Raw genomic sequence first — 85,888 nt, 5'->3', positions numbered from 1 at the left:
TTCTGCTCATCTTCTTCCATCACAAGGTGTCCACCTATTTTGGTGGACACCTCATGCATCAGAGCACTCAACAGCAAAAGGTGCGGGGAAATTCGCGCTTACGTCCCAAGAGGCCCGTCGGCTACTCCATCGCAGGAACGAAAACCAGAAGAGTAGCGGACCTTTCGTGTGCAGTTTTTGCACACGATCTCTCATAACATATTGATTTTATGTATTGATCTGTCCCATCCATCACCGGACATTGCGGAGTATCCTGGTGGAGGTGGGCGGCCGACACGATTCGAACTCTGGCGCGACAGGTGAAATGACTGCCGTTCTCAAAGTTTGTTGGCCGATAGTTGGTGCGGGTGGTCGGGCTCGAACCGACACTCCTTTCGGAACTGGATTTTGAATCCAGCGCGTCTACCAGTTTCACCACACCCGCAAGGCGCTAACTCATTTACCTCTCAACGCTCTCATGCTGCACCTACGCAGAGGGTGGCAGTTCGAGAATTAAGCGGCTCTTAACTCCTAACCCATTGACCTCCAATCCTATTACCCTGCGGGCTGACGGTAGACGCATCCTGATTTTGAGTCGAGCGCGTCTACCAATTCCGCCATAGGGGCTCAGGCCGGGCGGCCTGGATGGGCGCGGACTATACGGTTGGAGGCCTGTTCGTCAACTGGCCAAATCCCGACATCTGGGCTCGCTCAAGCCTCAGCCTTTCGATTTCGTGAAGCAGCTGCCATTGTGCAGCGCGGAAAATCTTTCTAGACAGGCGGCGCATGTCATTGAAGCGCACCTCGTCCGACGAGGTTGATGCTGGGCGCTTCCAAGTCTTGTTTGTACATGTCGTGATCCCAAGACCGCTTCTGGTTTGGGCGTGCATTAGGAGTGCCGATGCTTCGCGGACTTTACGACTGGACCTTGTCGCTGGCGGCGAGCAAATCCGCCGAATGGTGGCTGGCCTTCATCGCCTTCGTCGAGAGCTCGGTGTTCCTGGTGCCGGCCGACGTCCTCTATCTGCCGATGGCGCTGTCGCGGCCGGATCGCGCCTATCGTTACGCGCTGGTCGCCACCGTCGCCTCGGTGCTGGGCGGCATCGCCGGCTGGTTCATCGGCCATTATGCCTATGATGCGATGGCGCGGCCGATCCTCGAATTTTATGGCAAATATGACGAGTTCGAGGCGATGCGCGTCTCATCGGGTGTTGGCTTCATCATCCTGATGCTGGTCACCTCCGGCCTCGCCCATCTGCCGCCGATCAAGGTTGTGACGATCCTGTCGGGCGTCATCGGTGTTCCTTTGCTGCTGTTCATCGTGCTGGCAATCGTGGCGCGCGGTGCTCGCTTCCTGTTTCTCGCGTGGCTCTTGCGCCGCTATGGCGAGCCGATCCGCCACTTCATCGAAAAGCGCCTTGGCCAGATTGCAGGCGCCGCCGCCGCCGCCCTGATTTTGCTCTATATCGTCGTCAAATACGCCGTCTGAACGGCATCGAACCGAATGGACTGAGCCCGATGACAGCGACCGTGAATACCGATACCGGACGCCAGCGGCTGCGCACCGCCCTGTTCCTCGCTGTCGCCATGGCCGCCACGGTCGGCTCGGCGCTGGCCTTCCAGTATCTCGGCGGCTACATCCCCTGCAAGCTCTGCCTCGAGCAGCGCACGCCTTACTACGTCGGCGTGCCCTTGATGCTGCTGGCGGTGCTTGCGTCGGCTCTTCAGGCGCCAGCCTGGGTAAGCCGTGGCCTGCTGGCCATTGGCGGCCTGCTGATGCTCTACGGCGGCTATCTCGGCGTTTATCACTCCGGCGTCGAATGGGCGTGGTGGCCAGGCCCGACCGATTGCACCGCAGCCGCCGGGCCGGTGGACACCGGCGGCAAGGGCGTGCTCGATGCGCTCGACAAATTCGTCCCGCCCTCCTGCGACAAGGCGGCGCTCCGCATCCTCGGCCTGTCGCTGGCCGGCTGGAACGCCATCGCCAGCTTTGTCCTGGCAGTCGTAGCCTTCCGCAGCGCCTTCGCCCGCGACTGATTTAGCGCGACACGAGATCATCCAAGAATTCGGCAGGCTGAGTCGGGTGGAGTGATTGCCGAGAACCGAAGCGGAGCGGACATTGGTCCGTGAGCATCGGAAGCGCAGAAAATCGCTTCAGACGGCCAGCCTCCCGAATTATCGGATGATCTCACGGCTCGAGTTCGACATCCCAGTACAGATAATCCATCCAGCTTTCGTGTAGATGGTTGGGCGGGAACAGCCGGCCGTTATTATGCAAATCATGCACCGTCGGCTGGTAGGGCTTCTGCAGCGGCCACATCTTGGCGTGGGCCGGCATCATGCCGCCCTTCCTCAGATTGCAGGGCGAGCAGGCAGCGACGACATTCTCCCAGGTCGTGGCGCCGCCGCGATGGCGAGGAATGACATGGTCGAACGTCAGATCGTCCGGCGTGCCGCAATATTGGCATTGGAAACGGTCACGCAGGAAGACGTTGAAACGGGTAAACGCCGGATGCCTCGACGGCTTCACGTAAGCCTTCAGGCTGACGACGCTCGGCAGCTTCATCGAAAAGGTCGGTGAAGAGACGGCGTGTTCGTATTCGGCGACGATGTTCACCCTCTCGAGGAACACCGCCTTGATGGCATCCTGCCAGGACCAGAGCGACAGGGGGTAATAGCTGAGCGGACGGTAATCCGCGTTCAGCACCAGCGCTGGAAGCCCATCCGGAGATACGGCAACCGTCACGTCGTTGACCTCCTTCACCCTAGAACCGGTCGGCGCGGATACTGTAAGCCCGACATGACAGGGATGTGAAGCGGATTGTCGATCATGCCGGGTCTCAAAAACGCATGATTTCAATGCTTTTTTGCGGATTCAGGACGGAGGCGCGGCATCCCTGCCCTTCAATTCGCGATAATAAGCCCAGAAAAGCCGCGATGCGACACCGCGCCACGGGCTCCATGATTCGGCAAGCCGGATCAGCATTTTCTCCGGCGGACGCGGGTCGATGCCTAGTGCATGGCCGACCGCGCTCTGCAATGCAACGTCGCGCGCCGGAAAGATGTCCGGGTGTCCGGCGGCAAACAAAAGGTAGACTTCAGCCGTCCACGGGCCGATCCCCGGCACCCTGGTCATGGCCGCGATCGCCTCGCTTGCATCGAGCCGACAGAGGTGATCGAGGTCGAGCCCGTCGGCCACCGCCCGGGCGACGGCAAGCAGGCCGCGCTGTTTGGGTCGCGACAGCCCGGCCTCGCGAAAGATCACCTCGTCGGCGGCAAGTATCGCCTGCGGCGTCAGCGGATCGAGCAGTCTCGTCAGCCGGCCGAAGATGGCGTCGGCGCTCGCGCGGGACACTTGTTGCGAAACGACGATGGAAGCAAGGCTCCTGAACCCCGGCTCCGATAGCCTGAGCGGCACCTCGCCGGCCATGCCGCGCACTCTTTCCAGGCGTGGGTCGAGTAAGCATAGCCTATCCAGCCCTTGCGCAATGTCGTCGAGACTGGCGATGCGTTGCATGTCTGCTTGTTCCAAAATCAAAAGTGCCGCACGCTTCGTCACGTGTCCCTCTGGACGCACGACGCCACCGGCGCAAAGTAGCAATTGGCGAAAGCGCCACACAACCCGATTGCCGCCGGACAATGACACTGCTGACATTCCGCTTCGCGCCGAGCCCGAACGGCGAACTGCATCTCGGCCATGCCTATTCGGCGCTGCTCAATCAGAAATTGGCAAAGGCGACGGGCGGACGCCTGCTGCTGCGCATCGAGGATATCGACACGACACGCTGCACGCCGGAATTCGAGGCAGGCATTTTTCGCGACCTGAAATGGCTGGGGCTTGGCTGGGAGGAACCGGTGCGCCGCCAGTCCGAGCATTTTGCCGAATATCGGGCGATGCTCGAGCGGCTGATCGAGGAAGAACTTGTCTACCCGGCCTTCATGAGCAGAAGTGAGATCCGCGCCTTCATCGCCGACAGCGAGAAGCGTGGCCGCGACTGGCCGCGCGACCCGGACGGCGTGCCGCTCTATCCTGCCGCCGACAAGGCGTTGACGGCGAGCGAACGCAAGCGGCGCCAGGCCGAAAATGTGCCATTTGCCTGGCGGCTGGACGTCGATGCGGCAATAGCGCGCGCCGGCAAGGACCTGTCATGGGCCGAATACACGAACGAGACGCTCTCCGCGACGCGTCGTGTCGAAGCCCATCCGCAGGATTGGGGCGACGTAGTCGTGGCGCGCCGCGAAATCCCGACCAGCTATCACCTCGCCGTCACCATGGACGACGCGCTGCAGGGCGTCAGCCATGTCGTGCGCGGCCAGGATCTCTATTCCGCGACCAGCGTGCAGCGGCTGCTTCAGCAACTGCTTGGCCTGCCGCAGCCGGCCTATTTTCACCATCGCCTGATCCTCGGCCCGGACGGACGAAAGCTGTCGAAGAGTCTTGGCGATACCGGCCTTGCCGCCCAGCGTAAGACGGGCGCATCGCCGGACGATGTGAGGCGGCTGGTCGGTCTCTAGCGGCGCCAAAGGCATTCCTTGAATGGAATTGAGCCTATGGATCAACGGTTTGGTTTTGCCTTCCGCTCGGAACGGCATTAGAGCAAGCGCGACAATCAGTCCTCACCGACGCGTGGCCTCCGGAAAAATGCACAGCCTCAAGCGGTTCATCCCCGCCTCTTTCGTCGTCCTGTGGGCGACCGGCTTCATCGGCGCGCGCTATGCCATGCCGTGGGCGGAGCCCTTTACTTTCCTGGCCGCGCGCTTTGTCCTGGCCGCAATCCTGCTTGTCGCTTTGATGGCCGCACTTGGTTCGAGCCGCGCCACCCGCGACGAGGCGCTGCACGCGACCGGCGCCGGCATCCTGATGCATGGCGTCTATCTCGGCGGCGTGTTCTGGGCCATCCACCGGGGCATGCCCGCTGGGCTTTCAGCCCTGATCGTCGGCCTGCAGCCGCTGATCACGGCAGTGCTCGCCGGCAGGCTTCTCAGCGAGGCCATCCTGCCGCGCCACTGGGCCGGTCTCGGCCTCGGGCTGATCGGTGTGGTGATCGTGCTCTGGCCGAAGCTCGGCGCGCTCGGCGGCGGGGTGACGGCCGAAACACTGGGCGCCTCACTTGTCTCGGTGCTCGGCATGAGCGCCGGCACGATCTGGCAGAAGCGCTTTGCTTCCGGCGGCGATCTGGTGGCTGCCACGTTCTGGCAATATGTCGGCGGCGCATCTGTAATGGCCTTGGCCTCGCTAGCCTTCGAGACGCGAACGGTCATCGTCAATGGCGAACTGATCTTCGCCATGGCCTGGCTCGTGCTGGTGCTGTCGATCGGCGCCATCTTCCTGTTGATGGTGATGATCCGCGACGGCGAAATGTCGAAGGTCGCCTCGCTGTTTTACCTCGTGCCGGCCGTCACCGCGGTCATCGCCTGGGCATTGTTCGGTGAGCACTTGAGCCCGCTCCAGATCGCCGGCATGGCGATCGCGACGCTCGGCGTCGGGCTGGCGACGGCTCAGCCGCCGACGCGGGCACGCGCCTCTAAATAGCGGCTGATCGCGGCGTTGAGCTCGCCACCGAGGATGAAGATCGCTGATACGATGTAGAGGAAGACGACGGCGATCATGATCGAGGCGAGGCCGGCATAGGTCGTTACATAGGACGAGAAATGATCGAGATAGGCGGCGAAGATGGTCGACCCGATGAGCCAGCCGACCAGCGTGAAGATGATGCCAGGCACGATCGAAACGAAGCGGCGCTTGCCGGCCGGCAACCAGAAATGCACGGCGAACAGGCCGCCGATGATGACGACCGAGGCGATGACGTACCGCCACAGCGTGATCGTGCCCATATAAGGTTTTATCCATTCGAAATGCGACTCGGCCAGCCGTGCCAGCAACGGCGCGAAGACCAGCAGCACGCTGATGGCCAAAAACCCGGCCGTCGCGATCAGCACGAAGATGATGCTCTGCACCCGCCGGTAGATGATGCCGCGCGTTTCCGAGACACGATAGGCCCGGTTGAGCGAGGTGCGCAGCGCCTCGATGCCGTTCGAGGCGAAATATCCGGCAAGCATGATACCGTAGGTCAACAGGTCACTGCGCCGGACGGTAAGCACGTTGAGCACCTCGCGCGCGATCGGTTTGGCGATCTGCTCGGGCCATGTGTCGAACACAAGGTGCACGGCGGTGTCGGCGAAAGCCTGCGCGCCGAAAAAACTCGCCAGCGTCGTGGCGAAGATCAGGAAAGGAAAAAGCGCCATCAGCGCGGTGATCGCCAGATGGCTGGCCATTGCCCAGCCGTCGTCGGTGTTGAAATGGCCGAGCGCGTCGTAGAGGACGCGTTTGAGGGCTACGATCTTCCGCAACAAGAACCGCGTTCCCTTCGATTGTCCCGACGCCGCGAATATGGGAAGGGTTTGCGGTAAATGACAACCCTAGGTCAAACCACCATTCCTCCCGGAGAAGAGTTGCGCACCATCATTGTCACAGGTGCCTCTTCCGGTATAGGCGCCTATTGCGCCCATGCTCTTAAGAGGGAAGGCTGGCGGGTGTTCGCAACGGCCCGAAAGCCCGAAGATATCGCCGCGCTCGAGGCCGACGGCATCGAGGCCTTTTATCTGGACTACACCGAGCCCGGATCGATCGAGGCGCTGGTGGCGTCGGTGCTGGAACGGACCGGCGGCCGGCTCGGTGCGCTCTTCAACAATGGCGCCTACGGACAACCCGGCGCCGTCGAGGACCTGCCGGTCGAGGCTTTACGGCAGCAGTTCGAGGCCAATGTCTTTGGCTGGCATGATCTCACTCGCCGCGTCGTACCGGTGATGCGCCGTCAGGGCCATGGTCGTCTCGTTCATTGCTCATCGATCCTCGGCCTCGCGCCGGTGCCTTTTCGCGGCGCCTACTCGGCATCGAAGCACGCTATCGAAGGGCTGATGCTGTCCCTCTATCAAGAACTCCTCGGCAGCGGAATCCATGTTTCGCTGATCGAGCCGGGGCCGGTGAAATCGAAGATCGCCAGCAACAGCCTAGCATGGTTCCTGGCGAATATCGATCACGAGAATTCCGTTCATCGCCTCGCCTATGCGGCGCAACTCAAACGGCTGCGGGCCGGCGGCATCACATCGCGGCTGAAGCCCGGGGCGGAGGTGGTTTATGCCGCCTTGCACCATGCGCTTCTGTCGCGGCGCCCGCGCCCGCATTATGTGGTAACAGTGCCGGCCAGGATCGGTGTGATCCTTAAACGCATCCTGCCGGCTTCTGCACTCTACCGTCTGCTCGCCAATCGCGCCTGAACGCAATTCAACTGGAACACACCATGGCAACCGTCTTCAACATCCTCGCCGTTCTTGTCATGGTCGCAGTGGTGATCGTGCTGATCCGCGGCCTCATCAACATGATGCGCGGCGGCTCCAGCATGACCTCCAACAAGCTGATGCAGACGCGCGTGCTCTTGCAGTTCGTGGCCTTGGTGCTGATCATGCTGGCGGTGTATTTCACCCGTAAGTGACGCAGCACCAGCCGGGAGGTACCCCGTGGTCAAGCTCAACAAGATCTACACCCGCACTGGCGACGATGGCACCACCGGTCTCGGCTCCGGCGAGCGGCGGCTGAAATCCGACCTTCGCATCGACGCCTACGGCACGGTCGACGAGGCCAATGCCTGCATCGGCATGGCCCGCATTCATACCGCGGCAGTAAATCCGGCCATCGATGCGATGCTCGGCCGCATCCAGAACGACCTTTTCGACCTCGGCGCCGATCTGGCAGTCCCCAATAATGGCAAGCCGCTCGACTACGAGCCGTTGCGCATCATCGCCTCGCAGACCGACCGCGTCGAACAGGACATCGATCTCCTCAACAAGGACCTTGAGCCGCTCAAATCCTTCGTGCTCAACGGCGGTACGCCGGCAGCGGCTGCCCTTCACCTCGCCCGCACGGTGGCCCGCCGCGCCGAGCGCATCATGGTTGCGCTGTCGCAAGATCCAGACGAGCACGTCAACCGCGAGGCGATAAGATACATCAACCGTGTCTCGGACTTTCTGTTCGTCGCCGCACGCGCGGTCAATGACAACGGAAATGCCGACGTGCTATGGGTTCCCGGCAAGAACCGCTGAATCTGCCGGAAGCGGGAGAGGCCTGATGTTTATCCCGCTTTATGACACCAACCGGCTGCGGCACATCAAGCTGCAATATGTGACGATCAGCCTGATCGCGCTCAACGTGCTGATCTACTTTGTCACCACACTGGGCGGCGAGGATTTCGCCAACGCCGCGGTGATGGGCCTCGGTTTCATCCCGTCGGTTGTGCATGACAGCGTCGAGCTCGCTCCGCAATTTGTCGTCATTCCGGAGAGCCTGAGCTATCTGACCTATTCCTTCCTGCACGCGGATATCTTCCACCTCGGCGGCAACATGCTGTTCCTGTGGGTGTTCGGCGACAATGTCGAGGATGCACTTGGCCATGTCCGCTACCTCGTCTTCTACCTGCTTTGCGCCATCGCCGGCGCTTTCCTCCAGGGTCTGGTGGCTTGGGATTCGCGGGTGCCGCTGATTGGCGCGTCGGGCGCCATCGCCGGTGTGGTCGCCGCCTATCTGATCCTATATCCGCGGGTGAAGGTATGGGTGCTGGTCTTCGCGCGCATCCCGTTGCGCATCCCGGCGTTCATCCCGCTGATCCTGTGGATCCTGTTCCAGATCTTCATGTTCTCCCAGGGGGGCGAGGATCAGGTTTCCTGGGCCTGCCATATCGGCGGCATCATCGCTGGAGCCGTGCTGGTGCTTGTCTTGCGCAGCCGCGGCGTACCGCTACTCGCCGGCGCAGACGAGGAGCCAGCCGTGGTCGCCGGTCCGGCGCCCGTAGCCGGGGAGCCGGCGCCAAGCGACCCACAACCTGCGCAGCCGGCGCCGCGCTGGGGCCGGGGAAGCGTTTCCGGTCCGGACTGAACCGATTTGAGTGCTTCGCCGAGGATCCGAGTGCGCCCCGGATATTGACGCGCGGGGTCGCCGCAACTACGGAAGCGCCACCCTACTGGCGTGGCGAAGACCAGAATTCCGTCCGGAATGTCGGCTTTCGACAACTATGAAGAGGTGCACGCTGCTATAGCGCGCCCGACGAGCGTGAAGAGACTATCGTGAAAGAGGTGACAGGCAAATGAAGATCCTTGTGCCCGTGAAGCGGGTTGTGGATGCGAACGTCAAGGTCCGGGTGAAGGCGGACGGTTCGGCGGTGGAACTCGCCAACGTCAAGATGGCGATGAACCCGTTCGACGAGATCGCGGTCGAAGAGGCGATCCGGCTGAAGGAAGCTGGCAAGGCCGAAGAGATCATCGTCGTGTCGATCGGGCCGCAGCAGGCACAGGAGACCTTGCGCACGGCGCTCGCCATGGGCGCCGACCGCGCCATCCTGGTCAAGACCGACGAGCAGACTGAGCCGCTGGGCGTCGCCAAGGTGCTGAAGGGCGTCGTCGAGGCAGAACAGCCCGGCCTTGTCATTCTCGGCAAGCAGGCGATCGACGACGATTCCAACCAGACCGGCCAGATGCTGGCCGCACTTCTCGGCTGGGCGCAGGGCACCTTCGCCTCCAAGATCGTGCTCGACGGTGACAAGGCCACGGTGACGCGCGAGGTCGATGGCGGCCTGCAGACGCTGGAACTGAAGATGCCGGCGATCGTCACGGCCGATTTGCGGCTGAACCAGCCACGCTACGCGTCTCTGCCCAACATCATGAAGGCCAAGAAGAAGCCGCTCGACGAGAAGAGCCCTGCCGATTACGGCGCCGACGTCAAGCCGCGGCTTAAAGTGCTCAAGACCGAGGAGCCGGGCGGCCGCAAGGCGGGCGTCAAGGTCAAGAGCGTCGCCGAACTGGTAGACAAGCTGAAGAACGAAGCCGGCGTGCTGTAAGGCCAGGAAGGGATAAAAAATGACAATTCTTCTGATTGCCGAACACGACAACGCTGCGCTTTCCGACCAGACCGCCAAGGCGCTTTCGGCGGCGCTGCAGATCGGTTCGGACGTGCATGTGCTGGTTGCCGGCAAAGGTGCCAAGCCGGCAGCGGACGCCGCCGCCAAGCTCAAGGGCGTCACTAAGGTGCTGCTCGCCGACGCCGACGAACTGACCGAGCGTCTCGCCGAACCGCTGGCGGCACTCGTCGTTTCGCTTGCTGAGCCATACGAGACGATCATCGCGCCGGCGACCTCGTCGGGCAAGAACGTCGCGCCCCGCGTGGCGGCGCTGCTCGATGTCGCCCAGATATCTGAAATCATCGAAGTCGTGTCGCCCGACACCTTCAAGCGCCCGATCTATGCCGGCAACGCCATCCAGACGGTGCAGTCCAGTGACGCCAAGAAGGTCATCACGGTGCGTACCGCTTCCTTCCAGGCAGCGCCCGAGGGCGGTTCCGCGTCGGTCGAGACGGTCCAGGCGGCGGCCAATCCCGGCCTGTCGAGCTTTGTCGAGAACAAGCTCTCCGAGACCGACCGTCCAGAGCTGACCTCGGCCAAGATCATCATCTCGGGCGGCCGTGCGCTGGGCTCCTCCGAGAAGTTCCAGGAGGTCATCCTGCCGGTCGCCGACAAGCTCGGTGCGGCGGTTGGCGCATCTCGCGCCGCCGTCGATGCCGGCTATGCGCCCAACGACTGGCAGGTCGGCCAGACCGGCAAGGTGGTAGCGCCCGACCTTTATATTGCCGTCGGCATCTCCGGTGCCATCCAGCACCTTGCCGGCATGAAGGATTCGAAGGTGATCGTTGCCATCAACAAGGACGAGGAAGCGCCGATCTTCCAGGTCGCTGACTACGGTCTCGTCGGCGATCTCTTCGTCATTCTGCCGGAACTGCAAAAGGCGCTTTGACGCCTTCTGCCAAAGCGTATTAAATTCTGAGGGGTGGGGTAGACGAAGTCGCCCCGCCCTTTTAGTTTGCACTGCACAAAAAACGGGCCGCAAAGGCCTCGACGGGATCGGGTAATGAGCAAGATCGAAACGATCGGCATCATCGGCGCGGGCCAGATGGGTGGCGGCATCGCCCATGTGTCGGCGCTGGCGGGCTATAAGGTGCTGGTTTACGATATTTCGCCCGACCGCATCGAAAAGGGCATCGCTACGATCAGCGGCAACATGGCCCGTCAGGTCGGCTCCGGCAAACTCGAGGAAAAGCTGCGCAATGAGGCGATGGCGCGCATTTCGGCGGCACCGGCCATGGCCGACCTTGCGGGCGCCGATCTGGTGATCGAAGCAGCGACGGAGGACGAGACGGTCAAGCGCAAGATCTACGCCCAGCTCTGCCCGCAGCTCAACCCCGAGGCCATCCTGGCGACGAACACGTCATCGATCTCGATCACACGGCTGGCTTCGCAGACCGACCGGCCGGAACGCTTCATCGGCATACATTTCATGAATCCGGTTCCGGTGATGAAACTGGTCGAACTGGTGCGCGGCATCGCCACCGAGGACCAGACCTTCGAGGCGGCAAAAACCTATGTGAAGCAGCTCGACAAGACGATCACCGTCTCGGAGGATTTCCCGGCCTTCATCGTCAACCGCATCCTGCTGCCGATGATCAACGAGGCGATCTACACGCTCTATGAAGGTGTCGGCTCGGTCGACGCCATCGATACCGCCATGAAGCTCGGCGCCAACCATCCGATGGGGCCGCTGCAGCTTGCCGACTTCATCGGGCTCGATACCTGCCTATCGATCATGCAGGTGCTGCATGACGGGCTGTCGGATTCGAAATACCGCCCCTGCCCGCTGCTGGTCAAATATGTCGAGGCCGGCTGGCTCGGCCGCAAGACCGGGCGCGGCTTCTACGACTATCGCGGCGAGCATCCCGTTCCGACACGCTGATCGCCTCGCTACCAGCGCACAAAAAGTCGTCCGCCGAGCGCCCCGAGCACGGCAAGGATGGCGACCGCGATCGTATACCAGGTGCCGACGAAAAGCGGCGAATCGTCGAAGCAATGCGCCGCATAGAAGGTCGCCGCCAGCCCGCCGGCAAGCAGGCCCGCGGCCGCACCGGCAAGCACCGGCCTTGTCGGCGCGCCATGGCGCAGCACCGCGAGAAAGACGGCAAGCGGGCCGATCCCGATCAACGGAATGAAGGTCAGGCAGATGACCATGTTCGTGCCGACCAGGCGCGTGCCCCAGTCGGACGCAGGCACGGCGAAGAGTTCGAAAATCACAGCCACAATCACCAGCAGCGGCGCGGCGATCATCCAGCTCACCGCCCGGCCGGTCGATGCACCGGGCGTCGACAGCCCACGCACCAGGACAAAGGCGCTGACGGCAAGAGCAATCGTGAAGACGAATTTGGACAGGAACCGCATCGTGTGCATGGCGATCGCAATGTCGGGGCGCGGGCCGATCGTCAGCCAGAAAACCGCGGCCGCGATCACGATGGCCACGCCGGCGGCAAGCCACCAGGCGGTGCCTAGCGGCAGCGCCTTGCTGCGGGCATCGGCGTCAAGCGCCCTGATGAAATCTTCGGTCCTCATGTTATTCTTATTCCCGCCCCGCCCTGAACCGTTTGGCAATGGCGGCAAGCCCGCGGTGCAGTGACACCCGCACAGCCGTCTCGCTGATGCCGAATTTGGCCGCGGTCTCACCGATTGACCGGCCTTCGACCGATACGGCCGAGACGACGGAACGCTGTGCCGGCGACAGGCTGTCGAGCGCCCGGTTGACGTCGCGCTCGCTCACCGTCTCCGATTCCGGCTCGGCAAAGGTCTCGGCGATTTCGTCGATCTCGATCTCGATCCGCCGACCGCGCCGCCGGAACGCATCGATCAGCTTGAAGCGGGCTATTGCATAGACCCAAGGCAGCACCGGCGCATCATGGCGCCAGGTGTGTCGTTTCACATGAATGGCCAGCAAGGTTTCCTGCACGACATCCTCGGGATCCACCCCGCCCTGCACGATCTTGCGCCGGGCAAAGCCACGAACGAGCGCGGCGATCCGGTGCAGAAAGTCGGCATAGGCTCTTTCGTCTCCGGCGATCGCGGCCCGCAACAGCCGTGAAAGCTCGGCTTCGTCCTTGCCGCTCACAAGAGTTCACTCCCCGATATTCGCGTCTCGGCGCTGATTTGTTACGTGGCCGGCGAAATAATGTCCAAGGCAAATTAGCTGAGCATCACGAAAGTTTGCTCCTTTTGAGCGATTGAGTGGGCCAGCAATGTTGACTGCGCTAGTCATGTATTGATAGGTGCAGCGTGCCAAGCCAAAGCCAATCGAAATCGAGGACGACGCCATGAAATATGCTCTTTCCGCCCTTGCCGGTGCGACAGCACTTGCAATCAGCCTGATCGCCGGCCCGGCAATGGCAGAGGACGAGGGCATCGTCGTCTACAACGCCCAGCACGAAAACCTGACCAAGGCTTGGGCGGAGGGATTTACCAAGGAAACCGGCATCAAGGTTACCGTCCGCAATGGCGGCGACAGCGATTTCTCCAATCAGATCGTTGCGGAAGGCACCGCTTCGCCCGCCGATGTATTCCTGACGGAGAATTCGCCGGCCATGGCATTGGTCGAGGCGGCCGGCCTGTTCGCACCGGTCGACACCGAGACGCTGGCCCAGGTTCCGCAGGAGTACCAGCCGGCGAGCGGCAAATGGGTCGGCGTTGCCGCGCGCAGCACCGTCTTTGCCTACAACAAGACCAAGCTGAGCGCCGACCAGCTGCCCAAATCGCTGCTCGATCTCGCCGATCCGAGCTGGAAGGGCCGCTGGGCCGCTTCGCCCTCCGGCGCCGATTTCCAGGCGATCGTCAGCGCGCTTCTGCAGCTCAAGGGTGAGGCGGCGACGGCCGAATGGCTGAAGGCGATGAAGGCGAATTTTACCGCCTATAAGGGCAACAGCACGGTGATGAAGGCGGTCAATGCCGGCGAGGTCGAAGGCGGCGTGATCTATCACTATTACTACTACGGCGATCAGGCCAAGACCGGCGAGAACAGCAAGAACGTCGAGTTGCACTATTTCAAGCATCAGGATCCCGGTGCTTTCGTCTCGATTTCCGGCGGCGGCGTGCTGGCCTCGAGCAAGCACCCGAAGGAAGCGCAGGCTTTCCTGAAATGGGTCACCGGCAATGGCGGCCAGGACGTGCTGAAAACAGGCGATTCGTTCGAATACGCAGTCGGCAAGGGCGCCGAGTCCAATCCGAAGCTGGTGCCGCTGGCCGATCTGCAGGCGCCGAAAGTCGACCCGACGACGCTGAACTCGAAAAAGGTGACCGACCTGATGACGGCGGCCGGCTTGCTTTAGCCGGCGTTCGTCCTAAAAGGGCAACCGACTGCGCTCCTGTGGGAATTCGCTTTCCACAGGAGCGCTCTGTTTTCAAGATGGCATTTGCCTATGACCACAAGCTACCCGCGAGATTATCCGCCGCCGATCGTTTCCGCCTCCGGGCGGAGCTGGCGCAACGTCTGATCTGATGCAATCCGCGATCGATCTCGCACGCCCAGGCTTGCCGGCCGACGCCACGGCCGTGCGGGCACGTCGTTGGTCGGTCTCATGGATTGCGTTGGCTGCCGTCTTTGTCTCGCTTTTCGCGCTGCTGCCGCTTGCCTTCATCGTCTGGGTGGCGGTGCAGACCGGCTGGGAAACGGTGGCGGCGCTGGTGTTCAGGCCGCGCGTCGGCGAACTTCTGGTCAACACCAGCCTGCTGGTGGTGTTGGCGGTGCCGATCTCGATCGTGCTGTCGGTCATGCTGGCCTGGCTGACCGAGCGCAGCGATCTGCCGGGTACCCGCCTATGGGCCTGGCTGTCGGTGGCGCCGCTCGCCATTCCGGCCTTCGTCCATAGTTACGCCTGGATCACCATGGTGCCCAGACTGCACGGCCTGTGGGCCGGCGTGCTTGTGTCGGTCATCGCCTACTTCCCCTTCCTTTATCTGCCGGTGGCGGCGGCATTGCGCCGGCTCGATCCCGCTCTCGAAGATGCAGCGGCAGCCCTTGGTCTCGGCCCGTGGCGTGTGTTCAGGCGTGTCGTGCTGCCGCAGCTCCGGCTCGCCATTTGCGGCGGCTCCCTGCTGGTCGGCCTGCATCTCCTGGCCGAATACGGGCTCTATGTGTTCATCCGCTTCGACACCTTCACCACCGCGATCGTCGACCAGTTCCAGTCGACCTTCAACGGTCCCGCCGCCAACATGCTGGCCGGCGTGCTGGTGACCTGCTGCCTTGTGTTGCTCGGGCTGGAGGTGCTGGTGCGCGGCGAGGAGCGCTATGCCCGCGTCGGTTCGGGTGCTGCGCGCCAGCAGCAGCGCACGAGCCTTGGGCGCGCCACCATTCCTTGCCTGCTGCTGCCTGCCATTACCACGCTGCTGGCGCTCGGCGTGCCGTTCGCCACTATCGGCCGCTGGCTCATGGCCGGCGGCGCCGATGTCTGGCGGCTCGACGAGATCGGCCTGGCGCTTGGCCAAACGCTGTTCCTGGCAATTGCCGGCGCGCTGCTCGCCACCGTCGCGGCAATGCCGATGGCGTGGATTTCGATCCGCGCGCCGGGGCGGCTGCAACGCGTCCTGGAGGGCTGCAACTATATCGTCGGCGCGTTGCCCGGCGTTGTCATCGCCCTGGCGCTGGTCACCATCGCCGTGCGTATCGCCATGCCGCTCTACCAGACCCTGTTCACCATCCTGGTCGCCTATGCGCTGATGTTCCTGCCGCGCGCCCTGATTAGCCTCAGGGCGTCGATCGCACAGGCGCCGGTCGAGCTCGAACGCGCCGCCTCCAGCCTCGGCCGGTCGCCGCTCAAGGCGCTGTGGTCGACGACCATCCGCCTGTCGGCGCCGGGCGCCGCAGCCGGCATGGCGTTGGTCGCGCTGGGTATCATGAACGAATTGACCGCAACCCAGATGCTGGCGCCCAACGGCACCCGCACGCTGGCCATGGCGTTCTGGTCCTATAGCGGCGAGATCGACTATGCGTCGGCGGCGCCTTATGCCCTGATCATGGTGGCGATGTCGCTGCCTTTGACCTGGTTGCTCTACGTCCAGTCGAAGCGGATGGCCGGGCGATGAGCTTTCTCGAGCTGAGCGGCATCCACAAGCACTACGGGCCCGTGGCAGCACTTGCCGGCGTCGACCTCAGCGTGGCCAGCGGCAGCCGTACGGCAATCGTCGGGCCGTCCGGTTGCGGCAAGACCACCTTGCTGCGGCTGATCGCCGGCTTCGAGGCGCCGGACCAGGGCCGCATCGTGCTTGATGACGAGGTGCTGGCCGATGGCGACACGGCCGTGCCGGCGCATCGCCGCGGCATCGGGCTGGTGGCGCAGGACGGCGCTCTATTCCCGCATCTGAGCATCGCCGCCAATATCGGCTTCGGCATGGGGCGTCACGAGGAAAAGCGCAGTGAGCGCATCGCCGAGCTCGCCTATGTCGTCGGGCTGGACAAAGGTATCCTGAAGCGCCGTCCGCACGAACTCTCCGGTGGCCAGCAGCAGCGCGTCGCGCTCGCCCGCGCCATGGCCATGAAGCCGCGGCTGATGCTGCTCGACGAGCCGTTCTCGGCGCTCGACACCGGCCTGCGCGCCTCGATGCGCAAGGCCGTGGCCGAGCTCCTTGAAACCGCCGGCATCACCACCATCCTGGTCACCCACGACCAGGCCGAGGCGCTGTCATTCGCCAGCCAGGTCGCGGTGATGCGCGACGGCAAATTCTCGCAGGTCGGCACGCCGCGCGAGCTCTATTTCAAGCCGAAGGACAGGATGGTCGCCGAGTTCCTTGGCGACGCCATCGTCCTGCCGGCAAGGATCGCCGATGGCTTCGCCATCTCGCCGCTCGGCCGCATCGCTGTCGACAGCTCGGAGCGGCGCGACGTCGCCCGCATCATGCTGCGGCCGGAGCAGGTGTTGCTTAAGCGCACATCGCGTGAAGGCATGTCCGGCACGCCGGACATGCTGTTCGGCGAGGTGACAGAATCGGAGTTCGCCGGCTCGATGTGCACCATCGCGGTGCGTCTGTTGAACAGCCCCGATCCGCCCGACGCCGCCGCTATCGGCAATACGCCGTTGATCCTGCGCAAGCCGGGCATGGACGCGCCGGCGATCGGCGAGATCGTCCGGCTGACCGTGTCGGGCAAGGCGCATGTGTTTGCCTGAACGGTTTTGCGCAAGGCCGACTTCAATCGACCCGTTTGCCCGCCTGATCGAACCAATGCAGCTTTTCGGACCTGGCCACGACGCGCAATTGGTCGCCTGGCTTGGCGCTGGCGCGGCCTGAGACGCGCACGACGATGCGGCTGCCGGCTGCCACGCAATGGAGAAAGCTTTCGGCACCGACCGGTTCGACCGCTTCCACTGTTGCCGGCAGCGCGAGCGCGCCGGCCGGCGCCTCTGCCGCGAAGGTGATGTCGGCGTCCTCCGGACGAAAGCCTAGCGTCACTGCCTTGCCCTGTCGAGGCGCCAAGCCAATCACAGTACCGTCCGCCAATACCGAGCTTGGGGAGGCCCCTGTGAGCGCCAGCAGATTCATCGGCGGTGCGCCTATGAACGAAGCGACGAAGGTCGAGGCCGGTTTCTCGTACACATCAAGCGGCGCGCCGGTCTGCTCGACCAGGCCGGCGTTCATGACGACGAGGATGTCGGCCAGCGTCATCGCCTCAAGCTGGTCGTGCGTGACATAAACCGAGGTGACGCCAAGCGAGCGCTGCAGATTCTTGATCTCGATGCGCATCTGCCCGCGCAATTTCGCATCGAGGTTGGACAGCGGTTCGTCGAACAGGAAGACCTTCGGGTTGCGCACGATGGCGCGACCCATGGCGACGCGCTGGCGCTGACCGCCGGAAAGCTCGCGCGGGCGCCGGTCGAGCAGCGCCGAAAGCTCCAGCACCTTGGCAGTCGAGCGTACCCTGCTGTCGATCTCGTCATTCGGCGTGCCGCGGTTGCGCAGGCCATAGGCCATGTTGTCATAGACCTTCATATGTGGGTAGAGCGCGTAGTTCTGGAACACCATGGCGATGTCGCGCTCGGTCGGGCCAATGGCGTTGACCACCTTGCCGTCAATGGCGACTGTACCGGCAGAAATCGTCTCCAGCCCGGCGATCATCCTCAGCAGCGTAGACTTGCCGCAGCCGGACGGGCCGACCAGCACGCAAAGCTCCTTGTCGGGAATGGCGATGGAAACGCCCTTCACGGCCTCGACGCCGCTGGGATAGATTTTCCTGACATCCTTCAGATCCACGGTCGCCATCGGCTTCTCACTTTTCGGATTCGACCAGACCGCGCACGAACCAGCGTTGCATCAGCACGACCACCAGGATCGGCGGCACGATGGCCAGCATTGCCGTGACCATCACGAGGTGCCATTGGGTGTCGGCATCGGCGAAGGAAACCATCTTTCTCAGCGCGATGACGATGGTGTTCATGTCGTTGCTGTTGGTGACGAGCAGCGGCCAAAGATACTGCGTCCAGCCATAGATGAAGAGGATCACGAACAGCGCGGCGATGTTTGTCCGCGACAGCGGCACCAGAATATCGAAAAAGAAGCGCCATGGCCCGGCACCGTCGACACGCGCCGCCTCGACCAATTCGCCCGGTATGGTCATGAAGAACTGGCGAAACAGCAGCGTTGCGGTGGCCGAGGCGATCAGCGGGACGATCAGGCCGGCATAGGTGTCGATCATGCCAAGATCGACCATCACCTTGTAGGTCGGCAGGATGCGCACCTCGACTGGAAGCATCAAGGTGATGAAGATCAGCCAGAAGAAGGTCATGCGCAGCGGAAAGCGAAAGAACACGATCGCGTAGGCCGACAGGATCGAGATGAAGATCTTTCCCACCGCAACGCCGAGCGCCATGATCGTGGTGTTGAGCAGCAGCCTGCCGACGCTGACCCCGCCGATACGACCGATGCCGCCGAATAGCGCCTCGCTGTAATTGTTCCATAGCTGGCCGCCGGGCAAGAGCGGCAGGGGCGGCCTGAGGATCGTTTGCAGCGTGTGCGTCGAGGCAACGAAGGTGTAGTAGATCGGAAAAGCCACGATCACTATGCCGAGGATGAGCACGGCATGGGCGATGAAGGTGCGGAGCGGGGACTGGCCGATCATCGCTGCCCTCAGCCGTAGTGGACTTTGCGTTCCACATAGCGGAACTGGATTGCTGTGAGCGCGATGACGATGGCCATCAGGATGACCGACTGCGCCGCCGAGTCGCCCAGGATCAGATTGACGAAGCCGTCATTGTAGACCTTGTAGACCAGCGTCTCTGTCGTCTTGCCCGGCCCGCCGCCGGTGACGGCATGAACGATGCCGAACGTGTCGAACAGGGCATAGACGGTGTTGACGACCAGCAGGAAAAAGGTTGTCGGCGCAAGCAGCGGGAAGACGATGGTCCACAAGCGCTTGGTTTCGCCGGCGCCGTCCATGGCCGCCGCTTCGATCAGCGTTTTCGGCACCGCCTGCAGGCCGGCGACGAAGAACAGAAAGTTGTAGCTGATCTGCTTCCAGGCAGCAGCCGACACCAGCAGGATCATGGCGTGGGTGCCGTTGAGCAGCGGGTCCCATACGATGCCGAGGCTTCTGAGCAAATAGGCCAACGAGCCGATCGAGGGATTGAACAGGAAAAGCCAAAGCATGCCGGCAATCGCCGGCGCCACGGCGTAAGGCCATATCAACAGTGTGCGGTAGAGGCCTTTGCCGCGCACGGCCTTCTCTGCCATGACCGCGAGCAGCAGGGCCACAACCATGGCAACGATCGCGGTCGCAAGAGAGAACACTACTGTGACCTTGATCGAGTTGAGATAGGCCGGATCGACCAGCACCTTCCGGAAATTGGCAAACCAGACGAACCTGCTCTTCAGCCCGAACGGGTCTTGCCTGAGCATCGACTGGTAAAGCGCCTGACCGGCCGGCCAGTAGAAGAAAACCAGGGTGATGGCGAGTTGTGGCGCCACCAGCAGGTAGGGCAGGATCTTGTTGGGAAAGACGACGCGTGGAGACAGGCTGATTTCCCTCGCTATCCAGGTATCGCCCGCGCGAGCTCGCGTGGGCGATATTCCAACCGACTAACCGAGATAATCCCGTCAGTTCTCCAGCGCTTCCTTGATCGCCGCGTTGCCGCGCGCAACCGCATTGTCGAGTGCCTGCTGGGCGGTTTGCTGGCCGGCCAGCATTTTCTCCAGCTCCTCGTTCTGGACATCGCGCACCTGCGGCAGATTCGGCAGGCGCACGCCCTTCGAATTGTCGGTCGGCGCCTTGCCCGTCATCTGCAGGATGGGTGTCTCGCGGCCGGGGTTTTTGTCATAGAAGCCTGATTTCTTAGTCGCCTCGTATGCCGCAAGCGTCACTGGCAAATATCCCGACTTCTGGTGCAGATATTCCTGCACATCGGTCTTGGACAGATAGGCAAAGAAAGCCGCGACGCCCTTGTATTCCTCGTCCGACTTGTTGCCGAACACCCACAGGCTGGCACCACCCGGCGTTGTGTTCTGTGGTGCGCCCTTGGCGTCGGTATCATAGGGAAGCTGGCCGATGCCATAGTTCATGCCGGACTTGACGATATCGCCGAGGCCGCCCGACGATTCGGTGAAGATGCCGCATTCGCCGGCGAGGAATATCTGCTTGGCTTCGGAGGTGCGTCCGCCATATTTGAACGTGCCGTCCTTGGCCAGGTCAGCGAGCGCCTGGAAGTGGTTGACGAAAATCGGCGCATTGATCTTGAGTTCGACATCACCGCCGGCCAGGCCATTCTGCTGGGTGGCCCAAGGCACGTCATTCCACGCCGCGAAATTCTCCAGGTGGATCCAGGTCAGCCAGGTCGAGGTATAGCCGCAAGGGGCGGCGCCGCTCGTCTTGATCTTCTTGGCAGCTTCCCACACCTCGTTCCACGTCTTGGGCGGATTGTTCACGTCGAGGCCTGCCTTCTGGAAGATGTCCTTGTTGTAATAGAGGATCGGCGAGGAAGAGTTGTAGGGGAACGATAGCATGGTGCCGTCCGGCTTCGAATAATAGCCGACGATGCCGGGCAGATACTGGCTCTTGTCGAAAGTCATCCCGGCGCCGGTCATCACATCGGCCACCGGCTTTATCGCACCCTCGGCCGCCATCATCACGCCGGTGCCGACGTCGAACACCTGGAGGATATCGGGCGCTTGCCCGGCACGAAAGGCAGCGATGCCGGCATTCAGCGTCTCCGGATAGGTGCCCTTGAACACCGGAACGAGCTCATAGTCGCTCTGGCTGGCGTTGAAATCCTTGGAGATCTTGGCGACGACCTCGGCGTTGGCGCCGGTCATGGCGTGCCACCAGCTGATCTGCGTGACGGCGAAGGCGGAGGTGGTGGAAAGCAGGGTCACGGTGGCGGCGATACCGGCCGCAAAGCCGAAGAACTTCATGTTTCATCTCCCGTTTGTCATTGGCGAAAGGGGCACTTCCGCAAAGCCAATATGTGGCGCTGATGACAATCGGACAACGGTTTTATTGCGGATCAATGAACATCATTCCTTCCTAAAGTGCACTCGCTACTGAAACCGGGCGCCAGAAATCACATCACCGTCTTTTCGGCGCAGCGGCGTCGGTTTTCCCCCGAAAAGACCCGCCTCATGGCCCACGGGTTAACCATTCGTTAAAATCTCCAAGAGCTAATCAGTCACACCTCCCCTGTTAATTTTGGCAGACCGAGTGAACCAGGATGCTGACGGTCTATAATTGTATTGTAAGTCAGCACGATCCGAGACTGGTTGCGCTTGCCGCACTCATCTGTGGAATTTCTTGCTTCTCAGCGGTTAATCTCCTTAAGCATGTCGGCCGATCGACCGAGCGAAACCGGCTTGTCTGGCTGATGATCGCCGCGGCCTCGACCGGGTTCGGCATATGGGCGACGCATTTCATCGCCATGACCGCGTTTACGCCGGGAATACCGAACGCATACAATCCGGGATTATCCGCCTTTTCGCTTGCCGCCGCCGTTATCATGACCGCGCTTGGGATGTGGGTCGCCACCTTGCGCCGCGGCATCGACCATTTCCTCGTCGGTGGCGCCATTCTGGGCGGCGCCATCGCGACGATGCACTACATCGGCATGGCAGCTTTCGAGGTCGAAGGCCGGGTCGTATGGAACCTGCTCCTTGTCGCGATATCGCTTCTGGCCGGCGTGACCCTCGCGGCACTGGCGCTCCTTGTCGTCTTGCGCCGTCCGTCAGCGCTCGCGACTTTCGGCGGCGCCGCGCTTTTGACGCTGGCGATTTGCAGCTTGCATTTCATCGCGATGGCCGCGGTGTCGATCATTCCGGATTCCTCGATTGAAATATCCGAACATTCCATCGAGCCCATTTCCCAGGCCTTTGCCGCAGCGGTCGCCAGCCTGATAATCCTTGTGCTATCGGGTGCCGCGCTGTGGATCGACCTGCGCTTTCGCCGCCAGAAGCTCGAGGCCGATCGCATGCACGATCTCGCCAATGCGGCGGTGGAAGGTCTGATCGTTTGCGATGGCACCCGCATTGTCAGCGCCAATGACAGTATGGCGAAGCTGACCGGAACAGCGACAGCCACCCTGAACACGATGCAATTCGGCGAGCTTTTCGACGGACAGAGCGCAGCCGATATGTCCGGCTTCGGCGAACAGGCGCAGGAAGCGAAGTTAAGGGGCAGCGACGGGGCGAGAATTCCTGTCGAGCTGATCGCCAGGAGAATCACCTACTGCGGCAGGCCTCATACGGTGCTTGCCGTTCGCGACATCCGTGAGCGCAAGAAGGCAGAACAAGAGATCCTCCGCCTCGCGCATTTCGATCCGCTTACCGGGCTTGCCAATCGGCGGAGCTTTTCTTCCCGGCTGGAAGCAGAATTCGCGTCGATGGATCGTGGCGGCAAGGATGGATATCTGGCGCTCCTGCTGCTTGACCTCGACCGGTTCAAGCAAGTCAACGACCTCTACGGCCACAGCGCCGGCGATGCTATGCTGCAGAAGCTGGCGCACTGCATTTCCGGCATCCCGCGCAACGGACAGATGCTCGCGCGTCTCGGCGGCGATGAATTTGCCATCATAGCTCCGAACCTCCCCGACCCCCTGGCCGCAGGCCGGATAGCCGAGGACTTGCTGGCGGCGATCCGGGAGGAAAACAGGGTTTCGGTCGGCTCCGGCCTCGTCTCGGCCAGCATCGGCATTGCCTTCTTTCCGCTGGATGCCGAAGACCAGGCCGGCCTGATCAGCCATGCCGACACGGCACTCCATCGCGCCAAAACCGAAGGCAGGGACACTTATCGGTTTTTCGAGATGGCCATGGGCACCGCGGCCCGCGACAAGCGCGTGATGGAGCATGAATTGCGCCAGGCGATCGCCCGCAAGGAGTTCCACCTCGTCTATCAGCCGCAGAAGGAGATCCGCGGCGGCAGGATGATCGGCTTCGAAGCCCTGGTCCGTTGGCAGCACCCTGAGCGGGGTGACATTTCTCCGGCCGTTTTCATCCCGGTGGCCGAGGACAGTGGCGCTATCGCGCAGATCGGCGACTGGGTGCTGACGACGGCTTGTAACGATGCTGTTCGCTGGACAAACCCGCTGATGGTCGCCGTCAACGTCTCCGCCGTGCAACTTCACAATCCGAATTTCAGCCGCAAGGTGCACGACGCATTGACGAGATCCGGCCTGGCCCCCGGCAGGCTCGAACTGGAGATCACCGAAACGGCCCTGGTGAAGGACATGCCGCGCGCGCTGGCAACCTTGAGGCAGGTCAAGGCGCTTGGCGTGCATGTGGCGATGGACGATTTTGGCACCGGCTATTCTTCGCTGTCCAACCTCAGCGCCTTTCCCTTCGACAAGATCAAGATCGACGGGTCGTTCATCAAATCGGTCGACAAGAACGCCCAGTTCGCGGCGATCGTTCGCGCCGTGCTGGGGCTTGGACGCGGTCTCGGCCTACCGGTTCTGGCAGAAGGCATCGAGAACGAGGCTTGCGAGATCGGGCAAGGCTACTACCTCGGCAAACCGGCTCCGATCGAGACATTCGGGGAACTGACGGGCGTGGCCGCTCCGGCAATCCGCACCGCCAGCCGACGCGGCGCAAGCATTGCCGTGCTCAAGCCGCGCCTGCGCACGGTCTGAGCCTATCCCGGCTGAAGCGCCGCCTCGACCAGACGCTTGGCATCCGGCCCCGACCATTCGGCCGGGCCATTCATATGGGCGATCAGGCAGCCTTGCCCATCGATCAGCATGGTGACCGGCAGACCGAGCGCCAGGCCGCGCGTCTTGACGTCGTTGAACAGCGCCATCGTGGCATCGCGATAGTAGCCGAGCGACTTGACGCCGGTGTCCTCCAGGAACTTCTTCGGTTTGGCATCGTCGCCGGCATCGACGTTGACGGCAACAACCTGAAACGCATCGCTGCCCATCTCCTTCTGCAGCGCATCGAGCGCGGGCATTTCGGCGCGGCAAGGTGCGCACCATGTCGCCCACAGATTGAGCAGCACCGTCTTGCCGGCATGATCGGCGATCGTCGTCGGCTTGCCGTCGGGGCCGTTGAAGGCAAGGCTTTTCAGCGATTGCGGCGGATCCGCCGGCAAAAGCGCGGCAACCTGGCCGGTGGCAGCGGCGGCGATCTTCTTGGCACGGTCGGTCTTGGCGGCGCAGGCGACGTCGTCCTTGCCGCCGCCGGCGGCCACTTGCGCGGGCGCCTTGTTGCCAGAACTGCTTTCCCTGACATATACCGCGACCGCGCCGGCCAGCACGCCCGCAACCAAAGCGGCGAGGATGAGACGCAAAGCCGGGAAAAATCTATTGCCGTCTGCCATTTTTGAAAAACTGCTCCGGAGCACGGGTTATAGCGATGAATGACAAGAAGGCCAGCAACCAGATGTGGGGCGGACGTTTTGCCTCGGGTCCGGCCGCAATCATGGAAGCGATCAACGCGTCGATCTCGTTCGACCGCAAACTCTATGCGCAAGATATTCGCGGCTCGATCGCCCATAGCCAGATGCTGGCGCAAACGGGCATTATTTCGGCGGCCGACCAAGAGAAAATCGCTCACGGGCTGAACACGATCCTGGCAGAGATCGAGGCTGGTACATTTGAGTTTTCGACCAGGCTGGAAGACATCCACATGAATGTCGAGGCCCGTCTGGCCGAGCTGATCGGCCCCGCCGCTGGCCGCCTGCATACCGCCCGCTCGCGCAACGACCAGGTGGCGGTCGACCTCAGGCTGTGGGTCAAGGACGAGTGCTTTCGCGTCACCGAGGCGCTGAAGGGCCTGATCACGGCGTTCCTGGATCGGGCCGAGGAGCATGCGGCAACAGTGATGCCGGGCTTCACCCACATGCAGGCGGCGCAGCCGGTGACCTTCGGCCACCACTGCATGGCCTATGTCGAGATGTTTGCGCGCGACCTGTCGCGTGCCCGCGATGCGATTGAGCGGATGGATGAAAGCCCGCTCGGCGCCGCCGCCCTTGCCGGCACCAGCTTTTCCATCGACCGGCACCAGACGGCGAAGGCGCTTGGCTTCCGCGAGCCGATGCGCAATTCGCTCGACAGTGTTTCGGACCGCGATTTCGCGCTCGAGTTCCTGGGCTTTGCGGCGATCTGCGCGACGCATCTGTCGCGGCTGGCCGAAGAGATCATCATCTGGTCGACGCCGCAATTCGGCTTCATCAGGCTGTCGGATAGTTTCTCGACGGGTTCGTCGATCATGCCGCAGAAGAAGAACCCGGACGCTGCCGAACTGGTGCGCGGCAAGACCGGCCGTGTCACCGGCCATCTCGTCGGTCTGCTGACGGTGATGAAGGGCATGCCGCTGACCTATGGCAAGGACATGCAGGAAGACAAGGAATCGGTCTTCGACGCGGCCGAGACGCTCGACCTGATGCTGGCGGCGATGACCGGCATGGTGCGCGATATGACGGTGAACACTGCCGCGATGAAGAAGGCGGCCGGCGCCGGCTATTCGACTGCGACCGACCTCGCCGACTGGCTGGTGCGCTCGCTCGGCCTGCCGTTCCGCGAGGCGCACCATATCACTGGCCGGGCGGTGGCGCTGGCCGAGGAGAAGAAGGTCGGGCTCGACAGGCTTTCGCTGGAGGATCTGCAGTCCATTCACCCCGGTATCAGCGCCGACGTGTTTTCGGTTCTTGCCGTGCAGAATTCTGTAAAGAGCCGCACGAGCTTCGGCGGCACCGCGCCGTCCGAGGTGCGCAAGCAGATCCGCTACTGGAAAAAGCGGCTCGCCAAGGCGTAAGACGCGGGGTGCAATGGCCGCAAAACTCGGCTAGAAGCGGCTGCGGGCAACAGTTTCGGACGGATGGCACGATGACCGGAAGCAGGATTTTGGTGACGCTGACGCTGCTGGCGGCAATGGCCACCGTTGCGGCCTGCGGCAGGAAGGCTGCGCTCGACACGCCGTACGCGGCAGCCGTGCAGGCCCGCAAGGACGCCGAGAAGGCCAAGCAACCCTTGCCGCCGGAGCCGGAAAAACCTGTCGAGGACAAGAAATTCATCCTCGACCCGCTGCTCTGATTTCGGACCAATCTCGTGAACCATTTCGACTACCGCGACGGCGCGCTGCATGCCGAGGACGTGGCGATATCAGACATCGCCGCCAGCGTCGGCACGCCGTTCTACTGTTATTCGACGGCGACGCTGACCAGGCATTTTCGCGTCTTCACCGAGGCCTTTGCCGGGCTCGATGCTCTCGTCTGCTATGCCATGAAGGCGAATTCCAACCAGGCCGTGCTGAGGGTGCTGGCAAGGCTCGGCGCCGGCGCCGACGTGGTCTCGGAGGGCGAATTGCGCCGCGCTTTGGCGGCCGGCATCCCGGCAAGCAAGATCCTGTTTTCGGGCGTCGGCAAGACCGCGCGCGAAATGGATTCTGCGCTCTCGGCCGGCATTCTCTGTTTCAACGTCGAATCCGAACCGGAGCTGGAGCTGCTGTCGGCCCGCGCCACCGCGCTGGGCAAGATCGCGCCGATCTCGCTGCGCATCAATCCGGATGTCGACGCCAGGACGCACAAGAAGATTTCGACTGGGAAGGCCGAGAACAAGTTCGGCATTCCGTGGCAGCATGCGCGGAAGGTCTATGCGCGCGCGGCTGAGCTGACGGGCATCAAGGTCACCGGCATAGACACCCATATCGGCAGCCAGATCACCGAATTGCAGCCCTTCGACGACGCCTTTGCGCTGCTGGTGGAGCTGGTCGGCGCCTTGCGCTCCGACGGTCATGCCATCGAGCACATCGATGTCGGCGGCGGCCTTGGCATTCCCTACCGCGTCGACAACAACCCGCCGCCTTTGCCCGATGCCTATGCCCGGATCGTCAGGAAACATGTTGCCAAACTTGGGCTGAAGGTAATGTTCGAGCCAGGCCGGCTGATCGTCGGGAATGCCGGCATCCTGGTGTCGGAAGTAATCTTCGTGAAGGAGGGCGACGCCAAGAACTTCCTCGTCGTCGACGCCGCGATGAACGACCTGATCCGGCCGACGCTTTACGACGCTTTCCACGACATCAAGCCGGTGGCGCAGCAGCCGGCCGCTGCACCACGCATGAAGGTCGACGTCGTCGGCCCGGTTTGCGAGACCGGCGACTATCTCGGGCTCGACCGTGACCTGCCCCGGCTGAAATCCGGCGACCTGATCGCTGTCTCCACCGCCGGCGCCTATGGCGCCGTTCAGGCCGGCACCTACAATACCAGGCTGCTGGTACCGGAAGTGCTGGTCGACGGCGACCGCTTCCACGTTGTGCGTCGGCGCCAGACCTATGACGAGCTGATCGGACTGGACTCGGTGCCGGACTGGTTGGAGTAGAACTCTGCAGCTACAGCCGGTGCTGAATGAGCGCCCTGATCTCGGCGATTCTGTCCTCATTCCGGCGATAGAATATCCACTGCTTGATGCGCTTGCTGCGCAAAAGCCCTGCCTGGGTGAGCACGCGCATATGCTCGCTGAGCGTAGCCTGGGTGATCCCCAGCCTCTCCGCCATCAGCAGCGCGCAGACGCCGTCCTCGACCAGATCGCCGTCCGTCTGCGGCGGAAAATGCGCCCGCGGGTCCTTGAGCCAATCGAGGATCTGGAGCCTGCGCTCGTTGGCAATCGCTTTGAAAACGTCGACCTCTTGCATTTAGGCACTTTGCCAAGTTACTAAGTAATGTCAACTCTGGGAGTGAAAGCATGCTGCACGGCCACACGATCACACGCGAGCGCATTGCGGCGATAGAACCCCGCATCCGGCCCTTCGTGCGCCACACGCCGGTGCTGCGCGTCGACATGGCCGATTTCGGCCGCCCGCCTCTGCCCGTCGACCTGAAGCTTGAGTGCTTGCAGCATTCCGGCTCGTTCAAGGCGCGTGGTGCGTTCACCAATCTCCTCGAACGGCCGGTTCCTGCGGCCGGCGTCGTCGCCGCGTCGGGCGGCAATCACGGCGCCGCCGTCGCCTATGCCGCCATGCGGCTCGGCCACAAGGCGACCATCTTTGTTCCCGAAGTGAGCCCGCAGGCCAAGCTGGACCGCATCCGCGGCTATGGCGCCGAGCTGATCGTCGGCGGCGCCCGTTATGCCGAGGCGCTGGCCGCCAGCGAGAGCTTCGCCGAAAAATCCGGCGCGCTGCAGATCCACGCCTTCAACCAGGAGGAGACGCTGGTCGGGCAAGGCACGCTCGGCCTCGAGATCGAGGCCGACCTGCCGAAGCTCGACACCCTGCTGGTCGCCGTCGGCGGCGGCGGGCTGATCGGCGGCATCGCTGCCTGGTTTTCCGGCCGCATCAGGATAATCGCGGTCGAGCCGGAGGGTGCGCCGACGCTTCATCGCGCCTTCGAGGCGGGCCGACCCGTCGACGCGCCGGCTGAGGGCATCGCCGCCGATTCGCTCGCGCCAAAGCGTGTCGGCGAAATGATGTATCCTATCGCCGAGGCATTCGTCGAGCGCTCGATCCTGGTCGGCGACGACGACATTATCGCCGCCCAGGCGGCGCTGTGGGACCGCGTGCGAATCATCTCCGAGCCGGGCGGTGCGGCCGCCTTCGCGGCGCTCCTGTCCGGCCGCTACGCACCGGCTGCAGGCGAGCGCGTTGCCGTACTGGTCTGCGGCGCAAACGCCAATCCGGCGAAATTCTGACAATATCCGGGGCATTATTGTTCACGTTTTGGGGAACCGCCTCGCCTTCGCCGTGTTTGTTGGTATCCTTAGGGCGATGTGCATCCGCTTGGACGCACGAAGTACGCGCTAAGATTTTAGGTCTTCGCATCGTGCTTCCCGAAAATCGACTTTTCGGGCCCATGCGATAGACTCGTGAGGCCTGGGCTATCCCGCCCGGCCAGGAAGGGCCGATGACACAACGACCCATTTTCACCAGCGATCGCAGTCTGGCCAGGCGCCTTGCCTTGAGCCGGCTGGGGACGCAGGTCTCGATAATCGTCGAACGCGGCTGGCCATTGCTGCTGCCACTGATCATCGTCGCCAGCCTGTTCCTCAGCATTTCGTGGCTCGGCCTGTTCCCATTTTTGCCCGATCTGGCGCGGATCGGTCTTATCACGGCATTCGGCGTCGCAGCGCTTGCCGCACTTTATCCACTGCGTTTCTTCCGCACGCCATCCAGGGCCGAGGTCGACCGCCGCATCGAGGCGGCGAACCGATTGCTGCACAGCCCGGTGCAGGTCCAGACCGATCGCCCGAGCGGCAAGGAAAGCATTTTTTCGCAAGCCCTGTGGCGCGAGCATCAGCGGCGCATGGCGGACCGGCTGGGCGAGCTTGGCGGCGACGTGCCGCACACACGCGTGCCGGAACGCGACCCGTGGGCGCTGCGCGCCGTTGCCGCGCTTTTGTTGGTCACTGCCTTTGCCTTCTCCTTCGGGCCATCGGGCGGCAGGCTGAGCGACGGTTTTGTTGCCCGTGCCGCCCGCGACGTCGTGCCGCCGCGCATTGATGCCTGGGTGACGCCGCCGGCCTATACCGGCAGGCCGCCGGTATTCCTGAACGCCCCCGTCTTGGCCAACAACGCCACTCAAGCGTCGCCGACCTTCACGGTTCCGGAGGGCAGCGATGTGTCGCTGCGCGTCACCGGCGGTTCGGGCGAGGAAACGCTGAGCTACGCCGATACCGGCGGCAACACCCGCGCCATCGATCCGACCGGGCCGCAAGCCGCCAAGACTGAGGCAAGTCCGGCAACGCCTTCCACCGTGCGCCAGTTCAGCGGCAAGTTGACGGCCGACGGCACGCTGACGCTGCAGTCCAGCGACGGCGAGCTCGGCCGCTGGGCCTTCGCCATAATTCCCGACAAGCCGCCGCAGATCCGCTTTGTCGGCGAGCCGAAGCGCGCCGTCAACGGCGCCTTCGAACTCAACTACCAGATCGACGACGACTATGGCGCGGCCTCCGCCAAGGCGGTTTTCGCATTGGCCGATCCGCAAGTGCCCAACGCGCATCCGCTCTATGGCCCGCCGGAAATGCCGCTGACGTTGCCGCGCCGCGGCGGCAAGGCCAATGCCGCTAAGACGACGAAGGATCTGACCGACCATGTCTGGGCCGGTGGCAACGTCAAGCTGTCGCTTGTCGTCACCGACGGTGCCGGACACACGGCGACCAGCGAAACCAAGACGCTGGTGATGCCGGAGCGGCCATTCTCCAACCCGTTGGCGCGGGCTGTGGTCGAGCAGCGCCGCATGCTGGCGCTCGACGCCTATGCCAAGGACCGCGTGCTCGACCTAATGGATGCGATCACGCTCAGGCCCGAAGACACGTTCGACAACATGACGCACTATCTCGCCATCATGAGCGCCCGCACCCGGCTGAAGATGGCCGACAGCGACGACCAGTTGCGCGACGAGGTCGCTTACCTCTGGGAGATCGCGCTCGGCATCGAGGAAGGCAATCTGTCGGCGGCCGAGAAGCGGCTGCGTCAGGCGCAGCAGGCGCTGCAGGACGCGATCAAGAACGGCGCCAGCGACCAAGAGATCGAGAAGGCGATGAAGGAACTGCGCGAGGCGATGAATCAGTTCCTGCAGGAATTCGCGGCGCGGGCGCAGCAGAATCCGAATGCGCCACAGATGCAGCAGAACGGCCAGGAACTGCGCCAGAGCGACATCGACCGCATGATGGACCAGATCGAGAACCTGGCGAAATCCGGCAATCGCGACCAGGCGCAGCAATTGCTGTCGGAGCTGCAGGACATGATGAACAATCTGCAGGCAGGCCGCCAGCAACAGGGCGGTCAGCAGGACAGCGAGATGCGCCAGCAGATGGACAAGCTGGGCGAAATCATGCGGCGCCAGCAGGAGATGATGAACGACACTTTCCGCATGGACCAGATGCAGCGCGGCCAGCAACAGCGCGGGCAGAACCGCGACGAGCAGCTCGGCGAGAACAGTGAGCCAGGCCCGATGGGCGAAGAGGGCAAGCCCGGCCCAGGTGACGACCGCGATCCGCTCGGCCGGCCGAACCCGATGACGCCGCAGGAATTTGCTGACGCGCTGAAGCAATTGCAGGAAGGCCAGGGCAAGCTGCAGAGCGAGCTCGATCAATTGAGGAAGAGCCTCGAAGGCATGGGCCTCGACCCCAATGAGGGGTTTGGCGAGGCCGGCAAATCCATGGGCAATGCCGAACAGGCGCTCGGCGAGGGCGAAGGCGACCAGGCCGTCGGTCACCAGGGCCGCGCATTGGAAGCCTTGCGCAGGGGCGCCAAGGACATGATGAAGCAACTGCAGGCAATGCAAGGCGACCAGGGCGGCAACGGCCAGGGCGGACGCCAGCAGAATGCCGACCGTGACCCGCTCGGGCGGCCTCGCACCAGCGAGGGTCCCGACGACGGAAGTTCGGTGAGAGTGCCCGACGAGATCGACGTGCAGCGTGCCCGCCAGATCCTCGAAGCGATCCGCAAGCGGCTCGGCAACGCACTCAGCCCCGATATCGAGCGCAGCTATCTGGAGCGGTTGCTGGAGCTGAAGTAAGGCTGCCTGTATTCGGAAGATCGCCGCGCGCAGTCCGTGGTGGCCGCCAGCCCCGAGCTGAGTGGCATGCTTTAACGGTTGGTGAAAGCCTCGCGGATCGCCTCTTCCATGCCGTCGATTGCCTCGCCGGAAGCGTTCGGATTGCGCCGCAGCACCACGTTCGAGGAATCGATGTCGCCGAACCCGTCGGCGGCCGTAAGCTCGCGGCAGCCGGCCGGGATGTTGCTGCGCGAGATCGGCGCGATCGCCAACCCGGAGGTGACGGCGAGCCGCAGACCGCCATTGGTATCGCTGGTGTAGGCGACACGATAGGCGAGACCGCGCTGTTCCAGCGACTTTATGGCGAAATCCTTGCACCAACCGGCACGGTTGTAGAGCGCGATCGGCACCGGCCGCTCCTCATGCATGTGATGCAGCTCCGACGTCACCCATACGGTTGGGTCATGCATCAGCACCTCACCGCCTGACAGATCCTGCCATTCGAACACCACCGCCAGATCGAGCTCGCCGGCGGCGAGCGCCGCGATCTGCGCACCGGAATGCGCGTAGCGGACGGTGATGTCGACCTGAGGATGGCGCTTGGCAAAGACGCCGAGTGCCCGCGACAGGATCGCGTGGCCATATTCCTCCGGGATACCGATGCGCACCGGCCCGCCAAGCGGCGCCGCGACCATCGATGCCGCCGTCTCGTCGAGCAGTGAAACGATACGCCTGGCGTTGGCGATGAGTTCGCCGCCGCGCTGCGTCAACGCTACACCGCGCGACCCGCGCTCGAACAGGCTGTCGCCGATCATGCCTTCGAGCCTCTTCATCTGCATCGAGACTGCCGACTGGGTGCGGCCGGCCCGCTCCGCCGCTTTGGTGAAATTGCCGGTGTCGGCGACCGCCACGAAGGTGCGCAACAGGTCGCTGTCGAGATTGGGTCGCATGTGCCCGCCATAAGAAAATCTGATTGCTGGCATCATTCCAATTCGTTTGCAACATGTCAAACGGCGGACGATAGTCGCCTTACCCATTGGATATGCGGCCGCGAAATCGGCTGCGGACCAATCAAAAGTCCTCACTCGTACCCGCTGCCCGAAACGGTGGCGGGTTCTTTTTACCCGGATGCAGGCCTGCTTTCGGCCGCGCACGCGGGAGACAGGAGCGCCTATGCAGAATCGGCTTGTGCTCGGCATCCTCAGCCTCTGTCTCGGCGTGCTGGTCTTTTCGCTGCAGGACCCGCTGGTCAAGGCGGTGTCGAGCCACTATCCGGTCACCGAGGTGATGGCGATCCGCTCGATCGTCGCCCTGCCGATCCTGGTTTTCCTCGTCCACGCCGATGTCGGATTGCAGGCGATCCTGTCGAAGCGGTTCGGCATGCTGACGATGCGCGCCTTCATCCAGTTCACCTCCTACACGGCCTACTATCTGGCAATCGCCGCCCTGCCGCTGGCTGACGCGGTGGCGCTCTATTTCATGGCGCCGCTGTTCATCATGGCGCTGGCCGGCCCCTATCTCGGCGAACGCGTGTCCTGGCAGGCGCTCGCCACCGTCCTGGTCGGCATGCTCGGCGTGCTGGTCATGGTGCGCCCGGGCGCCGGCTTGTTCGACTGGGCAGCGCTGCTGTCGCTAGGTTCGGCTCTGCTCTACGGTTTCTCGCAGCTGATGGCACGCAAGATCGGCGACACCGAATCCTCGACTGTCATGGCGTTCTATCAGAACGGCGCCTATCTGGTCGGCGCCGCCTTGGTGGCGGCATTGTTTTGGCTGGCAGGCATTGACCACGCCGTGCATCCGAGCCTCGAATTCCTCGTCCGGCCATGGGTCTGGCCGGCGACGCCGGACCTCCTCAAGATGGGGGCATGCGGCTTCGTTGCCTCGGCCGGCATGATCCTGTTGTCGCAGGCCTACCGGCTGGCGCCCGCCAACAGCGTCGCCACCTTCGAATACACCGGTATCATCTGGTCGCCGCTATGGGGTTTTCTGTTCTTTGCCGAGGTGCCGCGACCAGCGACGGCGGCCGGCGCAGCCCTCATCATCGGCGCCGGGCTTTTTGCGCTCAATGCCGGCCGGCACCGGAGCGGCGTGCCAGCCAATACGGCGACCTGCGACCCTGCCTGAAGGCGGTCGGCCTTGGACTTAGGCGAAGCAGGCGAGCGCCTGTTCGACGCGGGCGCGGATTTCAGCCAGCGTGAACGGCTTTTGCACGACGTCGAGAATAATGCCGTCCAATTCGTCGGCGCGCTCGCGCTGGTCGGCATAGCCGGTCATCAGCATGATCTTCATCGCCGGGAACAGCGCCGCTGCCGCCTTGGCCATCTCGATGCCGTCCATCTCCGGCATGCGGATGTCGGACAGCACAAGGTCATAGCTCCCTTGCGCCGCCCGGATCAGAGAAAGGCCGTGTGCGCCGTCCGCGGCGACAGTGACATTATGCCCGGCGCGCTCGAGCGCGCGAGCGGCGAGAGTGCGGACGGATTCATCGTCCTCGACGATCAGGAGATTTGCCATGGGCAGGATATTTGGCGAGGAAAAGTTGATGTTTCCTGAAAGCCAGGAAGGCCATGAGGCCTTTTCAAAATTCGCTCCGCCGAGTCATATGACGTGGTTTTCGAGACCCGGAGCGGACGTTCGAGTCCGTGAGCACCGGAAGCGCAGAAAACCGCGTCAGATGACCGCCGGAGTAGAATTTTCAAAAGGCCTCAGGCGTCGCCCTTGACGATGCCGACGAACGGCAATTCGCGAAACGCGTGGGCGACGTCCATGCCATAACCGACGACGAAATAATCGGGGCAGTCAAAGCCGACATAGTCGGCGTTGAGCGTGGTCTGGCGGCGCATGCGCTTGTCGAGCAGCACGGCGATGGCACAGCTCCTTGCGCCGCGCGACAGCATGAGGTCGCGGGTGAAACTCAGCGTCTTGCCGGATTCCAGAATGTCATCGATCAAAAGCACATCGCGACCGGCGACCTCGTTGTCGATGTCGCGCAGCACCCTCACCTCACCGCTGGTCGTGCCGGCGCCATAGCTGGAGATGAAGATGAACTCGACCTCCGGCGACAGGCCGACATCGTGCATGGCACGGATAAGATCGGCGGCGAAGATGAACGATCCCTTCAGCACCGAGATTACCAGAAGGTCGTGGTAGTCGTGCCCGGCGATCTCCTTGGCAAGTTCCAGGTTCCGCCGCGCGATGGCGGACGCCGAAAACAGGACTTCGATTTCCTTGCCGCGCACAACTGGCATTGGCTGCCCTTCCAGAATGATCGCCTTTGTAGGCGAAGCCGACCGAAACGGTCTTCAACCCGTTTCTAGGCATGTCGTGCCGTCTGGCAAGGCCAAATCTTTCGCAGGGCACCCGCGAACGGTCGGATGTCCCACCGTCGCGAATCGTTTATCTGGTGACCTGTTGATTTTCTGGCGCCGCTCTAACGAACCAGCGCATGGCCGCCCGAAATCCAGAAGGCGGCAAAGACGGCACCGACGCCGACAATCCAGAAGATCGGCCCACCATGCACCCACAACGGCCGTTCGACGGCGGTTTCGGCTTGCGCAACATGTCCATGCCTTCGATCGAAGGCATGGAAATCATGCGCGCAGGCGGCGGCGCAAAGTCTTGACGTGTAAAATGGCGGGGCAGCACCTCATAGTCGGCATCGATGACCTCGGCGGTCACGTCGCGCATGATGCGTTCCGGCTCGGCGGCCGGATCGGTCATGATTTCGCCGGAAACCGGGCGCGCGGTTCGATCCTCAGCCATCATGGCCCAACACTACCGCACCTGTTCGCTGTTCGTTTCTTTTGGGTAAACGGAAATGGTTAACGCTTCCCCACCGGAACCCCTGTGACTCGCTCGAAAAGCCCCCAAATTAACCGTCGGTTAACCATGCCGGCCGATGGTCTTTCCACAGAAAGGGCTGGCATCTTGCCGCCGAGAATTTCAGGTCGTCGAAAGTGATCCGCTTCGAAAATGTCGGCCTCCGCTATGGCATGGGTCCGGAGATTCTCCGCGACATCTCCTTGCACATTCCGGAGCGCTCCTTTCAGTTCCTGAGCGGACCTTCAGGCGCCGGCAAGACGACGTTGCTGCGGCTTTTGTTCATGTCGCTGAAGCCGACGCGCGGCCTGATCACCATTTTCGGCAAGGACCGCTCGCGCATCTCGCGCACCGAATTGCCGCATCTGAGACGTCGCATCGGCGTGGTGTTCCAGGATTTTCGCCTGCTCGACCATATGACCACCTACGAGAACGTGGCATTGCCGCTGCGCGTGCGCGGCCGCGAGGAGGCGACCTATCGCACCGACGTCACCGAGCTGCTGAAATGGGTCGGCCTCGGCGAGCGCATGCATGTGCTGCCACCGGTGCTGTCTGGCGGCGAGAAGCAGCGCGCCGCCATTGCCCGGGCGTTGATCGAGCAGCCCGAGATCCTGCTCGCCGACGAGCCGACCGGCAATGTCGACCCGCCGCTGGCGCGACGCTTGCTGCGGTTGTTCATCGAGCTCAACCGGCTGGGCACCGCCGTGGTGATCGCCACACACGACCTCGGCCTGATGGAACAGGTCGACGCACGGCGAATGATCCTGGCCGGCGGAAGGCTGGACATCTATGACTGAGCTCTCCGTCGAACATTTCGAGGGTCAGGACGCCGCGGCGGCAAAGCCCCGCGTCCAGCGCAAAATGGCGCCGATCGTGCCGGCGCAGAACATCGCCGGCCGGGCGCTGGTGCTGGTCATTGCCATCATGACGTTTCTGTCCTGTCTGACGTTTGGCGCAGTCACGCTGGTGCGTGACACCGCCTCCGTCTGGGAGAACCAGATCTCGCGCGAAGCGACCATCCAGATCAAGCCGGTCGACGGCCTCGACATGGAGGCCGCACTTGCGCTGGCCTCGCAGATCGCCGGCGAATTCCCTGGCGTGAAAAGCGCCAGGATCATCGATCGCGAAGCAACGGCCCGACTGCTCGAGCCTTGGCTAGGCTCGGGCCTGAACATCGATGAGCTGCCGGTGCCGCGCTTGATCATCATCACCATCGACGAGAATAGTCCGCCCGATTTCGCCGCACTGCGCGCGGCAATCACGCCGAAGCTGCCGAGCGCCTCGCTCGACGATCATCGCACCTGGGTCGACCGGCTGGTTGCCATGGCCCGCACCACGGTAACGATCGGTATCGCAGTGTTGGCGCTGATGCTGTCTGCGACGGTGCTGACCGTTGTATTCGCGACGCGCGGCGCCATGGCCGGCAATGGCCACATCATCGAGGTGCTGCATTTCGTCGGCGCCGAGGCGCGCTTCATCGCGCGCGAATTCCGCCGGCATTTTCTGGTCACCGGCATGAAGGGCGCCGCGGCAGGCGGCGCCGCAGCGATCCTGGTCTTCATCGTCTTCTCCTGGTGGTCGTCACACAACATGGCAACGCCGCAGGCCGACCAGGCGACCGCCCTGTTCGGCAATTTCGCCATCGGCTCGGCGGGTTATCTCGGGGTCGCTGTCATGGTGCTGGTGATCGGCGCGCTGACGGCGGCAACCTCCCATTTCACCGTGGTTGCTTATCTCAGCGACATCGACATTCGCCAGCCGGACGCCGGCTAAAGGAAAGATCGATCACGGATGAAAACGCATCGTCACGAAAATTGCATTTTTTTCCTACCAAAGGCCGTATTTCGGGATTAACCATTTCATGATGGACGTTCGGGACTCGACCGATACCGCTGGATGCATGCCAGTGCTGGTTGCGCGCCCGCCTGTATTCGCCGAGCCTGATGAATTTGCCAAGCCGGATCAGTTTGCCAAACATGGGCGGCTGCTGGCAGGCCGCTCCTTGCGCATCTCGGCTCTCCTTCTGCTCGCCTTTATGGCGCTGTTTGTCGCCGGCTTCGGCTGGTTCGCCAATACCGTCAGCCGCCTGACTACGCCCGCCAATCCGGCAAGGGCCGACGCTATCATCGTGCTGACCGGCGGCCAATCGCGCCTCGACGCTGCGATGGGCCTGCTTGCCTTAGGCAAGGGCGAGCGGCTGCTGATCAGCGGCGTCCATCCCTCCGCCAGCCGCCGCCAGCTTCAGGCCGCGACCGGCGGCGACAAGAGGCTGTTTTCCTGCTGCGTCGACATCGACCGCGCCGCGCTCGACACGATCGGCAATGCCGAGGAAAGTGCCAAATGGGTCGAGGACCATGCCTACGGCACCGTCATTCTCGTCACCAATAATTATCATATGCCGCGTAGCCTGCTGGAAATGGGCCGGCTGCTGCACGGCGCAAGGCTCGAGCCCTATCCGGTGGTCAACACCAACCTCGAGAATGGCGGCTGGCTGACCAAGCCGGAAGCGCTGCGCGTGCTGTTCACCGAATACAACAAATACCTGCTGGCGCTGGCGCGCGGCATCATGCCGGTGAAGCAAACCGAGAGCGTCGCGCTGGCCGACGCCGCAGGCGGAAGCTGAACGGCACCGGCACTTTTATTCCCTGGCTCTTATTCCCTGGCTGCTGCATCCGATCGCAAGCGTGCGATCTCCTGTTCGAGCCGTTCGATGCGCTTGTCGCGTTCGCCGAGCGCCGCCGCCACGTCGGCCGCTTCGAAACGCTGCGGGATGTGCTGCGAGCAATTTGAATCCCAAGCCGAAACCGTAAACAGGATGACCTGCTCGGGTCGCGCCTTATAGTCTTGCGGCATCAGCTTTGCCGTCAGCTCGGCATCGCCCTCGACGACTTGCGCTTTGCCCCAGATCTTGATGCGCTGCCGGTGCGCATAATCGATCAGGAATAGGAAAGCCTGTGGGTTGTCGCTGAGGTTGCCCTGGGTGATGAACTGCCTGTTGCCGGAAAAATCGGCAAAGCCGATCGTCCGTTCGTCGAGCACCGTGAGGAAACCGGCAGGCCCGCCGCGATGCTGGATGTAAGGCTGCCCGTCCGCATTGGCGGTCGACAGAAAGACGCTGGTCTGCGCCTCGATGAAGGCGGCGAGATCGGGCGTAATTGCCGCCTGCCAGCCGCCACGCTCCTCGACACGGGCATAGGCCTGGCGCGAGCCCTTGCGCGCCTGAATCGCCTTCACCGTCGGGGTGAAAGCAACATCGCTGGTGTGAGCGTTCATGGAAGCCTCCTCAAGCGCCGAGCTGCGCTGCATTGCTAGTCGGGAAAATACGTCCTTCCATCTTCGAGATGCAGATGCCATATCTGCAATCCATCCTTCCGTTTTCCGGAAGGGCAAATTTCGGGAGAGCTATGGATCGCCTCCAGTCCATGTCGCTTTTCGTTGCCGCGGCGGAGACAGGCAGCCTCTCGGCTGCCGGGCGCCGCTTCGGCATTCCGCTGACGACGGTCAGCCGCAAGGTTTCGGACCTGGAAAAGCACCTGAAGACACGGCTGTTGAACCGCTCGGCGCGGCAGCTGTCGCTGACCGATGCAGGCCATGCCTATCTCGCCGCCTGTCGTCGCATTCTCGACGAGGTCGGCGAGGCCGAGCGAATAGCCGCCGGCGAATACAATGCCCCGACCGGCGAACTCATCGTCACTGCGCCGATCGTCTTCGGCCGCCTGCATGTGCTGCCGGTCGTCACCAGCTTCCTCTCCGTCTATCCTGAGGTAGGTGTGCGGCTGACACTCGCCGACCGGATAACCCAGTTGGTCGAAGAGCACATCGACCTCGCCATCCGCATCGGCGAGCTTGCCGATTCGAGCCTGATCGCCACCCGCCTGGGCTCAATCCGCCGCGTCGTTTGCGCGAGCCCGGCCTATCTCGCCGAGCACGGCACACCGAAAACGCCGCAGGAGCTTGCAGCACACAGTGCCATCACCTTCGAAGGGCTCACCGCCGCAGCCTGGAGCTTCGCCACCGGCAAGACCGAATTCAGCGTGCCGATCCGCTCCAGGTTACGGGTCAACACGGCTGAGGCAGCGATCGATGCGGCGATTGCCGGCGTCGGCGTGACGAGGCTGCTTTCCTATCAGATTGCCGCCGCAGTCCGGTCGGGTACGCTGCGCCCGGTGCTGCAAGAGTTTGAGCCAGACCCATGGCCGGTGAGCCTCGTCCATGCCGGCCAGGGGCTACTGCCGGTGAAGCTGCGCGCATTCCTCGACTTCGCCGCCCCGCGCCTGAGACAGCGCCTGCTGCAGGCCGCGTGGGAAACGTGACGAAGACGGCCCTCGCAAGGCCGGGCCGATCGCCCGCCTCGCAGCGTTTCCTTTTTGCCGGCGCTTGGTGTAACGAACGCACACCTCCTCACCGGGCACTTGTTGTATGCTGTATTTCCGCTCGCTGGCGTTCAATCTCGCCTTTTACCTCAATCTGATCGTCCAGATGATCCTCTGGACCCCGTATTATTTCCTGTCGCCGCGCCATCGCGCCTGGTTCGTGCCGAAATTCTGGTCGCGCACCAGCATGTGGCTCTACGACAAGATCGCCGGCACCAGAAGTGAGATCACCGGCCAGGAAAACCTGCCTGACGGCTCCTTCATCCTGGCGCCGAAGCACCAGTCCTTCTGGGACACGATCGCTTTCCTGCCTTATCTCGACGATCCCGTTTACATATTGAAACGGGAGCTGACGTGGATCCCGTTCTTCGGCTGGTACATTTTGAAGATGCGGATGATTCCTGTCGACCGCGGCAGCCGCTCGAAGGCATTGAAAATGGTGATCGCCGCGACCAAACAGGAATTGGCGCGCAATCCGCGCCAGCTGATCATCTACCCCGAGGGCACCCGCCGGGCGCCGGGCGACGAACCGGTCTACAAATATGGCATCGTCGAACTTTATGCCCAGCTTGGCATTCCGGTGGTGCCGGTCGCCCACGTCGCCGGTCTCTATTGGCCGCGCCGCAAATTCCTGCGCTATCCCGGCACGATCAAGGCGCGCTTCCTGCCGCCGATCCCGCCCGGCCTCGGCAAGGACGAATTCATGCAACGGCTGATCGGCGAGACGGAAGCCGCCTGCGACCAGCTTCTCGTCGAGGCGGCACAGACGCCGAACCCGCCGCCGATGCCGCCGACGGCAATGAAACGGCTTGGTGAGCTCGATGCGAAACCTGAATTGAAAGGCTGAGACACCCGCCGCGCATGCCGGAAAGGCTCACGGCAAGGCAGCCAGGGCGGCTGTTGCAACCAGCGTCACGGCAAACACCAGATTGATGATCCGCGACGCCAGCGGTTTGCGCAGCAAATGTGCAAAAGCCGCGCCGGCGAGAAGCCACAAGAGATGAATGGCAGCAATCATCAAGGCGAGGACCGCCAGCTTGGCTGAAATAGCAAGACCGCCGGCGCCAGGAGACGCGCCGGCGAACACGGCGGCAATCGCCACATAAGCTTTCGGATTGGCAACGGCCAGAAGGAACCCGCCCAGGAAAGTGGGAGGTGCCGCCCCACCAATGCGTGCCGCCAGCGGCGGCGCCGTCGCTATCTTAAACGCCAGATAGAGGATGTAGGCTGCTGACGCGACCGCCAACAGCGCTGCGAGCTTCGGCAGCGCGGTGAGAACGGCCATGATGCCCGTCGCCACCACCAAAAGCACGAGAACCGTCCCGACAACGATTCCCGAGGCATAGCGCAGCGAACCGCGCAGGCCGAACGCGGCGCCGATCGCGGTGACGCTTATCGTCGCCGGCCCCGGGCTGCCCATGACGATGGCCGACGCCAACACAAGCGCCAGCAATCGCTGCCATAGCTGCTGATCGATAAGACCCTGTCCGGCCATGCGACGTCCCTGCATCCTGTGACGAGGCAGGGACGGTAAGGCAAGGCAGCGGCGCCGGTCTTGAACGATCGTGCGCGGCTACGCGCTGGCCTTGTCGAGCTCGGCGATATCGTCCGGGCCGAGCTGCAACGACGCGGCACGCACCAGGCTGTCGAGCTGGTCGAGCGTCGTCGCGCTGGCGATCGGGGCGGTGACGCCGGGCCGCGCCATGACCCAGGCAAGCGCCACTTCCGCCGGCTTGGCCGAATGTCTGGCCGACACCGCATCGAGCGCTGAGAGAATGCGCATGCCGCGCGCGTTGAGATAGCCTTTCACACCACTGCCGCGCGGACTTTTGCCGAGATCGGCTTCGCTCCGGTACTTGCCGCTCAGAAACCCTTTGGCGAGGCTGAAATAGGTGATGACGCCGATGTCCTCGGCCGCGCACAGATCGCGCAGCGGACCATCGAAGGACGAGCGGTCGTAGAGGTTGTATTCCGGCTGCAGCACCTCGTAGCGCGGCAGGCCGCGCAGGCTTGCTACGTCAAGTGCGGCCCGCAACTGGGCGGCGTCGAGGTTGGAAGCGCCGGTATAACGGATTTTGCCCTTGTCGAGCAGTTTCTGGTAGGCGCCGAGCGTTTCCTCATAAGGGGTCGCCGGGTCGGGCCAGTGCGACAGATAGAGATCGACGCTATCGACCTGCAGCCTCTTCAGCGAAGCATCGATGGCGTTTTCGATATAGGCGGCGGACAGGTCCCTCTTGCCCTGTCCCATATCCGAACCGACCTTGGTGATAACGACAACCTTGTCGCGGTTGCCGCGGCTTTTCATCCATTTGCCGATGATGGTTTCGGATTCGCCGCCCTGGTGGCCGGCAATCCAGCGCGAATAGGAATCGGCCGTGTCGATGGCGTTGAGGCCAGCGTCGACAAAGCGGTCGAGCAGGTCGAACGAGGTTTTCTCATCGGCGGTCCAGCCGAACACATTGCCGCCCAGAACCAATGGCGCGATGGATAGGTCGGTGCGACCGAGACGACGTTTCTGCAAGGCTGATCTCCATGGTGATTCATGCTGGGGCGGATGGGAGCCGCCGACCGGGCTAACCTATGTCGCGCCGTGGCAACGTCAAACGCATAGCCTCTTTTCCAGCCCGCCGGCGCTTCACAAAGCCGCGACCCGCCGCGCCGTGTCCGGCCCCAAGGCGCTGGTCCCGGGTATCCAAACCAGCAGCCTCTGAAGAAACGATCTGGCAAGTTTGGCACATAGATTGTCAAATCTGCCAATTCTGACTTTTGCCGGCCGACCGTAGGTTCCGCCGCGCTGACGCAAGTCTCAGCACGGTCTGGCCGGGGCTCAGACTGTTGGCCTCGGATCGTTTGTTATGGAGACCGGCATGAAAGCAATTGTATTTGACGCCATCGGTTCGCCGCGCGACGTGCTCTATGTGAATGACCTGCCGTTGCCACGGATCAGCGACGGCGAGGTGCTGGTCAGGATGGTCTCGGCCTCGATCAATCCGGGCGACTTCCTGTTTATCCAGAACCTCTATCCCGAACCGAAGAAGCCGCATTTTCCCCGGCAGATCGCCGGAAACCATGGCGCCGGCATCGTCGAAGCCGTTGGCGAGAACGTTCGGTTGGAACCGGGGACGCTTGTCGCGTTCAGCTATTATGGCAGCTGGGCCGAGTACGCCGCCATTCCCGCCGAATGGCTGATCCCGTTGCCTGCCGGCTATCCTGTCGAACGCGCCGGGCAGATGGTGAACCCCATTACCGCGTGGGATCTGCTGGTGGATTCCCGTGTGCGGCCTGGCCAGTGGCTGGCTGTCACGGCCGGCTATTCGTCAATTTCGACAATGGTGATGCAGTTCGCCCAACGACGCGGCATCAACGTCATCGCTCTTGTGCGGCGCTCGCACCAAAGCTTCGATCTGAAGACGCTTGGCGCCGCCGCCACTCTTGACCTTTCGGAGTTGAAGACAAGTATCCGGGAAGCCGTGATGGATATCACCGGCGGCGCCGGATTGAATGGGATTATCGACAATGTCGGCGGACCTGTCAGCGGCGAATTGATCCGCACCCTGGCGCTCGGCGGGCAGATGGTGATCAATGGCGGAATGAGTGCCGAGCGCTTCGAACTGCACAATTTCGACGTGTTGCTGAGCGGCGTCGAAATCAGGGCGAATATCTATCGCTACTTCTTTTCGCCGCCTGCCGAAGCCGACCGGCCTGTCCTATGCGAGATTATCGACACCTTCGGCCAGCCCGGCTTCCACGTTCCTGTCGGCGGTCTCCACCCGCTGACCGAGTTCAAGCTTGCCGTGGCAAACAGTCTGGATCGCGCCGATCTTGGAAAACAGATTTTCAGGATGTAGCCCGCGTCACGACACCGAAAACATCATGGTAACGACAAAAGGCGCTACGTCGCGATCCGTCTCGTCACGTCTTCCAGCCAGTGGTCGCTTATACCCAGTGCTTCGAGGTGCTCCAGCGTGCTGAGCACGTAATCCTCATTCCTCCCCGATTGGCCGACGGCGCCGCGAACGACGGCCGCCGCCTCGGCCGGGTCGAGCGCACCGGCATATTGCTCATGGCTGCGGTCCACGACATAGGCGACGGCGTCGACCGTCTTGCCCCCATCCGTTTCACCCTTGTCGAGGCGAACGCTGAGCACACGTTCGAGATAGACGTTGGTGACCAGCTCGCGTTCGCGCAGATAGGTAATGACCTCGTTGCGCAGCTCGCCTGGAACCCGGAACGCCAGCCCGATGCAGGAGCCTCCGCGGTCGAGGCCGAGCACCAGGCCCGGCCGTTCGCGCGTGCCGCGATGCACGAAAGAATAGACGCAGAGCGAACGGCGGTAGCCATGCAGGCGGGCGCGCCGCGTCTCGACATGTGCGAATCCCGGTCGCCAGATCAGTGAGCCGTAGCCAAAAACCCAAAAATCGCCCATATCGCCAAGCCTGATTGTGACGACCACCTCACCGGTGGTGTTTCAGTCCGTCTACCTGTTGGTGCCGCAAGCGACAGCCCGCCCGTGCCACCCCGCGTTAACGAAAGCCGCAGCATGACGTCAAGTGACGAGCGCCCGCCGCCCAGCCAACGTCGCCGCCTGTTGTGGCTTGCCGCTTTCATCCTCGTGCTGTTCGGCATCTACAGCGCGGGCTGGTTCTACCTGGCGGACCTGGTCGAGAGCGCAACCAAAAAGGCGGTCGCCGATCTCGACGACAAAGGCATCAAGGCCGACTGCGCCAATCTCGCGGTCAGCGGCTATCCCTTCAGCTTCACCGTTTCCTGCGATAGCCTGGCTTACGAGGACGACAGCCGCAACGTCGCGACATCGACAGGCAAGATCAACGCCGCCACGCAGATCACCCGGCTTCTATCGCCTGCCGCCGAGCTCAGGGGGCCGCTCAGGACCTCAGTTCCCGGCATGACCCCGCTCTGGATCGACTGGGATGATCTGCGGGCCGACATGAAGCTGTCCTGGCCACTGCCGAGACGCCTCTCGCTGCAGGCAGAAGGCCTGTCCGGCCAGACCGATCCGGCAGACGACACCGATCCCGTCTCGCTGTTCAGCGCCGGAACCGCCACCGGACAATTGCGCCCAAACGGCCCGGACATCGACTATGCCGGCAATTTCACCGATCTTGAAATCGACGCGGCGGCCATCGGCGGGCGCGTCTTGCCGCCGCTCGACGGCAGCGGCGACGTGACGCTGAAGAACGGCCTGACACTGATCAAGGCAAATCCGACGAGCCTGCGCGGCCAGGCGGCCGAAATCCACGAGCTCGATCTGTCGTCCGGAACTGCGCGCATCACCGTTTCCGGACCGCTGTCGGTCGATGACGACGGTCTCATAAATGCCGACCTGACGATCAGGCTCAATGATCCAAAGGCCGTGGCGGCAATCCTCGCCACCGCCATCCCCGAGCAGAAGAAAGAGATCCAGACCGGCTTTGCCGGACTGGCGCTGCTCGGCAACCAGCCGTCGATGCCGCTGAAGATCGTCAGGGGCAAGGCCTCGCTCGGCTTCATCCCGCTCGGCAAGATCAAGCCGCTCGACTAGAGCAATTCCAGGAAAAGTGTGAAACGGTTTTCCGTCCGGAATTGCGCAAAACAAAGAGATAGAGCCGTTCGGCGTTTCTGTGAAACGATGAACCGCTCTAAGCCAGGCCGGCCTGCGATCGGCCTGCCGCGGCTTATCCCTTCGGCGGGTGTTCGACTGCCTGGCGGCCGAAATCCGGTACGTCGATATCCTGGCCGGCCTCGATGATCGAGCGGCGGACGGCGCGGGTGCGGGTGAACAGGTCGAACAGTTTTTCGCCGTCGCCCCAGCGGATCGCCCGCTGCAGCGAGGACAGATCCTCGGAAAACCGCGCCAGCATTTCGAGAATGGCGTCCTTGTTGTGCAGGCAGACGTCGCGCCACATGGTCGGGTCGGACGCCGCGAGACGGGTGAAGTCGCGAAAGCCGGAAGCCGAGTATTTGATGACCTCGGACTTGGTCACCGACTCCAGATCGTCGGCGGTACCGACGATGTTGTAAGCGATGATATGCGGCAGGTGCGAAACGATGGCCAGCGTCATGTCGTGATGCTGCGGGTCCATCGTGTCGATGTTGGAGCCGCAGCGGCGCCAGAATTCCGAGAGCTTTTCCAGTGCTGCGGGATCGGTGCCGGGCAGCGGCGTGAAAATGCACCAGCGGTTCTCGAACAGTTCGGCAAAACCGGCGTCCGGTCCCGATTTTTCGGTGCCGGCCAAAGGATGGCCGGGGATGAAGTGCACGCCATCAGGCACGTGCGGCTGCATCTGCGCGATCACCGACGCCTTGGTCGAGCCGACATCGGTGAGGATGGCGCCCTTCTTCAGCGCCGGCGCGATCTCCGCGGCGACCGTACCGGAAGAACCGACCGGCACCGAAACGATAACCAGATCAGCATCGCGAACCGCCTCTTTCGCATCCGTCGTATAGGTGTCGCCAAGGCCGAGTTGGCTCGCCCGTGCCAGCGTCGCTTCGCTGCGCGTCGAAATCGCGATTTGGCCGGCGAGCCCCTCGCGGCGGATGACGCGGGCCAGCGACGAGCCGATCAGGCCGATGCCGACCAGCGCGATTTTTTCGAACATCGGTGATGTCATGGTGTTCTAGCTTTTCAGGAATGTCGCGAGTGCTGCGACAACGCCGCGATTGGCCTCTTCGGTGCCGATGCTCATGCGCAGCGCGTTGGGAAAACCGTACCCGGAAACGCGCCGCAATATGTAGCCGCGCGCACTGAGGTAGTCGTCGGCGGCCGCCGCCGAATGCTTTTTGTCCTCGGGAAAGTGGATGAGGATGAAATTGCCGACGCTCGGCGTCACCCGCAGCCCGAGCCCGCTTAATTGCTCGCTCAGCCAGGCCAGCCAGGTCTCGTTGTGCGCGACGCTGCGTTCGATGTGGGCACGGTCGCGGATCGCCGCGATGCCGGCCTCGATTGCCGTCGCATTGACGTTGAAGGGTCCCCGCACGCGGTTGATCGCGTCGATGACGTGCATTGGCGCATACATCCAGCCGATCCGCGCCCCGCCCAGGCCCAATTTGGAGAAAGTGCGGGTCATGACCACGTTTTCCGCGCTGCCCACCAACTCGACGCCGGCTTCATAATCGTTGCGCCGGACATATTCGGCGTAAGCTGCATCCAGCACCAGAAGCACGTTTCGCGGCAGGCCGGCATGCAGGCGGCGCACCTCCTGGAACGGCACGTAGGTGCCGGTTGGATTGTTTGGATTGGCAAGGAAGATGATCCGGGTAGCCGGCGTCACCGCGGCGAGGATCGCATCGATGTCGGCGCGTTCATCGGTCTCCTTGACCGTTACCGGGACGGCACCGGCCGACTGTATGTAGATCTTGTAGACCATGAAGCCGTGTTCGGTGATGATGGCTTCGTCGCCGGGTGCGAGGTAGGTCTGCGCCAGCAGGCCCAGAATCTCGTCGGAGCCGTTGGAGCAGACGATGTTCGCCGGGTTGAGCCCGTGCACCTCGGCGATCGCTTCCCTCAGGCGCCTGGCGCTGCCGTCGGGATAGACCGCGAGCTTGTCGGCGACCGCGCGCGCGGCCTCTATCGCCTTTGGCGAAGGACCGAGCGGGTTCTCGTTCGCCGACAATTTATGGACCTTGGCGACACCTTCAGGCGCCGCGCTCTTGCCGGGCACATAGGCTTCGATGTCCATGATGCCGGCGCGGGGCCTTGGACGTGTCTGATCCGGTGTCTGGCTCATTTCATGAAATCCGTCGAGAGTGCCTCCATCCGGAAGCCGCAGCGGAAATACAAGCCGTGGCCCGGAATGTCGAGGGCCGGCAATTCGGGATCAAGAACTTGCCGTTGACGAAGCCATGCGCGAGTCATAGAAGAACGGCTACAGTTCCGTGGTGATTTGGCCGGTCGGCTTGCAGCCACGTTAAACAACTTGCTAAAGGGCCGTTTGCATCTTGTAACCGGCTTTGCGAAGGCATGGCCGGTTTTTTGTTGCCCAGACCGGTGGACAACTGAAGGCCGGGCAAGGAGATGTGATGGTCGCTTTGCGCGCTCGAAAAACCAACAACGAGGCCGACCAGCCGTCGAGCCCGGTGTTGCGTTTCGGCGCCGACAAGCCGCTCAAGCTCGACGCCGGCACGCTGCTGTCGCCGTTCCAGATCGCCTACCAGACCTATGGCACGCTCAACGACGCGCGCTCCAACGCCATCCTCGTCTGCCATGCGCTGACCGGCGACCAGCACGTCGCCAACACCAATCCGGTGACCGGCAAGCCGGGCTGGTGGGAAGTGCTGATCGGTCCCGGCAAGATCATCGATACCGACCGTTTCTTCGTCATCTCGTCAAACGTCATCGGCGGCTGTCTCGGCTCCACCGGCCCCGCCTCGACCAATCCCGCCACCGCCAAGCCCTACGGGCTCGACCTGCCGATCATCACCATCCGCGACATGGTGCGGGCGCAGTTGATGCTGGTCGAGCATTTCGGCATCGAACAGCTGTTCAGCGTGCTGGGCGGCTCGATGGGCGGCATGCAGGTGCTGCAATGGGCCTCGAGCTATCCCGAGCGCGTCTTCTCGGCGCTGCCGATCGCCACCGGCGCCCGCCATTCCTCGCAGAACATCGCTTTCCACGAGGTCGGCAGGCAGGCGGTGATGGCCGACCCGGACTGGCACGGCGGCAAATATTTCGAGCATGGCAAGCGGCCGGAAAAAGGGCTGGCGGTGGCGCGCATGGCCGCCCACATCACCTATCTGTCGGAAGCAGCGCTGCACCGCAAGTTCGGCCGCAACCTGCAGGACCGCGAAGCGCTTACCTTCGGCTTCGATGCCGACTTCCAGATCGAGAGCTATCTGCGCCATCAGGGCATGACCTTCGTCGATCGCTTCGATGCCAACTCCTATCTCTACATGACGCGGGCGATGGATTATTTCGATCTCGCCGCCGACCATGGCGGCCGGTTGGCCGATGCCTTCGCCGGCACCAAGACGCGCTTCTGCCTGGTTTCGTTCACCAGCGACTGGCTGTTCCCGACCGAAGAGAGCCGCTCGGTCGTGCACGCGCTGAACGCAGCCGGCGCCTCGGTATCGTTCGTCGAGATCGAGACCGACCGCGGCCACGACGCCTTCCTGCTCGACGAACCGGAACTGTTCGCCGCCATCAAGGGCTTCATCGCCTCGGCCGCGCGGGCGAGAGGGCTCGGCGCATGACCCCGAAAAGTTGCGGACCGTTCGGATCAGGATCATGCGCCAGGCAGGAGCCGAAGGCATGAGCGTCAACCGCGCCCAGCGCGTCGACCTCGAAGTCGTCGCCGATCTCATCCCGCCGCAGTCGCGGGTGCTGGACGTCGGTTCCGGCGACGGCCTGCTGCTCGAATTGCTGCAGGAGACCAAGAAGGTCGATGGCCGCGGGCTGGAACTGTCGCAGCGCGGCGTCAACGAATGCGTGGCGCGCGGCCTGTCGGTTATTCAAGGCGATGCTGACAAGGATCTCCAATTCTATCCCGACAAGGGTTTCGACTTCGTCGTTCTGTCGCAGACCTTGCAGGCGACCCGCAATCCGAAGCTGGTGCTCGACGAACTGCTCCGGATCGGCAACCGCGCCATCGTCTCATTCCCGAATTTCGGCCACTGGCGGGTGCGCCTTTCGCTGCTCTTCAACGGCCGCATGCCGGTGACCAAGGACCTGCCCTATTCCTGGTACGACACGCCCAACATCCATTTCTGCACCATTCGCGACTTCGTCAATCTGTGCGACGAGCTTGGCGCGACGGTGGAAAAGGCAACCGCGCTCGACGCCAACGGCCAGCGGATCGGCTTCTCCATGCCTTGGTGGTTCTGGAACTTTTTCGGCCAGCAAGCGGTATTCCTGCTGAAACGATAGGTTTGACAGGCAGAAGCAACGAACCTCAGACCTGCGCAAGAAACCATATTTTCAATTTTCAATCCAATGAAGTTGCCCGGCATTCTTTGTTGCTTTAACAGGTCTCAAACGGGTTGGTTTGGGGGAAGCAATGAAGACGTTAGTATTAGCAACAGCTTTGATGTCGGCCACTTTGATTTCCGGATGCACGACGTCGAAGACCGATTTCCAGAATGGACAAGTCGCGTTGAGCGGCAGCCCGGCGCTGAAACGGCAGGCGATCCAGCGGTGCATGACCAAATTCAAGATGCGGTTCGGCAAGGTTGAAAGGGCAAACCTCGCCGCGCTCATGAACGTCCCGGATGCCGGATTGGAACACACGTTCTGCACGCGATTGATGAACGGCTTCGCGAACGGCAGGATCAACTACTCGGATTACCTGGCTGCATTGTCGCATGGCGACATGTCCAACGCGATCAAGGTGCTGCAGGGGCGGTGAAGCTGCCGATGCAGACGCGATCCAAATTCGGTGCCGCCAGATAGATGGCGGCACCATAGACGCCGGTTGTACCCGATCATTCCCTCTATTCAAGCACGTCCGTGGCCTTGTGCGGGTGCTGGACGCCATCAACGAAGACCACGTCGGACCGGGAATTGCCGGTACGCAGCGGCAATATCTCCTGATAGGCGGGCGAGTCGTACCATGCACGTGCCTGCTGCCGGTTGGGAAACTCGATGACTATGAGATAGCCCGGCCAGGTGTTTTCAACGACTTCCACCTCGCCTCCGTGCACCACGAAGCGGCCGCCAAACGGTTCCAGCGTGGCATCGATCTTGTGCAGGTACTCGACGATCTGCGGTCCCGGCGTGACCTGGCGCATATGGGCGACGGCGTAGGCGGTCATGGCGTAACTCCTTGTGGTCGAAGGCCGGACAACCGGCTTGATGGGAGCAGTTTGCCGAGACGTCGCGCACAGGTCGATTACCCCCGAGGTAATGACACTGAATACAAAACCGACGCGCCGCTGCCGTCAGCGGAAAGATATTTCCGCCTGGCACCGATGATTTCCACCCACCTGCGCTGTCCTTATCGATGAGCGCGCCTGGATGGTCCGGCGGCCGGGAATAGAGAGGTGATACATGGGATCGTTGCAAAATCAGAATGTCGTCGTCGTCGGAGGCAGCCGTGGTGTCGGCCGCTCCATCGCGGAGGCCGCTCTCAAGGAGAAAGCGACGGTGCTGGCCGTCGCCCGCGGAAAACAGGCCCTGGCGCAATTTGCCTGGGAGGTCTCGGGCGTGAAGACGCTCGCGGCCGATGCTACGATGGACTCCGCCCCGGATAAGGTCTTCGCCGCGCTTGAGCCGGACATCCTGGTGATCTGCGCAGGTGCGCTGGCGCCTTCTGCGCCGGTGCATGAACAGAACTGGAAGGCGTTCTCGGCAAATTGGGACACGGACGTCAAGGCGTCGTTCCTGTTTTGCCGGGCCGCTCTGCGGCGTCCGCTCAAGCCGGGGACCCGGATCGTTCTGATCTCCAGCGGCGCGGCCTTGACCGGCGGACCACCGAACGCCGGCGGCTATGCTGGCGCAAAACGCATGCAGATGTTCCTGGCCGGTCATAGCCAGAAGGAGGCCGACCGGCTTGGCCTCGGCCTGCGCTTCATGGCGCTCGCGCCGATGCGCATCATGCCGGAAACCGGCGTGGGCAAAGCCGGCGTCGACAGCATAGCGGCCTATATGGGCATCCAGCCGGCGGACTTCATCGCCGCCATGACCGACATGCAAACGCCGGCCGATGTCGGACGGGCGGTGGTCGCACTCGCCACCGGCCAGCCGCAAGGCAGTTCCTTCATGGTGAGCGGTAGCGGGCTTGCCCCGGCCGCCTGAGGGGCGCGTAATGCAACGCTCGCTCGTAACCGCAGAAGCCACATGACAAACGGTCAACCACCTCTGCAACCATCACGCCAGCCGATCCTCGATCGGCTGGCCTTCGAGAAGGTCACGGCCGCGCATCGCCGCGAGCTCAAGCTGCATTGTTATCGCATGATGGGTTCGCTGCACGAGGCCGACGACCTCGTCCAGGACACGTTGCTTCGCGCCTGGCGCGCAAGATCGGAGTTCGACGGGCGAGGTTCGGTTCGCGGTTGGCTCTACATGATCGCGACCAACGCTTGCCTCAACGCCATCAAGGCGAGGTCGAGGGCGCGTCGCATTCTCCGGGAACCCGGACGGCCGCCCTCGCACGGGGCGGCCATAGGCGGGCCGGTAGCCGACATCGCCTGGCTGGAGCCCTACCCCGACGCCGAGCTTCCAGACATTGCCGGCAGCGAGCCAGGTCCGGAAGCCCGTTACGAGAGCCGCGAGGCCGTCCAGCTCGCCTTCGTCGCGGCGATCCAGGATCTGCCGCCCAGGCAGCGCGCCGCGCTGCTGCTTGCCGACGTCCTCGGATGGTCGGCTGTCGAGACGGCGCGTTTGCTGGGCGGATCGACGGCTTCGATCAACAGCGCGTTGCAACGGGCCCGCGCAACGCTGGCGGCGCGCTATCCTCAGGGACGGCCGGCCAGCCGATCACGGCCCAGCCCCGAAGAAGGCCTGCTGCTCGAACGCTACATGCAGGCCTGGCAGGCCGCCAATCTCGACAGCTTGATCGAGCTGCTGCGTGAGGACGCCATCTACACCATGCCGCCTTGGCGTGAATGGTATCAAGGCCGCGAAGCGATCCGCGGTTTCTTCGAGACCGTCTGGCCTAAGTTTGGCGGCTTCCGCACACTGGCCACCCGCGCCAATGCCCAGCCGGCGGTCGGGGTTTATTCCCGCAGCCACGACGGCCCTGAATGGCGGGCCCATTCCCTGCATGTGTTCGACGCAGCCGAGGGCGGGATCGCTTCCTTGACGATCTTCATAGGGCCGCTCGGGCCATCTCTGTTCCCGGCCTTCGGCCTGCCACCAGCCTAGCTTACCCCTGGGCCAGCCTTATCGGTCAAGTTCCGGGAAATAGGGGTCCGAGAAAAACCTTCGGTCGCGCTCACCTTGCAGGCAGTCGATCGGTGCGTCGATGCGGATCGTCCTCGGATCCACCTTGGGATACTCGATGCCGCTGACCTCGAGGATCAGTTTGCGGCGAGTGGCGGTGGCGAATTCGGAAGCAGCATAGATCGGCAGCACGAACGAGCCCGGCCCGCCGGTAACGCATTCGGCATAATACCGGTCGAGATGGCTGAAGGTGGGTGACGGGCTGACCAGGATCGGCAGCCCGTTGATGACGATGCCCTTCGCCAGTGCCGCATCGCGTGCCGTTGTGACCGGCAAGCCGGTGTTGTTTGGGCCGTCCCCCGAGACGTCGATGACGCGGCGTTTGCCGGTGAAGGCCGTGCCGTCGAAAAGCTCGGCGCCGAAAGCCACAGCACCGGAAATCGAGGTGCCGCGAAAGCTCCTGAACGGGCGGGCCGCGATCTTGTCGGCGAAAGCGTTGGCGCTCTCCTTGCTGTCGACGACCTGCCAGGCAATGACCGCATCGTCGCGGATGGTGCCGGCCCATTCAAAATAGGCGATGGCGATGCGGCCGAAGGTGCCGGCACGCACGGCGTTGATGAAGTCGGGGTGGCGCAGCGCCGCGACATAGCCGGCGCGCTGCAGGGCAAACTCCCTTTCATCCATCGACTGCGAGATGTCGACGGCCAGCACCAACTCGACATCGACGGCAATTGCATTGGCCGGCGCGGCCGCAGGTGCCGCCGGGGTGCAGGCAAGGCAGGCGAGCAGGGCGAGTGCGTCAAGCATGGCCGATCGGAACGTTCCCATCTGAAACGATCGCGACAGTTTTTCGCCGCGATCGCGGCGAAATAAAGCTTGCCTTCTATTTCTTTCGGCCGGTCGAGGCGATCGCCGGGGGCGGTTCGATGGCACCTGCCCTGATACGGGCCGGCTTGAGTGGCGGTTGGCCGGCATCCTTGACGATGGTCAACGCCCGCCGGAAAAAGCGGGCATTGTGCTGGCCGCGGCCGATATTGAGGATCGCGGCGTCGGGAAGGCGCTTCTCCAGCATCGACAGCACTTGCCTCAGCGTTGGGCCGTCGAACGCGTCCAGCGCCTCGTCGATGATCACCCATTTCGGCCGTCGCAAGGCCAGCCTGGCAAAGGCCAGCAGACGCTGCTCGTCGTCGCTGAGCTCACGCTCCCAGCGCGCCGAGCGATCGAGCGAGGACGACAGGCGTTGCAGCCCGACATCGGCCAGCACCTCCGAGATCTCGGCATCGCTCGCCTCCGCCGCGCCGTCTGAATGGTTGAGCACCTCGCGCAGCTTGCCGAGCGGGAAATAGGGGGTACGCGGAACAAAGATCGGCGCTTCTCCGGCCGGCATGCCGATCCGTCCGCTGCCCCATGGCCACAGACCGGCAATGGCCCGGAAGAACAGCGTCTTGCCGGCGCCCGGATCTCCGGTGATCATGACCCGGTCGCCGGCGCGGATTTCGACATGCGCCTCGGCAAGCTTGGTGCATCCCTCCGGCGAGGCGACCTCGAGTTTCTCGAAGGTCAGGCTGCCGTCCGGGTTTTCGCCGAACGAAATGCGCCTTTCCGTATGGTGCAGCGCGTCGGTGTCGGCAAGCGCGATGCGGAAGTCGGCGACCCGCATCAGCGTAGCGCGCCAATCGGCGATGCCGCCGATATTGTTGATGAACCAGCGCAGCGACGAATGGACCTGGTTGAAAGCGCCGACTGCCATCATCAAGCCGCCAAAGCTGATATCGCCGGCGAAATAGACCGGTGAGGCGACCAGGATCGGCGCGACGACAGTGATCCAGCCATAGGTGTCGGTAACCCAGGAAAGATTGATCTGGGCGCTGTAGATGCGCCGCATGGCGCCCAGCACCATGCCGAGATCGAATTCGAGCCGGCGCCTGGCATCGGCCTCGCCATGCGCCAGCGCGATGGCATCGACATTCTCGTTGACGCGAACCACCGAGGAGCGCAGCTCCGCTTCACGCGTATAGCGATCGTTGTTGAAGCGGATCAACGGTCGCCCGACCAGCCAGCTCAACCAGGAGGCGGTGCCGGCATAAAGGATCGCCGCCCAGACCATGTAGCCGGGTATGGCCAGCGAATGGCCGCCTATGTGGAAGACGAAGCCGGAGGACAGCGACCACAGGACCCCAACGAACGAGGCAAGCAGGATGCAGGACTGCAGTAGGCCGATGCCAAGACCGGTGGAAAGATCGGAGAGATGCCCGGCATCCTGCTGCAGGCGCTGGTCGGGATTGACGCCGATGGCGCCGGCATGGGTCAGCCGGAAGGCACGCGCCGGCCGCATCCATTCGTCGATCAGGTCGAGCGTCAGCGCCTCGCGCAGCTTCAGGCGGAGCATCTGGTCGAGCCAGGTCTGGCCGACATTGAGCACCACAAGCCCGCCGGCGATGCCGGCAAAGACCAGAAGCTGATGCAGGAAAGCCGGCATGTCGCGCCGCGCCAGCGCGTCGTAGAAAGGCTGGTTCCAGCGATTGAGCAGAACCTGCCCGATCGAGCTCGCCACGATGACGGCGACGATGCCGATCGCTGCCCAAAGCAATTGTTTTCGCACCGGCGAGCTGGTCAGCGCTATCTTGATTGTTGCCAGCTGCTCACGCAGGCTGCTGGCTTCGATCGACGTGGCAAGCTTCTGGGCGCTGGCCTCGACATCCGGACGATCATCCATCGGTTAAATCCTTGCATTCGGAGCAATGCCAAACCGGTCATAGGGATCGGCCGCACGGCCTTCAATCGGACAGCAAACCTGATATCGTCAGATAGGCGTGAAAAAGCACGTCTCGGATCACGAACGCGTCATCCTGGCGGTGCCGGGTGTTCGGCCCGCGACAGCCGGCCAAGCGTCGGCGCGCCATGCGGCGAGAGAACCGGCACGAAGACGCGGCGGGACGCGCGCTGGGCAACCGGCACGCCTTGATAGAGCCGCTTCTGCGCCTCGACGACGATAACGCCCGAAAAGATCGGCCAGAAGCGCCGGCCGGCGCGTTCCAGCACGTTATGGAACTGCATCATGAAACGTCGCGGCGACGGCGGGAAGAACAGCGCATCGGACCACGCCGCCGGCGTGAAATTCGCTTCGCGCAGCAATTCGGTCAGCTGGCCGCGCGAGAACGGTCGGCCATTGCCGAAAGGCGTATGCTCGAAGCGTGCCCAGACACCGCGCCGGTTGGGCACGACGATGACGACACGGCCGGCCGGCGACAGCACCCGCCAGATCTCGTTCAGCGTCTCGCGCGGGTTCTCGACATGTTCGAGCGAATGGACGAGCAGCATGCGGTCGATGCAGGAATCGACCAGCGGCAGTTCCTCATCGAAGACCAGCGCGGTCGCCGTCGGCCCGGTCGCCGGCCAGACCACCGCGCCCTGTGTTGCCGGCATGAAGGCAAAGACACGCTCGGCATCGCTGCCGAAGCGTTCCAGCCACGGCAAGGTGTAGCCGAGGCCGACCAGCCGCTCGTTGGGCACGACGGCCCATATCGAGGACAGCGCCATGGTGATCGAGCGTTCGGCCAGGCGGCCGAGCGTGGTTGAATAAAACGAACGGAGATCGACAATGTCTGAATGCATGCGCGGAACGGTAGCTTCGAAGCAGTCCAAGTTCAACAAAGGCAGATGACATCGGCTGGCGGGCGCCCTATGTCTGCGGCAATAAAGGGAGAGATGCGATGCCGGTCGAGATCGAACAATTCATGTGCCGCAGCGACAATTTCGGCGTGCTGGTGCATGACCCGAAAAGCGGTCAGACGGCGCTCATCGATGCGCCCGAGGAGGCGCCCATCCTGGCGGCGATCAAGCGCACCGGCTGGACCCCGACGATGATCCTGACCACTCACCACCATCTCGACCATGTCGAGGCCAATCTGGCGCTGAAGGAGCGTTTCAAGCTGCGCATTGTCGGGCCGGAAGCCGAAAAGGCAAAGATTCCCGGCATCGACGAAACTGTCGAGCAAGGCTCGGTCGTCCATCTCGGCGACGAGCGGATCGAGGTCATCGCCACGCCCGGCCATACCGCCGGCCATGTCACCTATCATCTGCCGGCGTCGAAAGTAGCATTCGCCGCCGACACGCTGTTTGCGCTCGGCTGTGGGCGGCTGCTCGAATGCAAGCCGCCGGTGATGTACGAATCCCTGAAGAAGCTCGCGGCGCTGCCGGCCGAGACGGTCGTCTATTGCGGCCATGAGTATACGCTGGCCAATGCCCGTTTCGCGCTCACCGTCGACCCGACCAATTCGGCGCTGAAAGAGCGTGCCGCCAAGGTCGAGGCGCTGCGCGCCGACGGCAAGCCGACGCTGCCGACGACGATCGGCGAGGAACTGTCGACCAATCCGTTCCTGCGCTGGCACGATCCGGCGATCCGCAGGCATCTCGGCCTGGAGAAGGCCTCCGACGCCGAAGTGTTCGCCGAGATCCGCAAGCGCAAGGACAATTTCTGAGCGGCGCCAGGAGCTAGGGTCATGACCAGTTCCGCCGAAATCATCGCCCTGCTCGGCCTGAAGCCGCATCCGGAAGGCGGCTGGTATGCCGAGACCTTTCGCGACGGCACGGCAGGCACGCGCGGGCATTCGACGGCGATCTATTTCCTCCTCGAGAAGGACCAATTGTCGGCCTGGCACCGGGTCAAGGACGCGGCCGAGGTCTGGCATTTCTATGACGGTGCGCCGCTGGCGCTGTCGATACACCGAGAAGGCGGTCCCGTCATCGAGGAGGTCCTCGGTACGGCGCTTGCCGCGGGCGAGCGGCCGCAGATCGTCGTGCCGGCAGGCTGGTGGCAGTCGGCACGCAGCCTCGGCGAATGGACCCTGGTCGGCTGCACCGTGGCGCCGGGTTTCGATTTCTCCGCCTTCGAACTCGCCGAACCAGGCTGGCTGCCGGGAACGCCCTAGGCACCTAGCCCAGCAGCAAACCCAGCGTGATCGCCAGCTGGCCGACGTAATACAGCGCCCAGACCCCATGGCGCACCCAAATGCGGTGCGCCGAGATGGCGGGCAGCAGGAACTTTTCCGCGGCGTGCAGCCCGTCGGACAGCATGAGCAGGATGACGCCGCCGACGACCCAGACGCTGTTCAGGGTGAGCGCCGCAATGCCCATGCCAAGCAGCGCCGCGGCATGGATGCCAATCGGCAAACGCAAGGCCGGGCCGATGCGGCGCCAGAGCGCGAAAAGCATGGCCAGCACCGACACGATCATCGCCAGCACGATCGCTGCCCGCCACGGCTCGGCCGAAAGCAGCCCGAGGCCGCCGCCGGCACGCAGGAACAGCACGACGTAAAGTACGTGCGCGGCAAGAAAACTGGCCGTGCCGCCAAGAAATGCCTTCTCGCCGTCGCGCGACAGGAAGGCATCGCCGACGGCACTGGCGCCGAGCGCGGCGACGAGCAGCCATGGGCCGCCCTGCTGCACGACCAGCACCGCCAGCATCGCCACCGCCAATGTCCTTGCCGCCGACCGCGAAAGACGCGGCGGCATGCCGAGGCTGAACGCGTAAATCACCGCCGCCGCCAGCGAAAACAGCAGCGTCGCATTGGCATTGGCATCGATGCCGCCGGGAAACGGCATCATGCGTTTGCCTCGCTCGTAGCCCTCTTGCGCAGGAACAGCGATTTCGCCGCCAGTGCCGCGCCGCCGGTGATCAGCACGCAGGCGGCGAGGATGCGCCATGACGGCTCGGCGAAGCCGGCGGCGATCAGCACCAGGGTGGACAGCAGCGGCGCGGCATAGCTCGCCGCCCCCAGCACCTGGATGTTGCCGCGCTTGACGCCGATGTCCCAGGCATAGAACGCCGCCCCCACCGGCATCAGACCGAGGCCGAGCACGGCCAGCCACTGGCCGGCGCCGGCGGGCAGCACCGTCTGTTCCAGCAACAGATGGCAGACCAGCGAAAGCGCCGCGGTGGCGGCGCAGAACCAGGTGACGATGCTGGTCGGCACCGACGGGAAGCGCCGCGACAACAGCGAATAGGACGACCACAGCACCGCGCAGACGCCGGCCATGGCATAGCCGAAGGCATAACGCGCATCGAAGGCAAGCCCGCCGCCCTTGGTGACGATCAGGACCGTGCCGGCAAGGCCGAGCAGCGCGCCGGCGACGTGGTTCCAGGCCAGCCGCTCGCCCGGCATCAGCGCCGACCCGAGCACGATCAGCAGCGGCCACAGATAGGCGATAAGGCTGGCCTCGACGGCCGGCGCATTGCGCAGCGCGGTGAAGTAGAAGAAGTGGTAGCCGAACAGGCCGGCAATGCCGATCACCCAGACCTGGCGCGGTATCTTCGCGGCGCCGTCGGCTGCCGGCATGAACAGCCGGGCAACCAGCCCGACGCAAGTGCCGATCGTGAAGGTGATTGCCGAAAGCAGGAACGGCGGCACGGCGCCCGAGGCATCCGTAAGCAGCGCCAGCAGCGCCCACATGGCGACCGCGGAGAAGCCGATCAGTGTTGCGCGCGCCATACCCGTCGCCCCCTGCCCATCGTTGGCGGCGCACCATCACGCCTATTCGTTTGCTTCGAACCGCTCCGCGCTGATCGTCAACGGGCCGATTTGCGTGCTGACCGTGGCGCGGATCGGCGCATATACGCCGCTTTGGCCGACCGGTGCAAACGTCACCATGATGCGGCTGCGTTTCTTCAGGTAGTTCAGCGCCTTGCGGTTCTTGCGGTAACCGGCCACCGGCTCGAAGCCCAGCCTGCAGGTGACCGTATCGCCCTTGTAGCCGGCCACCGAGATCGACCCTTTGGACTCGTAGGTCAGTTTCAGATCGGCACGCATTTCGCCGTCATAGAGCTTCACCGTGCGCCCGCAGACCTGGTCGAGGCTGTCGGCATGGATGACGGTCGCGGCCATCGGATCGAGGACCGATACGAGATGGCTGCCGACCAGCGGTATCCAATTCTCGGGATTGCGCTTCTTCGGCTCAGGCACGACCTTGGTCGAGGTGACGACGCCGTTGGCAAACTGGATGTCGATCATCGATGCCTTCTTGCCGGACGTGTAGTCGGCGTGGAACGCTTGCGGCTGCAACTGCTTGCCCGAAATCTTGCCCTTCGACGAGATCGTGCCTCGCGTATCGTCGAACAAAGTGGCGAGCCCGGCGGCGGAAACGCTGCCCTCGATCGAATAGCTGTCACCCTCGTACTGGCTGGAGAATTTCGCCTTGGCCACGGAGAGGCCGAGGAACGACACCGAATACTCGCCCGTGAAGGATTGCGGCTCAGCGGCCGAAACCGTCGTCGAAAGCGCGACGGCCATCAGCACGACCAGGGCATGGAGGAAAGAACGAGGCATGGCGGGTCCTTGATTGTCGACCGGACGGGGCGGCTCCGGTCTGGCATGTCCCTGTGCGATCGCTTATAGGCTGAATTCCGGCCTTAATGTGAAAGGCGCCGTCGGCAGGCAACGTTGGGGCTGGTCGACAGCCAAAATAAAAAACCCGCCTCGGCGGGCGGGTCGTTGGAGCCAATTAGCACCATACCGAAATTAGTAGCATAGCTGCCGGCACAAAGCAAGAACAAAATGTGGCCACCTGGAAAATCGCGACAGGTTTGCGCAGCCCCTCATCGCCCTGCCGGGCACTTCTCCCCGTATAGGGACGGGGAGAAGGTCGCCTTGCAAACGGTTTCGCCAATTTGCGGAGTTGCAGAAAGCGCCGAGCCTGCGGCCCAGCCCCTTCTCCCCGTCACTATACGGGGGAAGGTGCCGGCAGGCGGATGAGGGGCAGCGCCGGCATCGGTCATCTTTTGATTGATTCCCTTGGCACTAACCAACCCCAAGCTTGACGCCTCGGCGAAATGCAACTATGGAACGCCAACTTTTTCCATGAGGCCGCCTGACCGAAACCGCGCGCCACCCGGCGCGGGTCGAATGTTTGGCCAGGACCGAGAACCGAAGGTTAGAACCATGTCCCGCACCTGCGAACTCACTGCCAAGGCAGTCATGTCCGGCAACAATGTGAGCCACGCCAACAACAAGACCAAGCGTCGCTTCCTGCCCAATCTCGTCAATGTGACGCTGATCTCGGAAGCGCTGAACCAGAACGTGCGCCTGCGCATTTCGGCCAACGCATTGCGTTCGGTCGAGCATCGCGGCGGCCTCGACGCCTTCCTGGCCAAGGCCGATGCCAAGGAATTGTCGCAGCGCGCCCGCCTGTTGAAGAAGCAGATCGCCAAGAAGATCGCCGAGCAGCCGGCCGCCTGAGTTTTTCGGCGGCAGCCGCCTTCCAGGGCGTGGTCCGAACTCCGGATCGCGTTCCGCTGGTTCCATTACCCAGGATAAAAAAATGATTTTCCTCTCGCGGTACCTGCCCTTCGTGGCGGCCATGGCGCTCGTCGTCGTGGCCTCGAACATCCTCGTGCAGTTCCCGATGCAAGGTTCAATCGGCGGGCTGTCGCTGGCCGACATCCTGACCTGGGGCGCCTTCACCTATCCGTTCTCCTTCCTGGTCACCGATCTCGCCAACCGCCGCTATGGGCCGGCGGTGGCGCGCAGGATCGTCTTTGTCGGCTTCATGACAGCGGTGATCTGCTCGATCGTCATCCCACCGCTGCTGTTTCGCCACGGCCTGATCGAATTCGAGACCGCCGCCGACCGGCTGGTGCGCATTGCCGCTGCCTCGGGCGCCGCCTTCCTCACCGCGCAGTTGCTCGACGTCACCGTGTTCAACCGGCTGCGCCGGCAGAGCTGGTGGCGCGCGCCGATCGTCGGCACGCTGGTCGGCTCCGTTTTCGATACGGTGGTGTTTTTCACCGTCGCCTTCGCGGCGGCGTTCGCCTTCGCCGGGCCCAACGACGGCTTTGCGCTGGAAACCGCGCCGCTGATGGGCGTGCTGCCGGTCGAGACTATGCGCTGGATTTCCTGGGCGCTCGGCGATCTCGGCGTCAAGCTGGTCATAGCGGTGGTGGCGCTGATCCCCTACCGGCTGCTTGCCGCCCGCTGGAGCCAGCCGGCACTGGCGGCATAGAAGCATGATCCCGAAAAGTGGGAACCGGTTTTCGGACAAGATCATGCTCAAAGACTATCGAGCATGATCCCCTGGCTTCAACTGGACTCGGCAAAAACGCCTGACGGCGGACAGGAACTCCGCCTGAAGCGGCGCGGCGGCGAATTCTCGATCATGCTTGGCGCGAACGAGCTGATGAACAGCCGGCTCAGCGGTTCCGAAGAGGCGCTTGCGAAACTGTCCTGCCAAAGGATTGCCGGCCGCCGGACCCCAAACATCCTGATCGGCGGCCTCGGCATGGGCTTTACCTTGCGCGCGGCGCTGGCCGAGCTCGGCGACGGTGCGCAGGTCGCCGTTGCCGAACTGGTGCCGGCAGTCGTGATTTGGGCGCGCGGCCCGATGGCCGAGCTGTTCGGCGGCTGCCTTGATGACCGGCGCGTCAGCATTCGTGAGACCGATGTCGGTCAGCTCATCCGTTCGCAAGCATCGACCTGGGACGCGATCCTGCTCGATGTCGACAACGGCCCCGAAGGCATCGTCTACAAGGCCAACGATGCGCTCTACAGCGCAGCCGGCCTGATCAGCGCGAGAGCAGCTCTCAAGCCCGGCGGTGTGCTGGCGGTCTGGTCGCAGGGCCCTGACGCAGGCTTCACCCGAAGGCTCAAGCAGGGCGGCTTCACGGTCGAGGAGGTCAAGGTGCGGGCTCACGGCAAGCGCGGCGCCCGTCACATCGTCTGGCTCGCGACCAAGGGGCAATAGGCCACCTCGCAATCCGGGCCGGCCTTGTTGACGCCGCCCGGTACGTCCACGAACCTCTACTTCGCCTTCTGAAGCTCGGCGGCAAGCGCCTGCAGCAGCCCGCGTGTGCCCTCCTCGCGCCCTTGCGCTGAATCGACGCCATCGAAGAACGCACCCTGTTCGGTATAGGTCAGGCGGGTGCCCTCGCCGGAAGGTGCAAGCTCGACCGTGGTGAGCGACGCCGACAGCGGCTGCGCCCCGACCGCCATCCGGTAGGAAAATACGATGCGCCGGTCAGGGACGATGTCCTGGAACTGCGCATCGAGCCTGATCTCCGGGCCGCCCTGGTAGCTGAACCGCGAAACCTCGCTGCCGCCGACACGGAAATCGAAGGTGAATTCGGCGATGGTGAAGCCGTCGCCTTCGACGCGCCAACGCCGCACCGTCGCCTTGTCGGCAAAGGCGAGGAAGACGCGTTCGCGCGATTGCGGGTAGGTCCGCTCGATCGTGAAGCTTGAATGGATGACGGACTGGTCGTTCACGGGGGCAATCTGGTTCATTTCTTTTCGTCCTTTTCCTGGTCGTGGGGTGTTGCGTCCGGTTGGTCAGTCTCCGCCAGGATCTGGCCGAGACGGTCGAGCTGGCGTTCGGCCGGTGTACGGCGGGCGGCGATCCAGTCGGCGAGCGGGGCTAGCCCGCCGGGCTCGATCCGGCAGGTGCGCACGCGTCCGACCTTCTCGCTGCGGATCAGCCCGCACGCTTCCAGCGCCTGGAGATGCTGGAGTACGGCGGCGAAGGTCATGCCGAACGGCTCCGCCAACTGGCTGACGGTGGCCGGCCCGCGGCTCAGCCTTTCCAGGATTGCCCGGCGCGTCGGCTCGGCAAGAGCCCGCAGGATGCTGTCGATCTCGGAATACTTAAGCATGGACTTGAGTATTTCGCCGATGACACAAATTGTCAAGTCACGACTAAAGTATTTTTGCAGATGGTGAGAGCCGGCTGGAAAACCCGCGACGCGGGTCATTGCCAGGGGAAATTGCAAGGGAAATTGCCTGCGCTGCAAAACGGCGCGGAAACGCCAGCGATGCTGTCAGCCAGCAGGCCGGTCGCGCGTCAATCCTCGTGCAGCACAAATTCCAGGTAAAGATTGCGCTGCAGGATCGAGTGGTTGTCGTCGGACATCAGCGACACGATCAGCGCGCCATCGTCGCGGGTCCAGACGTCGAGCGCTTCCATGTTGTCGATCTGGTAGCCCATGTCGGCTTCGAGCAGCACCGGCCCGTCGGCGACGGCGCCCTTCTCGACGCCTTCGCCATAGATGCGCCGCAGCCGCATCTTGACGCCGCCGGCCATCGAAAAACTGCGCTCCAGAAGCAACAGGTCGCCGTCCGGCAGGAAGGCGCCGTCGGTGATGTCGAAATCGCCATTGCGCTTGACGGTGAAGACGCCCTTGTGCGGCCCTTCGATGATCGCGGCAAAGATGTTGCCGGCCTTGTCGAGGCTCTTTTCCGACACCACGACCAGTCCGCCCGCGTGCTGCCCGTTGGGGTTGGCGCGGGTGACGGTCTCAAAGCCGCGATTGCGGCGAAGTTCCCAGGCTGGAATCAGGAAGCCCAATTGCCTGAACGGCGCCTTCATGCCGTCCGGATCGATCTTGAACTCTGCGATACGGTGATCGCCCTCGAAACCGACCGTGGCAATGCCGTCCTTGACCGCGAGGCCTTCGGCATCGACCGCCCATTTCTCGTCGATCGGCTGACCGGCCGCATCGACCATCTGCTGCATGCGAAAATTCTGGATGCCGGAAGGCCGCTTCTCGGCATCGTGGACGAGGGTGCCGAAGAACCAGAAGCCGGTGTCGGCGACGCCGATGAAATCGCTGCCGGGCTCGAGGAACCGAAGTGCCGACAGCGCGCCGAAATCGCGCGTCGACGAGGTCATTTCGAGCCCGCCGATGAATTCGAGCGGCCCGAACTGTTTGTCCGGCCGGCCGATGTGGAATTCGCTGATCGGCCGTGCCGAGATTTCGGCCGGCTCGACCGAGGCCGGCCCGGCAGCGACAGCCGGCGCCAAACTGACGCCCAACAACGCAATGGCGGCCAAAAGCTTCTGCCAAAAGCCGCCGCGGGAAAAAATCATCCGGCGCGCCGCATGCCGCCGCGCCGCGTGTCGCGCACGGTTTCCTCGGCGAACAGCGAGGCCAGCTGCTCGGTCATGGCGCCGGCCAGTTCTTCGGCATCGACGATGGTGACGGCGCGGCGATAGTAGCGGGTGACGTCGTGGCCGATGCCGATGGCCAAAAGCTCGACCGGCGAGCGCGTCTCGATGAGCTCGATGATGGCCCGCAGATGCCGCTCGAGATAATTGCCCGGATTGACCGACAGCGTCGAATCATCGACCGGCGCGCCGTCCGAGATCATCATCAGGATCTTGCGCTGCTCCGGCCGCGCGATCAGCCGGTTGTGCGCCCACAGCAGCGCCTCGCCGTCGATGTTTTCCTTGAGCAGGCCCTCGCGCATCATCAGGCCGAGGTTGCGGCGCGCCCGCCGCCACGGATGGTCGGCGGATTTGTAGATGATGTGGCGCAGATCGTTGAGCCGGCCGGGGTTCGGCGGTTTGCCTTCCTTCAGCCATTTCTCGCGCGCCTGTCCGCCCTTCCAGGCGCGGGTGGTGAAGCCGAGGATTTCGACCGAGACGCCGCAGCGTTCCAGCGTGCGCGCCAGGATGTCGGCGCAGGTCGCGGCGACGGTGATCGGCCGGCCGCGCATCGAACCCGAATTATCGAGCACCAGCGACACCACCGTGTCGCGGAATTTGGTATCGCGCTCCTGCTTGAAGGACAAAGGCTGCATCGGGTCGATGACGACGCGCACCAGCCGTGCCGGATCGAGATAGCCCTCTTCGAGATCGAAATCCCAGGAGCGGTTCTGCTGCGCCATCAGACGGCGCTGCAGCCGGTTGGCCAGCCGCCCGACGACGCCGGAAAGGTTGGCGAGCTGCTTGTCGAGGAAGGCGCGCAGCCGGTCGAGCTCCTCCTCCTCGCACAGTTCCTCCGCACCTACGGTCTCGTCGAAGGCGGTCGTGAAGACCTTGTAGTCGATCTCTTTCGGCAGATTGGTGAAGGGATTGTCGTTGCGGCGCGCCTCGCCGGGCGTCTCCGCATCGGCGTCGTCATCGTCGGAGAGATCCTCGGCGGTGGCGTCGGAGGCTTCCGTCTCGGCCGATTGCTCGTCGTCCGACGATGCCTCTGTATCCTCGGACTGCGACTGCTCGGAGCCGGAATCGTCTTCGCCGCCCTCCTCGCTCTGCTCCTCGCCTTGCGGCTGGTTTTCGTCGTTGTCCTCGGAGTCTTCCGTCTCCTGGTCGTCGCCGAGCTCCTCGGCCATTTCCATGGAGGCGAGCATCTCGCGCACGACGCGGGCGAACGCCTGCTGGTCGTCGAGCTTTGCCGACAGCCCGTCGAGATCGGCACTGGCCTTTTCCTCGACCCAGGGGCGCCAGAGATCGACCAGCCGTTCGCCGCTCTTCGGCACAGTGCGGCCGGTCAGCTTTTCGCGCACCATCAGCGCCAGCGCTTCCTCGATCGGCGCGTCGGCCTTGTCCTTGACGTCGACGAGGTTGGCCCTGGCGTATTTGTCCTCCAGCATCGAGCCGATATTGTCGGCGACGCCCTGCATGGCGCGGCTGCCGATCGCCTCCACCCGGGCCTGCTCTACCGCGTCATAGATGGCGCGGGCCTGTTTGCCTTCCGGGGCCAGCCTGGTGTGGATGCGCGCATCGTGGCAGGCGCGCTTCAGCGCCATGGAATCGCCGAGCCCGCGGGTGATGGCGATGTCCGCCTTCGATGCCTTCTTCGGCAGTTCCGGTAGCCGGGCGCGGCTGCCGGCCAGTGCCGGCCGATCCTTGGCGAAGCCGACCTCGAGATCCTTGTCGCCGGCGATGGCGCGCATGCAGACGGTAACCGCGCGCTTGAAGCTGTCGTTCTCAGCGCCGGTCTTGGATTTGTTTCGCGTATTGTCGCCCGGACCCGCCATCGAGACTCTGCTTAGCCCAGCACCACATTGGCAGCCGATTCCGGCAGATCCTCGCCAAAGGCGCGTTGGTAGAACTCGGCCACCAGCGAGCGTTCGAGCTCGTCGCATTTGTTGAGGAAGGTCAGCCGGAACGCCATGCCGATATCGCCGAAGATCTCGGCATTCTCGGCCCAGGTGATAACCGTGCGCGGGCTCATAACCGTCGACAAATCGCCGTTGATGAAGGCCGAGCGCGTCATGTCGGCGACGCGCACCATCTTGTTGACGATCTCCTTGCCCTTGCCGTCGCGATAATGCTTGGCCTTGGCCAGCACGATGTTCACCTCATTGTCGTGCGGCAAATAGTTCAGCGTGGTGACGATCGACCAGCGGTCCATCTGCGCCTGGTTGATCTGCTGGGTGCCATGATAGAGGCCGGTGGTGTCGCCCAGCCCAACCGTGTTGGCGGTCGAAAACAGCCGGAAGGCCGGGTGCGGGCGGATGACCCGGCTCTGGTCGAGCAGCGTCAGCCGGCCCGACGATTCCAGCACGCGCTGGATGACGAACATCACGTCCGGGCGGCCGGCATCGTACTCGTCGAAGCACAGCGCGACATTGTGCTGATAGGCCCAGGGCAGGATGCCGTCGCGGAATTCGGTGATCTGCAGCCCGTCCTTGACGACGATGGCGTCCTTGCCGACGAGATCGATGCGGCTGACATGGCTGTCGAGGTTGACGCGCACGCAAGGCCAGTTGAGGCGGGCGGCGACCTGTTCGATATGCGTCGACTTGCCGGTGCCGTGGTAACCGGACACCATGACCCGGCGGTTATAGGCAAAGCCGGCGAGGATCGCCATGGTCGTGTTCTTGTCGAACAGGTAGTCCGGATCGATGTCGGGGACATGCTCGCTCGTCACCGCATAGGCCGGCACCACCATCTTGGAGTCGAAGCCGAATATCTCCTTCACCGACACCGTGGTGTCGGGCAGGTTGGCGATGTCGCGATCGACCTTGTTCATCTCTATCAACGTCTCCACAAGCGAAACGCCGCGTTTCGCCGGCAATCGATTTTGTTCGGGGGCGGTCTTAGAGCCTTTTCCAACCTTATGAAAGTTGGAAAACGACACGAACCGTAAGGTCGCTCAGCACAAACCTGCCTGCTTGAGCACGCGATACGCCTGGAGCACATCGCGGAACCGGTCTTCCGAACCTCTGTCGCCGCCATTCGCATCCGGATGGTGGCGTTTCACAAGTTCCTTATAGCGCGCCTTGATATCCTTGCCAGTTGCCTTTGTATCAAGGCCAAGCGTTTCCAGTGCCTTGGCCTCAAGCGGCTTGGCCTTGCGCTCGCGTGCTTCGCGCGGGTCCTTCGGGCCTTTGAACAGGTCGAACGGATCGCGCATGCGATTGTAGTAGCCGGCGCGACCGGAGCGCGCCTGGGCAAAGTCCGGCGAGGAGCGGGTCGATGCGCCGTTGACGCCCATTTTCCAGGTCGGCCGGTGGCCGGTCATGGCTTCCTTCTGGAAGCGGGCGATCTCGGTGTCGGGAACGCCCGAGAAATAATTGAAGCCTTTGTTGTACTCGCGCACATGGTCGAAGCAGAACTGGAAATACTCGCCTTCCTTCATCCGTCCGACCGGGGCACGGTGGGTACCGGCCTCCTTGCAGCCATCCCACTGGCAGATCGGCGAACGCGACTTCAACTCCGCGTCCTTCTCCGGGCGGATGCGAATCTTTTCGAAATATTTTGGGTACGGCTTCATCTCACCCATTTATGGGCTGTTCGCGCATGCGAAACAAGAATTGACATTTTCGCGATGATCGCCCTAACCGCTGAATCGCGGCATAAAACCGGCGAATTGCGAATTTTGTGCGATGACATAGATGTGGTGAAGGGAAGCGGCGATGTCCATACAGGCAACGATGGAAGACAAGCTGAAAAAGGCGTTTTCGCCGGAACGGCTGGCCGTCATCAACGAAAGCCATCTCCATGCCGGCCATCATCATGTGGATTCCGGCCATCACGCGACCTTCGACGGCGCCGGCGAGACGCATTTCCGCGTCCGCATCGTCGCGCCAGCCTTTGCCGGCATGAGCCGCGTCGAACGTCACCGCGCCGTCAACACATTGCTGGCCGAGGAATTGAAATCCGGCGTGCACGCCCTGGCGATCGAGCCGGCGGCGCCCGGCGAAAAGACCCGCTGGTAATTTCAGCCGAGGCTCGCCCTCAGGAAAGCCATCACCGCGGCGGTCAATGCATCGCCCTCGGTGCCGAAGTCGCGATTGATCGACATGTGCGAATAGGCGCTGCCGTCGAACAGCGTGACCCTGGTTCCGGTGGCGCGCAGACGCCCGGCGAAGGCCTGCGCGTCCGCCGCGCGGGCTTTCGCCCGCGAATGGGCGATGAAGGTCGGCGGGTGCTTGCGGCCTTCCACATAGGTGACAGGCGACAGCGCGCGCCACTGTGCCGGATCGGGAAAGGCGCGGGCATAGACCCCTGCCATGCCGCCGCTTCTGGCCAGCGCCTCCAGATCGTAGGCCCTGGTGTCGTCGAGAACCAGCGCTGCGACGCCGGGCAGGCCGCCGCGCAGCCCGGTCAATGCGACGAGATGGCAGCCGGCCGAATGGCCCATGGCGACGATCCGGTCCGGATCGCCGCCATGCCTGGCGATGTTGGCGCGGACGTAACGATAGGCCAGTTCGACATCTGCCGCCTGGGTGGCGACGTCGGCCTTGGGCAGCATCCGGTAGTCGATCGAGACGAAGCCGAAGCCATTGTCGAGCAGGAATTGCGGCTTGGCATTGACGTTGCCGCGGTTGCCGACTCGCCAGGCGCCGCCATGGACGAAAAAGACGACCGGCAGGCCGCTTGCGCCGTCGCGGGAATAAATGTCGAGCTTGGCCGGCCCATAGTCGAAGGTTTCGGGCGACGGCGAACGCAGCCGCAATGCCGCCGCAGCCTGTCCCGGCAGCAGCGCCGCCATCGACGCCAGAAGCAGGCTTCGCCGATCGATCTTCATCAACGCCTGACTGCCCACGGCTGCCACAAGGTGCGCACTGTCATTCTCCAAGCATCGCCGGCTTGATCCTCAGCCGCGCGATACGGTTCTTGTCGCGCTTCATGACGACGAAGCGCTTGCCGTGAAACGTAAAGGCCTGCTTTTCGTCCGGGATCGACTGCGCCTCGTGGATGACAAGGCCGGCGATGGTGGTGGCTTCCTCGTCCGGCAGGTTCCAGTCGAGCGCCCGATTAAGGTCGCGGATCGGCACCGTGCCGTCGACGACGACGGAGCCGTCGGCCTCCTGCTTGACGCCCTGGATGTCGATGTCGTGCTCGTCGGCGATCTCGCCGACGATCTCCTCGATGATGTCCTCCAGCGTCACCAGCCCTTCGACCTCGCCATATTCGTCGACGACGATGGCGAAATGCGCCTTGCGGCGCAGGAAGGCATTGAGCTGCTCCTGAAGCGTCGTGGTGTCGGGCACGAACCACGGTTTCGACGCGATCTTCATCACGTCGATCCTGGAAAAATCGTTGCCGACCTCGTTCAGCGCGCGCAGCAGATCCTTCGCGTGCAGCACGCCGACAATGTTGTCGAGCGAACCCTTCCACAACGGCATGCGGGTGTGCGGGCTCTGCAGGATCTCGCGCACCACCGCTTCGGGCGGGTCGTCGGCGTTGACGGAGCGCATATTGGTGCGGTGGACCATGACGTCCGACACTTCGAGCTCCTCGAGGTCGAACAGGCCGCCGATGCGGGCGCGGTCCTCGCGCACCACCTGGCCGTCGCGGCGGAAATCGTCGACGGCGCCGCGCAGTTCCTCGCGCGCAGAGCGCTGCGGCTCCATGCGTTGCAGCTCGTAGCCGAAGGCGGCGAGCAGGCGCCGGCGCAAGACGAAGCCCAGCACGCCGAGGCCGGCGAGCACGGCAGCCGCGATCCAGCCGGCCTGGCTCATCCCGGCCGGCTTTCCTGCCGACCCGGATGGTTCTCCCGGAGGAACGCCAGCACTTCCGAGGCCGGCACATCCCTGGCGATGAAGGCCTGGCCGACGCCGCGCGTCAGGATGAAGGTCAGCGCGCCGCGCGACACCTTCTTGTCCTGGGTGATGAAGGAGAACAGCGTCTCGGCGTCGGGCAGTTCGCCTGGAATGTCGGCCATCCGCCAGGGCAGACCGACGGCGCGAAGATGCGCCTCGACACGCGCCGCGTCGTCGGGGCTCGCCAAATTGAGCCTTGACGAAAAGCGGTGCGCCAGCGCCATGCCGATGGCGACGCCCTCGCCATGCACGAGCCTTGCGCCGTCATAGCCGATCGCCGCCTCCAGCGCATGACCGAAGGTGTGGCCGAGATTGAGCAACGCGCGGTCGCCGGTCTCGAACTCGTCGCGGGCAACGACGTCGGCCTTGGCACGACAGGCCTCGGCGATGGCCGCAGCCCGCTCCGGCCCGCCGGCAAACACTTGACGCCAGTTTTCTTCCAGCCAGGCGAAAAACTCGGGCCGGTCGATCAGCCCGTATTTGGCCAGTTCGGCATAGCCGGCGCGAAACTCGCGGATCGGCAGCGTGTCGAGCACTTCGGTGTCGGCCAGCACCAGCTTCGGCTGGTGGAATACCCCGACCAGGTTCTTGCCGCGCTTGCTGTTGATGCCGGTCTTGCCGCCGACGGAGGAATCGACCTGCGCCAGCAGCGAGGTCGGAACCTGCACGAAGTTCATGCCGCGCCGCGCGATGCCGGCGGCAAAGCCGGCGAGGTCGCCGACGACGCCGCCGCCGAGCGCGATGACGACGTCGCCGCGCTCCAGCTTGGCGGCCAGCACGCCGTCGACCACCTCTTCGAGATGCGCAAAGCTCTTGGTCTTTTCGCCTGGCGGCAGCGTGATGACGGCATGTTGGATGCCACCGCTTGCCAGGCCGGCCGCAAGCGCTGCGAGATGCGCCCTAGCGACGTTTTCGTCGGTGACGACCGCCGCCCGCGTCCCCGGCAGACGGCGCGAGATCTCGGCGCCGGCGCGTGACAGCAGGCCGGGGCCGATCAAGATATCGTAGGCACGCTCGCCAAGCCCGACTTCGACAGTGACCGTTGCATCAGCGCTCACGACCGCACCTCGTCGATGTCGGCAACGCCGAGATGGCCGCGCAGCGCGTCCACCACTTCAGCGGCAATGATCTCCTTGCGGTCGTCGCGGGTCGGCACGACGACATCGGCCGCGGCATAAACCGGGTAGCGTTCCGCCATCAGCCGTTCAAGCACGGCGCGCGGATCGGCGCTTTTCAGCAGCGGCCGGTTCTGTTTCTTGGAAACGCGCTCCATCAACAGGTCGATCTCGGCCTTCAGCCAAACCGAAACGCCATGGCTGGCGATCGCCTCGCGCGTCTGCGCGTTCATGAAGGCACCGCCGCCGGTCGACAGCACCTGCGGCCCGTGCTCCAGCACACGCAGGATGACGCGCTGCTCCAGTGCCCGGAACTCCGCCTCGCCATAGCGCTCGAACAGGTCCGGGACGCTCATGCGCGAGACGCTTTCGATCTCCTGGTCGCTGTCGATGAAGGGCAGTGCCAGCATCGCCGCCACCTTGCGGCCGATCGCCGTCTTGCCGGCGCCCATCAGCCCGACAAAGACGATGGAACGGCCGCCCAGCCGGCCGAGCAGCGCGGCATGGCTCTCGCCCGGAGGATTTGCTGGTAGCGCGTTCATGCTTCTAGGGCCTCTTTGGCGGCGTATCGACATCAAAAGCCTGTTTGCGTCAAGCGCGGCGCAACCGGGACTATGGGCTTCACCCTTGAATTGGCCGGATTGGCGTCTCATAAGGGCACAGGGTTGGAAATGCAGAATAAGACGACGGGCGAAAATTAATGCCAACACTGTTTCGCTTTGTCGTGACGCTCGCGATTCTGGCCGGCATTGTCTATGGCGCGATGTTCGCCCTGGTCATGTTCGTCGAGCCGAGGAAGGCGGAAATGAGCGTGCGTATCCCTCCGGAAAAGCTCTATCCCAAAAAATGAACAGCGCCGCTCGCATCGAAGCCTTCCTGGAGATGATGAGCGCCGAGCGCGGCGCCGCCGAAAACACGCTTTCCTCCTATCGCCGCGACCTCGAAGACGCTTCCGCCGGGATCGGCGGTGGGCTTGCCGCTGCCACCAGCGCCGACATCCGTGCCTATCTCGACGACATCGCCGCGCGCGGCTTTGCCGCCACCTCGCAGGCGCGCAAATTGTCGGCGATCCGGCAGTTCTTCAAGTTTCTCTATGCCGAGGGCCTGCGCGGCGACGATCCGACCGGCACGCTGGACAGCCCGAGGAAGGGCCGGCCGTTGCCGAAGACGATGAGCGAAGCCGATACCGGCCGGCTGCTCGACCGCGCCGCGCAGGAGGCCTCCATGCATGGCGCCGACAGGCTGGCGGCGCTGCGCCTGCACGCGCTGGTCGAGGTGCTCTACGCGACCGGCTTGCGCGTTTCGGAGCTGGTCGGCCTTCCCGTGACGGTGGCGCAGCGCGACGATCGCTTCTTCATGGTGCGCGGCAAGGGCAACAAGGAGCGCATGGTGCCGCTGTCGGCCAAGGCCCGCACCGCGATGCGGGCCTGGCTTGCCGCCCGGGCGGCAGTGCCGGCTCTTGCCGACAGCCCGTTCCTGTTTCCGGCCGCCGCCGACAGCGGCTATCTCTCGAGACAGGTCTTTGCCCGCGAGCTGAAGGGGCTTGGCGCGCGAGCCGGCATTGCCACGGCGAAGATATCGCCGCATGTGCTGCGCCATGCTTTCGCCAGCCATCTCTTGCAGAACGGCGCCGATCTCAGGGCCGTGCAGCAGCTGCTCGGCCATGCCGATATTTCAACGACGCAGATCTACACGCATGTGCTGGAGGAGCGGCTGGTGCGTCTGGTCAACGATCATCATCCGCTTGCCGACTAGGCGTCATGTCGCTATGTGAGAACGACGCTCCACCGCGCCCAGCCTGCATTTTCGGGCTTGCGTCAGTCATTGCCTTCCGACTTGCCGGTTCGCCCAAGAATGTACAATTACCTCGATTTCGAAAAGCCTGTGCAGGATCTCGAAGGCAAGATCCTTGAGCTGAAGAAGCTTGCCGAGAACGGCGAGGCGGTCGACGTCGGCGATGAGATCGCCCGTCTCGAGAAGCGCTCGCGCGATGCGCTGCGCGACGCCTACAAGGCGCTGACGCCATGGCAGAAGGTGCAGGTGGCGCGCCATCCGGACAGGCCGCATTGCATCGACTACATCAAGGGCCTGCTTACCGATTTCACGCCGCTTGCCGGCGACCGCAATTTCGGCGAGGACCAGGCGATCGTCGGCGGCTTCGCCCGCTTCCGTGGCGAGCCGGTGGCGATCATCGGCCAGGAGAAGGGTTCCGATACGGCAAGCCGGCTGAAGCATAATTTCGGCTCGGTGCGGCCGGAGGGCTACCGCAAGGCGGTGCGGCTGATGGAACTCGCGGACCGCTTCCAGATCCCGCTGCTGACGCTGGTCGACACGGCCGGCGCCTATCCCGGCGTCAACGCCGAAGAGCGCGGCCAGGCAGAAGCCATCGCCCGCTCGACCTCGGCCTGCCTTGGCCTGAAGGTGCCGTCGATCTCGGTGGTGATCGGCGAAGGCGGCTCGGGCGGCGCCATAGCGATCGCCACCGCCAACCGCGTCTACATGCTCGAACACGCCATCTATTCGGTGATCTCGCCGGAAGGCGCCGCCTCGATTCTGTGGCGCGATACCACGCGGTCCAAGGATGCTGCGACCAACATGAAGATCACGGCGCAGGACCTGCTGGAGCTGAAGATCATCGACGCCATCATCGCCGAGCCGCTCGGCGGTGCCCATCGCGCCCCCGAAACGGTGATCGCCGCCACCGGCGACCTCATCGCCAGGACGATGAAGGAATTCTCCGGCGCCAACACCGACTTCCGCGAGCATCGCCGCGAGAAATACCTGGCGATGGGCCGCAATCTGTAACCAACGCAGGCACGCGGCCTGAAATGTGGCGGCGTGAACCAGTTTCGCCACAAAAATGCCGCTGCATTCGGCTCAGTGAGCTTAACGTAAGGGGACGCGCCGCATGCTTGCGGTAAGGAATTTTCAAGGTTAACGGGCTTAAGGTCCGTCAGCGGTCGGTTTAGCAGCTGCGGCATCCGCGGCGCAGAGATGAAGACGATAGCCATATCCATGTTTGCCAAGCTTGCCCGCACCGGAGTTCTGATCGCTGCGATCGGCGTCGCCGGCTGCAATGACGCTTCGATGAAGGATTTTGCGCCGCAAGCCAACAAGCCGCTGCCGGACAAAGTCCTGGCCGAAATGAAAGCCAAGGGCATGGTCCGCACCTCCTCGGTGATGGCCCGCATCTTCAAGGAAGAAGGCAAGCTCGAAATCTGGAAGGCCAAGACCAACGGCCGCTACGACCTGGTCGCCAGCTACGACATCTGCAAATGGTCGGGCAAGCTCGGCCCGAAATTCACCGAAGGCGACCGCCAGGCGCCGGAAGGCTTTTACACGGTCCGCCCGGCACAGATGAACCCGCGGTCGAATTACCACCTGTCCTTCAATATCGGCTACCCGAACGCCTATGACCGCGCCAATGGCCGCACCGGTTCCAACCTGATGGTCCATGGCGCCTGCTCGTCGTCCGGCTGCTATTCGATGACCGACGCCCAGATCGAGCAGATCTACGCTTTCGGCCGCGACGCCTTCCAGGGCGGCCAGACCGAGTTTCAGATCCAGGCTTTTCCGTTCCGCATGACCGCCGCCAACATGGCGCGCTATCGCAACGACCCGAACTACGAATTCTGGAAGATGCTGAAGGTTGGCTACGACAATTTCGAGGTCACCAAGGTGCCGCCGAAAGTCGACGTCTGCGAGAAGCGCTACGTGTTCAACCAGGTTGCGGCCGACGGCTCGACCTTCAATCCGACCGGCCCTTGCCCTCCGACCACCCAGCCCGATTCGCTGAAGAGCGCCATCAACGCCTATCAAAGCACCTATGAGGCGGCCTTCAACGGCGCCATAAAGGCCAGCGTGCCGGCGCCCAAGCCAACCATCGCCGGGATCAAGGAAGCCAGCATCGTTTCCGACTGGTCGAAGCGGCGTGCCCGCGGCGAACGCGTTCCGATCGAGCCGCCCTCGCTCAACCCGGACGGCACGGTGGCCGAAACGGCGCGCATGGGCCGCATCGATTCGCCGGCGGGCCGCAAGATGGCAGCGCTCGACGCCGAAAAGGCTGCCAAGCAGAAGGCCGAGGAACAGCGGCTTGCCGCGATAGAAGCGGCGAAGGCAGCGAAAGCGGCAGCCAAGGCGCAAGCCCTGGCCGAGAAGGAAGCCGCCAAGGCGCAGGCATTGGCCGAAAAGGATGCTGCCAAGTCGGCGGCCGAAGCGCCTGTCGCGACCGCAACCGTCGCGCCATCCGCGGAGGCCGTTCCGGTCGCCGAAACGCAGGCTGCGGACGCCGAAAGCACGGCGACAAGGCTGAAGAAGAAACTGCTCGGCATGTTTGGCGGCTGAGGTTCATGCTTGAACAGGAAGATGGGGGCCAGGAAGACAGGCCCTCAACCAGCCCCGCCGCCGTCTACGACCTCAAAGGCTTGAACTGCCCGTTGCCCGTGCTCAAGGCAAAAAAGCGCCTGGCCGCAATGCAGCCGGGCAGCCGCCTGTGGCTCGAAACCACCGACCCGCTCGCCGTCATCGACATTCCCGCCTTCTGCGCCGAGAGCGGCCATCGGCTGATCGAAACGACGACGATGGCAGGCGGCCACCGCTTCCTGGTCGAGCGCGGGATCGGCTGAGTCTCGACTTAGCTCGTTCTGGCGAAAGCGGCTGAGCGGGATAATCTCCCCCCTTGAGGGGGAGATGGCCGGCAGGCCAGAGGGGGTTGCCGCGCGTGAAGCGCCAACCTTTTCTTTCGTCCCACAGGGGGTCGCGCCAGCCGAGGCGACCCCCTCTGTCGCCTTCGGCGACATCTCCCCCTCAAGGGGGGAGATCACGATCCGGCAATAGCCAGCGGGTTGCTTTCCAGTGCTGCGCGATCCGGCGTGTCGATCGACGGCCGGTTGGTGAAGGCGGCGAACAGCCGCCGGACATAGTCTTCGGGCATGTCGAGCGTGATCAGCACCAGCCTGGTGCCGCGCTGGCTGTCCGGCCAGGCCGGCAGTTGCACCGGCGGATGCAGGATCTTCTGCACGCCATGGATAACCAGCGGCCGCGACCGGTCTTCTGCAAGCTCGATGACGCCTTTCATCCGCAAAAGGCGCTCGCCATGCGCCGAGCGCAACAGATCGAGGAACATCTCGATTGCCGAAAACGGCACCGGCCCGTCATGAACCAGCGAATACGAACGCACGCGGGAATCGTGCCTGTGGTCATGGTGATCATGGTCGGCATGGTCATGCCCGCCGTGGTCATGCCCGCCGTGGTCATGGTCGTGGCCGGCTTGTTCGCCGAGCCAACGCTGCACATCGACGGATTTGGTGGCCGGATTGTAGAGGCCGCTATCGAACAGGGTCGCAGTGCTTGCCTCGCCCGCGTCGAGCACCACGGCACCCGGGTTAAGCTGCCTGAGCCGCGCCCGCAACGCCTTGGCGTCGCCTGCATCCGTGGTCAGGTCGGCCTTGCTGAGCACGATGCGATCGGCGACGGCCACCTGCTTCACCGCCTCGACATGCGCATCGAGCGTCGCATTGCCGTTGACGGCATCGACCAGGGTGATGACGCCGTCGAGTCGGAAGGCCTGGACCAGGGCCGGGTGTGCCATGATCGACTGCAGCACGGGGGCGGGATCGGCGAGCCCGGTGGTTTCGACGATGACGCGGGCAAGCTGGTCGATGCGGCCGGTCTGCAGCCGGTCGACGAGATCGGCCAGCGTGTCGACCAGTTCGCCGCGCACCGTGCAGCAGAGACAGCCGTCGGAGAGCTGGATGATGCCGTCGGAGGCCTGCTCGACCAGGAGATGGTCGATCGCCACCTCGCCGAACTCGTTGATGATGACGGCGGTGTCGGCGAGCGCCGGATCCCGGAGCAGCCGGTTGAGCAGCGTCGTCTTGCCGGCACCGAGAAAGCCGGTGAGCACCGAAACGGGGATCGGGAAGCCGGCCATGCGGCTAGTTCAGCGCCTTGGCCGGCTGCTGGACCTGCGCGGCGGTGGCGGATCCGGCCACAACTGGCTCGGCGCCGGCCGGCGGCGCCCGGTCCGGCCGCCATGTCGGCAGCGGCACGTCGGCATATTCCTGCCCGGAAGCGTCGAGCATCGCCTTCGGCTTCGGCCCCGTGGCGCCGCCGAGGCCGACGGCGATCAGCGTCGGTACATGGTCGAGCTTTTCCTGATAGGGCGATTTCGGCACGTCCTTGCCCTTGTCGCCGACCGCGGGGGCGGCCTCCGACTGCTCCTCGACCGGCTTCTTCTTGCAGATTTCGTCATTCATGTCGTTGGCCGACATGGTGTCCCCATAGGCGGGCAGCGCCGCGACCGTCAGCCAGCTCGGCGCCGGGGTTGCAAAACCCTGGTCGAGCAGTTTTGCCGCCGCCTCGGCGCGGGTGACTGCCGATCGTTCGCCGAGCACCACGGCGACCAGGGTGCGGCCGTTGCGGGTCGCCGAGCCGATCATGTTGAAACCGGACGAGCAGACGAAACCCGTCTTCATGCCGTCGGCACCCGGATAGCGGCCGATCAGCAGGTTGTAGTTGGAGATCGCCTTCTTGCCGACGGCAAGGCCTTCGATCGAGAACCAGGGGGCATATTGCGGAAATTCCTTGCGAATCGCCATCACCAGCAAAGCGAGATCGCGCGCTGTCGTATACTGGTCCGGCGAATAGAGCCCGTTCGGATTGACAAAATGGGACCCGCTCATGCCGAGCCTCTGCGCTTCGGCGTTCATGCGTTCGGCGAAAGCCGCTTGCGAACCGCCGATATTCTCGCCGACCGCCATGGCGATATCGTTGGCCGATTTGACCAGCATCATCTTCAGCGCATTGTCCAACCGCATCACCGAGCCCGGCTTGAAGCCCATCTTGCTCGGCGGCTCGCCGGCGGAATGTTTCGTTACCTTGATCGGCGAATCGAGCTGGACCTCGCCCGCGGCAATCGCCCGAAACGCCACATAGGCGGTCATCAGCTTGGTCAGCGACGCCGGGTACCAGCGCCTGAACGCCTCCTGGTGCTGCAGGATCTTGCCGCTGTTCAGGTCGAACAGGATTGTCGGATTGGCCAAGGCAGGCCCGGCCAGCGACGCAAGCACCACCGTGCCCGCCACCAACAGTCTGAGGAAATGCCTGTAGCGCATCATGAAAACCGAAATAGCCTCTTGCCGCAGTCGCACCTGGCTCCGTAAGATTTCGTTACACGATCGCCAGGATAATGGTCCGGCCCTCTGTTCCCGGACCACAGTCGCGGTGCTATTTACTCTATGTGACGTCAACATGGCAAAGTGCTGCCGATCACAATGTGGAAGCAGCAGCACAATGCAAAGCAGCGTGCATGGTTGCAAGGCAGCAGGCACAATTGCAAAGCAGCAGGCCAAGACCGCCTGCTCCAACAGCGAAATGGAATTATCATGCCGATCCTGAACCGAGCCGCCGAAATGCAGGACGAGGTGGCCGGCTGGCGCCGCCATTTGCACCAGACGCCGGAGCTGAATTTCGACGTCTTCAAGACCGCCGCTTTCGTCACCGAGAAGCTGAAGGCTTTCGGCTGCGACGATATCGTGACGGGTTTGGGCAAGACCGGCGTCGTCGGCATCATCCGCGGCCGCCACGGCGAAGGCTCGACCATCGGCCTGCGCGCCGACATGGATGCCCTGCCGCTCAACGAGATCACCGGCAAATCCTATGCCTCGACCGTCCCCGGCAAGATGCACGCCTGCGGTCATGACGGCCACACCGCAATGCTGTTGGGTGCCGCCAAATACCTCGCCGAAACGCGCAATTTCGCAGGCTCCGTCGCGGTCATCTTCCAGCCGGCCGAAGAGGGCGGCGGCGGCGGCAACGAGATGGTCAAGGACGGTATGATGGAGCGCTTCGCTATCTCCAAGGTTTTCGGCATGCACAACATGCCGGGCCTGCCGGTCGGCCAGTTCGCCATCAGGCCGGGCCCGATCATGGCGGCGACCGCCGAATTCACCATCACCGTCAAGGGCCGGGGCGGCCACGCGGCGATGCCGCACGGCACCATCGATCCGATCGTCATCACCAGCCAACTCGTCGGCGCATTGCAGACGATCGCCTCGCGCAGCACCGATCCGGTCGAGGCGGTGGTCGTCTCGGTGACGAAATTCCACGCCGGCGACGCCTATAACGTCATTCCCGAGACCGCCGAGATCGCCGGCACCGTACGCACGCTGAAGAAGGAAGTCGCCAAGAAGGCAGAGGAGCGCATCCGCGCACTTTGCCAAGGCCTGGGCGCTGCCTTCGGCGCGACAATCGAGGTTGATTACAATGCCAATTACCCCGTCACCTTCAACCATCCGGAAGAGACGGTCTTTGCCAGCGACATCGCGGCCGACGTCGCCGGCGACAGCCATGTGCACCGCGCCATCCAGCCGGTGATGGGCGGCGAGGATTTCTCCTACATGCTTGAAGCGCGGCCGGGCGCCTTCATCTTCATCGGCAATGGCGATACCGCCGGCCTGCACAACCCAGCCTACGACTTCAACGACGAGGTCATCCCGCACGGCATGAGCTATTGGGTGAAGCTGGCGGAAACAGCGCTGGCGGCGTAGCCCTTCCGCATCGGCTGTGCGGCGACCGCCGCACCTCTGGGTGGCAAAATCGGGCAGGACATGTTCTGCTGGTCACTTCCGGCCGGACGACTTCCGGGCAAGGCCGAAGGCAATGCCCAGAGCAATACCTATACCAATGCCCGCAACAATGTTGTCCAACACGACGCCGATAGCCACGCCGATCACGACGCCGAGTGTGAGGTGTTTGGCATCCATCATGCCCGGTCATGTAGCGTGGAAGGGAAGAGCCGCAACCGCTACGGTCCGCTCTTCGGATCCTCGACCTCCAGCGCCTCCATGACCGGCGCCAGCTCATTGTCATCGGCAGCCTGCGGCTCTTCGCCTGTCCTCGCCTTCGTCAGGGCTGCCTCGATCGCCTCCTGGATATTGCCGAGTTCGTCTTCGCGAACCTCGTGGCCATAGCCGGCAGCATCGGCATCCTGCTCGAATTGCTGCGCCAGGACGGCGACGCTCACCTCGCTCTCGGGCGGCAGATTGCCGACATTCTCCTGCAGCCACGTTTGAAAGAACTCTTTGGTGGCGCTCATGCGATGTCTCCTTCGGGACACTAAAGCGCGCCGGCATCCCGAAAGTTCCGTTATCTGAGCCGTCTTTGCGCCCGTTGCCGGCTGCCCCGCAATTCAGCGCGGCCAGGCGGCGTTGGCGCCGCCTGGCTCGGCTGCTTACTGGCTGGCAGCAGTCGTCGGTTCGCACGACACGTTCGGGTTCATGTCGGCGAACGCGCCGGTCGGGTTGCCCTTCCAGGCCCAGACATGCAGCTCGTAGAACGGGCCGAGGCCATAGCGATTGGGCGCACTGTTGAAGTTGAACAGATGCCCGTCGAGCGAGGCCGGGCCTTTCGAGGTGATGTATTCGACCGCGATCAGTTTTAGCGTGCCGTCGGCCATCGGCTCGTACATCACCGCTTCCGGCTTGGCGACATCGACAGCGTCGTCCTTGAGGTAGCCGGGATTGACGTAATGGATGCCCATGGCGCCGCCGGTGATGCCGCTGGCGCAGGGGATCGGCGCATAGCCCTCAGCGGTCGCCGCCGCCACATTCTCGAAGCGGCTGTTGGCCGCGCGTACCTTGTCGGCCAGCGGATTGGGACCGGGCGCGGGCGCTGCCTGATGCGCCTGCGCCAGCGCGGTGCAGGCCGACAGCAGCGCCGCGGCAGCGAGGAACTTGTTGCGAAAGTTGATTGTCATAGTCATTCCATTCTTCTTGAAAAGCACAGCCCGGCCGGCCGCCGGAGGTAAGGAGGTCCGGCAGGTGGGCGCTGTGGCTGTTGTTGCTGGGAGATCCCTGTCCCGATGCGACGAATGCCGATCATCCCTTCGGCAGATAGGGGATGGTTCCGGCCAGATCGGAATTGTCGATCAGCTGGAAACGGCTGTCGCTGCCGCCCTGACGGGCCGAAACGAAGGGTGCGTAGGCAGGATCGTCGGTGAAGGCGCGAGCCGCGGCCTCGGTCGGGAACGCCATCAAGGCAATCAGCGTGGTGTCGAGCGGCTTGCCTTCGAGCGTCTTCACATTGCCGCTGCGCGACAGATATCTGCCGCCGTGCTTGTGAACGAGGTCGTGGACCGACGCGGCATAGGCCGGCATCCACTTCGGGTCCCTCACCTTGATGTCTGCGATAACGTAAGCGGTCATGGGTCATGTCTCCTGGTCGTGCACAGGGTATCCCGTGCAGCGGCAGAGGGGTCGCATGGCAAGGGTCGCGCCAGCCAGTCCCCGATCTGTACTGGTGTGGCGAATCCGAAATTCGCATTCACTTTGGAGCAACGCAGCGAGCGAATTTCGGATTCAAAAGCCACACCAGCAAGTGCTTGGATTTCCAGTGTGGTTTTGGATTTGAAGTTCCTAACGCTGATGCCACCCAGAAAGCAGGAACTTCAAATCCACCACACTGGGCCGGTACAGTTTCTGTACTCGCCGTGCCGCCGGGGAAGGCCTATGATCCCGGCTGAGTTTGAGGGGAAGGCAACATCATGACCCAGTCCGGATACAAGCAGTTCTGCCCGCTATCGATGGCCGCCGAGGTGCTGTGCACCCGCTGGACCATGGTTCTGCTTCGCGAATTGGTGGCGGGCTCGACCCGTTTCAACGATCTGCGCCGCGGCGTCCCCAAAATGTCGCCGACCCTTCTGTCGCAACGCCTCAAGGAGCTCGAGCTGGCCGGGATCGTCGAGCGCAAGGAGGTGCGCGGCGAGAAAGGCATCTTCGAATACCGGATGACCGAGGCAGGCAGGGATCTCCGTTCCGTCGTCGAGGCGATGGGTTTTTGGGGCCAGAAATGGGTCGAGTCGCGGCTGTCGCTGAAGAACCTCGATCCATCGCTGCTGATGTGGGACATGCGGCGCAATCTCAACGCGTCGCCGCTGCCCGACGGGCGCACGGTGATACAATTTCTGTATCAGGAGCTCCCCGCCTCCAAGCGGTCATGGTGGCTGATCGTCGAGAAGCACGGCGGGGTCGACCTCTGCTGGTACGATCCGGGCTTCGATGTCGATCTCTACGTCTCGACCGACCTGCACACCATGACCGAAATCTGGATGGGGCTGATCACCGTCGAGAAGGCCGGGCCGAAAGTCATCTTGACGGGCGACCAGGACATCGCGCGCAAAATGCAGACCTGGCTCGGCCTGAGCCCGTTCGCGGTCGAACCCAAGCGAGCGGCCTAGCTGCCTCTTGGCGAAACGTCCCGAAGCGGTTATGTGTCGGGCCGCGTGGTCCCGTAGCTCAGTAGGATAGAGCGGCAGATTCCTAATCTGTAGGTCACAGGTTCGATTCCTGTCGGGATCACCACGCTTTCAACTGGTTACCTGACGGTCGCGTCGGTGCTCGGCTGTGAACGCGTGCGAGGAAGTCGCGCACCAACGCAAGCGCCTCATCGAAATGGGTTTCCAGTAGCCAGTGGCCGGCGCCATCGAGGAGATGGAGCTCTGCTTGCGGCAAGTCGCGCTTGTAGGCGCGGGCCGATGCGGCCGGCATATAGCCATCCTCGGGACCCCAGACGATCAGTGTCGGTGGTTGCCGTTCGCGCAGATAAGCCTGGTATTTCGGGAACCAGTTGAGGTTCGCCTCCAGCTTCTCCATCAGGCCGACCGCAAGCCGCCGACGGGGCGGCGTGTCCATCAGAGGCCAATGGAGTTTCCACAGATCCGGTGGCACGCGCTCGGCCACGGCCTCGCCAACCTCACCGATGAACTCGTGCCGGAAGCCCTCCTCGCTCACCGCTTCTTCCAGCGGGCGATGCTTGTCGGGCGTCTTGTCGTTCCAATACGCCTTGATGGCTGCGTATTTCGGGCCGAGCACGTCTTCGTAGATGTCGCCGTTTTGGATGATAAGCGCGGCAACGCGCTCCGGATAGGCGATGGCGTGGCGCAATCCGATCTGCGAGCCGTAATCGTGCAGCCAGAGCGCATAGTGAGACAGGCCGAGCGCGTCCGCGAAAGCCGCCAAAAACCCGGCATAGGTCTCGAAATCGTAGCCGAATGCAGCCATGTCGGGCGTAGCGCTGTAGCCGAAGCCAGGAAAATCCGGGGCGAACGTGTGCCAGCGATCAGCCAGTCCGGGCATCAGCCTTCGAAACTGATAGGACGAACAGGGATAGCCGTGCGGCAGCAGAAGCACGGGAGCGTCGGCCGGGCCTTCCTCGCGAAAGAAGACAGTAATTCCGTCAACTCTGATTTGGCGGTGTCGCAACTTTGCCTCCTCGATCGAAAGGCTCCGAAAATGACTGGTAACCCCCGCATCCCGTTGTGAGCGCCTGGATCCGAAACTCATGATCAGGTCGAGGGTTCCCGGTCGCGCCGGTGACAGCGGCCAAGGAACCTGCCGCCGATCAGATCGTTTCGCGGTATCTGGCTAAGGCCAATCGGAGCGGAGGCAGACATGCCGCATGCTCACAATCGCGGGACACCGAACACGGGCCGGCTCTGCCAGTTCGGGGCTTGGCGCGATGCTGCGTGACGATGCTGCGTGACGTCGACTATGTCCTGCAAAAACTCGACTGGATGCGCGCCGAAGGCATCTGGCCCAACGGCTGGCGTTATCTCTGGACCGATGCCTTTGGGGTCGTGCTCTACGTCTCGCTTTATGCGGAAACTGGCGAAGAGCGCTGGCTGGGCGAAGCCGCGCGGCTGGTGGCCGATGTCGAGCGTGTGCTCGGCCGCCGGCGCGGACTGAGGATCGGCGAAGCGGCCGATCGCGACGGCCAGTATTTCCACTATCTGGCGATGTGGCTGTTCGCCCTGGCGCGTCTCGGCGATCTGAAGCCGGAATACCGCAAGCGCGGCATTGCGCTGGCGCGCGGCATTCACCCGGCATTTGTGGTCCCTGGCCGCGGCGTGATCTGGAAGATGCAGGAGGATCTGAGCAGCCCATATCCCGGCTACCGTCTCGGCAGCATGGATGCCTATGACGGCGACGTGGCGAAGCGGTTTGCCGAACTGGAAAAATGGGCGAGAAAGAACCTTCCGGTCGGCGACGTCGTGGGGCGCTGGTGCAATGAGGATTATGATACGGCCGACAGGATTCCATATGCCGGCGAGCCCGATCCAAAAATGGGCTCGAGCGCGACCCGGCGATCGTAATCATTGCCGCGATCATGCGCGGCGCCGACCCTCCCGCCACGAAGCCAGCAGCCGCATGACAAATTGGGGGGCAGATCACAAGGAGAAATCCCATGCATGCAAAACTCGTGACCGGAGCAATGCTGATCGCGATGTCGGCGCTGCTCCAACCGGCATCGGCGGCACCCGATTGGCAAACAATCGCTAAGGCGCTCGGCAAATCCGGAACCGAGACGCCTGATGGCGTCTACCGGGTCGGGCTGCCGCGAACGGACCTGAAGGTTTCGCTCGACGGCGTGGCCCTGAAACCCGGATTTGCGCTTGGAGGCTGGATTGCGTTCGAACCCATGGGAGATCAGGCAATGGTTATGGGCGACATCGTTCTGACGCAGGACGAGGTGAACCCGGTCATGAAGAAGCTTGAAGAAAGCGGGATCGAGATCACTGCGGTACACAACCACTTGCTGCGCGCGGAGCCGATGACACTCTACATGCACGTCTTCGGCCAGGGCGACCCGGTTACGCTCGCCACAGCGCTTCATGCCGGATTGGCGCTGAGCAAAACACCGATGGGAGGCGGCGCCCAGCCGCAAGCCGCACCACAGATCGAGTTCGACACGGCCGGTGTCGACCAAACCATCGGTTATAAGGGTAAGGCCAATGGCGCGGTGTACCAGTTCACGATCTCGCGCGCTGAGCCGGTCGAGGAAAATGGAATGGAAGTGCCGGCGGCCATGGGCTCGGCAATAGCGATTAACTTCCAATCGACAGGTGGCGGCAAGGCGGCGATCACGGGTGATTTTGTGCTGACAGCAAAGGAGGTCAATCCGGTTATCAAAGCCATGCTGGATAACGGCATCGAGATCACCGCGTTGCATAGCCACATGCTCGATGAGCAACCGCGGCTCTTCTTCATGCATTTCTGGGCGTACGACGATGCGCAGAAGCTGGCGAAAGGACTGCGCGCAGCCCTCGACAAGGTCGCCGTCAAAAAGAGCTAGATTGGGCGTCCGCGCGCGCGTCCAACGGCGGAGTTCGGCCGACTCGGAGCGATCGTCGGCCTTCTTCCCGCCGCCTCGGGAATGGTTCTCTGGCAC

94 protein-coding genes, 2 tRNA genes and 1 riboswitch are annotated in these 85,888 nt (G+C 63.4%); of the genes, 49 read left to right on the top strand and 47 right to left on the bottom strand.

The window, feature by feature from the left end:
- Nucleotides 1–339: 339 nt before the first annotated feature.
- A tRNA-Leu gene (locus tag NKH49_RS23370) sits at nt 340–424 on the bottom strand.
- 456 nt (nt 425–880) lie between these two features.
- Between NKH49_RS23370 and NKH49_RS23365 the strand changes: the two genes are divergently transcribed.
- Both NKH49_RS23365 and NKH49_RS23360 read left to right on the top strand, forming a co-directional pair.
- Nucleotides 881–1,468, top strand: coding sequence for a YqaA family protein (locus tag NKH49_RS23365; protein ID WP_352471381.1), 588 nt, complete (start codon nt 881–883; stop codon nt 1,466–1,468).
- A gap of 29 nt (nt 1,469–1,497) precedes the next feature.
- The gene (locus tag NKH49_RS23360) at nt 1,498–2,016 is read left to right on the top strand and encodes a disulfide bond formation protein B (RefSeq protein ID WP_352471383.1); all 519 of its coding nucleotides are present in this window, start codon (nt 1,498–1,500) and stop codon (nt 2,014–2,016) included.
- 151 nt (nt 2,017–2,167) lie between these two features.
- On the opposite strand, the gene NKH49_RS23355 is transcribed toward NKH49_RS23360, so the two are convergent.
- The gene (locus tag NKH49_RS23355; protein WP_023677956.1) at nt 2,168–2,725 is read right to left on the bottom strand and encodes an HNH endonuclease; all 558 of its coding nucleotides are present in this window, start codon (nt 2,723–2,725) and stop codon (nt 2,168–2,170) included.
- A gap of 129 nt (nt 2,726–2,854) precedes the next feature.
- Entirely contained in the window at nt 2,855–3,496 is a 642-nt protein-coding gene (locus tag NKH49_RS23350) for a DNA-3-methyladenine glycosylase family protein (RefSeq protein WP_352615979.1), read from the bottom strand.
- A 122-nt stretch (nt 3,497–3,618) separates the two neighbouring features.
- On the opposite strand from NKH49_RS23350, the gene gluQRS reads away from it, so the two are divergent.
- Both gluQRS and NKH49_RS23340 read left to right on the top strand, forming a co-directional pair.
- Nucleotides 3,619–4,494 carry a tRNA glutamyl-Q(34) synthetase GluQRS gene (gene gluQRS, locus NKH49_RS23345; protein WP_352471387.1) on the top strand — a complete coding sequence of 292 codons (876 nt, stop codon included), beginning with the start codon at nt 3,619–3,621 and terminating at the stop codon, nt 4,492–4,494.
- Nucleotides 4,495–4,621: 127 nt separating this feature from the next.
- The gene (locus NKH49_RS23340) at nt 4,622–5,512 is read left to right on the top strand and encodes a DMT family transporter (RefSeq protein WP_352615982.1); all 891 of its coding nucleotides are present in this window, start codon (nt 4,622–4,624) and stop codon (nt 5,510–5,512) included.
- Here the strand turns inward: NKH49_RS23340 and NKH49_RS23335 are convergent.
- The gene (locus NKH49_RS23335; protein ID WP_352540179.1) at nt 5,479–6,333 is read right to left on the bottom strand and encodes a YihY/virulence factor BrkB family protein; all 855 of its coding nucleotides are present in this window, start codon (nt 6,331–6,333) and stop codon (nt 5,479–5,481) included. The two genes, NKH49_RS23340 and NKH49_RS23335, sit on opposite strands and share 34 nt — an antisense overlap.
- Before the next feature lie 57 nt (nt 6,334–6,390).
- Between NKH49_RS23335 and NKH49_RS23330 the strand changes: the two genes are divergently transcribed.
- From NKH49_RS23330 to NKH49_RS23300, 7 genes are all read left to right on the top strand, one after another.
- The gene (locus tag NKH49_RS23330) at nt 6,391–7,257 is read left to right on the top strand and encodes an SDR family oxidoreductase (protein WP_352615984.1); all 867 of its coding nucleotides are present in this window, start codon (nt 6,391–6,393) and stop codon (nt 7,255–7,257) included.
- A gap of 23 nt (nt 7,258–7,280) precedes the next feature.
- On the top strand, nt 7,281–7,472 hold the full coding sequence (locus NKH49_RS23325; RefSeq protein WP_023677950.1) for a twin transmembrane helix small protein: 192 nt from the start codon (nt 7,281–7,283) through the stop codon (nt 7,470–7,472).
- A 25-nt stretch (nt 7,473–7,497) separates the two neighbouring features.
- A complete protein-coding gene (locus tag NKH49_RS23320; protein WP_352615986.1) occupies nt 7,498–8,079 on the top strand; it encodes a cob(I)yrinic acid a,c-diamide adenosyltransferase in 582 nt (193 codons plus the stop codon).
- 25 nt (nt 8,080–8,104) lie between these two features.
- Nucleotides 8,105–8,908, top strand: a complete 804-nt coding sequence (locus tag NKH49_RS23315) for a rhomboid family intramembrane serine protease (RefSeq protein WP_352540182.1) — start codon at nt 8,105–8,107, stop codon at nt 8,906–8,908.
- Between the two features lie 208 nt (nt 8,909–9,116).
- Nucleotides 9,117–9,866: an electron transfer flavoprotein subunit beta/FixA family protein gene (locus NKH49_RS23310; RefSeq protein ID WP_352615988.1), complete on the top strand. Its 750-nt coding sequence runs from the start codon at nt 9,117–9,119 to the stop codon at nt 9,864–9,866.
- Between the two features lie 19 nt (nt 9,867–9,885).
- On the top strand, nt 9,886–10,815 hold the full coding sequence (locus NKH49_RS23305) for an electron transfer flavoprotein subunit alpha/FixB family protein (RefSeq protein ID WP_352615990.1): 930 nt from the start codon (nt 9,886–9,888) through the stop codon (nt 10,813–10,815).
- A gap of 114 nt (nt 10,816–10,929) precedes the next feature.
- Nucleotides 10,930–11,808: a 3-hydroxybutyryl-CoA dehydrogenase gene (locus NKH49_RS23300; protein ID WP_023677945.1), complete on the top strand. Its 879-nt coding sequence runs from the start codon at nt 10,930–10,932 to the stop codon at nt 11,806–11,808.
- An 8-nt stretch (nt 11,809–11,816) separates the two neighbouring features.
- Here the strand turns inward: NKH49_RS23300 and NKH49_RS23295 are convergent, their stop codons facing one another.
- Complete coding sequence (locus NKH49_RS23295; protein ID WP_352471395.1) at nt 11,817–12,455, bottom strand: NrsF family protein; 639 nt, start codon at nt 12,453–12,455, stop codon at nt 11,817–11,819.
- A gap of 7 nt (nt 12,456–12,462) precedes the next feature.
- The gene (locus NKH49_RS23290; protein ID WP_352489432.1) at nt 12,463–13,005 is read right to left on the bottom strand and encodes a sigma-70 family RNA polymerase sigma factor; all 543 of its coding nucleotides are present in this window, start codon (nt 13,003–13,005) and stop codon (nt 12,463–12,465) included.
- A gap of 202 nt (nt 13,006–13,207) precedes the next feature.
- Between NKH49_RS23290 and NKH49_RS23285 the strand changes: the two genes are divergently transcribed.
- The 3 genes from NKH49_RS23285 to NKH49_RS23275 all read left to right on the top strand — a co-directional run bounded on the left by NKH49_RS23285 (nt 13,208) and on the right by NKH49_RS23275 (nt 17,047).
- Entirely contained in the window at nt 13,208–14,215 is a 1,008-nt protein-coding gene (locus tag NKH49_RS23285) for an iron ABC transporter substrate-binding protein (RefSeq protein ID WP_352540183.1), read from the top strand.
- A gap of 169 nt (nt 14,216–14,384) precedes the next feature.
- Nucleotides 14,385–15,968 carry an ABC transporter permease gene (locus NKH49_RS23280; RefSeq protein WP_352615994.1) on the top strand — a complete coding sequence of 528 codons (1,584 nt, stop codon included), beginning with the start codon at nt 14,385–14,387 and terminating at the stop codon, nt 15,966–15,968.
- Entirely contained in the window at nt 15,965–17,047 is a 1,083-nt protein-coding gene (locus NKH49_RS23275; RefSeq protein WP_352615997.1) for an ABC transporter ATP-binding protein, read from the top strand. The genes NKH49_RS23280 and NKH49_RS23275 overlap by 4 nt, the downstream gene beginning before the upstream one ends.
- Before the next feature lie 22 nt (nt 17,048–17,069).
- On the opposite strand, the gene ugpC is transcribed toward NKH49_RS23275, so the two are convergent.
- The 4 genes from ugpC to ugpB form a co-directional block, all read right to left on the bottom strand.
- Nucleotides 17,070–18,137 carry a sn-glycerol-3-phosphate ABC transporter ATP-binding protein UgpC gene (gene ugpC / locus NKH49_RS23270; RefSeq protein WP_352452447.1) on the bottom strand — a complete coding sequence of 356 codons (1,068 nt, stop codon included), beginning with the start codon at nt 18,135–18,137 and terminating at the stop codon, nt 17,070–17,072.
- A gap of 7 nt (nt 18,138–18,144) precedes the next feature.
- On the bottom strand, nt 18,145–18,993 hold the full coding sequence (gene ugpE, locus NKH49_RS23265) for a sn-glycerol-3-phosphate ABC transporter permease UgpE (protein ID WP_352616000.1): 849 nt from the start codon (nt 18,991–18,993) through the stop codon (nt 18,145–18,147).
- Nucleotides 18,994–19,001: 8 nt separating this feature from the next.
- Nucleotides 19,002–19,886, bottom strand: coding sequence for a sn-glycerol-3-phosphate ABC transporter permease UgpA (gene ugpA / locus NKH49_RS23260; RefSeq protein WP_352616127.1), 885 nt, complete (start codon nt 19,884–19,886; stop codon nt 19,002–19,004).
- 81 nt (nt 19,887–19,967) lie between these two features.
- Nucleotides 19,968–21,278, bottom strand: a complete 1,311-nt coding sequence (gene ugpB, locus NKH49_RS23255) for a sn-glycerol-3-phosphate ABC transporter substrate-binding protein UgpB (RefSeq protein ID WP_352616003.1) — start codon at nt 21,276–21,278, stop codon at nt 19,968–19,970.
- Between the two features lie 296 nt (nt 21,279–21,574).
- Between ugpB and NKH49_RS23250 the strand changes: the two genes are divergently transcribed.
- Nucleotides 21,575–23,980, top strand: a complete 2,406-nt coding sequence (locus tag NKH49_RS23250; RefSeq protein ID WP_352928011.1) for a bifunctional diguanylate cyclase/phosphodiesterase — start codon at nt 21,575–21,577, stop codon at nt 23,978–23,980.
- A 2-nt stretch (nt 23,981–23,982) separates the two neighbouring features.
- Here NKH49_RS23250 and tlpA read toward each other — a convergent pair whose 3' ends face one another.
- Entirely contained in the window at nt 23,983–24,666 is a 684-nt protein-coding gene (gene tlpA / locus NKH49_RS23245; RefSeq protein WP_023677933.1) for a thiol:disulfide interchange protein TlpA, read from the bottom strand.
- A 35-nt stretch (nt 24,667–24,701) separates the two neighbouring features.
- Between tlpA and argH the strand changes: the two genes are divergently transcribed.
- The 3 genes from argH (at nt 24,702) to lysA (ending at nt 27,664) form a co-directional block, all read left to right on the top strand.
- A complete protein-coding gene (gene argH, locus NKH49_RS23240; protein ID WP_352616009.1) occupies nt 24,702–26,102 on the top strand; it encodes an argininosuccinate lyase in 1,401 nt (466 codons plus the stop codon).
- Nucleotides 26,103–26,173: 71 nt separating this feature from the next.
- A complete protein-coding gene (locus tag NKH49_RS23235; RefSeq protein WP_023677931.1) occupies nt 26,174–26,380 on the top strand; it encodes a hypothetical protein in 207 nt (68 codons plus the stop codon).
- A 15-nt stretch (nt 26,381–26,395) separates the two neighbouring features.
- Nucleotides 26,396–27,664 (top strand): diaminopimelate decarboxylase, encoded by a 1,269-nt coding sequence (gene lysA / locus NKH49_RS23230; RefSeq protein WP_352616012.1) that lies wholly within the window; start codon nt 26,396–26,398, stop codon nt 27,662–27,664.
- 10 nt (nt 27,665–27,674) lie between these two features.
- On the opposite strand, the gene NKH49_RS23225 is transcribed toward lysA, so the two are convergent.
- A complete protein-coding gene (locus NKH49_RS23225) occupies nt 27,675–27,977 on the bottom strand; it encodes an ArsR/SmtB family transcription factor (RefSeq protein ID WP_352471409.1) in 303 nt (100 codons plus the stop codon).
- 50 nt (nt 27,978–28,027) lie between these two features.
- On the opposite strand from NKH49_RS23225, the gene NKH49_RS23220 reads away from it, so the two are divergent.
- Together NKH49_RS23220 and NKH49_RS23215 are read left to right on the top strand one after the other, a co-directional pair.
- Nucleotides 28,028–28,969 (top strand): threonine/serine dehydratase, encoded by a 942-nt coding sequence (locus NKH49_RS23220; protein WP_352489423.1) that lies wholly within the window; start codon nt 28,028–28,030, stop codon nt 28,967–28,969.
- Between the two features lie 212 nt (nt 28,970–29,181).
- Complete coding sequence (locus tag NKH49_RS23215; RefSeq protein WP_352616016.1) at nt 29,182–31,797, top strand: TIGR02302 family protein; 2,616 nt, start codon at nt 29,182–29,184, stop codon at nt 31,795–31,797.
- A gap of 71 nt (nt 31,798–31,868) precedes the next feature.
- Here NKH49_RS23215 and NKH49_RS23210 read toward each other — a convergent pair whose 3' ends face one another.
- The gene (locus tag NKH49_RS23210) at nt 31,869–32,726 is read right to left on the bottom strand and encodes a LysR substrate-binding domain-containing protein (RefSeq protein WP_352616019.1); all 858 of its coding nucleotides are present in this window, start codon (nt 32,724–32,726) and stop codon (nt 31,869–31,871) included.
- 223 nt (nt 32,727–32,949) lie between these two features.
- On the opposite strand from NKH49_RS23210, the gene NKH49_RS23205 reads away from it, so the two are divergent.
- Nucleotides 32,950–33,900 carry a DMT family transporter gene (locus tag NKH49_RS23205; protein ID WP_352471417.1) on the top strand — a complete coding sequence of 317 codons (951 nt, stop codon included), beginning with the start codon at nt 32,950–32,952 and terminating at the stop codon, nt 33,898–33,900.
- A gap of 18 nt (nt 33,901–33,918) precedes the next feature.
- On the opposite strand, the gene NKH49_RS23200 is transcribed toward NKH49_RS23205, so the two are convergent.
- The 3 genes from NKH49_RS23200 to NKH49_RS23190 form a co-directional block, all read right to left on the bottom strand.
- Nucleotides 33,919–34,290: a response regulator gene (locus tag NKH49_RS23200; protein WP_352540192.1), complete on the bottom strand. Its 372-nt coding sequence runs from the start codon at nt 34,288–34,290 to the stop codon at nt 33,919–33,921.
- A gap of 191 nt (nt 34,291–34,481) precedes the next feature.
- Nucleotides 34,482–35,024, bottom strand: a complete 543-nt coding sequence (gene hpt, locus NKH49_RS23195; protein WP_352616025.1) for a hypoxanthine phosphoribosyltransferase — start codon at nt 35,022–35,024, stop codon at nt 34,482–34,484.
- A 148-nt stretch (nt 35,025–35,172) separates the two neighbouring features.
- On the bottom strand, nt 35,173–35,496 hold the full coding sequence (locus NKH49_RS23190) for a hypothetical protein (RefSeq protein WP_352928005.1): 324 nt from the start codon (nt 35,494–35,496) through the stop codon (nt 35,173–35,175).
- A 236-nt stretch (nt 35,497–35,732) separates the two neighbouring features.
- Here NKH49_RS23190 and ftsE point away from each other — a divergent pair, with 236 nt between their 5' ends.
- From ftsE to NKH49_RS23175, 3 genes are all read left to right on the top strand, one after another.
- Nucleotides 35,733–36,392 carry a cell division ATP-binding protein FtsE gene (gene ftsE / locus NKH49_RS23185; RefSeq protein ID WP_023677923.1) on the top strand — a complete coding sequence of 220 codons (660 nt, stop codon included), beginning with the start codon at nt 35,733–35,735 and terminating at the stop codon, nt 36,390–36,392.
- Complete coding sequence (locus NKH49_RS23180) at nt 36,385–37,368, top strand: cell division protein FtsX (protein ID WP_352616030.1); 984 nt, start codon at nt 36,385–36,387, stop codon at nt 37,366–37,368. The genes ftsE and NKH49_RS23180 overlap by 8 nt, the downstream gene beginning before the upstream one ends.
- Nucleotides 37,369–37,630: 262 nt before the next feature.
- Nucleotides 37,631–38,218: a YdcF family protein gene (locus tag NKH49_RS23175; protein WP_502898558.1), complete on the top strand. Its 588-nt coding sequence runs from the start codon at nt 37,631–37,633 to the stop codon at nt 38,216–38,218.
- Between the two features lie 29 nt (nt 38,219–38,247).
- On the opposite strand, the gene NKH49_RS23170 is transcribed toward NKH49_RS23175, so the two are convergent.
- Nucleotides 38,248–38,868 carry a pyridoxamine 5'-phosphate oxidase family protein gene (locus NKH49_RS23170; protein WP_352471424.1) on the bottom strand — a complete coding sequence of 207 codons (621 nt, stop codon included), beginning with the start codon at nt 38,866–38,868 and terminating at the stop codon, nt 38,248–38,250.
- A gap of 131 nt (nt 38,869–38,999) precedes the next feature.
- On the opposite strand from NKH49_RS23170, the gene NKH49_RS23165 reads away from it, so the two are divergent.
- Nucleotides 39,000–39,908 carry a LysR family transcriptional regulator gene (locus tag NKH49_RS23165; RefSeq protein WP_352540197.1) on the top strand — a complete coding sequence of 303 codons (909 nt, stop codon included), beginning with the start codon at nt 39,000–39,002 and terminating at the stop codon, nt 39,906–39,908.
- Between the two features lie 106 nt (nt 39,909–40,014).
- A complete protein-coding gene (locus NKH49_RS23160) occupies nt 40,015–40,815 on the top strand; it encodes a lysophospholipid acyltransferase family protein (RefSeq protein ID WP_352616036.1) in 801 nt (266 codons plus the stop codon).
- A 27-nt stretch (nt 40,816–40,842) separates the two neighbouring features.
- Here the strand turns inward: NKH49_RS23160 and NKH49_RS23155 are convergent, their stop codons facing one another.
- Nucleotides 40,843–41,463, bottom strand: coding sequence for a LysE family translocator (locus NKH49_RS23155; RefSeq protein WP_352616039.1), 621 nt, complete (start codon nt 41,461–41,463; stop codon nt 40,843–40,845).
- A gap of 78 nt (nt 41,464–41,541) precedes the next feature.
- A complete protein-coding gene (locus NKH49_RS23150; RefSeq protein WP_352616042.1) occupies nt 41,542–42,489 on the bottom strand; it encodes an aldo/keto reductase in 948 nt (315 codons plus the stop codon).
- A gap of 346 nt (nt 42,490–42,835) precedes the next feature.
- On the opposite strand from NKH49_RS23150, the gene NKH49_RS23145 reads away from it, so the two are divergent.
- Nucleotides 42,836–43,816: a quinone oxidoreductase family protein gene (locus tag NKH49_RS23145; protein ID WP_352616045.1), complete on the top strand. Its 981-nt coding sequence runs from the start codon at nt 42,836–42,838 to the stop codon at nt 43,814–43,816.
- Nucleotides 43,817–43,860: 44 nt separating this feature from the next.
- Here the strand turns inward: NKH49_RS23145 and NKH49_RS23140 are convergent, their stop codons facing one another.
- On the bottom strand, nt 43,861–44,394 hold the full coding sequence (locus NKH49_RS23140; protein WP_352616048.1) for a gamma-glutamylcyclotransferase: 534 nt from the start codon (nt 44,392–44,394) through the stop codon (nt 43,861–43,863).
- A gap of 114 nt (nt 44,395–44,508) precedes the next feature.
- On the opposite strand from NKH49_RS23140, the gene NKH49_RS23135 reads away from it, so the two are divergent.
- Nucleotides 44,509–45,510, top strand: a complete 1,002-nt coding sequence (locus tag NKH49_RS23135; protein WP_352616051.1) for a DUF2125 domain-containing protein — start codon at nt 44,509–44,511, stop codon at nt 45,508–45,510.
- A 133-nt stretch (nt 45,511–45,643) separates the two neighbouring features.
- On the opposite strand, the gene NKH49_RS23130 is transcribed toward NKH49_RS23135, so the two are convergent.
- Both NKH49_RS23130 and hisC read right to left on the bottom strand, forming a co-directional pair.
- On the bottom strand, nt 45,644–46,579 hold the full coding sequence (locus NKH49_RS23130) for a prephenate/arogenate dehydrogenase family protein (RefSeq protein ID WP_352471433.1): 936 nt from the start codon (nt 46,577–46,579) through the stop codon (nt 45,644–45,646).
- Between the two features lie 6 nt (nt 46,580–46,585).
- Nucleotides 46,586–47,695 carry a histidinol-phosphate transaminase gene (gene hisC, locus NKH49_RS23125; RefSeq protein ID WP_352570573.1) on the bottom strand — a complete coding sequence of 370 codons (1,110 nt, stop codon included), beginning with the start codon at nt 47,693–47,695 and terminating at the stop codon, nt 46,586–46,588.
- 138 nt (nt 47,696–47,833) lie between these two features.
- Nucleotides 47,834–47,911: riboswitch (SAM riboswitch) on the top strand.
- 76 nt (nt 47,912–47,987) lie between these two features.
- Between hisC and metX the strand changes: the two genes are divergently transcribed.
- Together metX and metW are read left to right on the top strand one after the other, a co-directional pair.
- Nucleotides 47,988–49,157 (top strand): homoserine O-acetyltransferase MetX, encoded by a 1,170-nt coding sequence (gene metX / locus NKH49_RS23120; RefSeq protein WP_292661143.1) that lies wholly within the window; start codon nt 47,988–47,990, stop codon nt 49,155–49,157.
- Nucleotides 49,158–49,215: 58 nt separating this feature from the next.
- The gene (gene metW, locus NKH49_RS23115) at nt 49,216–49,830 is read left to right on the top strand and encodes a methionine biosynthesis protein MetW (protein WP_352471435.1); all 615 of its coding nucleotides are present in this window, start codon (nt 49,216–49,218) and stop codon (nt 49,828–49,830) included.
- Between the two features lie 51 nt (nt 49,831–49,881).
- On the opposite strand, the gene NKH49_RS23110 is transcribed toward metW, so the two are convergent.
- Nucleotides 49,882–50,103 carry a hypothetical protein gene (locus NKH49_RS23110; RefSeq protein ID WP_352616055.1) on the bottom strand — a complete coding sequence of 74 codons (222 nt, stop codon included), beginning with the start codon at nt 50,101–50,103 and terminating at the stop codon, nt 49,882–49,884.
- Here NKH49_RS23110 and NKH49_RS23105 point away from each other — a divergent pair.
- Nucleotides 50,102–50,308 carry a hypothetical protein gene (locus NKH49_RS23105; protein ID WP_352483502.1) on the top strand — a complete coding sequence of 69 codons (207 nt, stop codon included), beginning with the start codon at nt 50,102–50,104 and terminating at the stop codon, nt 50,306–50,308. The two genes, NKH49_RS23110 and NKH49_RS23105, sit on opposite strands and share 2 nt — an antisense overlap.
- Nucleotides 50,309–50,393: 85 nt before the next feature.
- On the opposite strand, the gene NKH49_RS23100 is transcribed toward NKH49_RS23105, so the two are convergent.
- A complete protein-coding gene (locus tag NKH49_RS23100; protein ID WP_352540204.1) occupies nt 50,394–50,714 on the bottom strand; it encodes a DUF1330 domain-containing protein in 321 nt (106 codons plus the stop codon).
- A gap of 235 nt (nt 50,715–50,949) precedes the next feature.
- Between NKH49_RS23100 and NKH49_RS23095 the strand changes: the two genes are divergently transcribed.
- Nucleotides 50,950–51,696, top strand: coding sequence for an SDR family NAD(P)-dependent oxidoreductase (locus tag NKH49_RS23095; RefSeq protein ID WP_352616058.1), 747 nt, complete (start codon nt 50,950–50,952; stop codon nt 51,694–51,696).
- Nucleotides 51,697–51,738: 42 nt separating this feature from the next.
- Nucleotides 51,739–52,764, top strand: coding sequence for an RNA polymerase subunit sigma-70 (locus NKH49_RS23090; RefSeq protein ID WP_352616061.1), 1,026 nt, complete (start codon nt 51,739–51,741; stop codon nt 52,762–52,764).
- Between the two features lie 18 nt (nt 52,765–52,782).
- Here NKH49_RS23090 and NKH49_RS23085 read toward each other — a convergent pair whose 3' ends face one another.
- The 3 genes from NKH49_RS23085 to NKH49_RS23075 all read right to left on the bottom strand — a co-directional run bounded on the left by NKH49_RS23085 (nt 52,783) and on the right by NKH49_RS23075 (nt 56,397).
- Nucleotides 52,783–53,589, bottom strand: coding sequence for a DUF1194 domain-containing protein (locus NKH49_RS23085; RefSeq protein ID WP_352616064.1), 807 nt, complete (start codon nt 53,587–53,589; stop codon nt 52,783–52,785).
- 76 nt (nt 53,590–53,665) lie between these two features.
- Entirely contained in the window at nt 53,666–55,498 is a 1,833-nt protein-coding gene (locus NKH49_RS23080; RefSeq protein WP_352616067.1) for an ABC transporter ATP-binding protein/permease, read from the bottom strand.
- A gap of 128 nt (nt 55,499–55,626) precedes the next feature.
- On the bottom strand, nt 55,627–56,397 hold the full coding sequence (locus NKH49_RS23075; RefSeq protein WP_352451212.1) for a class I SAM-dependent methyltransferase: 771 nt from the start codon (nt 56,395–56,397) through the stop codon (nt 55,627–55,629).
- 98 nt (nt 56,398–56,495) lie between these two features.
- Here NKH49_RS23075 and gloB point away from each other — a divergent pair, with 98 nt between their 5' ends.
- Together gloB and NKH49_RS23065 are read left to right on the top strand one after the other, a co-directional pair.
- Entirely contained in the window at nt 56,496–57,263 is a 768-nt protein-coding gene (gene gloB / locus NKH49_RS23070) for a hydroxyacylglutathione hydrolase (RefSeq protein WP_352471442.1), read from the top strand.
- A gap of 21 nt (nt 57,264–57,284) precedes the next feature.
- Entirely contained in the window at nt 57,285–57,713 is a 429-nt protein-coding gene (locus NKH49_RS23065; RefSeq protein WP_352616071.1) for a cupin domain-containing protein, read from the top strand.
- Between the two features lie 4 nt (nt 57,714–57,717).
- Here NKH49_RS23065 and NKH49_RS23060 read toward each other — a convergent pair whose 3' ends face one another.
- From NKH49_RS23060 to NKH49_RS23050, 3 genes are read right to left on the bottom strand one after another with little or no spacing between them, the layout of a single operon-like run.
- The gene (locus tag NKH49_RS23060; protein ID WP_352616074.1) at nt 57,718–58,389 is read right to left on the bottom strand and encodes a lysoplasmalogenase family protein; all 672 of its coding nucleotides are present in this window, start codon (nt 58,387–58,389) and stop codon (nt 57,718–57,720) included.
- Nucleotides 58,386–59,273, bottom strand: coding sequence for an aromatic amino acid exporter YddG (yddG, locus tag NKH49_RS23055; protein WP_352616076.1), 888 nt, complete (start codon nt 59,271–59,273; stop codon nt 58,386–58,388). Before yddG ends, NKH49_RS23060 begins: the two co-directional genes overlap by 4 nt.
- Before the next feature lie 42 nt (nt 59,274–59,315).
- Complete coding sequence (locus NKH49_RS23050) at nt 59,316–60,107, bottom strand: DUF3108 domain-containing protein (protein WP_352616079.1); 792 nt, start codon at nt 60,105–60,107, stop codon at nt 59,316–59,318.
- A gap of 612 nt (nt 60,108–60,719) precedes the next feature.
- Between NKH49_RS23050 and rpmB the strand changes: the two genes are divergently transcribed.
- The 3 genes from rpmB to NKH49_RS23035 all read left to right on the top strand — a co-directional run bounded on the left by rpmB (nt 60,720) and on the right by NKH49_RS23035 (nt 62,517).
- A complete protein-coding gene (gene rpmB / locus NKH49_RS23045) occupies nt 60,720–61,016 on the top strand; it encodes a 50S ribosomal protein L28 (protein WP_352505075.1) in 297 nt (98 codons plus the stop codon).
- Nucleotides 61,017–61,098: 82 nt separating this feature from the next.
- Nucleotides 61,099–61,779 carry a queuosine precursor transporter gene (locus tag NKH49_RS23040; RefSeq protein ID WP_352505074.1) on the top strand — a complete coding sequence of 227 codons (681 nt, stop codon included), beginning with the start codon at nt 61,099–61,101 and terminating at the stop codon, nt 61,777–61,779.
- Nucleotides 61,780–61,842: 63 nt separating this feature from the next.
- On the top strand, nt 61,843–62,517 hold the full coding sequence (locus NKH49_RS23035) for a spermidine synthase (RefSeq protein WP_352616083.1): 675 nt from the start codon (nt 61,843–61,845) through the stop codon (nt 62,515–62,517).
- 56 nt (nt 62,518–62,573) lie between these two features.
- Here NKH49_RS23035 and NKH49_RS23030 read toward each other — a convergent pair whose 3' ends face one another.
- The 6 genes from NKH49_RS23030 to NKH49_RS23005 form a co-directional block, all read right to left on the bottom strand.
- Complete coding sequence (locus NKH49_RS23030; RefSeq protein ID WP_352505072.1) at nt 62,574–63,056, bottom strand: SRPBCC family protein; 483 nt, start codon at nt 63,054–63,056, stop codon at nt 62,574–62,576.
- Entirely contained in the window at nt 63,053–63,421 is a 369-nt protein-coding gene (locus tag NKH49_RS23025; protein WP_352540338.1) for an ArsR/SmtB family transcription factor, read from the bottom strand. The genes NKH49_RS23030 and NKH49_RS23025 overlap by 4 nt, the downstream gene beginning before the upstream one ends.
- 188 nt (nt 63,422–63,609) lie before the next feature.
- Nucleotides 63,610–64,635 carry an esterase-like activity of phytase family protein gene (locus tag NKH49_RS23020; RefSeq protein ID WP_352616086.1) on the bottom strand — a complete coding sequence of 342 codons (1,026 nt, stop codon included), beginning with the start codon at nt 64,633–64,635 and terminating at the stop codon, nt 63,610–63,612.
- The gene (gene cobT, locus NKH49_RS23015) at nt 64,632–66,530 is read right to left on the bottom strand and encodes a cobaltochelatase subunit CobT (protein ID WP_352451202.1); all 1,899 of its coding nucleotides are present in this window, start codon (nt 66,528–66,530) and stop codon (nt 64,632–64,634) included. The genes NKH49_RS23020 and cobT overlap by 4 nt, the downstream gene beginning before the upstream one ends.
- Before the next feature lie 11 nt (nt 66,531–66,541).
- Entirely contained in the window at nt 66,542–67,528 is a 987-nt protein-coding gene (cobS, locus tag NKH49_RS23010; protein ID WP_352616089.1) for a cobaltochelatase subunit CobS, read from the bottom strand.
- Nucleotides 67,529–67,651: 123 nt separating this feature from the next.
- Entirely contained in the window at nt 67,652–68,281 is a 630-nt protein-coding gene (locus NKH49_RS23005) for a J domain-containing protein (RefSeq protein ID WP_036238769.1), read from the bottom strand.
- Between the two features lie 133 nt (nt 68,282–68,414).
- Here NKH49_RS23005 and NKH49_RS23000 point away from each other — a divergent pair, with 133 nt between their 5' ends.
- Nucleotides 68,415–68,717, top strand: a complete 303-nt coding sequence (locus tag NKH49_RS23000) for a BolA family protein (RefSeq protein ID WP_352616092.1) — start codon at nt 68,415–68,417, stop codon at nt 68,715–68,717.
- Between the two features lie 2 nt (nt 68,718–68,719).
- Here NKH49_RS23000 and NKH49_RS22995 read toward each other — a convergent pair whose 3' ends face one another.
- The 4 genes from NKH49_RS22995 to NKH49_RS22980 are packed head-to-tail and all read right to left on the bottom strand — an operon-like array spanning nt 68,720 to nt 72,204.
- Nucleotides 68,720–69,529, bottom strand: coding sequence for an alpha/beta hydrolase (locus tag NKH49_RS22995; protein WP_352616095.1), 810 nt, complete (start codon nt 69,527–69,529; stop codon nt 68,720–68,722).
- A 40-nt stretch (nt 69,530–69,569) separates the two neighbouring features.
- A complete protein-coding gene (locus NKH49_RS22990; RefSeq protein WP_352471453.1) occupies nt 69,570–70,466 on the bottom strand; it encodes an HlyC/CorC family transporter in 897 nt (298 codons plus the stop codon).
- The gene (aroB, locus tag NKH49_RS22985) at nt 70,463–71,605 is read right to left on the bottom strand and encodes a 3-dehydroquinate synthase (protein WP_352616099.1); all 1,143 of its coding nucleotides are present in this window, start codon (nt 71,603–71,605) and stop codon (nt 70,463–70,465) included. Before aroB ends, NKH49_RS22990 begins: the two co-directional genes overlap by 4 nt.
- The gene (locus NKH49_RS22980) at nt 71,602–72,204 is read right to left on the bottom strand and encodes a shikimate kinase (RefSeq protein ID WP_352616101.1); all 603 of its coding nucleotides are present in this window, start codon (nt 72,202–72,204) and stop codon (nt 71,602–71,604) included. Before NKH49_RS22980 ends, aroB begins: the two co-directional genes overlap by 4 nt.
- A 158-nt stretch (nt 72,205–72,362) precedes the next feature.
- On the opposite strand from NKH49_RS22980, the gene NKH49_RS22975 reads away from it, so the two are divergent.
- The 5 genes from NKH49_RS22975 to NKH49_RS22955 all read left to right on the top strand — a co-directional run bounded on the left by NKH49_RS22975 (nt 72,363) and on the right by NKH49_RS22955 (nt 76,287).
- The gene (locus NKH49_RS22975; protein WP_352616104.1) at nt 72,363–72,512 is read left to right on the top strand and encodes a histidine kinase; all 150 of its coding nucleotides are present in this window, start codon (nt 72,363–72,365) and stop codon (nt 72,510–72,512) included.
- A complete protein-coding gene (locus tag NKH49_RS22970) occupies nt 72,509–73,417 on the top strand; it encodes a site-specific tyrosine recombinase XerD (RefSeq protein WP_352616107.1) in 909 nt (302 codons plus the stop codon). Before NKH49_RS22975 ends, NKH49_RS22970 begins: the two co-directional genes overlap by 4 nt.
- Before the next feature lie 99 nt (nt 73,418–73,516).
- Entirely contained in the window at nt 73,517–74,467 is a 951-nt protein-coding gene (locus NKH49_RS22965) for an acetyl-CoA carboxylase carboxyltransferase subunit alpha (RefSeq protein WP_352471457.1), read from the top strand.
- Between the two features lie 210 nt (nt 74,468–74,677).
- On the top strand, nt 74,678–76,006 hold the full coding sequence (locus NKH49_RS22960; protein ID WP_352616130.1) for a L,D-transpeptidase family protein: 1,329 nt from the start codon (nt 74,678–74,680) through the stop codon (nt 76,004–76,006).
- Between the two features lie 5 nt (nt 76,007–76,011).
- On the top strand, nt 76,012–76,287 hold the full coding sequence (locus NKH49_RS22955) for a sulfurtransferase TusA family protein (RefSeq protein WP_352616109.1): 276 nt from the start codon (nt 76,012–76,014) through the stop codon (nt 76,285–76,287).
- Nucleotides 76,288–76,481: 194 nt separating this feature from the next.
- Here the strand turns inward: NKH49_RS22955 and NKH49_RS22950 are convergent, their stop codons facing one another.
- Together NKH49_RS22950 and NKH49_RS22945 are read right to left on the bottom strand one after the other, a co-directional pair.
- The gene (locus NKH49_RS22950) at nt 76,482–77,594 is read right to left on the bottom strand and encodes a CobW family GTP-binding protein (protein ID WP_352927990.1); all 1,113 of its coding nucleotides are present in this window, start codon (nt 77,592–77,594) and stop codon (nt 76,482–76,484) included.
- Between the two features lie 4 nt (nt 77,595–77,598).
- On the bottom strand, nt 77,599–78,777 hold the full coding sequence (locus NKH49_RS22945; RefSeq protein WP_352928020.1) for a D-alanyl-D-alanine carboxypeptidase family protein: 1,179 nt from the start codon (nt 78,775–78,777) through the stop codon (nt 77,599–77,601).
- Nucleotides 78,778–79,047: 270 nt separating this feature from the next.
- On the opposite strand from NKH49_RS22945, the gene NKH49_RS22940 reads away from it, so the two are divergent.
- A complete protein-coding gene (locus tag NKH49_RS22940) occupies nt 79,048–80,211 on the top strand; it encodes a M20 aminoacylase family protein (protein WP_352616115.1) in 1,164 nt (387 codons plus the stop codon).
- A gap of 72 nt (nt 80,212–80,283) precedes the next feature.
- Here NKH49_RS22940 and NKH49_RS22935 read toward each other — a convergent pair whose 3' ends face one another.
- The 4 genes from NKH49_RS22935 to NKH49_RS22920 all read right to left on the bottom strand — a co-directional run bounded on the left by NKH49_RS22935 (nt 80,284) and on the right by NKH49_RS22920 (nt 81,867).
- Nucleotides 80,284–80,430: a glycine zipper domain-containing protein gene (locus NKH49_RS22935; RefSeq protein ID WP_023677876.1), complete on the bottom strand. Its 147-nt coding sequence runs from the start codon at nt 80,428–80,430 to the stop codon at nt 80,284–80,286.
- A gap of 38 nt (nt 80,431–80,468) precedes the next feature.
- On the bottom strand, nt 80,469–80,759 hold the full coding sequence (locus tag NKH49_RS22930; RefSeq protein ID WP_352616118.1) for a hypothetical protein: 291 nt from the start codon (nt 80,757–80,759) through the stop codon (nt 80,469–80,471).
- Nucleotides 80,760–80,894: 135 nt separating this feature from the next.
- Complete coding sequence (locus NKH49_RS22925) at nt 80,895–81,419, bottom strand: hypothetical protein (RefSeq protein WP_502907922.1); 525 nt, start codon at nt 81,417–81,419, stop codon at nt 80,895–80,897.
- 121 nt (nt 81,420–81,540) lie between these two features.
- Nucleotides 81,541–81,867: a DUF1330 domain-containing protein gene (locus tag NKH49_RS22920; protein ID WP_023677873.1), complete on the bottom strand. Its 327-nt coding sequence runs from the start codon at nt 81,865–81,867 to the stop codon at nt 81,541–81,543.
- Nucleotides 81,868–82,205: 338 nt separating this feature from the next.
- Here NKH49_RS22920 and NKH49_RS22915 point away from each other — a divergent pair, with 338 nt between their 5' ends.
- Together NKH49_RS22915 and NKH49_RS22910 are read left to right on the top strand one after the other, a co-directional pair.
- Nucleotides 82,206–82,898, top strand: a complete 693-nt coding sequence (locus NKH49_RS22915) for a winged helix-turn-helix transcriptional regulator (protein ID WP_352616124.1) — start codon at nt 82,206–82,208, stop codon at nt 82,896–82,898.
- Nucleotides 82,899–82,945: 47 nt separating this feature from the next.
- Nucleotides 82,946–83,022 (top strand) — tRNA-Arg (locus NKH49_RS22910).
- Here the strand turns inward: NKH49_RS22910 and NKH49_RS22905 are convergent.
- Nucleotides 83,017–83,922, bottom strand: a complete 906-nt coding sequence (locus tag NKH49_RS22905; RefSeq protein WP_352471462.1) for an alpha/beta fold hydrolase — start codon at nt 83,920–83,922, stop codon at nt 83,017–83,019. The two genes, NKH49_RS22910 and NKH49_RS22905, sit on opposite strands and share 6 nt — an antisense overlap.
- A gap of 263 nt (nt 83,923–84,185) precedes the next feature.
- Here NKH49_RS22905 and NKH49_RS22900 point away from each other — a divergent pair, with 263 nt between their 5' ends.
- Nucleotides 84,186–84,812, top strand: a complete 627-nt coding sequence (locus NKH49_RS22900; RefSeq protein WP_352616135.1) for a hypothetical protein — start codon at nt 84,186–84,188, stop codon at nt 84,810–84,812.
- A gap of 92 nt (nt 84,813–84,904) precedes the next feature.
- Entirely contained in the window at nt 84,905–85,792 is an 888-nt protein-coding gene (locus NKH49_RS22895; RefSeq protein WP_352471465.1) for a DUF1259 domain-containing protein, read from the top strand.
- Nucleotides 85,793–85,888 lie beyond the last annotated feature (96 nt).

Source organism: Mesorhizobium sp. M1088 (assembly GCF_040318575.1).
GTDB lineage: Bacteria > Pseudomonadota > Alphaproteobacteria > Rhizobiales > Rhizobiaceae > Mesorhizobium.
The sequence above is the reverse complement of the archived record's forward strand: the minus strand, read 5'-3'. Positions and strand labels throughout refer to the sequence as shown.

Bases quoted from the DNA above. Each gene is read 5' to 3' on its own strand.
- NKH49_RS23365 (WP_352471381.1), top strand. From the start codon at position 881: ATGCTTCGCGGACTTTACGACTGGACCTTGTCGCTGGCGGCGAGCAAA.
- NKH49_RS23360 (WP_352471383.1), top strand. From the start codon at position 1,498: ATGACAGCGACCGTGAATACCGATACCGGACGCCAGCGGCTGCGCACC.
- NKH49_RS23350 (WP_352615979.1), bottom strand. From the start codon at position 3,496: ATGCAACGCATCGCCAGTCTCGACGACATTGCGCAAGGGCTGGATAGG.
- gluQRS (WP_352471387.1), top strand. From the start codon at position 3,619: ATGACACTGCTGACATTCCGCTTCGCGCCGAGCCCGAACGGCGAACTG.
- NKH49_RS23340 (WP_352615982.1), top strand. From the start codon at position 4,622: ATGCACAGCCTCAAGCGGTTCATCCCCGCCTCTTTCGTCGTCCTGTGG.
- NKH49_RS23330 (WP_352615984.1), top strand. From the start codon at position 6,391: ATGACAACCCTAGGTCAAACCACCATTCCTCCCGGAGAAGAGTTGCGC.
- NKH49_RS23325 (WP_023677950.1), top strand. From the start codon at position 7,281: ATGGCAACCGTCTTCAACATCCTCGCCGTTCTTGTCATGGTCGCAGTG.
- NKH49_RS23315 (WP_352540182.1), top strand. From the start codon at position 8,105: ATGTTTATCCCGCTTTATGACACCAACCGGCTGCGGCACATCAAGCTG.
- NKH49_RS23310 (WP_352615988.1), top strand. From the start codon at position 9,117: ATGAAGATCCTTGTGCCCGTGAAGCGGGTTGTGGATGCGAACGTCAAG.
- NKH49_RS23305 (WP_352615990.1), top strand. From the start codon at position 9,886: ATGACAATTCTTCTGATTGCCGAACACGACAACGCTGCGCTTTCCGAC.
- NKH49_RS23300 (WP_023677945.1), top strand. From the start codon at position 10,930: ATGAGCAAGATCGAAACGATCGGCATCATCGGCGCGGGCCAGATGGGT.
- NKH49_RS23295 (WP_352471395.1), bottom strand. From the start codon at position 12,455: ATGAGGACCGAAGATTTCATCAGGGCGCTTGACGCCGATGCCCGCAGC.
- NKH49_RS23285 (WP_352540183.1), top strand. From the start codon at position 13,208: ATGAAATATGCTCTTTCCGCCCTTGCCGGTGCGACAGCACTTGCAATC.
- NKH49_RS23280 (WP_352615994.1), top strand. From the start codon at position 14,385: ATGCAATCCGCGATCGATCTCGCACGCCCAGGCTTGCCGGCCGACGCC.
- NKH49_RS23275 (WP_352615997.1), top strand. From the start codon at position 15,965: ATGAGCTTTCTCGAGCTGAGCGGCATCCACAAGCACTACGGGCCCGTG.
- ugpC (WP_352452447.1), bottom strand. From the start codon at position 18,137: ATGGCGACCGTGGATCTGAAGGATGTCAGGAAAATCTATCCCAGCGGC.
- ugpE (WP_352616000.1), bottom strand. From the start codon at position 18,993: ATGATCGGCCAGTCCCCGCTCCGCACCTTCATCGCCCATGCCGTGCTC.
- ugpB (WP_352616003.1), bottom strand. From the start codon at position 21,278: ATGAAGTTCTTCGGCTTTGCGGCCGGTATCGCCGCCACCGTGACCCTG.
- NKH49_RS23250 (WP_352928011.1), top strand. From the start codon at position 21,575: ATGCTGACGGTCTATAATTGTATTGTAAGTCAGCACGATCCGAGACTG.
- tlpA (WP_023677933.1), bottom strand. From the start codon at position 24,666: ATGGCAGACGGCAATAGATTTTTCCCGGCTTTGCGTCTCATCCTCGCC.
- argH (WP_352616009.1), top strand. From the start codon at position 24,702: ATGAATGACAAGAAGGCCAGCAACCAGATGTGGGGCGGACGTTTTGCC.
- NKH49_RS23235 (WP_023677931.1), top strand. From the start codon at position 26,174: ATGACCGGAAGCAGGATTTTGGTGACGCTGACGCTGCTGGCGGCAATG.
- NKH49_RS23225 (WP_352471409.1), bottom strand. From the start codon at position 27,977: ATGCAAGAGGTCGACGTTTTCAAAGCGATTGCCAACGAGCGCAGGCTC.
- NKH49_RS23220 (WP_352489423.1), top strand. From the start codon at position 28,028: ATGCTGCACGGCCACACGATCACACGCGAGCGCATTGCGGCGATAGAA.
- NKH49_RS23215 (WP_352616016.1), top strand. From the start codon at position 29,182: ATGACACAACGACCCATTTTCACCAGCGATCGCAGTCTGGCCAGGCGC.
- NKH49_RS23210 (WP_352616019.1), bottom strand. From the start codon at position 32,726: ATGCGACCCAATCTCGACAGCGACCTGTTGCGCACCTTCGTGGCGGTC.
- NKH49_RS23205 (WP_352471417.1), top strand. From the start codon at position 32,950: ATGCAGAATCGGCTTGTGCTCGGCATCCTCAGCCTCTGTCTCGGCGTG.
- NKH49_RS23200 (WP_352540192.1), bottom strand. From the start codon at position 34,290: ATGGCAAATCTCCTGATCGTCGAGGACGATGAATCCGTCCGCACTCTC.
- hpt (WP_352616025.1), bottom strand. From the start codon at position 35,024: ATGCCAGTTGTGCGCGGCAAGGAAATCGAAGTCCTGTTTTCGGCGTCC.
- NKH49_RS23190 (WP_352928005.1), bottom strand. From the start codon at position 35,496: ATGACCGATCCGGCCGCCGAGCCGGAACGCATCATGCGCGACGTGACC.
- NKH49_RS23180 (WP_352616030.1), top strand. From the start codon at position 36,385: ATGACTGAGCTCTCCGTCGAACATTTCGAGGGTCAGGACGCCGCGGCG.
- NKH49_RS23175 (WP_502898558.1), top strand. From the start codon at position 37,631: ATGGCGCTGTTTGTCGCCGGCTTCGGCTGGTTCGCCAATACCGTCAGC.
- NKH49_RS23170 (WP_352471424.1), bottom strand. From the start codon at position 38,868: ATGAACGCTCACACCAGCGATGTTGCTTTCACCCCGACGGTGAAGGCG.
- NKH49_RS23165 (WP_352540197.1), top strand. From the start codon at position 39,000: ATGGATCGCCTCCAGTCCATGTCGCTTTTCGTTGCCGCGGCGGAGACA.
- NKH49_RS23160 (WP_352616036.1), top strand. From the start codon at position 40,015: ATGCTGTATTTCCGCTCGCTGGCGTTCAATCTCGCCTTTTACCTCAAT.
- NKH49_RS23155 (WP_352616039.1), bottom strand. From the start codon at position 41,463: ATGGCCGGACAGGGTCTTATCGATCAGCAGCTATGGCAGCGATTGCTG.
- NKH49_RS23145 (WP_352616045.1), top strand. From the start codon at position 42,836: ATGAAAGCAATTGTATTTGACGCCATCGGTTCGCCGCGCGACGTGCTC.
- NKH49_RS23140 (WP_352616048.1), bottom strand. From the start codon at position 44,394: ATGGGCGATTTTTGGGTTTTTGGCTACGGCTCACTGATCTGGCGACCG.
- NKH49_RS23135 (WP_352616051.1), top strand. From the start codon at position 44,509: ATGACGTCAAGTGACGAGCGCCCGCCGCCCAGCCAACGTCGCCGCCTG.
- NKH49_RS23130 (WP_352471433.1), bottom strand. From the start codon at position 46,579: ATGACATCACCGATGTTCGAAAAAATCGCGCTGGTCGGCATCGGCCTG.
- hisC (WP_352570573.1), bottom strand. From the start codon at position 47,695: ATGAGCCAGACACCGGATCAGACACGTCCAAGGCCCCGCGCCGGCATC.
- metX (WP_292661143.1), top strand. From the start codon at position 47,988: ATGGTCGCTTTGCGCGCTCGAAAAACCAACAACGAGGCCGACCAGCCG.
- metW (WP_352471435.1), top strand. From the start codon at position 49,216: ATGAGCGTCAACCGCGCCCAGCGCGTCGACCTCGAAGTCGTCGCCGAT.
- NKH49_RS23105 (WP_352483502.1), top strand. From the start codon at position 50,102: ATGACCAAATTCAAGATGCGGTTCGGCAAGGTTGAAAGGGCAAACCTC.
- NKH49_RS23110 (WP_352616055.1), bottom strand. From the start codon at position 50,103: ATGCACCGCTGGATCGCCTGCCGTTTCAGCGCCGGGCTGCCGCTCAAC.
- NKH49_RS23100 (WP_352540204.1), bottom strand. From the start codon at position 50,714: ATGACCGCCTACGCCGTCGCCCATATGCGCCAGGTCACGCCGGGACCG.
- NKH49_RS23095 (WP_352616058.1), top strand. From the start codon at position 50,950: ATGGGATCGTTGCAAAATCAGAATGTCGTCGTCGTCGGAGGCAGCCGT.
- NKH49_RS23090 (WP_352616061.1), top strand. From the start codon at position 51,739: ATGACAAACGGTCAACCACCTCTGCAACCATCACGCCAGCCGATCCTC.
- NKH49_RS23085 (WP_352616064.1), bottom strand. From the start codon at position 53,589: ATGCTTGACGCACTCGCCCTGCTCGCCTGCCTTGCCTGCACCCCGGCG.
- NKH49_RS23080 (WP_352616067.1), bottom strand. From the start codon at position 55,498: ATGGATGATCGTCCGGATGTCGAGGCCAGCGCCCAGAAGCTTGCCACG.
- NKH49_RS23075 (WP_352451212.1), bottom strand. From the start codon at position 56,397: ATGCATTCAGACATTGTCGATCTCCGTTCGTTTTATTCAACCACGCTC.
- gloB (WP_352471442.1), top strand. From the start codon at position 56,496: ATGCCGGTCGAGATCGAACAATTCATGTGCCGCAGCGACAATTTCGGC.
- NKH49_RS23065 (WP_352616071.1), top strand. From the start codon at position 57,285: ATGACCAGTTCCGCCGAAATCATCGCCCTGCTCGGCCTGAAGCCGCAT.
- NKH49_RS23060 (WP_352616074.1), bottom strand. From the start codon at position 58,389: ATGATGCCGTTTCCCGGCGGCATCGATGCCAATGCCAATGCGACGCTG.
- yddG (WP_352616076.1), bottom strand. From the start codon at position 59,273: ATGGCGCGCGCAACACTGATCGGCTTCTCCGCGGTCGCCATGTGGGCG.
- NKH49_RS23050 (WP_352616079.1), bottom strand. From the start codon at position 60,107: ATGCCTCGTTCTTTCCTCCATGCCCTGGTCGTGCTGATGGCCGTCGCG.
- rpmB (WP_352505075.1), top strand. From the start codon at position 60,720: ATGTCCCGCACCTGCGAACTCACTGCCAAGGCAGTCATGTCCGGCAAC.
- NKH49_RS23040 (WP_352505074.1), top strand. From the start codon at position 61,099: ATGATTTTCCTCTCGCGGTACCTGCCCTTCGTGGCGGCCATGGCGCTC.
- NKH49_RS23035 (WP_352616083.1), top strand. From the start codon at position 61,843: ATGATCCCCTGGCTTCAACTGGACTCGGCAAAAACGCCTGACGGCGGA.
- NKH49_RS23030 (WP_352505072.1), bottom strand. From the start codon at position 63,056: ATGAACCAGATTGCCCCCGTGAACGACCAGTCCGTCATCCATTCAAGC.
- NKH49_RS23025 (WP_352540338.1), bottom strand. From the start codon at position 63,421: ATGCTTAAGTATTCCGAGATCGACAGCATCCTGCGGGCTCTTGCCGAG.
- NKH49_RS23020 (WP_352616086.1), bottom strand. From the start codon at position 64,635: ATGATTTTTTCCCGCGGCGGCTTTTGGCAGAAGCTTTTGGCCGCCATT.
- cobT (WP_352451202.1), bottom strand. From the start codon at position 66,530: ATGGCGGGTCCGGGCGACAATACGCGAAACAAATCCAAGACCGGCGCT.
- cobS (WP_352616089.1), bottom strand. From the start codon at position 67,528: ATGAACAAGGTCGATCGCGACATCGCCAACCTGCCCGACACCACGGTG.
- NKH49_RS23005 (WP_036238769.1), bottom strand. From the start codon at position 68,281: ATGGGTGAGATGAAGCCGTACCCAAAATATTTCGAAAAGATTCGCATC.
- NKH49_RS23000 (WP_352616092.1), top strand. From the start codon at position 68,415: ATGTCCATACAGGCAACGATGGAAGACAAGCTGAAAAAGGCGTTTTCG.
- NKH49_RS22995 (WP_352616095.1), bottom strand. From the start codon at position 69,529: ATGAAGATCGATCGGCGAAGCCTGCTTCTGGCGTCGATGGCGGCGCTG.
- NKH49_RS22990 (WP_352471453.1), bottom strand. From the start codon at position 70,466: ATGAGCCAGGCCGGCTGGATCGCGGCTGCCGTGCTCGCCGGCCTCGGC.
- NKH49_RS22980 (WP_352616101.1), bottom strand. From the start codon at position 72,204: ATGAACGCGCTACCAGCAAATCCTCCGGGCGAGAGCCATGCCGCGCTG.
- NKH49_RS22975 (WP_352616104.1), top strand. From the start codon at position 72,363: ATGCCAACACTGTTTCGCTTTGTCGTGACGCTCGCGATTCTGGCCGGC.
- NKH49_RS22970 (WP_352616107.1), top strand. From the start codon at position 72,509: ATGAACAGCGCCGCTCGCATCGAAGCCTTCCTGGAGATGATGAGCGCC.
- NKH49_RS22965 (WP_352471457.1), top strand. From the start codon at position 73,517: ATGTACAATTACCTCGATTTCGAAAAGCCTGTGCAGGATCTCGAAGGC.
- NKH49_RS22960 (WP_352616130.1), top strand. From the start codon at position 74,678: ATGTTTGCCAAGCTTGCCCGCACCGGAGTTCTGATCGCTGCGATCGGC.
- NKH49_RS22955 (WP_352616109.1), top strand. From the start codon at position 76,012: ATGCTTGAACAGGAAGATGGGGGCCAGGAAGACAGGCCCTCAACCAGC.
- NKH49_RS22950 (WP_352927990.1), bottom strand. From the start codon at position 77,594: ATGGCCGGCTTCCCGATCCCCGTTTCGGTGCTCACCGGCTTTCTCGGT.
- NKH49_RS22945 (WP_352928020.1), bottom strand. From the start codon at position 78,777: ATGCGCTACAGGCATTTCCTCAGACTGTTGGTGGCGGGCACGGTGGTG.
- NKH49_RS22940 (WP_352616115.1), top strand. From the start codon at position 79,048: ATGCCGATCCTGAACCGAGCCGCCGAAATGCAGGACGAGGTGGCCGGC.
- NKH49_RS22935 (WP_023677876.1), bottom strand. From the start codon at position 80,430: ATGATGGATGCCAAACACCTCACACTCGGCGTCGTGATCGGCGTGGCT.
- NKH49_RS22930 (WP_352616118.1), bottom strand. From the start codon at position 80,759: ATGAGCGCCACCAAAGAGTTCTTTCAAACGTGGCTGCAGGAGAATGTC.
- NKH49_RS22925 (WP_502907922.1), bottom strand. From the start codon at position 81,419: ATGACAATCAACTTTCGCAACAAGTTCCTCGCTGCCGCGGCGCTGCTG.
- NKH49_RS22920 (WP_023677873.1), bottom strand. From the start codon at position 81,867: ATGACCGCTTACGTTATCGCAGACATCAAGGTGAGGGACCCGAAGTGG.
- NKH49_RS22915 (WP_352616124.1), top strand. From the start codon at position 82,206: ATGACCCAGTCCGGATACAAGCAGTTCTGCCCGCTATCGATGGCCGCC.
- NKH49_RS22895 (WP_352471465.1), top strand. From the start codon at position 84,905: ATGCATGCAAAACTCGTGACCGGAGCAATGCTGATCGCGATGTCGGCG.